The sequence below is a fragment of the Sphingobium sp. SA916 genome (assembly GCF_002894065.1).
GTDB classification, from domain to species: Bacteria; Pseudomonadota; Alphaproteobacteria; order Sphingomonadales; family Sphingomonadaceae; genus Sphingobium; species Sphingobium fuliginis.
The window spans coordinates 1-111,037 of the sequence record NZ_LXYF01000001.1 but is presented as its reverse complement, the minus strand read 5'-3'; the positions used below and the strand labels follow the sequence as shown (position 1 = coordinate 111,037).

General features: G+C 65.4%; 111 protein-coding genes and 2 tRNA genes (1 of these 113 cut by a window edge). 62 read left to right on the top strand and 51 right to left on the bottom strand.

Annotation, left to right across the window (positions count from 1 at the left end):
* Together A8G00_RS00550 and A8G00_RS00545 are read left to right on the top strand one after the other, a co-directional pair.
* Positions 1-1,629, top strand: partial view of a ribonuclease J gene (locus tag A8G00_RS00550; RefSeq protein WP_102999690.1) — the 3' portion only. It extends 9 nt beyond the left edge of the window; only the last 1,629 of its 1,638 coding nucleotides appear in the window; its start codon lies beyond the left edge, outside the window; the stop codon is at positions 1,627-1,629.
* A gap of 11 nt (positions 1,630-1,640) precedes the next feature.
* Positions 1,641-1,901: a DUF1467 family protein gene (locus tag A8G00_RS00545; RefSeq protein ID WP_025549528.1), complete on the top strand. Its 261-nt coding sequence runs from the start codon at positions 1,641-1,643 to the stop codon at positions 1,899-1,901.
* 259 nt (positions 1,902-2,160) lie between these two features.
* Here the strand turns inward: A8G00_RS00545 and A8G00_RS00540 are convergent, their stop codons facing one another.
* Positions 2,161-2,841, bottom strand: coding sequence for a GNAT family N-acetyltransferase (locus A8G00_RS00540; protein ID WP_102999689.1), 681 nt, complete (start codon positions 2,839-2,841; stop codon positions 2,161-2,163).
* A gap of 215 nt (positions 2,842-3,056) precedes the next feature.
* Between A8G00_RS00540 and A8G00_RS00535 the strand changes: the two genes are divergently transcribed.
* Positions 3,057-5,000 (top strand): bifunctional diguanylate cyclase/phosphodiesterase, encoded by a 1,944-nt coding sequence (locus A8G00_RS00535; protein WP_172451713.1) that lies wholly within the window; start codon positions 3,057-3,059, stop codon positions 4,998-5,000.
* 8 nt (positions 5,001-5,008) lie between these two features.
* Here the strand turns inward: A8G00_RS00535 and A8G00_RS00530 are convergent, their stop codons facing one another.
* On the bottom strand, positions 5,009-5,926 hold the full coding sequence (locus A8G00_RS00530) for a crotonase/enoyl-CoA hydratase family protein (RefSeq protein WP_253257871.1): 918 nt from the start codon (positions 5,924-5,926) through the stop codon (positions 5,009-5,011).
* Between the two features lie 277 nt (positions 5,927-6,203).
* On the opposite strand from A8G00_RS00530, the gene A8G00_RS00525 reads away from it, so the two are divergent.
* Positions 6,204-6,383: a hypothetical protein gene (locus tag A8G00_RS00525; protein WP_025549524.1), complete on the top strand. Its 180-nt coding sequence runs from the start codon at positions 6,204-6,206 to the stop codon at positions 6,381-6,383.
* 53 nt (positions 6,384-6,436) lie between these two features.
* The gene (tgt, locus tag A8G00_RS00520) at positions 6,437-7,567 is read left to right on the top strand and encodes a tRNA guanosine(34) transglycosylase Tgt (protein WP_102999686.1); all 1,131 of its coding nucleotides are present in this window, start codon (positions 6,437-6,439) and stop codon (positions 7,565-7,567) included.
* A gap of 21 nt (positions 7,568-7,588) precedes the next feature.
* Here the strand turns inward: tgt and A8G00_RS00515 are convergent, their stop codons facing one another.
* From A8G00_RS00515 to A8G00_RS24650, 3 genes are all read right to left on the bottom strand, one after another.
* Positions 7,589-9,097, bottom strand: coding sequence for a sensor histidine kinase (locus tag A8G00_RS00515; RefSeq protein ID WP_025549522.1), 1,509 nt, complete (start codon positions 9,095-9,097; stop codon positions 7,589-7,591).
* 230 nt (positions 9,098-9,327) lie between these two features.
* Positions 9,328-9,582, bottom strand: coding sequence for a NepR family anti-sigma factor (locus tag A8G00_RS24655; RefSeq protein ID WP_146032537.1), 255 nt, complete (start codon positions 9,580-9,582; stop codon positions 9,328-9,330).
* Positions 9,583-9,618: 36 nt separating this feature from the next.
* Positions 9,619-9,840 carry a hypothetical protein gene (locus A8G00_RS24650; protein WP_130030177.1) on the bottom strand — a complete coding sequence of 74 codons (222 nt, stop codon included), beginning with the start codon at positions 9,838-9,840 and terminating at the stop codon, positions 9,619-9,621.
* 95 nt (positions 9,841-9,935) lie between these two features.
* On the opposite strand from A8G00_RS24650, the gene A8G00_RS00510 reads away from it, so the two are divergent.
* From A8G00_RS00510 to prsR, 7 genes are all read left to right on the top strand, one after another.
* Positions 9,936-10,730, top strand: coding sequence for a response regulator (locus A8G00_RS00510; RefSeq protein ID WP_025549521.1), 795 nt, complete (start codon positions 9,936-9,938; stop codon positions 10,728-10,730).
* 92 nt (positions 10,731-10,822) lie between these two features.
* Positions 10,823-10,957 (top strand): hypothetical protein, encoded by a 135-nt coding sequence (locus A8G00_RS25765; RefSeq protein WP_025549520.1) that lies wholly within the window; start codon positions 10,823-10,825, stop codon positions 10,955-10,957.
* Positions 10,958-11,073: 116 nt separating this feature from the next.
* Positions 11,074-11,730 carry a sigma-70 family RNA polymerase sigma factor gene (locus A8G00_RS00505; RefSeq protein WP_025549519.1) on the top strand — a complete coding sequence of 219 codons (657 nt, stop codon included), beginning with the start codon at positions 11,074-11,076 and terminating at the stop codon, positions 11,728-11,730.
* A 48-nt stretch (positions 11,731-11,778) separates the two neighbouring features.
* Positions 11,779-12,030, top strand: coding sequence for a hypothetical protein (locus A8G00_RS00500; protein WP_025549518.1), 252 nt, complete (start codon positions 11,779-11,781; stop codon positions 12,028-12,030).
* Positions 12,031-12,191: 161 nt separating this feature from the next.
* Complete coding sequence (locus tag A8G00_RS00495; RefSeq protein ID WP_044662531.1) at positions 12,192-13,580, top strand: TIGR03013 family XrtA/PEP-CTERM system glycosyltransferase; 1,389 nt, start codon at positions 12,192-12,194, stop codon at positions 13,578-13,580.
* On the top strand, positions 13,577-15,646 hold the full coding sequence (gene prsK / locus A8G00_RS00490; RefSeq protein ID WP_048575864.1) for an XrtA/PEP-CTERM system histidine kinase PrsK: 2,070 nt from the start codon (positions 13,577-13,579) through the stop codon (positions 15,644-15,646). The genes A8G00_RS00495 and prsK overlap by 4 nt, the downstream gene beginning before the upstream one ends.
* Positions 15,646-17,010, top strand: a complete 1,365-nt coding sequence (prsR, locus tag A8G00_RS00485; protein ID WP_048575863.1) for a PEP-CTERM-box response regulator transcription factor — start codon at positions 15,646-15,648, stop codon at positions 17,008-17,010. Before prsK ends, prsR begins: the two co-directional genes overlap by 1 nt.
* Positions 17,011-17,300: 290 nt before the next feature.
* On the opposite strand, the gene A8G00_RS00480 is transcribed toward prsR, so the two are convergent.
* A complete protein-coding gene (locus A8G00_RS00480) occupies positions 17,301-17,645 on the bottom strand; it encodes a GntR family transcriptional regulator (protein WP_044662528.1) in 345 nt (114 codons plus the stop codon).
* A 72-nt stretch (positions 17,646-17,717) separates the two neighbouring features.
* A complete protein-coding gene (locus A8G00_RS00475) occupies positions 17,718-18,296 on the bottom strand; it encodes a nitroreductase (protein WP_102999803.1) in 579 nt (192 codons plus the stop codon).
* Positions 18,297-18,434: 138 nt separating this feature from the next.
* On the opposite strand from A8G00_RS00475, the gene A8G00_RS00470 reads away from it, so the two are divergent.
* Positions 18,435-19,955, top strand: coding sequence for a peptide MFS transporter (locus A8G00_RS00470; RefSeq protein WP_102999685.1), 1,521 nt, complete (start codon positions 18,435-18,437; stop codon positions 19,953-19,955).
* 6 nt (positions 19,956-19,961) lie between these two features.
* Here the strand turns inward: A8G00_RS00470 and A8G00_RS00465 are convergent, their stop codons facing one another.
* Positions 19,962-20,432: an SH3 domain-containing protein gene (locus A8G00_RS00465; RefSeq protein ID WP_061935501.1), complete on the bottom strand. Its 471-nt coding sequence runs from the start codon at positions 20,430-20,432 to the stop codon at positions 19,962-19,964.
* Positions 20,433-20,550: 118 nt separating this feature from the next.
* Here A8G00_RS00465 and A8G00_RS00460 point away from each other — a divergent pair, with 118 nt between their 5' ends.
* A complete protein-coding gene (locus tag A8G00_RS00460) occupies positions 20,551-21,549 on the top strand; it encodes a D-glycerate dehydrogenase (RefSeq protein ID WP_044662526.1) in 999 nt (332 codons plus the stop codon).
* Positions 21,550-21,823: 274 nt separating this feature from the next.
* On the opposite strand, the gene copD is transcribed toward A8G00_RS00460, so the two are convergent.
* Positions 21,824-22,672, bottom strand: coding sequence for a copper homeostasis membrane protein CopD (gene copD, locus A8G00_RS00455; RefSeq protein WP_102999684.1), 849 nt, complete (start codon positions 22,670-22,672; stop codon positions 21,824-21,826).
* A 5-nt stretch (positions 22,673-22,677) separates the two neighbouring features.
* Positions 22,678-23,070, bottom strand: a complete 393-nt coding sequence (gene copC / locus A8G00_RS00450) for a copper homeostasis periplasmic binding protein CopC (protein WP_172451712.1) — start codon at positions 23,068-23,070, stop codon at positions 22,678-22,680.
* 200 nt (positions 23,071-23,270) lie between these two features.
* Between copC and A8G00_RS00445 the strand changes: the two genes are divergently transcribed.
* The 7 genes from A8G00_RS00445 (at position 23,271) to A8G00_RS00415 (ending at position 27,786) form a co-directional block, all read left to right on the top strand.
* A complete protein-coding gene (locus A8G00_RS00445; RefSeq protein WP_044663174.1) occupies positions 23,271-23,549 on the top strand; it encodes a hypothetical protein in 279 nt (92 codons plus the stop codon).
* Between the two features lie 20 nt (positions 23,550-23,569).
* Positions 23,570-24,025 carry a periplasmic heavy metal sensor gene (locus A8G00_RS00440; protein WP_025551831.1) on the top strand — a complete coding sequence of 152 codons (456 nt, stop codon included), beginning with the start codon at positions 23,570-23,572 and terminating at the stop codon, positions 24,023-24,025.
* Entirely contained in the window at positions 24,022-24,603 is a 582-nt protein-coding gene (locus A8G00_RS00435; protein WP_025551829.1) for an RNA polymerase sigma factor, read from the top strand. The genes A8G00_RS00440 and A8G00_RS00435 overlap by 4 nt, the downstream gene beginning before the upstream one ends.
* Positions 24,604-24,632: 29 nt before the next feature.
* On the top strand, positions 24,633-26,399 hold the full coding sequence (locus tag A8G00_RS00430) for a copper resistance system multicopper oxidase (protein WP_102999683.1): 1,767 nt from the start codon (positions 24,633-24,635) through the stop codon (positions 26,397-26,399).
* Positions 26,396-27,313, top strand: a complete 918-nt coding sequence (locus tag A8G00_RS00425) for a copper resistance protein B (protein ID WP_102999682.1) — start codon at positions 26,396-26,398, stop codon at positions 27,311-27,313. The genes A8G00_RS00430 and A8G00_RS00425 overlap by 4 nt, the downstream gene beginning before the upstream one ends.
* Before the next feature lie 77 nt (positions 27,314-27,390).
* On the top strand, positions 27,391-27,579 hold the full coding sequence (locus A8G00_RS00420; protein WP_025551823.1) for a DUF1328 domain-containing protein: 189 nt from the start codon (positions 27,391-27,393) through the stop codon (positions 27,577-27,579).
* A gap of 3 nt (positions 27,580-27,582) precedes the next feature.
* Positions 27,583-27,786 carry a DUF5818 domain-containing protein gene (locus tag A8G00_RS00415; RefSeq protein WP_044662521.1) on the top strand — a complete coding sequence of 68 codons (204 nt, stop codon included), beginning with the start codon at positions 27,583-27,585 and terminating at the stop codon, positions 27,784-27,786.
* A gap of 21 nt (positions 27,787-27,807) precedes the next feature.
* On the opposite strand, the gene A8G00_RS00410 is transcribed toward A8G00_RS00415, so the two are convergent.
* Positions 27,808-28,074 (bottom strand): hypothetical protein, encoded by a 267-nt coding sequence (locus A8G00_RS00410; protein WP_044662520.1) that lies wholly within the window; start codon positions 28,072-28,074, stop codon positions 27,808-27,810.
* A gap of 415 nt (positions 28,075-28,489) precedes the next feature.
* On the opposite strand from A8G00_RS00410, the gene acnA reads away from it, so the two are divergent.
* The 5 genes from acnA to A8G00_RS00385 all read left to right on the top strand — a co-directional run bounded on the left by acnA (position 28,490) and on the right by A8G00_RS00385 (position 34,191).
* The gene (gene acnA, locus A8G00_RS00405; protein ID WP_025551821.1) at positions 28,490-31,159 is read left to right on the top strand and encodes an aconitate hydratase AcnA; all 2,670 of its coding nucleotides are present in this window, start codon (positions 28,490-28,492) and stop codon (positions 31,157-31,159) included.
* A gap of 229 nt (positions 31,160-31,388) precedes the next feature.
* Entirely contained in the window at positions 31,389-31,727 is a 339-nt protein-coding gene (locus tag A8G00_RS00400) for a hypothetical protein (RefSeq protein WP_025551820.1), read from the top strand.
* 38 nt (positions 31,728-31,765) lie between these two features.
* Positions 31,766-32,431 (top strand): response regulator transcription factor, encoded by a 666-nt coding sequence (locus tag A8G00_RS00395; RefSeq protein WP_044662519.1) that lies wholly within the window; start codon positions 31,766-31,768, stop codon positions 32,429-32,431.
* A 102-nt stretch (positions 32,432-32,533) separates the two neighbouring features.
* Positions 32,534-33,838, top strand: a complete 1,305-nt coding sequence (locus A8G00_RS00390) for a HAMP domain-containing sensor histidine kinase (RefSeq protein WP_044662518.1) — start codon at positions 32,534-32,536, stop codon at positions 33,836-33,838.
* Complete coding sequence (locus A8G00_RS00385) at positions 33,838-34,191, top strand: YbaN family protein (protein ID WP_025551412.1); 354 nt, start codon at positions 33,838-33,840, stop codon at positions 34,189-34,191. Before A8G00_RS00390 ends, A8G00_RS00385 begins: the two co-directional genes overlap by 1 nt.
* Positions 34,192-34,418: 227 nt before the next feature.
* Here A8G00_RS00385 and A8G00_RS00380 read toward each other — a convergent pair whose 3' ends face one another.
* Together A8G00_RS00380 and A8G00_RS00375 are read right to left on the bottom strand one after the other, a co-directional pair.
* Complete coding sequence (locus A8G00_RS00380) at positions 34,419-35,684, bottom strand: DUF445 domain-containing protein (RefSeq protein WP_102999681.1); 1,266 nt, start codon at positions 35,682-35,684, stop codon at positions 34,419-34,421.
* 100 nt (positions 35,685-35,784) lie between these two features.
* Positions 35,785-36,525, bottom strand: a complete 741-nt coding sequence (locus tag A8G00_RS00375; protein WP_253257870.1) for an SIMPL domain-containing protein — start codon at positions 36,523-36,525, stop codon at positions 35,785-35,787.
* Between the two features lie 138 nt (positions 36,526-36,663).
* Here A8G00_RS00375 and A8G00_RS00370 point away from each other — a divergent pair, with 138 nt between their 5' ends.
* Genes A8G00_RS00370 through A8G00_RS00355 form a run of 4 tightly spaced genes read left to right on the top strand, consistent with a single transcriptional unit; the run spans position 36,664 to position 40,451 of the window.
* Positions 36,664-38,442, top strand: coding sequence for an ABC-F family ATP-binding cassette domain-containing protein (locus A8G00_RS00370; protein ID WP_102999680.1), 1,779 nt, complete (start codon positions 36,664-36,666; stop codon positions 38,440-38,442).
* Between the two features lie 59 nt (positions 38,443-38,501).
* Positions 38,502-39,227 carry a VIT family protein gene (locus A8G00_RS00365; RefSeq protein ID WP_044662513.1) on the top strand — a complete coding sequence of 242 codons (726 nt, stop codon included), beginning with the start codon at positions 38,502-38,504 and terminating at the stop codon, positions 39,225-39,227.
* 35 nt (positions 39,228-39,262) lie between these two features.
* Complete coding sequence (locus A8G00_RS00360; protein ID WP_102999801.1) at positions 39,263-39,802, top strand: glutathione peroxidase; 540 nt, start codon at positions 39,263-39,265, stop codon at positions 39,800-39,802.
* A gap of 16 nt (positions 39,803-39,818) precedes the next feature.
* Entirely contained in the window at positions 39,819-40,451 is a 633-nt protein-coding gene (locus A8G00_RS00355; protein WP_025551404.1) for a trimeric intracellular cation channel family protein, read from the top strand.
* A gap of 27 nt (positions 40,452-40,478) precedes the next feature.
* Here the strand turns inward: A8G00_RS00355 and A8G00_RS00350 are convergent, their stop codons facing one another.
* Positions 40,479-40,784 (bottom strand): plasmid stabilization protein, encoded by a 306-nt coding sequence (locus A8G00_RS00350; protein WP_102999679.1) that lies wholly within the window; start codon positions 40,782-40,784, stop codon positions 40,479-40,481.
* A 132-nt stretch (positions 40,785-40,916) separates the two neighbouring features.
* On the opposite strand from A8G00_RS00350, the gene A8G00_RS00345 reads away from it, so the two are divergent.
* From A8G00_RS00345 to A8G00_RS00325, 5 genes are all read left to right on the top strand, one after another.
* Positions 40,917-41,258 carry a hypothetical protein gene (locus A8G00_RS00345; RefSeq protein ID WP_102999678.1) on the top strand — a complete coding sequence of 114 codons (342 nt, stop codon included), beginning with the start codon at positions 40,917-40,919 and terminating at the stop codon, positions 41,256-41,258.
* The gene (locus tag A8G00_RS00340) at positions 41,255-41,503 is read left to right on the top strand and encodes a hypothetical protein (RefSeq protein ID WP_025551399.1); all 249 of its coding nucleotides are present in this window, start codon (positions 41,255-41,257) and stop codon (positions 41,501-41,503) included. Before A8G00_RS00345 ends, A8G00_RS00340 begins: the two co-directional genes overlap by 4 nt.
* A 118-nt stretch (positions 41,504-41,621) precedes the next feature.
* Positions 41,622-42,551: a DUF808 domain-containing protein gene (locus A8G00_RS00335; protein ID WP_025551398.1), complete on the top strand. Its 930-nt coding sequence runs from the start codon at positions 41,622-41,624 to the stop codon at positions 42,549-42,551.
* A gap of 3 nt (positions 42,552-42,554) precedes the next feature.
* Positions 42,555-43,931, top strand: coding sequence for an MATE family efflux transporter (locus A8G00_RS00330; protein WP_102999677.1), 1,377 nt, complete (start codon positions 42,555-42,557; stop codon positions 43,929-43,931).
* Between the two features lie 101 nt (positions 43,932-44,032).
* Positions 44,033-44,353, top strand: coding sequence for a hypothetical protein (locus A8G00_RS00325; protein WP_025551395.1), 321 nt, complete (start codon positions 44,033-44,035; stop codon positions 44,351-44,353).
* A gap of 156 nt (positions 44,354-44,509) precedes the next feature.
* Here A8G00_RS00325 and rnr read toward each other — a convergent pair whose 3' ends face one another.
* Together rnr and sppA are read right to left on the bottom strand one after the other, a co-directional pair.
* Positions 44,510-46,819, bottom strand: coding sequence for a ribonuclease R (gene rnr, locus A8G00_RS00320; protein ID WP_102999676.1), 2,310 nt, complete (start codon positions 46,817-46,819; stop codon positions 44,510-44,512).
* Between the two features lie 363 nt (positions 46,820-47,182).
* Entirely contained in the window at positions 47,183-49,084 is a 1,902-nt protein-coding gene (sppA, locus tag A8G00_RS00315) for a signal peptide peptidase SppA (protein WP_102999675.1), read from the bottom strand.
* Positions 49,085-49,239: 155 nt separating this feature from the next.
* On the opposite strand from sppA, the gene gpmA reads away from it, so the two are divergent.
* The 8 genes from gpmA to A8G00_RS00275 all read left to right on the top strand — a co-directional run bounded on the left by gpmA (position 49,240) and on the right by A8G00_RS00275 (position 57,206).
* Positions 49,240-49,926 (top strand): 2,3-diphosphoglycerate-dependent phosphoglycerate mutase, encoded by a 687-nt coding sequence (gpmA, locus tag A8G00_RS00310; protein ID WP_048578042.1) that lies wholly within the window; start codon positions 49,240-49,242, stop codon positions 49,924-49,926.
* Between the two features lie 102 nt (positions 49,927-50,028).
* On the top strand, positions 50,029-50,523 hold the full coding sequence (purE, locus tag A8G00_RS00305; RefSeq protein WP_102999674.1) for a 5-(carboxyamino)imidazole ribonucleotide mutase: 495 nt from the start codon (positions 50,029-50,031) through the stop codon (positions 50,521-50,523).
* Between the two features lies 1 nt (position 50,524).
* Positions 50,525-51,595, top strand: coding sequence for a 5-(carboxyamino)imidazole ribonucleotide synthase (locus tag A8G00_RS00300; protein WP_102999673.1), 1,071 nt, complete (start codon positions 50,525-50,527; stop codon positions 51,593-51,595).
* Positions 51,596-51,727: 132 nt separating this feature from the next.
* Positions 51,728-52,255: a dihydrofolate reductase gene (locus A8G00_RS00295; protein ID WP_102999672.1), complete on the top strand. Its 528-nt coding sequence runs from the start codon at positions 51,728-51,730 to the stop codon at positions 52,253-52,255.
* Positions 52,256-52,263: 8 nt separating this feature from the next.
* Positions 52,264-53,202 carry a bifunctional riboflavin kinase/FAD synthetase gene (locus tag A8G00_RS00290; RefSeq protein ID WP_044662502.1) on the top strand — a complete coding sequence of 313 codons (939 nt, stop codon included), beginning with the start codon at positions 52,264-52,266 and terminating at the stop codon, positions 53,200-53,202.
* A gap of 122 nt (positions 53,203-53,324) precedes the next feature.
* Positions 53,325-56,222 carry an isoleucine--tRNA ligase gene (gene ileS, locus A8G00_RS00285; protein WP_102999671.1) on the top strand — a complete coding sequence of 966 codons (2,898 nt, stop codon included), beginning with the start codon at positions 53,325-53,327 and terminating at the stop codon, positions 56,220-56,222.
* Between the two features lie 58 nt (positions 56,223-56,280).
* Complete coding sequence (lspA, locus tag A8G00_RS00280; protein ID WP_102999670.1) at positions 56,281-56,796, top strand: signal peptidase II; 516 nt, start codon at positions 56,281-56,283, stop codon at positions 56,794-56,796.
* Positions 56,796-57,206 carry a DUF3035 domain-containing protein gene (locus A8G00_RS00275; RefSeq protein WP_025550052.1) on the top strand — a complete coding sequence of 137 codons (411 nt, stop codon included), beginning with the start codon at positions 56,796-56,798 and terminating at the stop codon, positions 57,204-57,206. Before lspA ends, A8G00_RS00275 begins: the two co-directional genes overlap by 1 nt.
* Before the next feature lie 16 nt (positions 57,207-57,222).
* Here A8G00_RS00275 and A8G00_RS00270 read toward each other — a convergent pair whose 3' ends face one another.
* The 8 genes from A8G00_RS00270 to A8G00_RS00235 all read right to left on the bottom strand — a co-directional run bounded on the left by A8G00_RS00270 (position 57,223) and on the right by A8G00_RS00235 (position 65,383).
* Positions 57,223-57,552, bottom strand: a complete 330-nt coding sequence (locus A8G00_RS00270; RefSeq protein ID WP_044662499.1) for a helix-turn-helix transcriptional regulator — start codon at positions 57,550-57,552, stop codon at positions 57,223-57,225.
* A complete protein-coding gene (locus A8G00_RS00265) occupies positions 57,539-57,994 on the bottom strand; it encodes an SRPBCC family protein (protein WP_102999800.1) in 456 nt (151 codons plus the stop codon). Before A8G00_RS00265 ends, A8G00_RS00270 begins: the two co-directional genes overlap by 14 nt.
* Positions 57,995-58,059: 65 nt before the next feature.
* Positions 58,060-59,994 carry a 1-deoxy-D-xylulose-5-phosphate synthase gene (dxs, locus tag A8G00_RS00260; RefSeq protein WP_172451711.1) on the bottom strand — a complete coding sequence of 645 codons (1,935 nt, stop codon included), beginning with the start codon at positions 59,992-59,994 and terminating at the stop codon, positions 58,060-58,062.
* Between the two features lie 106 nt (positions 59,995-60,100).
* Positions 60,101-60,571: a Fur family transcriptional regulator gene (locus tag A8G00_RS00255; RefSeq protein ID WP_025550048.1), complete on the bottom strand. Its 471-nt coding sequence runs from the start codon at positions 60,569-60,571 to the stop codon at positions 60,101-60,103.
* Between the two features lie 52 nt (positions 60,572-60,623).
* A complete protein-coding gene (locus A8G00_RS00250) occupies positions 60,624-60,950 on the bottom strand; it encodes a DUF423 domain-containing protein (protein ID WP_025550047.1) in 327 nt (108 codons plus the stop codon).
* Positions 60,947-62,767 carry a monovalent cation:proton antiporter-2 (CPA2) family protein gene (locus tag A8G00_RS00245; protein WP_048578048.1) on the bottom strand — a complete coding sequence of 607 codons (1,821 nt, stop codon included), beginning with the start codon at positions 62,765-62,767 and terminating at the stop codon, positions 60,947-60,949. The genes A8G00_RS00250 and A8G00_RS00245 overlap by 4 nt, the downstream gene beginning before the upstream one ends.
* Complete coding sequence (locus tag A8G00_RS00240; RefSeq protein WP_025550045.1) at positions 62,767-63,189, bottom strand: iron-sulfur cluster assembly scaffold protein; 423 nt, start codon at positions 63,187-63,189, stop codon at positions 62,767-62,769. Before A8G00_RS00240 ends, A8G00_RS00245 begins: the two co-directional genes overlap by 1 nt.
* Before the next feature lie 118 nt (positions 63,190-63,307).
* The gene (locus tag A8G00_RS00235; RefSeq protein ID WP_102999669.1) at positions 63,308-65,383 is read right to left on the bottom strand and encodes a transglycosylase domain-containing protein; all 2,076 of its coding nucleotides are present in this window, start codon (positions 65,381-65,383) and stop codon (positions 63,308-63,310) included.
* A 110-nt stretch (positions 65,384-65,493) separates the two neighbouring features.
* On the opposite strand from A8G00_RS00235, the gene A8G00_RS00230 reads away from it, so the two are divergent.
* Positions 65,494-65,694 carry a hypothetical protein gene (locus tag A8G00_RS00230; RefSeq protein ID WP_025550043.1) on the top strand — a complete coding sequence of 67 codons (201 nt, stop codon included), beginning with the start codon at positions 65,494-65,496 and terminating at the stop codon, positions 65,692-65,694.
* Between the two features lie 24 nt (positions 65,695-65,718).
* On the opposite strand, the gene A8G00_RS00225 is transcribed toward A8G00_RS00230, so the two are convergent.
* On the bottom strand, positions 65,719-67,014 hold the full coding sequence (locus A8G00_RS00225; RefSeq protein WP_102999668.1) for an MFS transporter: 1,296 nt from the start codon (positions 67,012-67,014) through the stop codon (positions 65,719-65,721).
* A 155-nt stretch (positions 67,015-67,169) separates the two neighbouring features.
* Here A8G00_RS00225 and pgsA point away from each other — a divergent pair, with 155 nt between their 5' ends.
* From pgsA to A8G00_RS00210, 3 genes are read left to right on the top strand one after another with little or no spacing between them, the layout of a single operon-like run.
* A complete protein-coding gene (gene pgsA / locus A8G00_RS00220; RefSeq protein WP_025550041.1) occupies positions 67,170-67,733 on the top strand; it encodes a CDP-diacylglycerol--glycerol-3-phosphate 3-phosphatidyltransferase in 564 nt (187 codons plus the stop codon).
* Positions 67,734-67,736: 3 nt separating this feature from the next.
* Positions 67,737-67,997, top strand: coding sequence for a molybdopterin converting factor subunit 1 (moaD, locus tag A8G00_RS00215; RefSeq protein WP_044662495.1), 261 nt, complete (start codon positions 67,737-67,739; stop codon positions 67,995-67,997).
* Complete coding sequence (locus A8G00_RS00210) at positions 67,994-68,434, top strand: molybdenum cofactor biosynthesis protein MoaE (protein ID WP_044662494.1); 441 nt, start codon at positions 67,994-67,996, stop codon at positions 68,432-68,434. The genes moaD and A8G00_RS00210 overlap by 4 nt, the downstream gene beginning before the upstream one ends.
* A gap of 78 nt (positions 68,435-68,512) precedes the next feature.
* Here the strand turns inward: A8G00_RS00210 and A8G00_RS00205 are convergent, their stop codons facing one another.
* Positions 68,513-69,439, bottom strand: coding sequence for a hydrogen peroxide-inducible genes activator (locus tag A8G00_RS00205; protein WP_025550038.1), 927 nt, complete (start codon positions 69,437-69,439; stop codon positions 68,513-68,515).
* 39 nt (positions 69,440-69,478) lie between these two features.
* Positions 69,479-70,252 (bottom strand): sulfite exporter TauE/SafE family protein, encoded by a 774-nt coding sequence (locus A8G00_RS00200; protein ID WP_044662493.1) that lies wholly within the window; start codon positions 70,250-70,252, stop codon positions 69,479-69,481.
* 160 nt (positions 70,253-70,412) lie between these two features.
* Between A8G00_RS00200 and epsC the strand changes: the two genes are divergently transcribed.
* The 3 genes from epsC to A8G00_RS00185 all read left to right on the top strand — a co-directional run bounded on the left by epsC (position 70,413) and on the right by A8G00_RS00185 (position 72,710).
* Positions 70,413-71,123 (top strand): serine O-acetyltransferase EpsC, encoded by a 711-nt coding sequence (epsC, locus tag A8G00_RS00195; protein ID WP_044662492.1) that lies wholly within the window; start codon positions 70,413-70,415, stop codon positions 71,121-71,123.
* The gene (locus A8G00_RS00190; protein ID WP_044662491.1) at positions 71,123-71,482 is read left to right on the top strand and encodes a DUF2794 domain-containing protein; all 360 of its coding nucleotides are present in this window, start codon (positions 71,123-71,125) and stop codon (positions 71,480-71,482) included. The genes epsC and A8G00_RS00190 overlap by 1 nt, the downstream gene beginning before the upstream one ends.
* A gap of 295 nt (positions 71,483-71,777) precedes the next feature.
* Positions 71,778-72,710 (top strand): nitronate monooxygenase family protein, encoded by a 933-nt coding sequence (locus tag A8G00_RS00185; protein ID WP_044662490.1) that lies wholly within the window; start codon positions 71,778-71,780, stop codon positions 72,708-72,710.
* Positions 72,711-73,042: 332 nt separating this feature from the next.
* On the opposite strand, the gene A8G00_RS00180 is transcribed toward A8G00_RS00185, so the two are convergent.
* Positions 73,043-73,915 (bottom strand): alpha/beta fold hydrolase, encoded by an 873-nt coding sequence (locus tag A8G00_RS00180; RefSeq protein WP_102999667.1) that lies wholly within the window; start codon positions 73,913-73,915, stop codon positions 73,043-73,045.
* A 138-nt stretch (positions 73,916-74,053) separates the two neighbouring features.
* Positions 74,054-76,015, bottom strand: a complete 1,962-nt coding sequence (locus tag A8G00_RS00175) for a PAS domain-containing sensor histidine kinase (protein ID WP_102999666.1) — start codon at positions 76,013-76,015, stop codon at positions 74,054-74,056.
* Positions 76,016-76,189: 174 nt separating this feature from the next.
* Here A8G00_RS00175 and A8G00_RS00170 point away from each other — a divergent pair, with 174 nt between their 5' ends.
* The gene (locus tag A8G00_RS00170) at positions 76,190-77,152 is read left to right on the top strand and encodes a sugar kinase (RefSeq protein WP_102999665.1); all 963 of its coding nucleotides are present in this window, start codon (positions 76,190-76,192) and stop codon (positions 77,150-77,152) included.
* 62 nt (positions 77,153-77,214) lie between these two features.
* Positions 77,215-77,288, top strand: a tRNA-Gly gene (locus tag A8G00_RS00165).
* A gap of 165 nt (positions 77,289-77,453) precedes the next feature.
* On the opposite strand, the gene A8G00_RS00160 is transcribed toward A8G00_RS00165, so the two are convergent.
* The 7 genes from A8G00_RS00160 to cyoA are packed head-to-tail and all read right to left on the bottom strand — an operon-like array spanning position 77,454 to position 84,227.
* Positions 77,454-77,984: a response regulator transcription factor gene (locus A8G00_RS00160; RefSeq protein ID WP_102999664.1), complete on the bottom strand. Its 531-nt coding sequence runs from the start codon at positions 77,982-77,984 to the stop codon at positions 77,454-77,456.
* Entirely contained in the window at positions 77,981-79,303 is a 1,323-nt protein-coding gene (locus A8G00_RS00155) for an ATP-binding protein (protein ID WP_025551295.1), read from the bottom strand. The genes A8G00_RS00160 and A8G00_RS00155 overlap by 4 nt, the downstream gene beginning before the upstream one ends.
* Positions 79,300-80,025 (bottom strand): SURF1 family protein, encoded by a 726-nt coding sequence (locus tag A8G00_RS00150; RefSeq protein WP_102999663.1) that lies wholly within the window; start codon positions 80,023-80,025, stop codon positions 79,300-79,302. The genes A8G00_RS00155 and A8G00_RS00150 overlap by 4 nt, the downstream gene beginning before the upstream one ends.
* Complete coding sequence (gene cyoD, locus A8G00_RS00145) at positions 80,022-80,459, bottom strand: cytochrome o ubiquinol oxidase subunit IV (protein ID WP_025551292.1); 438 nt, start codon at positions 80,457-80,459, stop codon at positions 80,022-80,024. Before cyoD ends, A8G00_RS00150 begins: the two co-directional genes overlap by 4 nt.
* A complete protein-coding gene (gene cyoC, locus A8G00_RS00140; RefSeq protein WP_102999662.1) occupies positions 80,456-81,079 on the bottom strand; it encodes a cytochrome o ubiquinol oxidase subunit III in 624 nt (207 codons plus the stop codon). The genes cyoD and cyoC overlap by 4 nt, the downstream gene beginning before the upstream one ends.
* 5 nt (positions 81,080-81,084) lie before the next feature.
* Positions 81,085-83,088, bottom strand: a complete 2,004-nt coding sequence (gene cyoB / locus A8G00_RS00135; RefSeq protein ID WP_102999661.1) for a cytochrome o ubiquinol oxidase subunit I — start codon at positions 83,086-83,088, stop codon at positions 81,085-81,087.
* A gap of 5 nt (positions 83,089-83,093) precedes the next feature.
* Positions 83,094-84,227, bottom strand: a complete 1,134-nt coding sequence (gene cyoA / locus A8G00_RS00130) for a ubiquinol oxidase subunit II (protein ID WP_102999660.1) — start codon at positions 84,225-84,227, stop codon at positions 83,094-83,096.
* A 187-nt stretch (positions 84,228-84,414) separates the two neighbouring features.
* Between cyoA and A8G00_RS00125 the strand changes: the two genes are divergently transcribed.
* The gene (locus tag A8G00_RS00125; RefSeq protein WP_025551285.1) at positions 84,415-85,746 is read left to right on the top strand and encodes an MFS transporter; all 1,332 of its coding nucleotides are present in this window, start codon (positions 84,415-84,417) and stop codon (positions 85,744-85,746) included.
* Positions 85,747-85,857: 111 nt separating this feature from the next.
* On the opposite strand, the gene A8G00_RS00120 is transcribed toward A8G00_RS00125, so the two are convergent.
* The 3 genes from A8G00_RS00120 to A8G00_RS00110 form a co-directional block, all read right to left on the bottom strand.
* Positions 85,858-86,712, bottom strand: coding sequence for a glycosyltransferase family A protein (locus A8G00_RS00120; protein ID WP_102999659.1), 855 nt, complete (start codon positions 86,710-86,712; stop codon positions 85,858-85,860).
* A gap of 2 nt (positions 86,713-86,714) precedes the next feature.
* Positions 86,715-87,983, bottom strand: a complete 1,269-nt coding sequence (locus A8G00_RS00115; protein ID WP_102999658.1) for an ammonium transporter — start codon at positions 87,981-87,983, stop codon at positions 86,715-86,717.
* Between the two features lie 392 nt (positions 87,984-88,375).
* On the bottom strand, positions 88,376-89,077 hold the full coding sequence (locus tag A8G00_RS00110; protein ID WP_102999657.1) for a DUF2807 domain-containing protein: 702 nt from the start codon (positions 89,075-89,077) through the stop codon (positions 88,376-88,378).
* A 119-nt stretch (positions 89,078-89,196) separates the two neighbouring features.
* On the opposite strand from A8G00_RS00110, the gene A8G00_RS00105 reads away from it, so the two are divergent.
* The 3 genes from A8G00_RS00105 to A8G00_RS00095 are packed head-to-tail and all read left to right on the top strand — an operon-like array spanning position 89,197 to position 92,405.
* On the top strand, positions 89,197-90,777 hold the full coding sequence (locus A8G00_RS00105; RefSeq protein WP_102999798.1) for a M28 family metallopeptidase: 1,581 nt from the start codon (positions 89,197-89,199) through the stop codon (positions 90,775-90,777).
* 48 nt (positions 90,778-90,825) lie between these two features.
* On the top strand, positions 90,826-91,818 hold the full coding sequence (hemB, locus tag A8G00_RS00100; protein ID WP_102999656.1) for a porphobilinogen synthase: 993 nt from the start codon (positions 90,826-90,828) through the stop codon (positions 91,816-91,818).
* Between the two features lie 2 nt (positions 91,819-91,820).
* The gene (locus A8G00_RS00095; protein WP_025551384.1) at positions 91,821-92,405 is read left to right on the top strand and encodes a gamma carbonic anhydrase family protein; all 585 of its coding nucleotides are present in this window, start codon (positions 91,821-91,823) and stop codon (positions 92,403-92,405) included.
* Positions 92,406-92,426: 21 nt separating this feature from the next.
* On the opposite strand, the gene A8G00_RS00090 is transcribed toward A8G00_RS00095, so the two are convergent.
* From A8G00_RS00090 to zwf, 5 genes are all read right to left on the bottom strand, one after another.
* Positions 92,427-92,939 carry a hypothetical protein gene (locus tag A8G00_RS00090; RefSeq protein ID WP_025551382.1) on the bottom strand — a complete coding sequence of 171 codons (513 nt, stop codon included), beginning with the start codon at positions 92,937-92,939 and terminating at the stop codon, positions 92,427-92,429.
* A 37-nt stretch (positions 92,940-92,976) separates the two neighbouring features.
* On the bottom strand, positions 92,977-93,594 hold the full coding sequence (eda, locus tag A8G00_RS00085; RefSeq protein ID WP_102999655.1) for a bifunctional 4-hydroxy-2-oxoglutarate aldolase/2-dehydro-3-deoxy-phosphogluconate aldolase: 618 nt from the start codon (positions 93,592-93,594) through the stop codon (positions 92,977-92,979).
* Positions 93,594-94,559 carry a glucokinase gene (glk, locus tag A8G00_RS00080; protein WP_044662476.1) on the bottom strand — a complete coding sequence of 322 codons (966 nt, stop codon included), beginning with the start codon at positions 94,557-94,559 and terminating at the stop codon, positions 93,594-93,596. The genes eda and glk overlap by 1 nt, the downstream gene beginning before the upstream one ends.
* A 101-nt stretch (positions 94,560-94,660) precedes the next feature.
* On the bottom strand, positions 94,661-96,502 hold the full coding sequence (gene edd / locus A8G00_RS00075; RefSeq protein ID WP_102999654.1) for a phosphogluconate dehydratase: 1,842 nt from the start codon (positions 96,500-96,502) through the stop codon (positions 94,661-94,663).
* Positions 96,495-97,955, bottom strand: coding sequence for a glucose-6-phosphate dehydrogenase (gene zwf / locus A8G00_RS00070; RefSeq protein WP_048577725.1), 1,461 nt, complete (start codon positions 97,953-97,955; stop codon positions 96,495-96,497). The genes edd and zwf overlap by 8 nt, the downstream gene beginning before the upstream one ends.
* 233 nt (positions 97,956-98,188) lie before the next feature.
* Between zwf and A8G00_RS00065 the strand changes: the two genes are divergently transcribed.
* Positions 98,189-98,273 (top strand) — tRNA-Leu (locus tag A8G00_RS00065).
* A 278-nt stretch (positions 98,274-98,551) separates the two neighbouring features.
* On the opposite strand, the gene A8G00_RS00060 is transcribed toward A8G00_RS00065, so the two are convergent.
* Positions 98,552-99,697: an aminotransferase class I/II-fold pyridoxal phosphate-dependent enzyme gene (locus A8G00_RS00060; RefSeq protein ID WP_102999653.1), complete on the bottom strand. Its 1,146-nt coding sequence runs from the start codon at positions 99,695-99,697 to the stop codon at positions 98,552-98,554.
* A 54-nt stretch (positions 99,698-99,751) separates the two neighbouring features.
* Here A8G00_RS00060 and A8G00_RS00055 point away from each other — a divergent pair, with 54 nt between their 5' ends.
* Complete coding sequence (locus A8G00_RS00055; protein ID WP_025550982.1) at positions 99,752-100,015, top strand: hypothetical protein; 264 nt, start codon at positions 99,752-99,754, stop codon at positions 100,013-100,015.
* A 2-nt stretch (positions 100,016-100,017) separates the two neighbouring features.
* Here A8G00_RS00055 and pgl read toward each other — a convergent pair whose 3' ends face one another.
* From pgl to A8G00_RS00030, 5 genes are all read right to left on the bottom strand, one after another.
* Complete coding sequence (gene pgl / locus A8G00_RS00050) at positions 100,018-100,707, bottom strand: 6-phosphogluconolactonase (RefSeq protein ID WP_102999797.1); 690 nt, start codon at positions 100,705-100,707, stop codon at positions 100,018-100,020.
* 5 nt (positions 100,708-100,712) lie between these two features.
* A complete protein-coding gene (locus tag A8G00_RS00045) occupies positions 100,713-101,201 on the bottom strand; it encodes a YbaK/EbsC family protein (protein WP_102999652.1) in 489 nt (162 codons plus the stop codon).
* Complete coding sequence (gene galE, locus A8G00_RS00040; RefSeq protein ID WP_102999651.1) at positions 101,198-102,217, bottom strand: UDP-glucose 4-epimerase GalE; 1,020 nt, start codon at positions 102,215-102,217, stop codon at positions 101,198-101,200. Before galE ends, A8G00_RS00045 begins: the two co-directional genes overlap by 4 nt.
* Positions 102,218-102,419: 202 nt before the next feature.
* Positions 102,420-104,597, bottom strand: coding sequence for a 3-hydroxyacyl-CoA dehydrogenase NAD-binding domain-containing protein (locus A8G00_RS00035; protein WP_102999650.1), 2,178 nt, complete (start codon positions 104,595-104,597; stop codon positions 102,420-102,422).
* 134 nt (positions 104,598-104,731) lie between these two features.
* Complete coding sequence (locus A8G00_RS00030; RefSeq protein WP_102999649.1) at positions 104,732-105,940, bottom strand: acetyl-CoA C-acetyltransferase; 1,209 nt, start codon at positions 105,938-105,940, stop codon at positions 104,732-104,734.
* Positions 105,941-106,145: 205 nt separating this feature from the next.
* Here A8G00_RS00030 and A8G00_RS00025 point away from each other — a divergent pair, with 205 nt between their 5' ends.
* Positions 106,146-107,816, top strand: coding sequence for an MFS transporter (locus tag A8G00_RS00025; RefSeq protein ID WP_044663170.1), 1,671 nt, complete (start codon positions 106,146-106,148; stop codon positions 107,814-107,816).
* A 4-nt stretch (positions 107,817-107,820) separates the two neighbouring features.
* On the opposite strand, the gene A8G00_RS00020 is transcribed toward A8G00_RS00025, so the two are convergent.
* Complete coding sequence (locus A8G00_RS00020) at positions 107,821-108,411, bottom strand: nucleotidyltransferase family protein (RefSeq protein WP_102999796.1); 591 nt, start codon at positions 108,409-108,411, stop codon at positions 107,821-107,823.
* A gap of 153 nt (positions 108,412-108,564) precedes the next feature.
* Here A8G00_RS00020 and folE point away from each other — a divergent pair, with 153 nt between their 5' ends.
* From folE to A8G00_RS00005, 3 genes are all read left to right on the top strand, one after another.
* Complete coding sequence (gene folE / locus A8G00_RS00015) at positions 108,565-109,173, top strand: GTP cyclohydrolase I FolE (protein ID WP_025550994.1); 609 nt, start codon at positions 108,565-108,567, stop codon at positions 109,171-109,173.
* Positions 109,170-110,012, top strand: a complete 843-nt coding sequence (locus A8G00_RS00010) for an SDR family oxidoreductase (protein ID WP_102999648.1) — start codon at positions 109,170-109,172, stop codon at positions 110,010-110,012. Before folE ends, A8G00_RS00010 begins: the two co-directional genes overlap by 4 nt.
* A gap of 89 nt (positions 110,013-110,101) precedes the next feature.
* Positions 110,102-110,878, top strand: coding sequence for an enoyl-CoA hydratase-related protein (locus tag A8G00_RS00005; protein ID WP_025550998.1), 777 nt, complete (start codon positions 110,102-110,104; stop codon positions 110,876-110,878).
* The last annotated feature ends 159 nt before the right edge of the window (positions 110,879-111,037 follow it).

Sequence of the window (111,037 nt, the reverse complement as noted above, 5' to 3'; positions counted from 1 at the left end):
GGAAATGAGCTGATCTTCCTGGCCCTTGGCGGCTCGGGGGAGATCGGCATGAATGTCAATCTCTACGGTTGCCAGGGCAAATGGGTGATGGTCGACTTGGGCCTGACCTTTGCCGATCCCGCCTATCCCGGCGTGGAGCTGGTGCTGCCGGACCTGAGCTTCATCGAGGATCGCAAGGACGATCTGCTGGGCATCGTGCTGACCCACGGGCATGAGGACCATATCGGCGCCATTCCCTATCTCGCGGCCGATCTGGGCGTGCCGCTCTATGCGACGCCCTTCACCGCGGGGCTGATCCGGCTGAAGCTGGAGGAAGAGGGGCTGACCCAGGATGTCGAGCTCAACGTGATCGACAATGAGGGCAGCTTCGCCCTGGGGCCCTTCGGCTTCCGCTATGTGCCGCTGGCGCATTCGATTCCCGAAGGCAATGCGGTGCTGATCGACACGCCCTATGGCAAAATCTTCCATACCGGCGACTGGAAGCTGGACGAAACGCCGCTGCTGGGCCAGCCCTCCACGCCCGAGGAACTGGCGGCCATTGGCGATGAGGGGGTGCTGGCGCTGGTGTGCGACAGCACCAACGTCTTCAATCCCGAAGCCAGCGGCTCCGAAGGCGATGTGCGCGTGGGGCTTATGCAGACCATCGAGGGCGCTAAAGGGCGCGTGCTGGTCACGACTTTCGCGTCCAATGCCGCGCGGTTGCAGACCTTGGGGGAGGTTGCCAATGCCATGGGGCGCAAGCTCTGCGTGGCGGGGCGGTCGCTCGACCGGATCATCTCGACGGCGCGGACGGCAGGTTATCTCAGGGATTTCCCGCCGACCGTCGATTGGGACGATGCGATGGCCTTGCCGCATAATGAGGTGATGATCATCGCCACTGGCGGGCAGGGGGAGGCGCGGGCCGCCCTGTCGCGCATCGCCTTCGACAGCCACCCCATCAAGTTGGACGAGGGCGATCTGGTCGTCTTCTCCTCGAAGCAGATTCCCGGCAATGAGATCGCCATCGGCCGCATCCAGAACGCGCTGGCGGCCAAGGGCGTGCTGATGGTGACGGATCGTCAGGCGGAGGTGCATGTTTCCGGCCATCCGGGCCGTCCCGAACTGGAAGCCATGTATCGCTGGGTACGGCCGCAAATCCTGCTGCCGGTCCATGGCGAGCGGCGGCATATGGCCGAGCAGGCGCGGCTGGGTCTGGCGAGCGGCGTTCCCCATGCGGTGGTGCAGTCCAATGGCGATGTGCTGCGGCTGGCGCCCAACGGGCCGGAGGTCATCGGCAACGAAACGACGGGACGGCTGGTGCTGGATGGCGACGTCATCCTGCCCGCTGACGGAGCGACGATGAACGAGCGGCGCAAGGTTGCGCTGCATGGCCAGATCAGCGTCGCGGTGGCGCTGGATGGCAAGGGCAGGGTGATCGGTTCCCCCGCCTTGCGCACCCAGGGCGTGCCGGTGGAAGAGGACAAGGCCGCGTTTCTGGAGGAGGCGGCCGAGGAGGCTGCGGGCGCTGTACCCAAAGGATCGCAGGACGAAGAGGCGCTGCGTGAACGGGTCAGGCTGGCGGTACGGCGCACGGCCACCCGCTGGACGGGCAAGAAGCCGGTGGTGGACGTGCTGCTCATTCGCGCCTAAGCCCTTTGCGCATGAACTGGTATGCGATCTTTGCCATTTACGTGCTGTTCTGGGTGATCAGCGCCTTCATCGTGCTGCCCTTCGGCATTCGCACGCCCGATGAAACGGGGGAGGCGTTGCGGCCGGGGCAGGCGGACAGCGCGCCCAGCAATTTTCGTCCAGGGGTCGTTGCCTTTCGGGCGACGGTCCTGTCGGCGGTTCTGTTCGGCCTATATTATGCCAATTATGTGGAAGGCTGGATCACGCTGGAGCGATTGACGCATATCGGCTGAGTGTCTGGCCGGAACCGACGGGCAACGCTGTTGCGTAAGCTTGAGTAGGGGCTTCACGACAGAGTTTTGATGTTCGCCCCAGGCCGCATCATGCTCCTGCGAAGGCACTCGAACGAGGCGCGCGACTCGTTTCGACGCAGCGTACTTCAATATGTGGGCACCGGAGGCGCAGAAAGCCGCCATTTGCAGCCCGTCATGGGCCGAATCCCCGCATATCCTGAGCGGGCGAGCCCTCGGGCAGGCTCCGCAGCGAGATGGCTCAGATCCGGGCGACCACCATCATGTGCATCCGCGCCCTTATCCGAAAGCCGAGCGTTTCGTAGAGCGCCACCGTCGCCTCATGTGCGGCATAAGCATGCAGGAACGGCATTTCTCCGCGTTCCAGCATGGCCCTGGCAACGATCTGCATCAGGCCCTTCGCATAGCCCCGCCCGCGATGGTCAGGATGAGTGCAGACGCCGCTGACCTCGGCAAAGCCCGGCATGCGCATCCGCTCTCCCGCCATGGCGATCAGCCTGCCCTGCTCCTTGATGCCGATGAAGCGACCGAGCCGATGGGTCAGCGGCAGGAAAGGGCCAGGCTTCGTCATCAATGCAAGAGCACGCATTTCCGTCGCATCATCATCTGTCAGCACGACGGGCTCCCAGGACGGCGCATTGCCCGGAATCTCCTCCGCCACCATCTGCGCAAGCATCGCTTCGCGGACCAGGCGCGTGCCGGCCGGCGGCGTTTGCGCATCGGGTTCGACGATCCACAGCTCCCCCCGTTCGGGCACAAGCGCAGCCAGCGCCGATCGAGTCGCCGGACTGCCGTCCGCCGCAGCGGCAAAGGGCCCATAGCGAGGATCGATCCGCAGCGCGAGCGCATCCCCTTCGGCCAAGGGCTTCCAGCCGCTGTTGAGGGCGTTCCAGACCGGGCGATGCAGAGGATGATATGACACGATGACGCTATTTTCCGGCTACGACCGGGGAAAGCAAGCCCCTCTTGCCCTGCCTTGCGAGCATAGGTCGCGATGGCCGGTCGATTCCGTAACAATCCGCTAATTCCCGCTTCTTTTGGACGGCGCGATTTACCAAATGGAAATCATGTTTCGGCAATGGTGGCGATGACGTGTCACGCCCTCAACGAAACTTGCTCGCATCCCTGCGAGGGCGCATGACGCCGGACACCCAGCAAAGCGCTGAAGTGCAGGCGAATCTCGTCAAATCCCTTTATGCCTCTCCCGCCTCGCTGATGATCGGTGCGGTTGCCGGCGGCGCGCTGGGGCTGGTGATCGCATGGCATGCGCGGCTGCCCGCCATCACCGCGATTGCGGTCCTGATCTGTCTCGTCGGGCTCAGCCGGTCGATCTCGGCCGTCTATTTTCAGCGGCAGCTTTCCCATCAGCATCGTGTTACCCAACCGATCTGGGGGTTGGCCTATGAGTTGGGCGCCTGGGGCTATGCAGCATTGTTGGGGACGCTGGCGTTCGCAACGCTGCTGTTAAGTTCGGATATCAAGCTTCATACGCTGAGCGTCTGCCTGGTAGCCGCCTATTCAGGCGGAATTGCGGGGCGGAATGCCGGTCGCATCCATATCGCCATTGGCCAAACCTGCTTTGCTCTTTTGCCGACCTGCCTTGGTTTGGTCATGTCGGGAGGACTTGGCTACCGTGTGTTGGCGACAATGCTGTTCCTGATGATCTTCGCCATGGCGGAAATCACCAAAACCACGCATCGTATCGTGCTGGAGGCGTTGCAGGGCAAATATGAAAAAACCCAACTTGCCACCAAGTTCGAACGCCTCGCCCGCTTCGACAGTCTGACCGGTGTCGAGAACCGCATGGCGATGCAGATGCGGTTGCGCGAAATGTTCGATGGGCGGCAATCCAACCAGGATTCCATGGCGGTGTTCTGGATGGACCTGGACCGCTTCAAGGAAATCAACGATTCCCTGGGGCATATGATCGGTGACCAGCTGTTATGCAGAGTCGCCGAAAGGCTGTCTCATGCGCTGGACGGGCGCGGCCATGTCGCGCGATTCGGAGGAGACGAATTCGTGCTGATCTGCCCGGGCGCGGACCGTGGCAAAGCAGAGCGGATCGCCGGCGACGTGATGGCCGAATTCACCCATGACTTCGATGTCGGCGGCTATCGTCTGGGTGTAACCGCCTCCATGGGCATTGCCGTTGCGCCGAGCGATGGACAGGACAGCGAGGAACTGCTCCAGCATGCCGACATGGCGCTGTATCAGGCGAAGCATGCGGGCCGAAACCGCCATGCGCAATTCGCCTGGTCGATGAAGGAGCGGCAGAACCGCACCTACGATCTGGAAATGGGCCTGCGCGGCGCCATGGCGAATAATGAGCTGGTGCTGCACTATCAGCCGATCTTCGACACGAAAACCGGCAAGATCACGATTTGCGAGGCCCTGATGCGATGGGATCATCCGACGCTCGGCCGCATTTCCCCTGCGGAGTTCATCCCCATCGCGGAAAGCTGCTCGATGATCGAACCGATCACGGCCTGGGCGCTGGAGCAGGCCTGCCAGGATGCGATGGAATGGGATGAGAATGTCCGCGTCGCGGTCAATATCTCCCCGGTGTTGATCAAGAGCGACAGCCTGCCCCGCGCGGTCATCGCGGCGCTGATGCAATCGGGACTGAGGGCGCGTCGGCTGGAACTGGAGGTGACCGAGTCGATCTTCCTGGAGGATAGCGGCCGGACCAACCTGATCCTGTCCGATCTCCAGCGGATCGGCCTGCGGCTGGCGCTGGACGATTTCGGGACCGGCTATTCCTCGCTGGGTTATCTGCGCGACTATGCCTTCGACACGATCAAGGTCGACCAGAGCTTCATGCGTGGCGTCGAGGAGAATTCACGCCATAGGGCGATTGCCCAATCGGTTGCCTATCTGGCCCACGCGCTGGATGTCGAAACGGTGGCAGAGGGGATCGAGACGGAGGATCAGCTGCGTTGCGCTCGCGAAATGGGCTTCACAAATGTCCAAGGCTTCATACTAAGCCGGCCGATTTCCGCCGACCAGATGCTTGAGATGATGCGCAGCATGGAAAGCAACGTGGACAGCGTCGAGGCAACGCCAGACCGACGTAGCGCCTGATAGAGGGATTATTTGTGAAGTCTGGTCTGGGCTGATGCCAAGCGACGCATCATCCGCACATCCTTGAGGTCGAGTTTCAGCGCAGTGGCAGCCCAGTTTTCGACAATGTCCTTGAGTTCCGCATATTCCAGCGGATTGACGCGGCGACCCGCCTCGAACACGCCTACGTGGCCGGCATGATGCCTCTGATTGTCGGCGACATAGTTGCGCACGGCCTGCTCCCCCTCGCCGTCATCTACGAGGAGGGTGACGATGCCCATGTCAGCCATTTCTTCGGCGGAATATACCTTGCCGGACAAGATCATGCGTTCCGCCATGCGCTGGCCTAATTTGCGGCTGAGGATCGAATAAGCGCCCATTCCTGGGAATAGCCCGAACAGCATTTCAGGAAGGCCGAAACGCGCGCTACGTTCGGCGATGACTACGTCGAAGCACAACAATGCTTCGAAACCTCCGCCTAGTGCGTCGCCCTGTGCCAATGCTATCGAAACCACTGGAACATCTGCATTGCGCCATGCGCGGTGCACGACGTCGATGCAGGCATGGCCATATTTGATGAGGGCGGGCAAATCACCCCGTTCGATACAGCTTGCAAAGAGTTCGAGGTCGCCGCCCAGGTTGAACACTCCCGGAAAGCGGGAGCCAAGAACCATATATTTGACCGGAAGCGTGCCATCGTTGAAGAGGCGATGGGTTTCGGTCTGCCACAGGCGAATATCGCGTAGCATGGGCATGCTGTAATTCGGTCGATTCGATGGCGTCATGAACGCCCAGAGCGTAGCGGCATCCGCCTCCCAGCTTATGTCGATCTGGCCGAGGTCGAACATGGTCGAGGTGCCGACGTCCGGCGTCGAGGCCATGCTTTCCGTAACGACAGCCACGACATCTTCCTCCGCCGGAAGAGGGGCGGGAGTCAGATCGTCCATATGTTCACGGCCGGAATTAAATCGTCCGGAATCAACCATCTGAGCCCCCAAACTGCAACAGATGTTAAGCAGAACAGGGTTGCCGCGCTTATGCAATCGCGCCGAAAGGCATTGCCCCGGAATTAACCATTTTTAATAGCAACTGTTGCAGGGATGTCGCCCAAAAACTGGCCAATCGCGGAGTTTTGTTGTATTTATGCAACAAACAGCTTCTTTGAAAACTTGTCGCAAATCGGGCGCAGGCCTTTGTTAACCTTTATTAATTACGATCATCGTCATGAACACGCCCCGAACCGACAGGCAGCTTGTGACCCTGCTGCTGCACGACCTGCAAGGTGAGTCATGGCAGCTCAGCCTGGCTGCGGATTGTCTTTGTTTCATCGGCAATTACCGCCGGGTCGAGGGGTTCGATGTCGACGCGATCGTTGCGCTTGACGGGCTGCGCAAGAAGGGCTGAAGCGCGGCTTTGCGGCCTTGTCTGGCGCCTCTTTCGACCGTACAGCGCGCGCTGTGACAAATCCCCGCTTCTCCTTTTCGATCGCCGCGACCGACGGCAAGGCCCGCACGGGCGCCATCCAGATGCGCCGGGGCGAGATTCGCACGCCTGCCTTCATGCCGGTCGGCACCGCCGCCACGGTGAAGGCGATGCGTCCGGCCGAAGTGCGTGCAGCCGGTGCAGACATCATTCTTGGCAACACCTATCATCTGATGCTTCGTCCGGGGGCGGAACGCGTCGCGCGACTGGGCGGCCTGCACGCCTTCATGGGCTGGGACAGGCCGATCCTGACCGATAGTGGCGGTTATCAGGTGATGAGCCTCAGCGCGCTGACGAAGATGAGCGAGGAGGGGGTCGCCTTTTCCAGCCATATCGACGGCTCCAGGCATATGCTGACGCCCGAGCGTTCGATGGAGATCCAGCGGTTGCTGGACAGCGACATCGTCATGGCTTTCGACGAGTGCACCAGGAACGGCTGCACCCATGACGAGGCGGCGAAGTCCATGGAGCGTTCCATGCGTTGGGCGAAACGCTCCAGAGACGGGTTCGATGCAGGTGTGGAGCATGCGGAGCGGGCGGCGCTGTTCGGTATCCAGCAGGGATCGCTGGACGAGGGCCTGCGGCGGATTTCGGCGGAAAAGCTGATCGACATCGGCTTCGACGGCTATGCCGTCGGCGGGCTGGCCGTGGGCGAGGGGCAGGAGGCGATGTTCGCCACGCTCGATTTCGCGCCCGGCATGCTGCCGGCGGACAAGCCGCGCTACCTGATGGGAGTGGGCAAGCCGGACGACATTGTCGGCGCGGTGGAACGGGGGATCGACATGTTCGACTGCGTATTGCCCACCCGCAGCGGGCGCAACGGTCAGGCCTTCACCTGGGCCGGGCCGCTCAACATCCGCAATGCGCGCTTTGCGGAGGACAAGGGGCCGCTCGATCCGCGCTGCGGTTGCCCGGTCTGCACGACCTGGAGCCGCGCCTATCTGCACCATCTGGTCAAGGCCGGCGAGATGCTGGGCGCGATGCTGATGACGCAGCATAATATCCATTTCTACCAGGCGCTGATGCAGGGGATTCGGGACAGCATCGCCATCGGGCGCTTTCAAGGCTTCGCAGCGGATTTCCGGCGGGATTATCAGCGGGCCTGAGGGGGCAAGCTCCCCGAACGCCTATTCCAGCACCGTAATGACGATCGCATAGTCGCCCGTCTCCGGATCATGGTCCAGCGGTGCGCGCAACTGGCGTGACAGGCCGGTGAGCACCCGTCCGTAGCGCTCCTCCAGCCGGGCGGTCATGTCCGGCGATCCGCGCAGCGCCGGCGAGAGGATGTGGAGCACCGCCCGGTCGGTGCGGCCCGGTTCCAGTTGCACGGAGATCCGCATCGCCGTGCGCGGATTGGACAGCATGGCAAGTTCCACCAGCTCGGTCAGCAGGAAGGCGATGGGCACCGCGACGTCCTGGCTGATGTGCAGATTGTCGCTGTCGATCTGAATGCCGAAGCGGCGCGCCTCGGCCGGGGCGGTGCCGCGCAGGCTTGCCGACAGTTCGCTGATCAGCGACCGCACGCCGACGCCGCGATGTTCCTCCAGCTCGGCATAATGGTTGCGGTGGACGACCGACAGCGCATCGACCCGCCGCTGGATAGTCGCATAGGCCTCGACCGCTTCGGCGTCATGGGCGGATCGCGCGTGCAGGTTGATCAGGCTCGCAATGATCTGGAGGTTGTTCTTGACCCGGTGATGGACCTCCCGCGTCAGCTTTCGCTGGGTTTCCAGGCCCTCCGCCATCTCCGCCTCATGGGTGGCGACATCTTCGCTGATTTCGCGGAAGGTGTCGCCCAGCGCCACGATCTCCTGCGCCGGGGTGCGGATGCGGCGCATCGGTTCCAGCACCTGACCGGGTTCATAGGCCGCCACCGTGCGGCGCAGCAGCACCAGCGGCCGGATCAGAAGGCGGTTGACGACGAACCAGCCAATGGCCGCCGCGGCGAACCACATGACCAGCGGCAGGAACAGCGACAACATGCGCGCGATCGTGACCGGGGGATCGCGCACCGTCATGGTGAGCACGATGTCGGGCGGGTCGAGCCGGGCGGAAAGCGTGGTGCTATGCCCGCCCGAAAGGCCGGCCGGACGGGTGATGAGCAGGCTGCGGCCGCCCTCATTCAAGGTGATCTGCCGGTTCTGCAACGTGCCCGCCGGGTTGGTCATCGCCTCCAGATAGCCGCGCGGATAATAAGCGATGGCGACGACCGCGCCGTTGGCGCTCCGCGCCCGGCTGATGAGATAGGGCGAATCCGTCAACAACTGCGCGGCGGCATCGCCGAAACGTTCCGACCGGGGAAGGCCCGGCGGTTCAGGCAGGGTGGAACCGCAAAGCCGCCGGCCCGAGCGGTCGTAGATATAATAGCGGCCGCCGCCACGGTCATGAGAGGTCAGGAAGGCCGAAAGGCGCGCGCACATCGCCGGATCGGGGCCGGATGTCGCAAAGGCATTGGCCGTCAGCATCAGCGCCGTTCGGTCGGACGCGAGATCGGCGGACAATTTGCGCGCACTTTGCGTCACCGCCACGCGCAGCAGCGCTTCCTTTTCCAGGTCGGTGGTGCGGATCGCCTGAAGCGAAGCGACCAAGGCGATCAGGCCTAGCGGCAGCAGGGCCAGCGTCAGGATGAGGAACATCTTGACGCCGGTGGAATGGGAAACCGCGTTCAATCTCTGAATGAAGGAAGCGGCCGGGGGAAGCATGCCTTCGGCCGGCGGCGGTGGGGATATTCTGTCCATTTACCTGACGCTGAACATCGAACGCCGATTCTTCGGGGAGAGCGTCGCTCGCCGGCCGGATTTTACCAGATGCGCCATGTCCCCTCCGCTTGTTTCCGGCTCCCCCCGGTCCGGCCGATCAGGGAGAGTCAGTCGAGCTTGCTGAGAAGGTCAAGCATTTCCGCGGGAATATCCTCGTCAACCGCGCGCTGATAGACGGATCGCAGGGCATTGGCGACCTGGCCGTCGTCTTTCGCGGCCGAGGTGCGTTTCTTGCGGGCGACACTGCTCTTCACGCCAGAATCCGGAGTGTTGGTGCCGACATCTTTCTTGTCCCCTCCCGTCACATCCCGTTCCGTCGTTGAAGCAACCAAAACACGCCCCTCTGCAGCCATCAATGTCATGCCAGCCTGCTCTTTTTGCGGCTTTCCCCTATGACGTCAATTCGGCGTCAGGGAAATCAAAACACAAAATTCCAAAGATTTTCGAAAAAACCGAACGGCAGTGAAACAAATCCGTTGGTCGTTGGTTCCCTTGGCGAAGCATTTTTTGCCCGCCGCACGAGGTCGGTGGCGAGAATGGAAGGCGACGCGGGCGGTCATGCCCGAAGCATTTCCATTCTGAAAGGGGGTAAGGGGGCTTGCCACATCGGCATCGTCCATCCATCCTCCCATTCCGGCGAATGTTTCGGCATTTTGGTTAAGGCGTGGCTTTAACATAGGACAAGGCGCCCGATGGGCTGGGAGAATTTTTACAGATGTCGCTTGGTCAGCAACTGCACCCCCACCTTCCTTTCCTGCGGCGCTACGCGCGTGCGTTGACGGGCAGCCAGGCGCATGGCGATGCCTATGTGCGCGCCACGCTGGAGGCGATCGTGGCGGCGCCCGACGAATTTCCGTCGAATGTCGATCCGCGCCTTGGCCTCTACAAGACTTTCCATGCGATCTGGTCCTCGTCCCATCTGGAAGACGGGCCGGTGCTGACCGGCGCCGACGGGCAGGAGGCGATCGCACAGGCACGACTCGCCCGCCTGACGCCGCTGCCGCGCCAGGCGCTGCTGCTGACGGCGCTGGAGGGATTTACCGTCGATGACGTCGGCTATCTGATCGGCCTGGACAGCGACGATGTGGAAGCGCTGGTCAAGGAAGCGCTGAGCGAGATCGAGGCGCAGACCCGCGCCAAGGTGCTGATCATCGAGGATGAGCCGATCATCGCGATGGATATAGAGACCATCGTTCGCGACCTGGGGCATGAAGTCACCGCCATCGCCGTCACGCGCGAGGATGCGGTGCGCGAAGCCATGGCGGAACGGCCCGGGCTGGTGCTGGCGGACATCCAGCTTGCCGACGATTCGAGCGGCATCGATGCGGTGAAGGACATCCTCGCCGAATTCTCCGTTCCGGTGATCTTCATCACCGCCTTCCCCGAACGCCTGCTGACGGGCGAACGGCCGGAGCCGACCTTCCTCATCACCAAGCCTTTCCAGCGTTCGACTGTCAAGGCCGCGATTTCTCAGGCGCTGTTCTTCGACGAAGCGACCGCCCCGGCCTGACGTTGCGCGCGGCTTTCTGAAATTAGGCTGGAAAGAAGGGGAACCCCGGTCCGCGACCCGCGTTATTGATGCGTAACGATCGGGAGCGACCCATGGTCGAACAGGAGCAGCATATTGCGACGGAAGAAGCCAGGGCGGGCTCGACGCCGCATATCGTGCGTTACGTGCTCGGCGTTTCACTGACACTCGCGATCATCGTGATGATTGTGATATTGTGGGGCCATTGAACGCGGTTGCGGCAATTGGTCCTTGAGAAGAAAAAGATTGGGATGCGGACGCACATATGGCTTTGACGACTTCCGTTCATGCAGCGAGGGCGACAGCCGGTGAAGGGGTTGTTACCATGAGCGACGGCGTGGGCCAGGATGTTGAGCGCGAAACGCTTTCAGACACCGATTTCAAGCGGGAACTGGCGGCGGTCATCCCCCATCTGCGCGCCTTCGGACGGTCCCTGTCCGGCAATCGCGATGTCGCGGACGATCTGGTGCAGGAAACGCTGCTGAAGGCCTGGGCCGCGCGCAGCCGCTTCCAGGCGGGCACCAACATGCGTGCCTGGACCTTCATCATCCTGCGCAATCATTATCTGTCGCAGATGCGCCGTTCCCGCTTCCGGGGCGATTGGGACGATCTGGCGGCCGACCGCCTGCTTGCCGCGCCCGCCGGGCAGGACAAGCATGTCGAACTGTCCGACATGCAGCGCGCCTTGCTGCAATTGCCGCAGCCCCAGCGAGAGGCGCTGATCCTGGTCGGCGCCGGCGGCTTCGCCTATGAGGAAGCCGCCGAAATCTGCGGCGTCGCCGTGGGCACCATCAAGAGCCGCGTCGCCCGCGGCCGCGCCGCGCTGGAGCAGATATTGGAAAATGGCGAACTGCCATCCCGCCGCAGCCAGGAAAGCAGCGACGCCGCGGTGCTGGACGAGATCATGGACGATGTCGACCGGTTGAGCCGGGGCCGGGAATCCCGGGAAACAGGTGAAGATACCGACTCCGACGTGGAGTGATCTGTGCTATACTCTCCGCCTCGGTATGCGAGGATCGGGAGAAGGAGAATGGACGAAGGTCGTAAGGACGAACCCTTCGAACCGGCTTCCTTGCCGGGCCGGTCGCGGGGAAGCCTGATCATATTCCTTCTGGTCGCCCTGGCGCTGGTGCTGGCGATCGGCTTTTTCTACATGACGAAGGAACGCGACGACCGCCGTGCCGACGCCCTTATGAAGGCAGCCGGTTCCGTCGACAGCGCCGCCCATGTTGTTGGCCACGCGGCGAAGAACGCCGCGGATGCGCTTCGCAACCAGAATTGATCGCCCCTGCCGGTCCGCTTCGCCGGCATGGCCGGTGGTCCCGTTCAGAAAATCTTTGTGATTGTCGTGCATTGTCCCTGACAGTGTCGGGTTTCCTTACAGCGCCTGTAAGCTGATCCGGCTGTCACCTGCGCGCCGGGCGCAGCGGGAACGCGCGACGAATGATAAGATTGTTCAAACATTATGTGCCGCATGCGGTCCTGCTGCTCGGCCTTCTGGACTTCATGCTGCTGATGGCGGCGGCTGAAGGCGGGTGGATTCTGCGCGCCCGCCAGATCGGCATGGAGGTCGATCATGTTTCGACCCGCATCGCGCCGCTGCTCAGCTTCGGCCTGGCCATCCAGACAGCGATGATCGCGGTCGGCGTCTATGGGCCGGAGGCGCTGCAATCCATCCGCTACGCGCTGGCGCGGCTGCTGGTCGCCATATCGCTGGGCGTGCTGTTCCTGTCGGTCATGCATTTCCTGCTGCCGGACATCACGCTCTGGCGGTCCAATTCGCTTTACGCCATGGGGCTCGCCATTGCCCTGCTGCTGGCGATCCGCGTCCTTTTGGGATCGATGCTCGGCGGCGAAGCGTTCAAGCGGCGGCTGGTCGTGCTGGGCGCGGGCAATCGCGCCGACCGCATCCGGGAGATCGAGCAGCGCAAGGGATCTGGCTTCCTCGTCGTCGGCTACATCGCGATGAATGACGGCGCGCAGGTGATCCCGGAGGCGATCAACCGCAGCGCCATCTACAATCTCGCCGATTTCGTCGTCCGCCTGGCCGCGAGCGAGGTGGTGCTGGCGCTGGAGGAACGGCGCAACGCCTTGCCGCTGAGCGACCTGCTGCGCATCAAGACCACCGGCGTCCATGTGAACGAAATCTCCACCTTCCTGGAGCGGGAAACCGGCCGCGTCGACCTGGACAGCGTCAATCCGAGCTGGCTGATCTTCTCCGACGGCTTTTCCGCCGGCCGCCGCCTGTCCAGCATCGCCAAGCGGCTGTTCGACGTCCTCGCCAGTTCGATCCTGCTGCTGCTGACCGGCCCCATCATCCTGCTGGCCGCCCTGTTGGTGAAGCTCGACAGCAAGGGGCCCGCCTTCTACCGCCAGCAGCGCGTCGGCCTTTACGGCGAGGAATTCTGGATCGTGAAGCTGCGCACCATGCGACAGGACGCGGAACTGTCCGGCCAGGCGGTCTGGGCGGAAAAGGACGATCCGCGCATCACCCGTCTCGGCTATTGGCTGCGCAAGCTGCGCATCGACGAACTGCCGCAGACATGGACGGTGCTGAAGGGCGAGATGAGCTTCGTCGGCCCGCGCCCCGAACGCCGCCAGTTCGTCGAGGATCTGGAACAGCATCTGCGCTATTATGCGGAGCGGCATATGGTGAAGCCCGGCATCACCGGCTGGGCGCAGATCAACTATCCCTATGGCGCGTCGATAGAGGATGCCCGGAACAAGCTGGAATATGATCTTTACTACGCCAAGAACTACACGCCTTTCCTCGATCTGCTGATCCTCATCCAGACGCTGCGCGTCATCCTCTGGCCGGAGGGGGCGCGGTGAGCGGCCTGCTGCAATTCGTCGGGGACTGGGGCCATGCGCTGGCCGCCGTGCTGTTCGCGGCGCTCGGCATTTTCGTCCTGCGCCGCCGGGAAGAAGCCGCCGAACAGCGCCTGCTGGCCGCCGCGCTGCTGCTGACCGCCTGCTGGTCGCTCTATGTCTCCTTCGGCGGGGTGGGCAAGCCGCTGACCGGCATCGGAGAAAATATCCGAAACGCGGCCTGGCTGCTGCTGCTGTTCGCGATGCTGCGGCGGAACGGCGCGGTGCGGGGAGAATCCCTGCTGGCGATCGGATCGGTCTATGCCGCCGTGGCGGGAATCATCCTGCTTCAGACCTTCACCGACCTCATCTGGCGGCAATTGCCGGAGCCTAGCGACCTGCACCGCGCGCTTCTTCACGCCTCGCTGGTGCTGCACCTGATGACCGCCATCGGCAGCCTGATGCTGGTCCATCATCTCTATATCAGTTGGCCGGTGCGGGAGCGGGAGCGGGTGGCGCTGCTGCTGGGGGCGCTGGCGGCGATGTGGACATATGACCTCAATCTCTATGCCATCGCCACTTTCGCCATCGACCGGGCAAGCGATCTCTACGCGCTGCGCGGGCCGATGATGGCGCTGCTGGCCCCGGTGATCGCGGCGGGAATGCGCGCCGACATGGCCGGACGGCTGCAACTGTCCCGCGCCCTGACATTCCAGTCGCTCTCCCTCGCGGCCATTGCGCTCTACATCGCGGTGCTGGCGGCGGCGGCGGTGCTGGTGGAACTGGTCGCCGGGCCCTATGCCCGCGCTGTCGAGATCGGCTGCGTCTTCTTCCTGGCGGTAAGCGCGCTCGTGCTGCTGCCTTCCCGCCGGCTCCGCGCCCTCTGGAAGGTGCAGGTGGCCAAGCATTTCTTCCAGCACCGCTATGACTATCGCACCGAATGGATGCGCTTCGGCGACACCATAGGCCGCCCCGGCGACAATGCCCTGCCTTTGGGGGAGCGCGTGGCGAAGGCGGTGGCCGACATCACCGATTCTCCCGCCGCCCTGCTGATGCTGCGTGCGGACGACGGCGCGCTGGCGTTCGAAACGCACTGGAACTGGCAGGGGGACAGGCCGGACGGATCGGTCGTGCCCGCCCCGCTCGCCGCCCTCATCGAACAGAGCGGCTGGATCATCGACATCGACCGCCCGCCTTCCGGGGCCGGGGAAATCAGTGCGCCGGGCTGGATGAGCCTGGACCGCCGCGCCTGGGCGCTGGTGCCGCTGATCCATTTCGGCCGGCTGATCGGCGCGATCCTGCTTGCCCGCCCGCCGATCGACCGCCGGCTCGACTGGGAGGATTTCGACATGCTGCGCGCCGCCGGACGGCAGGCGGCCAGCTATCTGAGCGAGGCGCAGGGCCAGCAGGCGCTGGACGACGCCCAGCGTTTCGAGGAGTTCAACCGCCGCTTCGCCTTCATCATCCATGACGTCAAGAATCTGGTGAGCCAGCTTTCGCTGCTCGCCCGCAATGCGGAGCGGCACGCCGACAATCCGGATTTCCGCACCGACATGGTGCTGACGCTGAAGGAATCGGTGGGCAAGATGAACGACATGCTCGCCCGCCTGTCGCAGCATAACAAGGGCCGGGCGGAGGAACCCCGGCCCATGGCGCTGCGCGAAGTGGCGGAGCAGGTCGCGCGCACCCGCTCGCGCCAGCACGAAATAGGCGTGACCGGCGACGCGCCGCCCGTGCTGGCCGATCCCGCCAGGGTCGAGCAGATCGTCACCCACCTGCTCCAGAACGCCATCGACGCCAGCCGGCCGGACAGCCCCGTGGAATTGCGCTTGTCCGCCGATGGTGGCTGCGCCCTGCTGGATGTCGTCGATCAGGGCCGGGGGATGACCGCGGAATTCATCCGCCGCGAATTGTTCAAGCCCTTCTCCTCCAGCAAGGCGGGGGGCTTTGGCATCGGTGCGTTCGAGGCGCGGGCCCTGGCCCAGGCGATGGGCGGGCGGATCGATGTGGAAAGCAAGCCCGGCGTGGGGAGCCGGTTCACGCTGCGCCTGCCTTTGGCGCAACAGGATCTTAGGGGGAAGGCCGCCTGATGAGCGACATGCGACCGAAACTGCTGATCGTCGAGGACGATCCGGGCCTGCAACGGCAATTGCGCTGGGCCTATGAGGAATATCAGCTCTTCATCGCGGGCGACCGGGAGGAAGCGATAGAGATGCTGCGCGAGCAGGCGCCCGATGTGGTGACGCTGGACCTGGGCCTGCCGCCCGATCCCGACGGCACCAGCGAAGGGTTCGCGACGCTGGCGGAAATGCTGCGGATCAAGCCGGACACGAAGGTCATCGTCGCGTCCGGCCATGGGGCGCGGGAAAGCGCGCTCCAGGCCATTTCCGGCGGCGCCTATGATTTCTACCAGAAGCCGGTCGACATCGATGAGCTGGGGCTGATCGTCCGCCGCGCCTTCCACGTCCATGCGCTGGAGCGGGAAAATGCCCGGCTGGCCGAAACCGCGCCGGAGGGCGGGCGCGTGCTGGGCCGGCTGATCACCGCCGCGCCGGAAATGATGAAGGTCGCCCGCACCATAGAACGGGTGGCGGCCGCGGACGTTTCCGTCCTGCTGCTGGGCGCAAGCGGCACCGGCAAGGAATTGCTGGCGCAGGGCCTGCACGATGCCAGCCCGCGCCGGGACGGGGCCTTCGTCGCGATCAACTGCGCGGCGATTCCCGAAACATTGCTGGAGGCCGAACTGTTCGGCCATGAGAAGGGCGCCTTCACCGGGGCGATCAAGACCACGCCCGGCAAGATCGAGCAGGCGCAGGGCGGCACGCTCTTCCTGGACGAAGTGGGCGACATACCGCTGGCCTTGCAGGTGAAGCTGCTGCGCTTCCTGCAGGAGCGGGTGATCGAACGGATCGGCGGACGCCAGCCCATATCGGTCGACACGCGGATCGTCTGCGCCACGCATCAGGATCTGGAAGCCATGATCGCGGCGGGTACTTTCCGGGAGGACCTCTATTATCGCCTGGCGGAGATCGTCGTGCGCATTCCCGCTCTCCGGGAGCGGCCGGGCGATCCGGCGCTGCTGGCGCGGCATTTCCTCCACCGCTTCGCCAAGGAGATGAATCCGCAGGTCAAGGGGCTCGCGCCCGATGCGCTGGCGGCGCTCGACGCCTGGGGCTGGCCGGGTAATGTGCGAGAGCTGGAAAACCGCATGAAGCGCGCCGTCATCATGGCCGACGGCAAGCATGTGACCGCGGCCGATCTCGATCTGGACGGGGATCGCGCCGAAGGCGGTGATGTGGTGAACCTGAAGGCGGCGCGGGAAATGGCCGACCGCCGCGCGATCCGCCGGGCGATTGCGCGGACGGACGGGAATATCTCCGGCGCGGCGAAGATGCTGGGGATCAGCCGGCCGACGCTCTACGATCTACTGAAGCAATATCGGATGCAGAATTGAAGGCCCCGATTGTACCAAAGCGCGCCGCGTCCATTGGAGTGCGGGGAAATGGCCAATCTAAGACATTCCCCTCCCGCAGGCGGGAGGGGTTAGGGGTGGGTGCGAGCGCAGCGAGCTTCCAGCTTAGCCGTTGCAAATTCCCGCTGATGTCGCGCTAGCCCACCCCCTAGCCCCCTCACGCCTGCGGGAGGGGGAATGGCAGGAAACCACCCAAATCAGCCAGCCCGGCGGCTCACGAACTTATCACGTCACCCGCACCCACTGCACTCATGGAAAAACGCAGCGCGATCCTAGGCTCGTTGCAAATCCAGATCCGCCGCGCTGATTCCCAGCCTCCTGATCTGCTCCGCCACAGGCGGCCATACGGTCTCCATGAAGCGCGCCCGTTCCATTTCCCGCAATCGCCGCGTCGCGCCGTCGGCGACGAACATGCCGACGCCGCGCTTCACCACGATCAGTCCATCGTCCTGAAAGCATTGATAGGCCTTCGCTACCGTCAGCGGATTGGCGCCCTGCTGCGCGGCCAGGGCACGCACGGAAGGCAGCATGTCCCCGTCGCGAAATTCCCCGTCCAGAATAGAAGCGGCGATGATCTCCCGAAGGCGGAGATAGACGGGTTTTGAGTCGTCGGCCATGGTGCATCAGTGCCATAATACAGCGTGGCAGGTCAAGCGACGCCCTTGCGCCATATCCGGTTGAGCATGTAACTATCTGTCCCAGACAGAAACTATATTGTCATATTCTGGCCGAGGACGCTCTTCCTGTTCCCGTCCCGCAGTGCCGATGAAGATGAAGCCCGCGATCCGTTCCCCGGCTTTCGCAAAGGCCGCGCGCACATCCTCATTATAGCTGGGCCAGCCCGTCAGCCAGCCCGCCGCAAAGCCCAGCGCATGCGCTGCATGGAGCAGATTCATGATCGCCGCGCCCGCCGACAGTTCCTGTTCCCACACAGGGATCTTGCTACCCTCTACCGGCGCGGACAGCGCGACGACCAGCGTGGGCGCCTGATGCGCGAACTGGCGCATTGACTCCATCTCCAGCCGCCCGGCATCGGGCTTTTCGGCGCGATACGCCGTCTCGAGCAATGCCGCGAGAGCGTCCCGCTTCTCCAGCGGCACGATCACGAAGCGCCAGGGCGCCAGCTTGCCATGATCGGGCGTGCGCTGCGCCACCTCCAATATCGTGCGGAGCTGGCCTTCGTCCGGTCCCGGCGCGATCAGGTCGCGGGGCTTGCCCGATCGGCGGGTCTGGAGAAGCGAGAGCGGAGAACTGCGGTCGTTGAACATGGCCGTCCAGATGGCCCGGCGGCGGACAGGACGCAAGGGCAGGGCCGCTCTTTGACAGACGAATAATTTCGGTTCTAGGCTGGCGGCGACAAGGGATGCGTTTCGCAGGGCCCGCAACAAGATAGGATAAGGGGCCGGATGGCGACCTCCATTTCAACGCCCGCCGGGGCAGGAGCGGGCAGGACCTGGCTCGGCCATCCGCGTGGGCTGTTCCTGCTGTTCTTCGTGGAGATGTGGGAACGCTTCTCCTTCTACGGCATGCGTGCGCTGCTGATCTTCTACCTGACGCAGCATTTCCTCTTTTCCGATCGCGACGCCAGCTACGCCTATGGCGCCTATATGTCGCTGATCTACATCTCGCCGCTGATGGGCGGTTATCTGGCGGACCGCTATCTCGGCCAGCGCAAGGCCGTGCTGTTCGGCGGTGTCGTCATCGCCGCCGGGCACATCATCCTGGGCATGGAAAGCGACGATGCGGGGGCCATGGGCCTTGGCCTGTTCTGGCTCGGCCTGGCGACGGTGATCACGGGTACGGGCTTCCTCAAATCCAGCGTTTCGGCACTGGTGGGGCAGCTCTATCCGCGCGACGACATGCGACGCGACCCGGCCTATACGATCTTCTACATGGGCATCAACCTGGGTGCGACAATAGGCCCGGTCATCTGCGGCTATCTGGGCCAGACATGGGGCTGGCACTGGGGCTTCGGCGCGGCGTCGGTCGGCATGATCGCGGGCGTGATCGGCTTCATGCTGTGCAGGCCGCTGCTCCAGGGCAAGGGCGAGCCGCGCGATCCCGAACGCCTCAGGCAGCGTGTCGGCGGCATCCTCAGCCGCGAATGGCTGGTCTATCTCTCCAGCCTGGCGTTCATCGCGCTGTGCTGGTTCCTGATCCAGAATCATGTGATCGTCGGCTGGATGCTGGCGGCGGCAAGCGTCGCCGTCGTGCTGTACATCCTCTGGGAAGCGTTCGGCCAGATGGAGCGGATCGGCCGCGACCGGATGCTGGCGGCGCTGTTCCTGCTGGTCATCAACCCGCTCTTCTGGGGCCTGTACGAACAGACGGGATCGTCGCTCAGCCTGTTCACGGATCGCTATACGGACCGGAACATCTGGGGCTTCAACGTGCCTGCCTCGATGTTCCAGTCCGTCAACGCCGCCTATATATTGATGTTCGGACCGGTGATGGCGGGCTTGTGGATCTGGCTGGCGAAGCGGGGGTGGGAACCCTCCACTCCTGCCAAGTTCGGCATTGCGCTGGCGCTGGTGGGCGCGGGCTTCCTGATCCTGGTGGCGGGAACCGGCGCGCCCGGTACGCTGACGCCGGTGCTGTTCATCTTCCTGCTCTATCTTTGCCACACGCTGGGCGAACTCTGCCTGTCCCCTGTCGGCCTGTCCGCCATGTCGAAACTGGCGCCGTCGCGGATGATCGGCCTGATGATGGGCATCTGGTTCCTGGCCATGGCGCTGGGCGAATATGCCGCCGGGCTGATTGCGGCGGCGACGGGCGGAGAGGGCGGCGCGGCCTCCCGCGGCGATGTGCTGGCGGTCTATGGCAGGATCGGCTGGTGGTCGGTCGGCGCGGGGCTGGTCGTCATGGCGCTGGCGCCGCTGGTGAAGCGGCTGATGCACGCCGACCGGTTCGACGAAGAGGGCGAGTGAGCGGCGCTACCCCGTCGCGCCCCATATGTCGCTGGCGCGGATGAAGCCCTTCTGCCCCCCTACGTCGAAGGCGCACCAGCCCTTGCCGCAGGAGGAAAGCCGCCCCACCACGCCCTTCTGCGCGCGGAACAGGGCGCGGGCGTCCTCGCTGGGGGAATCTCGCATCGGAGCGATGTCCGCCGTGACGATGGCGGTGGGGGTGTCGCTCAGCAGGCGGACATGCATCCACCCCTGCGTGCCGGTCGAATCCTCCACCTTGCGCCACAGGCCCAGCACCTGCACCACCTTCACCGGCAGGTCGCGGCGGCGATAGACCCAGTTGGACGGGTAATCCAGGCTGGGGCCCACGCGCATGCGCGCCTCGGCCTGGGTCAGCGACGCCCAATAGGGCACCGGCTTCGCAGGCGCGGCCCATGCCCCGCCCGCCCAGCACAGCGCCGCGACCATGCCCGCGCCCAGATAGCCCTTCATGCCCATATCGTCCCCATTGCCTGACTGCCGGACCATAGCCGCTCGCGGCCATGACCGACAACCGCTCTCTTGCGGATATGGATAAGCGCTTGACCATCGTCCTCACGGGGAATAGCGGCCAGACATGGCCAAGAAACCGCGCCCCGCCACGCCGCGCGTCATCGTTACGCGCCGCCTGCCTCCCAATGTCGAGGCGCGCATGGCCGATCTGTTCGATACGGTCTTCAACATCGGTGACGTGCCGATGGATCGCGCCGCGCTGACCCGCGCCATGGCCCAATGCGACGTGCTGGTGCCGTCCGTCACCGACCAGATCGACGCCGCGCTGATCGAGGCCGCGCCGGAGAGGCTGCAACTCATCGCCAGCTTCGGCAGCGGCGTCGACCATATCGACCTCAATGCCGCGCGGCAGAAGGGGATCATCGTCACCAACACGCCCGGCGTGCTGACCGAAGACACCGCCGACATGACGATGGCGTTGATCCTGTCGGTGCCGCGCCGCCTGGCGGAGGGGGAGAAGCTGGTGCGCTCTGGCGCGTGGACCGGCTGGAGTCCGTCGGGCATGCTGGGGCACCGCATCGGCGGCAAGAAGCTGGGCATCATCGGCATGGGCCGCATCGGCCGTGCGGTCGCGCGCCGCGCGGCGGCCTTCGGCCTTTCCATCGCCTATCACAACCGCCACCGCCTTCCCTTCGAAGTGGAGCAGGAATTGCAGGCGCACTGGCATGGCGATCTGGAGTCGCTGCTGGCGGGCAGCGACATCGTGTCGATCCACTGCCCGCTCAACGCCGACAGCCGCGGGATGATCGACGCCCGGCGGATCGCGCTGATGCGGTCCGACGCCTATCTGATCAACACATCGCGAGCCGAGATCACGGATGAACCGGCCTTGATCGGGGCGCTTGCGGAAGGACGGATCGCAGGGGCGGGGCTGGACGTCTATACGCATGAACCGGCGGTCGACGCGCGGTTGCTGGACCTCTCCAATGTGGTGCTGCTGCCGCATATGGGGTCCGCGACAATCGAAGGGCGCGACGCCACCGGGGCACGGGTGATCGCCAATATCCGCAGTTGGGTCGACGGCCACCGGCCGCCCAATCAGGTGCTGGAAGGTTGGGTCTGAAGCAATCGCCGGTGCGATGGGGAGATGGGTGGTAATCTGACGCCCACTTATCCCTCTTCCTTGAGGGAGAGGGCTGCGCAGACTCGGCAGCTTGCTGCCTTAGTCGCAGCTGGGTGAGGGGGGTGCGATCCAACGGATCGCGGGGACCGCAGGCCCGCTTCCCCCCTCTAAATCAGCCCAGGCACCTTCGTCGCCAAGGCTTCCATTCTTCTCCCTCAAGGAAAAGGAAGGTCTTGAAATCGCCAATCCCAATCCTCCCCTCATCACCCACATTTCAAGCCAGTGGATCCAGGGTCCCAAGCGCCGCGACCAGTCCCAGGATGAGGACCGCCAGGCTGGTTTCCGCCAGCAGCGACAGGCGCAGATGGGCAACGCCTCCGTTCCTCTCCAGCATCGGCGTCAACCACCAGCGATTGGCGGCGGCGAGCAGCAGCATGCCGGCGAACAGCGCCAGCTTGGTGAGAAGCAGCCAGCCATAAAGGCCATGCAGAAGCGCGGGCAGTTGGGCTATACCGACGATCATCACTGCGTTGAATGCGCCGGTCAGGATCAGCGTCGCGACGAAGATCGTGCCGAACAGGGAGAAACGCTCCAGCATATGGGCGGTTCGTCCGGTCTCCCTTCCCGAAAGCACGGCATGCAGCAAGGCCAGCAGCGCACCGAACCATCCGGCGGCGGCCAGCACATGCAGCGCGTCCGCGATGCGGTGGGCGCTGCCGGCAAGGCCTTCGCTGGCGGCGGCATGGCCCGACCAGGCCAGGGTCGCGGCGGCGATGGCGGCGGGCAGGGCCAGGGCGGCGTTCCATCCGGCGCCCTGCCGGAGCAGCAGCGGCAGGATCGACAGCAGCGCGACGGCCCGGACCGCCAGCACCATGCCAAGCGGCGTTTCCTTGAGCAATATCCCGACGACGCCCCAGTCGGGGGGCAGGAACGGGGTTCCCGCCATGACTGCCGCGCTGGCGAGCAGCCACAGGGCGGAGAGCGCAAGCCCGGCCACCGCCAGCGCGCAGATCGCCCCGCGCCGCGTGCTTCCGCCCATGCTCCACCAGAACAGCGGCAGGCCGGCGAGCGCTGCAAGATCGGCGTACAGGGCGAAACGGGCAGTGACGAGAAGCCAGTCCATCGACCTTATTTGACCGAGAAGCTGTATTTGCCCGCGATCTTGTGCTGGTCGGCGCCGACGATGTGCCAGTTGAGGTCGTAGCTGCCGGCCGGCAGCGCCCGGGGCAGGGTGACGATCATGGTTTTCCCGTCCCCGTCGACCGCTGTCTTGAAGCCCTTGATCGGCATCGGCGCATGATCGGCCATGCCCGGCATGCCGGTCATGGTGAGGTCCACGCCGCTCAAGGGCGCGAGCAGCTTTTCGGAAAAGCTGAGCGTCAGCCGGGTGGGTTTGGAGACGGTGGCGTCCGCCGCCGGGCTGGAGGAAAGCAGCTTCGGATGCGCCAGCGCTGCGGAGGGGAGGGCGGCAAGGCCGAAGGCGGCGGCCAGCATGGCGGGGATGAACAGGTTGCGACGCATGATGATAGGCTCCCGATCGATTGCGGTTACGGACCATTACGCATTGCGCTTTCCGACCCCTCTACCGGAGCGCAGGAATTTTTGCATGAGGGGTTGGTAAGCGCCCTGCGTATTGCAGGCGACAGGACATGGTGTTTGTGGTGATTTCGGCGTGGCGGATGATGCCCGCCGGCTTGAAGCCACTATGTGGAGTGAAAGTGATGAGCGACCTCGATCAGCTATTGGGCCAGGTGGCCGCCCAGATGCGGAACGCCCCCGCCGATCCGCGTCTGGAAAGGCTGGAGGACGCCGTGATGGCAGGCGTCGTCTCACGCCGCGAACGGGCCGTGGCGCGGCGCAGCCTCGCGCTGGCGGGGATCGTCGCGGTGGGCATCGGGTGGATCGGCAGCGTGGTGCCCGGCAGCCCGGCGCAGGCGGCGTCCCGGCCCGCCATCATCGGCATGTCGGATTACGCACCCTCCCGCCTGCTGGGGCAGTGAGTCATGCGGGTGGCAAGGGCATGAGGGGAACCGCACGCTATGGGCTGGTCGCGCTGGTCGCCTTTGCAGCGGCGCTGGCGGCGGTGCTGGTGGCGCGGGCCTGGATCGCGCCGGAACCGCGCGTCGAAAGCGAGGTTCATGCCCTGATCCACCAGAAGCTGGAACTGGATGCGGCGCAGGAACGGCGCATTCACGCGCTGGAGGCCGATTTCGCGAGGCGGCGCGAGGCCATGGAGGCGGAGATGCGCGCCGACAATGCGCGACTGGCGCAGGCGATCGCGGCGGAGCATGGCTATGGCCCGAAAGTGGCCGAGGCCGTCGACCGGTCGCATCACGTCATGGGCATGCTTCAGAAGGAGACGCTGAAGCATATCTTCGCGATGCGCGCCGTGCTGCGGCCGGATCAGGCGGCGCAGTTCGACGCCGCCATCGTCAAGGCGCTGACCCGGCCAGCCCCCGTCCCGCCGGAGCGGTGAGCCCGTCGCTCACCGAACGCGGCGATGCGGAGCTGGCCGCGCTGGCGCTCGCCGGGCAGCAGAGCGCCTATGGCGAGCTGATGCGCCGCCATCGCGACGCCGTGTTCCGTCTGGCGCGGGGACATGCGGGCGATGCGACGGAGGCGCTCGACATCACGCAGGAGACGTTCATCTCCGCCTTCGCCGCGCTTGGCCGCTATGATGGCGCGCGGCCCTTCCGGCTGTGGATCGCGCGGATCGCGGTGAATAAATGCCGTGACTGGGCGCGGCGGCGGGCGGTGCGGCGCTTCTTCACCTTCGCCCGGCCGATCGAGGAAGCAGGCGCCGTGGCGGACGGCATGCCGACGCCGGAGGAGGCTGTCCAGTCCCGGGCGGAGCTGGCGCATATCCATGCAGCCATCGCCGCATTGCCCGGCAATCTCAAGGACGTGCTGGTTCTGCGCGCCATCGAGGGAATGAGCCAGGCGGAGGCGGCGCAGATATTGGGCATCAGCGAGAAAGCCGTCGAAACACGCCTCTACAGGGCGCGCAACAAATTGGCCGAAGGATTGAGGGATGGGGCGACGGGCCGCGTATAGGGGAAAACCGTCCTTTTGCAGAGCTGTCCATGCCCTTCATCCTTCCCGATGTCGATCGCCGCACCCTCGTCCGCAATCTTGGCGGTCTGGGCGGCGCGCTGGCGCTGAGCCGGGTTTTCCCCGCCTGGGCGCGGAGCGGAACGGCCGGCCTGACCCCGGCCCCGGCTCCAGCCCCGGAAGTGCTGAGCGGCGAGGCCATCGCCCTGACCGTGGCGGAGGGGCATTTTTCGACCGGCGGGCGTTCGGCGCACGCGGTGATGATCAACGGCACGCTGCCCGCGCCGCTCATCCGCCTCAAGGAAGGGCAGAATGTCCGCCTGTCCGTCACCAACCGGCTGCGGGAGGATACGTCGATCCACTGGCACGGCCTGATCGTGCCCTTCCAGATGGACGGGGTGCCGGGGGTCAGCTTTCCCGGCATCCGCCCCGGCGAGACCTTCACCTATGAATTCCCCATCCGGCAGTCCGGCACCTACTGGTATCACAGCCATTCCGGCATGCAGGAGGCCGTCGGCCATTATGGGCCGATCGTGATCGATCCGGCGGGCGCCGATCCGGTGGACGCCACGCGAGAGCATGTCGTCATCCTGTCCGACTGGAGCCCGGTCCACCCGCACGTCCTGCTGAAGCGCCTCAAACAGATGGGCGGCTATTTCAACATGCAGAAGCAGACCTTGGCGGGGCTGCTGGCCGGGAAGGACCAGAACGCGAAGGAGCGCATGGAATGGGGCGCCATGCGGATGGACCCGACCGACATATCCGACATCACCGGATCGACCTACAGCTTTCTGGTGAACGGCCATGGCACGGCGGAGAACTGGACTGGCCTCTTCACGCCGGGCGAGCGGGTGCGGCTGCGCATCATCAATGCGGCGGCCATGACCAACTTCAACCTGCGGCTGCCGGGCCTGCCGATGACCGTGGTGCAGTGCGACGGCCAGCATGTGCAGCCGGTCGAGACCGACGAGTTCCAGATCGGCATCGCGGAAACCTATGATGTGGTGGTGCAGCCCGGGGAAGCGAAGCCCTACGCCCTGATCGCGGAAGCGATAGACCGATCGGGCCTCGTTCGGGCGACCCTGGCGCCGCGCATGGGCCTTGCGGCGGAGGTGCCGCCGCTGCGCGACCGACCGCTGCTGGGCATGAAGGACATGGGCATGGACATGTCTGGAATGGACATGGGGCAGGGCGGAGTCATCGATCTCAGCCAGCCCGCCAATGAAGGCATGGCCGGCCATTCGATGAAGATGCGCGACAGGTCGGTGGCGCCGCAGGTGAAGATGGGATCGGGCGTCGCGACGCTCTCGCCCATGCCGGCCGACAGGACCGCCGACCGCCCGACGGGGCTGGAGACCGTCGACCATCGCGTGCTGACCTATGCCGATCTCAAATCGCTGACGCCCCATGCGGACAGGCGTCCGCCGACCCGGACGCTCGACATCCACCTCACCGCGAACATGGAGCGCTATATGTGGTCCTTCGACGGGGTGAAGCTGTCGGATGGGGCGGACCCCATTCCCTTCCGCCATGGGGAGCGGGTGCGCGTCAACCTGATCAACGACACGATGATGCCGCACCCGATCCATCTTCATGGCCATTTCTTCGAACTGGTGACCGGTGCGGGCGACCATAATCCGCTCAAGCACACGGTGAACGTGCTGCCGGGGGGAAAGGTGAGTTTCGACCTTACCGCCGACGCGCTGGGCGATTGGGCCTTTCACTGCCATATGCTGATGCACATGCACACGGGGATGATGCGCGTCGTGACCGTGCGGCACGCGGGGGACGCGGCATGAAGGCGCCGGTTTGCCTGGCCGCGCTGCTGCTCGCTTCCGCCGCCTTGCCGGCCTGGGCGCAGGATCATGGCGGGATGGACCACGGCGCCATGCAGCAGGAGGATCATTCCGCCCATCAGCCGCCTGCCGGGGACGCCCATGCCGGTCACGGCCAGCCCGCGCCCGATGGCGGCGCGCCCGAAGGGGTGGCCCCTCCCATGCCGTCCGATCATGCCTCGGAAGCTTTTTACAACCCCGCCGAAATGGCGCGCGCCCGTGCCGCCATGCTCAAGGAAAGCGGCGGCATGACCTTCTCCCGGCTGATGCTCGACCGGCTCGAATATCGCATGGGCAGGGGCGCCGACGGCTATCATTGGGAAGGGGAGGGCTGGATAGGCGGCGACATCGACCGTTTCGCCTTCAAGACCGAAGGAGAGGGCGAATTCGGCGGCCCGCTGGAAAGCGCGGAGGTGCAGGCGCTTTACAGCCGCGCCATCGATCCCTGGTTCAACCTGGAAGCCGGCGTCCGCCACGACATTCGCCCCGATCCGCAGCGGACCTATGCGGTGGTGGGGATAGAGGGTCTCGCCCCCTATTGGTTCGAGGTCGGCGCGCAGGCCTTTCTGTCCGACAAGGGTGACGCGCATCTGCGGCTGGAGGGCAGCTACGACCAGCGCATTACCCAGCGCCTGATCCTGCAACCGGCGGTGGAGATCAACCTCGCGGCGCAGGACGTGCCCGAACTGGGCATCGGTTCGGGTCTTTCCGACATCGAGTTGGGATTGCGCCTGCGCTATGAATTCGCGCGTGAATTCGCGCCCTATGTCGGGGTCAACTGGGAACGCAAGCTGGGCGACACCGCCCGCTTCACCCGGCTGGATGGAGAGCGGGCTGCAACGACGAGCCTGGTGATGGGCGTGCGCTTCTGGTTCTGATCGCCTGACCGCGGTCAGGAACCGGCGGTCCCGCCATCCGTTGGAAGGAGCAGGTCTTTCACCGGAAGGAGTGTCGCATGATCCGTCTGGCCATTATTTCGCTCGTGATCGCCGCCGTGCTCGCCATATTGGGCTTCGGCGGCGCGGCGGGCGCCTTCGTGGGTATCGCGAAGTTCCTGTTCGTGCTGGCGATCGCACTGTTCGTCATCTTCCTCGTCCTTGGCCTGATGGCTGGCAAGGGGATCAAGAACGCGATAGACCGATGACCCATGACGGAGATCGGTGCTGGAGTGGATGAAACCGGGCGGCTGGTCCGCGACGAGGCGGGTTTTCTGCTCCAGCGCGATCTGGGCGGCAGTTTCCGCCTGGTGTTGCTGCGGGTACCCGTCGACCATGTGGAAAAGCGGGTGCGGGTTCAGGGCTATTATGCCGGCGACGGCATAGTGGAGGTGGAGGGGGTGGCCGCGGCCTGACGGCGCGCAGCCCTCCTCCGATCAGGGATTGATCGAGTCGCGCGGATCGCCTGACGCCATGACGTCATGCGTGCTTACGAAACGGGCGCAGGCTCCGAAACCACGGTTGTTCTCCAGTGGCAGGGCGGTTTCGCAATAGGCGCATTCGGCCATCAGCCGGCCGACCATCCACTGGCTGCGGCCGCAACTGGGGCAGTGATTGGCTTCCCCCGGATGATAGTGGATGATGTAACCCCTTAAGGCCGGGTCGAAAGACTTGCCGGTCGCGAGGCTGGAAACTGGGCGCATCGTCTCTTCCTCCTCAGACATATATCTCGGCATCGACGTAAAATTCGGAAATTTCCCCCGAGCTTCACATCAGCATTGATGCAACGACGAACGTCAGAGCGAGCGACCCTTTATCATCTCTGCAAAGCCCGCTCCTTGCACCAGAACGCGGCTGCAACCCAATGTATCCCGCCCCGGAGGACCGCGTCTACAAGAAAGATTATCAAGGACCGTCCCATTTTCGCGCCTTCGCATTTGACTTGAGGCGCGCAGGCGCTATGGCGGCGCGCATCGGGACATATCCGCTTCGGCCGTGAGTTGGGGCGCATCCCGCCACCTTGCCGTCCGGTCTTTTTTCGCCGTCCGGCGAGCCTCTGGTGGAATAGCGTCATCCTGCCTGCTCCTGGCCGGGCAACTGCGAGGAGACGCACGACTCATGACCGCCATCGGACAGGACACACTCGGCACGCGCGACACTTTGAAGGTCGGCGGCAAGGACATCGCCTATTATTCGCTGAAGAAGGCGGCCGCGAAGCTTGGAGACGTTTCGCGCCTGCCTTTCTCGATGAAGGTGCTGCTGGAGAACCTGCTCCGTTTCGAGGACGGCGTCACCGTCACCACCGACGACATCCAGGCGATCGTCGACTGGCAGAATGACAAGGGCAAGGCGGAGCGGGAGATCCAGTATCGCCCCGCCCGCGTGCTGATGCAGGACTTCACCGGCGTTCCCTGCGTGGTCGACCTGGCCGCCATGCGCGACGCGATGACCGCGCTGGGCGCCGACGCCGGCAAGATCAACCCGCAGGTGCCCGTCCACCTCGTCATCGACCACTCGGTCATGGTTGACGAATTCGGCACGCCCAAGGCGTTCGAACAGAATGTGGAAATCGAATATCAGCGCAATATGGAGCGCTACGACTTCCTGAAATGGGGTTCGAAGTCGCTCGCCAACTTCTACGCCGTGCCGCCGGGCACCGGCATCTGCCATCAGGTGAACCTGGAAAATATCGCGCAGGCCGTCTGGTCGAGCGAAGGCCCCGACGGCGTCACCGTCGCCTATCCCGACACCTGCGTCGGCACCGACAGCCATACCACCATGATCAACGGCCTGGGCGTGCTGGGCTGGGGCGTGGGCGGCATCGAGGCTGAGGCCGCGATGCTGGGCCAGCCCGTCTCCATGCTCATTCCCGAAGTCGTCGGCTTCCGCTTCACCGGCGAACTGAAGGAAGGCGTCACCGCCACCGACCTCGTCCTCACCTGCACCCAGATGCTGCGCGCCCGTGGCGTGGTCGGCCGCTTCGTCGAATATTTCGGCCCCGGCCTTGCCACCCTGTCGCTGGCCGACCGTGCGACGCTGGCCAACATGGCGCCGGAATATGGCGCGACCTGCGGCTTTTTCGGGATTGACGACAAGACGCTCGACTATATGCGCCTGACCGGCCGCACCGAAGAGAATATCGCCCTGGTCGAAGCCTATGCCAAGGAGCAGGGCTTCTGGATCGATCCATCGGTCGAACCGGTCTTCACCGACACGCTGGAACTGGACCTCGGCACCGTCGTCCCCAGCCTCGCAGGGCCGAAGCGCCCGCAGGACCGCGTTTCGCTGCCGGAAGTGGACGATGTGTTCAACGCCGACATGGAAAAGGTCTACAAGAAGGCCCAGGCGCGCGTTCCGGTCGAGGGCAAGGATTTCGACATTGGCGACGGCGACGTCACCATCGCCGCGATCACCAGCTGCACCAACACCTCGAACCCCGGCGTCCTGGTCGCCGCGGGCCTCGTCGCCAAGAAGGCGAACGAACTGGGCCTGAAGCCCAAGCCCTGGGTCAAGACCTCGCTGGCGCCCGGCTCGCAGGTGGTCACCGACTATCTGGAAAAGGCAGGGCTTCAGTCGCATCTCGACGCCGTCGGCTTCAACCTCGTCGGCTATGGCTGCACCACCTGCATCGGCAACTCCGGCCCGTTGGCCGAGCCGATCAGCAAGGCGATCAACGAAAACGGCCTGGTCGCCGCCGCCGTCATCTCCGGCAACCGCAATTTCGAGGGCCGCGTGTCGCCCGACGTGCGCGCCAACTTCCTGGCCTCGCCGCCGCTGGTCGTCGCCTATGCGCTGAAGGGCACGGTGGTCGAAGACTTCATCACCACGCCGATCGGGACTGGCAAGGACGGTCAGCAGGTGTTCCTGAAGGACATCTGGCCGACCAACGACGAAGTGGCCTCGACCATGGCGGGCTGCATGGACCGCCAGATGTTCCAGGCGCGCTATGCCAATGTCTACAAGGGCGACGCCCACTGGCAGGCGATCGACGTCACCGGTTCGGACACCTATAGCTGGCGCGCCGGCTCTACCTATGTCGCCAACCCGCCCTATTTTGAGGGCCTGACCATGACCCCGAAGCCGGTCACCGACATCGTGGAGGCCAAGCCGCTGGCGATCTTCGGCGACTCGATCACCACCGACCACATCTCCCCGGCCGGTTCGATCAAGGCGACCAGCCCGGCGGGCAAGTGGCTGCAGGAGCGTCAGGTGGCGCAGGCCGACTTCAACAGCTACGGCGCGCGCCGCGGCCATCACGAGGTCATGATGCGCGGCACCTTCGCCAATATCCGCATCAAGAACCTGATGCTGGACGGCGTCGAGGGCGGCATGACCCGCTATGAAGGCGAAGTCATGCCGATCTACGACGCGGCGATGAAGCACAAGGCCGACGGCACCCCGCTGGTCGTCATCGGCGGCAAGGAATATGGCACCGGTTCGTCGCGCGACTGGGCGGCGAAGGGCACCAACCTGCTGGGCGTGCGCGCCGTCATCGTAGAGAGCTTCGAACGTATCCACCGTTCGAACCTGGTCGGCATGGGCGTGCTGCCGCTCCAGTTCAAGGACGGCCAGAACAAGGACACGTTCGGTCTGACCGGCGACGAAACCTTCACCATCCAGAATGTCGCCGGCCTGAAGCCGCGCCAGGATGTCGAAGTGATCGTGAAGCGCGCGGACGGTTCCACCTTCACCTTCACCGCGCTTTGCCGCATCGATACCGTCAACGAACTGGATTATTTCCTGAACGGCGGCATCCTCCAATATGTGCTGCGCAAGCTCGCCGCCTGACCGGCCAACGCATCAGGATGATGAAAAGGGCTCCCTCCATAAGGAGGGAGCCCTTTTCCTTTGGAGGCAAGGCCGAGATCGCAAGAGCCGCCGCATGGCCGCTTTCAGGTCAATCCCCATCATCGACCGTGTCGGGCTCCTGCGCGGGCAGGTCAGGGTGCGCCCCAGGAAGAGGGCGGCAGGCGGAACGCGCGCTACCCACCCTTCATCGTCATTCACCACCTGTTCAATGGCTCCCGGCTATGCCAAGGTCATGGAAATGAAGCGGTTCAGACTGATAGCAGGCCTGGGGGCCATGGCGGTGCTTTTCGCCGCGAATCCTTCCGCTTATGCCAGCAGCCAGCGCGATGAGCAGGATGCGGCGCGCCGCGCGATGCTGGACGGGCAGGTCATGCCATTTTCCGTCATCAAGCGCCGGGTGGATGCCGCCATGGGCGGCGCCACCTATCTGGGCAGCGAATTCAACCCGTCCACCAATCGATACCGCCTGAAATATGTGAAGGACGGCAAGGTGCTATGGGTTGATGCGGACGGTCGCACGGGCGATATAATCGGCTGGGCGCGCTGACAGGCGCGCGTCGGGCATAACAACAGAAACGGGGCCATATGCGTCTGCTGATCGTCGAAGATGAACCTAGCCTCGGGCAACAGCTCCGCAACACGCTGGAAGGCGCGGGCTATGCCGTGGATCTGGCCGACGATGGCGAGGACGGGCATTTTCTGGGTGCGACCGAAAGCTATGACGCGGTCGTTCTGGATCTCGGCCTGCCCACCATCGACGGCCTTACCGTGCTGGACCGCTGGCGCAAGGAGGGACGCAGCTTCCCGGTGCTGGTGCTGACGGCGCGCGACAGCTGGTCAGACAAGGTGGCCGGGCTGGACGCGGGCGCCGACGATTATCTTGCCAAGCCTTTCCAGAGCGAGGAACTGATCGCCCGCCTGCGCGCGCTGATCCGCCGCGCATCGGGCAATGCGTCGAGCGAACTGACGGCGGGCGACGTAAGGCTGGATACGCGCTCGGGCAAGGTGACGCTGAAGGGCGAGCCGGTGAAGCTCACCGCGCAGGAATATAAGCTGCTGTCATACCTCCTTCACCACAAGGGCAAGGTGGTGAGCCGCACCGAATTGATCGAGCATATCTACGATCAGGATTTCGACCGCGATTCCAATACGATCGAAGTGTTCGTGACCCGCATCCGCAAGAAGCTGGGCGCGGACGTCATCACGACGATCCGGGGCCTGGGCTACAGCCTGGATGAACCGGGGCGGTAATCGCTCATCTTCCGTTCGGGCTTCGGGCGAACGGAAACAAAGGCTTTTGCGTCTTTGACTGACCAGCCGCAAGTTAGCTCGACCGGATCGCTCAGCCGCCGCATGATCGGCATCGCGGCGCTGTGGATCAGCCTGCTGCTGCTGGGCGGCGGGCTGGCGCTGGATCGGGTGCTTTCCGACGCGATCACGCGCAATTTCGACGATGGCATGAACTATGTCCTGACCGCCATGATCGCGTCGGCCGAGATCGGGCCGGACGGAGAGGTGCTGTTCAACCGCGAGCCTGCCGACCAGCGTTTCCTGGAGCCCAATAGCGGCATCTATTACCAGATCAGCGGCAAGGGGCATGAGGATTGGCGGTCGCGTTCGCTGTGGGACCGGGCGCTGAAGGTCAATCCGGAGCATCATGACGACGCCCCGCACATCTACGACAGCAACCAGTTTCCGGGCGAAGACCTGCGCGTGATGGAACGCAGCATCATCCTGCCCGGATCGGACACGCGCTGGATGTTCATGGTGGCGCAGGCGCGCGAGGGACTGGACGCGCAGATCAAGACGCTGCGATCCACCCTGTTCGAGAGCTTTGCCCTGCTGGCGCTGGGGCTGATCGTGCTGGCGACGTTGCAGACCATTTACGGGCTGCGGCCGCTGCGCAAGGTGCGGCATGAAATCGTGCGGATGCGCGCGGGCGAAAAGAATCGCGTGACCGAGCCGATGCCCGCCGAGGTGCTGCCCATGGTCGAGGAACTGAACGCCCTGCTCGCCCATAATGAGCGGCAGGCGGAGGAAGCGCGGACCCATGCGGGCAATCTCGCCCACGCACTCAAGACGCCGCTGACCGTGATCATGAACGCCGCGACCGCGCAATCGCCCGATCTGGGCGATACGGTCATCCGGGAAGCGACGACGATGCGGCGGCAGGTCGACCACCATCTGGCGCGGGCGCGCGCGGTCGGACGGCGCGGCGCGGCGCAGAGCCGGGCGGAAGTATGGGCCAGCCTGGATGCGGTGGAAAGGGCCGTCCAGCGGCTCTATCCCGAAGTCCGCATCGACATGGACGGCGACAAGGAAGCCGCCGTGCGGGTCGAACGGCAGGACCTGGACGAAATGCTGGGCAACCTGATCGAGAACGCCGCCAAATATGGCGGAGGCAGCGTGTTCGCGACCGTAGGGCGCAAGGGGGCGATGGTCGAAATCCTGGTGGAGGATGACGGCACGGGCATTCCGCAGGCAGACCGCACGCGCATTTTCGACCGGGGCGTAAGGCTGGATTCGGGGAAGCCGGGGACAGGCCTTGGCCTCGCCATCGTGCGGGACGTCGCGGAAATCTATGGCGGGTCCGTCGCGCTGGAGGAAAGCGACGATCTGGGCGGAGTTCTGGTCCGGCTGCGGCTGCCCGCGGCCTGATGCGGCGGCATCTCTATCTTGCCTGCGGTTTCCTGTCGCTTGGGCTGGGGGCGGTCGGAGCCTTCCTGCCGCTCCTGCCGACGGTGCCGTTCATGATCCTGGCGGCCTTCTGCTTCGCGCGGTCGAGCCCGGCGCTGGAGTCGCGCCTGCTGGAGCACCGCCATTTCGGTCCGCATATCCGGCATTGGCGGGAAAAGGGCGCGATCAGCCGGCGAGGAAAGAAGGCGGCGCTGGCGGCTTTTGCTTTCAGCATGGTGCTGGCGCTCATATTTTCGCCATTTCCGTGGTTCTTGGTCCCTGCGGCGGCCGCTGCGATCGGCGGGACATGGATATGGACGCGGCCCGAAGCTTGAAGCGCGACCTTATCCGCGCAGAAAGCGGGCAGGCCGTTTTTCTTCCCCCGTTCGCCCTGAGCCCGTCAGACCTGTGCTGATAGCCGGCCTTGCACGCAGTCGAAGGGCGCTTCAGCTCTTCTTGAGAGAGGTCATTTCAGGAGAAAGGCGAAGGGCTTCCAACAGGCTCGGCCCGAACCGTGCTCTTGTGTCCGTCCCTGGCCCTCATCCGCCAAATCCCGCATATTCTACAGCAGCGTATCGATGCTATGGATGGCAAGTCCCACCAGCCCGCCCACCAGCGTGCCGTTGACCCGGATATATTGCAGGTCGCGGCCGACCGCATGCTCAAGCCGGCTGGTGACGGTCCCCGCATCCCATCCGCGCACCGTCTCGCTGACCAGCTTGACGATGGCATCGCCATAGGTTGCCGTCGCCCCCACGGCGGCACGCCGCACGAAGCGGTTGATAAGGAACCGCAGCCGCGCGTCCTGTTGCAAGGTCGCGCCAAGCTGATGGAGCGCTTCGCCCAGACGCCCCGCCATCGCCTTGCCGGGATCGCGCACCGCGCGCAACAGCCCGCCGCGCGCCTGTTCCCACAGGCCATCGATCCAGCGCTGCATTGCCGGATTGTCGACAACCTCGTCACGGATGCGCGCCACGCGCGCCTGCATCTCCAGATCGAATTGCAGGTCGGCGGCGAGCTTCGTCAGGCCCTCCTCGGCCTTCAGGCGCAGGCTGTGCGCCGGGTCCTGCGCCATGTCGGCCAGCAGCTTGCGCAGCCCGTCGATGATCGCATTGGACAGATTTTCGTCAAGGCCGGTCCAGCGCATTATCTTGCCCGACCGGTCATGCACCATCTGCCGGATCAAATGGTCGTTCGCTTCCAGCGTGCGATCCGCCCATAGGATGATGCCGTCCATCACCGGGGCGTGGCGCCCGTCCCGCATCGCGGCTTCCAGCGCTTGCCCGATCAGGGGGGCAAGGTTCATGGCGCGCAGGCGCTGGGCGATGGCGCCCTTCACCATGCCGCCCAGCCGTTCCTGGTCCAGCGCTTCCAATATATCGGCGGCGAGCCGGGACGCGCCCTCGCGCAGCCTGCCGTCGCCGCTGGAGGGACTCGACAGGAAGCGTCCCGCGGCGGCCGCCATGTCCAGCCGCTGCATCCGCCGCGCCACCACGGCGGGCGTAAGGAAATTGTCGCGCATGAACAAAGCGAGCGTATCCCCGATCCGATCCTTGTTGCGCGGGATGATCGCGGTATGCGGGATCGGCAGGCCCAGCGGGTGGCGGAACAGGGCCGTGACGGCGAACCAGTCGGCCAGTCCGCCGACCATCGCCGCCTCGGCAAAGGCCTGGACGAAGCCGATGGCGGGGTGGAGATGCGCCGTCGCCCGCGCCGCCAGGAACAGCGCCGCCATGACCAGCAGCATGCCCGTCGACACCGTCCGCATGCGCCGCGCCGGATGGACAGGGCTGGCGACGGCGGGCCGGGGCGGAGCAAGCATCTTCATGACCAGCTAACGGTTACGCCGCCGTTTCGTTCAGGCAAGCGCTTCTTTTCCGGGGAAGGGGATGGAAGGCCGGCAATTGGCCGAAGGGCGCCTGGCCGCCTTATTTTTCCAGCGCATATTGCACCGTCAGCGTCACCGAGGACCCGACCTGTCCCGGCTCCACCGGCGTCGCCGGCGCTGAGTCCGCCTTGAACCGCGCCGCTGCCATCACCGGCATGGGCGGCTGCCCGCCGCTGTTGCTCTCCGCCAGCGAGACGAGCCTTGCCGAGCGATAACCCGCCGCCTGGGCATAGAAATCGGCCTGCGCCCTGGCTGTCTTCAACGCCGCCGCCCGGGCCTGCGCCAGCATCGGCGCGGGATCGCTGATCGAGAAGCTCGGCCCGTTCACATTGGTCGCTCCGGCCTCCACCATCGTGTCGAGCAGGGTTCCCACCTTCCTGATGTCGCGCAGCTTCACCGATAGCTGGTTCGAAGCCTCATAGCCGATGAAACGCGGCCCGGCGGGCTGGCCGTCGCGGTTGCTATAGTCATATTGCGCGCTCAGATTGATGCCGCTGGTCTGGAGGTCCTTCTTCGGAATGCCCGCCTTCACCAGCGCGGCGACCAGCCTGTCCATCTGCACCGCATTGTCGCGCATCGCCTGCGCGGCGGTCTGGGCGCGCGTCTGGACCCCGGTACCCACCGTCGCCATGTCGGGCGCCGCCTCCACGGTCTCGGTGACGTTCAATGTCACGACCGGCGCGGTTTCTGCGATGGTCACGCTGGTCTGCGCAGCGGCCGCGACGGGTAGGGCGGCGGCGGCAACGACAGCGGATGCCATCAGGGCGAACGTGGATTTCACAGGGCTTTCTCCTCAAGAAGCGATGCAGCGACATTGTGACGGCTGCGATGAATGGACGCTGACATGCGTTGAAAGCCGTCAGACAGCTTCCGGTTCCCCCCCTTGCCCCAGGCGCGCCAAAGCCCTAGCTGCACGGCCATGGCGGCTCCCATTCTCTCCTTCGAAAATCTTGGCCTGTCCCAGGGCACCCATTGGCTTTTCCGCAATCTCGACATTTTCGTCGGGGATCGGGACCGGCTGGCGCTGATCGGCCGCAACGGCGCGGGAAAGACCACGCTGCTGAAACTGATCGCCGGCCAGATCGAACCGGACGAGGGCACGCGCTCCGTCCGTCCTGGCGCCCGCGTCATCATGCTGGAGCAGGACCCTGACGTTTCCGGCTTCGCCACGCTGCGCGACTTCGCGCTGGCGGGCCAGTTCGCGCCGCCCGCGCATGAGGTGGACGCCATCGCCAGCCAGCTCGGTACGGACCTCAACCGAGAGGCCGCGACCGCTTCGGGAGGCGAACGCCGCCGCGCCGCCATCGCCCGCGCCCTCGCCAGCGAACCCGATCTGCTGCTGCTGGACGAACCGACCAACCATCTCGACATCGACGCCATCGACTGGCTGGAGGGCTGGCTCGGCCGCTATAATGGCGCGTTCATCGTCATCAGCCATGACCGCGCCTTCCTGACGCGCCTCACGCGCCAGACGCTGTGGCTGGACCGTGGCGGCATTCGCCGCAACGAGATCGGCTTCGGCGGTTTCGAGCAGTGGATGGAAGCGGTCTATGCCGAGGAAGCCCGCGCCGCAGAGAAGCTGGACGCCCGGCTCAAGATCGAGGCGCACTGGCTGGAACGCGGCGTCACCGCCCGGCGCAAGCGCAACCAGGGCCGCCTTGCCAAGCTCCACGAAATGCGGGCCCAGCGCGCCGCCATGGTGGGACCGCAGGGTGTCGCGAAAATCGCCGTCGCCAGCGACGACAACAAGACGAAAAGCGTCATCACCGCTGAGCATGTCACGAAGAATTTCGGCGACCGCACCGTCATCAGGGATTTCTCGCTGCGCATCCAGCGCGGCGACCGGATCGGCATCGTCGGCGGCAATGGCGCGGGCAAGACCACGCTCCTCAAACTGCTGACCGGTGAACTCGCGCCCGACAGCGGACAGGTCCGTCAGGCCAAATCGCTCGACATGATCTTCATCGACCAGCAGCGCAGCCTGATGCAGGCCGACAGGCGCGTGCGCGACGTTCTGGCCGAAGGCGGCGACTGGATCGACGTGCGCGGCACGCGCAAGCATGTCCATGGCTATCTGAAGGAATTCCTCTTCGACCCCTCGCTGGCGGAGGCGCGCGTCGGCACCCTGTCGGGCGGCGAGCGCTCACGGCTGCTGTTCGCCCGCGAATTCGCCCGCGAATCGAACCTGCTGGTGCTGGACGAACCGACCAACGACCTGGACCTCGAAACGCTCGACCTGCTTCAGGAAGTCATTGCCGATTATGAGGGCACCGTCCTGATCGTCAGCCACGACCGCGACTTCCTCGACCGCACGGTGACGGTCACGCTTGGCCTGGACGGCTCCGGCACCGTCGACGTGATCGTCGGCGGCTATGCGGATTGGGTCGCCAAGCGCCAGCCGAAGAACGCGCCCAGGCAAGAGAAGAAGGCTGCGGCGCCGCCGCCGCCGAAAAGCGCGTCGACCAAGCTCAGCTACAAGGACCAGCGTGATTTCGACCTGCTGCCCAAGCGGATAGAGGAGATGGAGGCGGCCATTGCCCGCGATGAGGAAGCGCTGGCCGATCCCGATCTCTACAGCCGCGATCCCGGCAGGTTCGACCTGCTCGGCAAGGCCATCGAAAAGGCTCGCGCCGAAAAGGAAGCCGCGGAGGAACGCTGGCTGGAACTGGCGGAAAAGGCGGAAGGGCTGGGTGCCTAGAATGCCTTGCGCCATCCTCCTCATCTGGTAGCCAGATAGCGGAAAAAGGGGACAGGCGCATGGAACAATCCGCGACGATGCAGGACAATGACATGATCGACGGCCATCATGCGGTCCATTATGTCAACCGCGTCGGCTGGCTGCGCGCGGCCGTTCTGGGCGCCAATGACGGCATCGTCTCCACCGCCAGCCTGCTCACCGGCATCGCTGCGTCGGGGGCGTCGCGGGATACCATCCTTCTGTCGGGCATCGCCGCGCTGGTGGCGGGCGCCATGTCGATGGCCGCGGGCGAATATGTGTCCGTCAGCGCCCAGTCCGATACGGAGCGCGCCGATCTGGCCAAGGAAAAGAAGGCGCTCGCCCAACAGCCCCATGTGGAATGGGAGGAATTGCGCGACATCTACGTCGATCGCGGCCTGACGGCTGACCTCGCGGGCCAGGTGGCGACGCAGTTGATGAATGTCGACGCGCTCGCCGCCCATGCGCGGGACGAACTGGGCATTTCCGACATCAGCACCGCGCGGCCCGTCCAGGCGGCGCTGACCTCCGCCGCGACCTTCTCCGCAGGCGCGGTCGCCCCTGTGCTGGCCGCCGTCGCCAATCCGTCGCACGCCATAGCGGCCGTCGCCGTCACGTCGCTGCTGTGCCTTGCGGTGCTTGGCTATGTCGGCGCCCGCCTGGGTGGCGGCGGGGTAGCGCGGGCGGTGGCTCGCGTCGTCTTCTGGGGCGTTTTCGCGATGCTTGCGACCTCCGGGGTAGGAAAGCTCTTCGGCGCCGCCATATGATGGGGGAAGCCGTCCATTCGCAAGGAGAGCATGCCATGATCCAGCAAATCCCGCTCAAGACCATCAAGGGCGCCGACGCCAGCCTGGCCGACTATGCGGGCAAGGTGGTTCTGGTGGTCAACGTCGCCTCCCGATGCGGCCTGACCGCGCAATATGAGGGGCTGGAAAAGCTCTATCGCGACTATAGGGACAAGGGGCTGGTCGTCGCCGGCTTCCCCGCCAACGACTTCGGTGCGCAGGAACCGGGCAGCAATGAAGAGATCGCGACCTTCTGCACGACCAATTTCGGCGTGGATTTCCCGATGTTCGAGAAGATCGTCGTCACCGGGCCGGAAAAGCACCCGCTCTACGCAGCGCTGACCGGCGCGCAGCCGAGTTCGCAGGGGGACGGGGCCGAGTTCCGCGAAAAGCTGATCGGCTATGGCATCACGCCCAATCCCGAACCCGAAGTGCTGTGGAATTTCGAGAAGTTCCTGATCGCGAAGGATGGCAGCGTGGCCGCCCGCTTCGCACCCTCGACCGCGCCCGACGATGCCGGGCTGATCGCGGCCATAGAGGCGGAACTGGCGAAATAGCGCCCAGCGCCGCCCCATGAACCAGACGCTGCTGCCGCAAATCGGCCCGGTGCTGGAGACGCTCGGCATCGTCGGCACTTTCGTCTTCGCCGCGTCCGGGGCGCTGGCGGCCGCGCGCCTGCGCCAGACGCTCGTCACCTTCGCCTTCTTCGCGCTGGTGACGGGGGTAGGGGGCGGGACTGTCCGAGACCTGCTGATCGGCGCGCCGGTCTTCTGGGTCCGCGACGCCGTGCCCGCCATCGCCTGCATGATGGCGGCGCTGCTCGTCTGGTTCACCCCGCGCCGTTTGTGGAGCGACAGCGCTCTCGACTGGCTGGATGCGGTGGGGCTCGCCGCCTTCGCCGTCTATGGCGCGGCCAAGGCGATGAGCTATGGCGTGCCGCCGCTGGTGGCGGCGATGATGGGCGTCGTCACCGGCTGCGTCGGCGGCATCATGCGCGACCTGCTGGCGGGGGAGCCGTCCATATTGTTGCGGCCGGAACTGTACGTGACGGCGGCGGCGCTCGCGTCGGGCCTGTTCGTCGCCCTGCGCTGGATCGGGCTGGACGTCCCCGTCGCGGGCGTCATCGCCGCGCTGCTCGGTTTCCTGCTGCGGGCCGTCGCGATGCGAAAAGGGCTCGGGCTGCCGCACTACCAGACGGAAGACTGAACCGGCGTTCGCGGATAGCCTCCGCCGTCACCCATGCGCCTTTTTCCGCCGGGTTTCCCAACCCTTTCTGGCGGCGGCGGACCGATCGGCGGCCGGACGCCGGGCCGACGCCGCGCCGCCCTTCTTCCCGCCCTTGCGCGAGGAGGCATGGCTGTCCGGCTTGCCCCGGCCGGAGCCGGATTTGTTGCCGCCGCCCGATTCCTTGTTGACGGTCGCCCAGGCGCGCCGTTCCGCTTCCTTGCGGGCCACGCCGCGATCCTCATAACCCTGCTCGATATGCTCCGCCTTGCGCTTCTGCTTGTCGGTGTAGCTGCTCTTGTCGCCCTGGGGCATGATCGTCTCCTTTTCCTTGCATTCCAGGCTAACGATCGAACCGGCGGGCCGTTCACATCGCTGCACAGGCGTTACGACGCGGGAACCGAACGACGGGGGGAACAGGGCGGTCCGGCCCGCGTTCACCAGCGCATGGAGCAGCGCATTCTTCTCGAACGGCTGGCGCGGCATCTGGCCGCCGGCAATCCCGACCTGGGTCCGGATCGCTGGCAGGAACAGGTGGAAACCGCGGCAGGCCTGCTCGCCATCATCAAGGACCCCGACGATGCCATGCGGCAGGCGGGTGACGAACGGGTCTGGCAGGCGATGATCGACGCCGCGCTGCGCCAGCGCTGGGCCGTCGCCTCCGCGCCGTCCGTCGAACCGCCGGGCGGCACCGACGAGGAAGGCGACATCCCGCTGACGCCGGACACCGTCAGCGGCAACCGGGCCGAATGGGTCCATCTGCACCAAATACAGGAGAAGCCGAAATGAAGGGGTTGTTGAAACTCGCATTCCTCACCGGACTGGGCGCCGTGGCGTGGAGGGGATGGAAGGAGTGGCAGGCGCAGCGCGACGCGGGCGACTATCGCGGGACCGGCTTCTCCTCCGGCCCGGTGCGCGATGCCGGGCCGGACGAGCAGCATATCGACGCGCGCGACTGGGACATGGTGGACGAGCAGGTCGATGAAAGCTTCCCCGCCAGCGACCCGCCGGGCAATTATCGCGGGCTGCATTGAGCCGCCGGCTCGCCCCCTTATCGATCCGATCGCTTCCCAATCCATTGCACCGCTTGCGCCCCGCCTCTATTGAGGCGGCTGCCGGTCCCATGCCGGGGCCAACAGGGGAATAATATCAATGCCTTCGGGTCTGATCGCGCTGCTCGACGACGTGGCGGGGATTGCCAAGCTTACCGCCAGTTCGCTGGACGATGTCGCCGCCGCCGCGGGCAAGGCGGGCTCGAAGGCGGCGGGCGTCGTGATCGACGACACCGCCGTCACGCCGCGCTATGTCATGGGCCTGACGCCGGACCGCGAACTCCCCATCATCTGGAAGATCGCCAAGGGATCGCTGCGCAACAAGCTGCTGTTCCTGCTCCCTGCCGCGCTGGTTCTGAGCGCCCTCGCACCCTGGCTTCTGCCCCCCTTGCTGATGCTGGGCGGCGCCTTTCTCTGTTTCGAAGCGGCCGAAAAGCTGCTGGAGGCAGTGCAGGGCGGCCACGATCTGGCGGAGGAGGCGCTGGAAACGCACAGTTCGAAGGAACTGGAGGACCAGAAGGTCTCCGGTGCGATCCGCACCGACTTCATCCTCTCGGGCGAGATCATGGCGATCGCGCTCGGCACCGTGGCGGCGGAACCGATCTGGGAGCAGGCGATCGTCCTGATCGTCGTCGCCTTCCTGATCACCGCCGGCGTCTATGGCGTCGTCGGCTTCATCGTGAAGATGGACGATATCGGCCTGCATCTGGCGGAGCGGCGTTCGGCCGGCGCGCGGGTACTGGGCCGTGCGATGGTGAAGGCCATGCCGGTGCTGATGCGGATATTGGGCGTCGTCGGCACGGCGGCCATGCTCTGGGTCGGCGGGGGCCTGATCGTCCACGGGCTGCACGAATTTCACTGGGATCTCATCCCCGGCGCCATCCATCATGTCGCGGAAGCCGCGGGCCGGGGGCTGCCCGCCATCGCGCCGGCGGTGGAATGGGTCGTGAACGCGGCGGGCGCGGCTATCGTCGGGCTGGTCGTCGGCGGCATCGTCGTGGCGGTGCTGCACCTCTTCAAAAAGCACTGATCGATGCGTTCACCCTGGCGTCTGGAGGCCGGGGCGCTGACCGCGCTCGCGCTGCCGATGATCGCGGGCAATATCGCCTGGGCCGGCATCGCGGCGACCGACCTGCTGCTGCTGGGCCGGCTTGGCGCGGGCGCGGTGGCTTCGGGGGCGCTGGCGATCAACCTGTTCAACGCGCTGCTGATCTTCGGCATGGGGCTTGTCACCGCCGCCGCGCCGCTGATCGCCACGGAACGGGGGCGTCGGCGGCATTCGGTGCGCGACGTCAGGCGGACGGTGCACCAGACGCTGCGCGCGGCGACCCTGTTCGTACTGCCCGCCTGGGCGCTGCTCTGGGAAAGCGAATCCATCCTGCTGCTGATGGGGCAGGAGGCGGACCTGGCGGCGCAGGCGGGCGAACTGATGCGCGGCCTGCAATGGGCGCTGCTGCCCTTTCTGGGCTTCACCACGCTGCGCAACTTCATTTCCGCGCTGGAACGGCCGGTCTGGGGCCTGATCATCATGGTCTGCGCCATCCCGTTCAACCTGCTGGCGGGCTGGACCCTGATCTTCGGGCATCTGGGTTTTCCCGCGCTGGGGATTTTCGGCGCGGGCATCGCCAGCACGCTGTCCTCTTCCTTCCTGTTCCTCGGGCTGCTGTCGGTCATCCTGATCGACCGGCGGTTCCGCCGCTATCGTCTGCTGGGACGATTCTGGACCCGTGATCGCGAACGGCACCGGGCCGTATGGGCGCTGGGCCTGCCGATCGCGATCACCCTGGGGCTGGAAACCACCGTGTTCAACGCCTCCGCCTTCCTGATGGGGCTGATCGACCGCGACTCGCTGGCGGCGCACGCCGTCGCGATCCAGATCGCCGCGCTCGTCTTCATGGTGCCGATGGGCATCGGTCAGGCGGCGACCGTGCGCTTGGGCCTCGCCTATGGAAAGGGGGATCTGGCGGCGGTCGGCCGTGCGGGCTGGCTGGCGCTGGCGATCGGGACCGGATTCGCGCTGATCGCCGCGACGATGCTCATCGCCTTTCCGCGCATGCTGATCTCCGCTTTCCTGAACCTTGCCGATCCCGCCAATGCGCGGACCGCGATGCTGGCGGTCGGTTTCCTGGGCGTCGCGGCGCTGTTCCAGTTGGTGGACGCCGCGCAGGCGGTGGGGGCAGGGGTATTGAGGGGCATACAGGATACCCGCGTGCCGATGATCTTCGCCCTGATCGGCTATTGGGTGATCGGCATCGGCATCGGCATCGTCCTGGCCTTTCCGCTGGGGTTGCAGGGCCTTGGCATCTGGCTGGGACTCGCGAGCGGGCTGGGCGTCGTCGCGCTGCTGCTGGTGGCGCGCTGGGCCTTGCGTGAGCGGCTGCATCTTCTATCGCGCAGGCGAAACGCCTGAATCCATTTGTCGCGGGCATGGGCCGGGTTGCGTCGCCGTGCGATGGTGCGACGCACAAAGCAATTGAACCGGCGCGTCAAATCGGTAATGAAAAACGCATTATGAACGCTCCTACCATGTTCTTCGAGGCGATAGCGCTTCAGAAATGTCTGATGGCGACCTACAACAAGATGGTCGTGAAGCTCGCGCCGCACATCCTCTACACGCGCCATGACGAAATGTTCATCGACGCGGTGACGATAGAGCGCGACGGCCGCCCGCCGCGGGAGCTGAAGCTCGGCACCTTCAAGCTGGCGGGACTGAACGACGTCAGCCTGGTCGATGAAAAGTTCGAGGCGATGCACGGCCTCTATGATCAGGGCGACAGCAAATATAAGGGCGTGACCCTGTTCGCGGTCGAGCCGGAGAGCGCGGCAGCCTGAAGCCGCATTGACGGTTGAAGAGGAAAAAGGGGCGGTCCTGCGGGGCCGCCCCTTTTCGTTCACGGTCACGCCGTGGAGGTTGCAGCGCCATCTGCTCCTGCAAGGACAGGAACTCGCGTCAACCCGCGCCGTGGAAGCTTCATCGCAAAGGGGCTCTCACCGCCGATGCTTGCCCCGCTTCGATCCGATGTGCCGGATATTGGTCGGCCGCCCGCGCCTGACGCTGCCGGGCCGCACGCGGTCCTTCTTGAAGCTCGGCCGCTGGGGCAGGGCGTCGGGCAGTTCGAAGCGCAACGAGCCGTTGATCGGGTCCGCTTCGGCCAGCCGCAATTGCAGCCGCTGCCCGACCGTATAGCGGTCCCCGCTCTCCACGCCTTCCAGCGCCCGCCCGGCTTCGTCGAAGAAGAAACGCTCGTCGCCCAGCGTCGACACCGGCACCAGCCCGTCGCCGCCCAGCCCCTCGACCGTGGCGAAGAAGCCGAAGCTCTGCACCCCGGTGATCCGCGCCTCCACCAGATCGCCCACATGCGCCGCCAGGAACGCCGCGACATAGCGGTCGATGGTCTCCCGCTCCGCCTCCATGGCGCGGCGCTCATGCTGGCTGATCATCTCGCCCACGCGGCCCATATTCTCCATATCCTCGCCGCTCAGCGAAGACCGGTCGGGAATATCCCCCTTGGGCGCGGGCAGCTCCAGCCCATAGGCGCCCACCAGCGCCCGATGCACCAGCAGGTCCGCATAGCGCCGGATCGGCGACGTGAAATGCGCATAGGACCCCAGCGCCAGCCCGAAATGCCCCATATTGGACGGCGCATAATAGGCCTGCGTCTGGCTGCGCAGGATCTGCTCCATGATCTGGGGCTTCTCCTCCGCTTCCCCGATCCGCGCGATCAGCCGGTTGAAGGTGGCGGGTTTCACCACCTGCCCCAGGGCGAATTCGATGTCGAAGGTCGCCAGATAATCCTTCAGCGCCACCAGCTTGTCCCTACTCGGCGGCTCATGGACACGGTACATGACCGGCGCCTTCTTGGCCTCCAGCGCCTTTGCCGCCGCGACATTGGCGGCGATCATATAATCCTCGATCAGCATATGCGCGTCCAGCCGCTCGCGCACCGCCACGCTGACGATCTTGCCATATTCGTCCAGCACCACCCGCCGCTCCGGCAGGTCCAGCGCCAGCGGTTCCCGCTTGTCCCGCGCCTTGCGCAGCAGCGCCCAGCAGGCCCAGAGGGGCTTTAATGCCGGTTCCAACAGGTCAAGGGGCTTTTCGCCGTCGATTGCCGCCTGCGCATCCTCATAGGCCAGCACCGCCGCCACCCGGATCACCGCGCGGGAAAAGCGCCAGCTCTTCACCTTGCCCGCCGCATCCAGCACGAGGTGACAGGCCATGGCCGCACGATCCTCGCCCGCCCGCAGCGAACACATGTCGGACGAAAGCTGGTGGGGCAGCATCGGCACGACCAGGTCGGGGAAATAGACGCTGTTCCCGCGCTTCCTCGCCTCGCGGTCCAGCGCGCTGCCCGGACGCACATAATAGCTGACGTCCGCGATCGCGACGATCGCCTTGTAGCCGCCCTCATTGGCCGGATCATCATCCGGCGCGGCCCAGACCGCATCGTCATGGTCCCGCGCATCGACCGGATCGATGGCGACGATGGGCAGGTGCCGCAAATCCTCCCGCTTCTCCTCATGCAAGGCGAGGCTGGAAGCCGTCACCGCCTCCTCCTCGACCCGCTCGGAAAAGACGTGGGGAATGCCATGCTTGTGGATGGCGATTAGGCTGAAACTGCGCGGCGCGAAGGGATCGCCCAATATGTCCGTCACCCGCGCCGTGGTCCGGGGCGGGCGCCCCACCGGCTCGGCCAGCACCAGATCGCCCTTCTTCGCCGTGCCGGCGTCCGAAATCGGGGTATCCCGCCGGATGCGCTTGTCGACCGGGCGCAGCCACAGCTTGCCGCCATCCGCTTCCTCGACCACGCCCAGCAATTCCTCGCTCGCCTTGGCAAGCTTCTTCATCGGATGCGCGACCCAGCCGCGCCCCGCTTCCTCCGTCCGCGCCAATATGCGGTCGCCAATCGTCAGCGCGCCGCGCTTGCCCCGCTCCATGACGCGCAGCCGGGGCGCGGGCTGTCCCTCCGCCTCCCAGCGTTCCGGCGTGGCGATCAGGGTGGTGTCGTCGACATCCACGATCCGCAGCACCGTGACCTTGGGCACGCCGCCCATCTTGTGGAAGGCCCGCGCCGGGCCGATGTCGATCAGCCCTTCGTCCGCCATGTCCTTGAGCAGCGCCTTGAGCGCGATCTTCTCCTGCCCCTTGAGACCGAAGGCCTTCGCGATCTCCCGCTTTCCGGCCGGCTGGTCGGACGTGGCGATGAAATCCATCACCTGCTCGCGCGTCGGGAAACCTGCGGGCCGCACCTTGGTCCGGGCGGAGTCGGATTTCTTCTTCTTTTCGGTGGATGCCATGGACCAGCTATAGGGAGAGGGGCTCCCCCGCGCCAGTGTTCCATGGCGAAGGGTCGATGTGAAAAGATAACGGCTGCAGGAAGGGCCTTTGTGGCGTCTGGGCTGGGTGAATAAGCGGACACCCGCTTTACCCCTCTCCCTCGAGGGAGAGGGCTGCGCAGACTTGGCAGCTTGCTGCCTAGTCGTAGCTGGGTGAGGGGGTTGCGATCCAACGGATCGCGCGGGCCTCAGGCCCGCCCCTTCCTCATCCAACCCCGCCCACGCTCCTTTGCCGCCAGGGCTTCCCATCCCCCTCCCTCAAGGAAGAAAGGAATGTCCGCCACTGGCCATCAATCCCCATGCCACATCAAGCAGCACCGCACATCACCGCCACAGCCCAAGCAGCAGCGCCACCATCCCCCGTTCATCCGCCGCCGTCGCCACCCGCGGCGCGCCATAGCCCCGGCACTCCAGGCAATCGGCCCGCACGCCCGCGCCGCTCACCAGCGCGCGCACATCGGCGACAGCCTGCAAAGCCCAGTTCCGCTGCACGATCGCCTGCCGCCCGAGCAGGTCGCGCCCGACCATGGCTGACGGGGCCCCGGCATCGTCCTCATCCTCCCGATCCATGATCGACTGGACGAATTCGGCGAACTTGTCCGGTTCCTTGGCAATGCGATAGGGCCTGGCCTTGGCCGGATCGATCTTCGCCAGCCTCGCCGCCTCGGCAATCGCCTCTTCCAGCCCGCCGAAGCGATCCACCAGGCCGATCTGCCGCGCCGTGCCGCCGTCCCAGACGCGGCCCTGCGCAATGGCATCGATCTGCTGGGGGGTCTTGCGGCGCGATTGCGCGACCAGCCCGACGAAGCGGCCGTAAATATCCTCGACCCCCATCTGCATGATCCGGTCGAACTCCGGCGTGGTGCCCCCGGCAATGTCCGGCTGGCCCGACAGCGGCGTCGTCTTCACGCCGTCGGTGGTGACGCCCATCTTCGCCAGAGTGCCCTCGAAGCTGGGTATGATGCCGAACACGCCGATCGAACCGGTGATCGTATCCGGCTCCGCGAAGATCACATCGGCCGGCGTCGACACCCAATAGCCGCCGCTGGCCGCCACATTGCCCATGGACACCACCACCGGCAGACCTTCGGACTTCGCTTCCATGATGGCGCTGCGGATCTTCTCCGACGCCATCACCGATCCGCCCGGCGAATCGACCCGGACCACCAGCGCCTTCAGGTCCTTGTCCGCCAGCGCCTTGCGCAGCAGCGCCGAAATCGTGTCGCTCGCCGCCGTGCCCGGCCCGGCCTCGCCATCGACGATGTCGCCCGCAATGGTCAGCACGCCGATCTCGCCGTCATTGGCGGGCTTGTGCGCCCTCATATAGTTTTTAAGATCGATGGCGGCGAAATTCCCGGCCCTGTCGTCCGGCGCATCGCCCGCAACCTCTGCCACCCGCGCGCCGAAGGCCGCTTCGTCGCCCACCCGGTCGACCAGCCCGGCGCCCAAGGCCGCCTTCGCCAGATTGCCGCCAGCCGCCTCCGCCAGAGCCGCCGGATTGCCGACATAGGCCGCCAGCCGCGCCCTGGGCCGCGCCTTGGCCACTTCCTGCCGCCAATCCTCCCACAGCGCATCGGCGAGCGCCTGATTGGCCTGCTTCGCTTCCGGCGACTGGCCGGTCCGCGTGAAGGGCTCGACGAAGCTCTTGTAGGTGCCGACGCGATAGACATGGGTGTTGACCCCCAGCTTGTCGATCAGCCCCTTGTAATACAGCCCCGATCCGCCGCGCCCGGTGATCGCCACGCCGCCCAGCGGGTCCACCCAGCTTTCGCTCGCATGCGCGGCCAGTTGATAGCTGTCGTCGCTATAGATGGCCGCATAGGCGAAGACCGGCTTCTTCGCCGCGCGCACCGCGTCCAGCGCCTTGCCCACCCGCGCCAGCGCCACCTGACCGCCGCCCATGAAACCGTCCAGGTTCAGCACGACGGCCTTCACCTTCCTGTCGTCCCTGGCGGCATCCAGTGCGGTAACGATGTCGGCCAGCCCATATTCCTTCGCCCGGTCGCTCCCGCCCGACAGCAGCGCCATCGGATCGATTTCCGACGGCTGTTCGACGATGGTCCCGTCCAGTTTCAGCAGCAGCGCGCCGCTGCCGACGCTCTGCGCGGGCTTGGGCGACCAGGACAGGGCGGCATAGAGCGCCCCGAAGAACATCAGCAGGAACAGCAGCACCAGCCCGTCCTTGATGGCCACCAATATGCGCCACACGCCCTTCACAAATGCCAAGTTGCCGGTTCCTTCCTTCAGCTTCTGCGTGGGCTATCCCATCGACGGACCGACTGCAATGTGGGGGCAGGCCGGGGCCGCGCAAGCTTGCGTCGGATATTTCCCGCGCTATGGGAGGGCGCAATTCTTGGTTTCTCGTGCAGGAGACACGCTTCATGCCCACGCTCGTCCTCATCCGCCACGGCCAGTCGGCCTGGAACCTCGAAAACCGCTTCACCGGCTGGTGGGACGTCGACGTGACCGAAAAGGGCGCGGAGGAAGCCCGCGCCGCCGGCCGCCTGCTCAGGGAAAAGGGGCTGGACTTCGACCAGTGCTACACCTCCGTCCAGACCCGCGCGATCAAGACGCTGAACCTGGTGCTGGAGGAAATGGGCCGCCTGTGGCTGCCGGTCGAAAAGGACTGGCGCCTCAACGAACGCCATTATGGCGGCCTTACTGGCCTCAACAAGGCGGAGACGGCGGCCAGGCATGGCGACGCGCAGGTGAAGATCTGGCGCCGCAGCTTCGATACGCCGCCGCCGCCGCTGGAGGCGGGCAGCGAGTTCGACCTGTCGAAGGACCGCCGCTATGCCGGCATTCCGATCCCCTCGACGGAATCGCTAAAGGACACGATCGCCCGCGTGCTGCCCTATTGGGAAGAGCGGATCGCCCCCGACCTCAAGGCCGGCAAGCGCGTCGTCATCTCCGCCCACGGCAATTCCCTCCGCGCGCTGGTGAAGCATCTCTCGAACATTCCCGACGATGAGATCACCGAACTGGAAATCCCGACCGGTCAGCCCATCGTCTATGAACTCGCCGACGACCTGACCGCCAGGGACCGCTACTACCTGTCGGAACGCTAGAAAGTCCCCCTCCCGCAGGGGGAAGAAAGAAGCATTGCCCCTCCGCGAACCTCCCGCTAAGGGGCTTTGCTTTCCGCATGATCAGGGAAAGTGCGAAGCGAAATGACCGGGGCACTCGAAGCCGTGCAAGTCGGCATCATCATGGGCAGCCGATCCGACTGGGAAACGATGCGCCACGCGGCGGACACGCTGGAGGCCCTCGGCGTCGCCCATGAATGCAAGGTCGTCTCCGCCCACCGCACCCCTCAGCGCCTCTACGACTATGCCACCGGCGCGGTCGGCCGGGGCCTGAAAGTCATCATCGCCGGAGCCGGTGGCGCCGCGCACCTTCCCGGCATGGCCGCCTCCATGACGCGCCTGCCAGTGCTGGGCGTGCCCGTGGAATCCAAGGCGCTGAAGGGCATGGACAGCCTGCTTTCCATCGTCCAGATGCCCGGCGGCGTTCCGGTCGGCACGCTCGCCATCGGCAAGCCCGGCGCGATCAACGCCGCGCTCTTCGCCGCCTCGATCCTCGCCACCACCGACGAAGCGCTGGCGCAGCGCCTCGACGCCTGGCGCGAAAGGCAGACCAACGACGTAGCGGACACCCCCGAATAAGATGACCATCATCCCGCCCGGCTCCACCATCGGCATATTAGGCGGCGGCCAGTTGGGCCGGATGATCGCCATCGCCGCCGCGCAGCTTGGCTATCGCACGCACATCTACGCCCCGGAATCGAGCGGCCCCGCCGCCGACGTCTCTCCCCGCTGGACGCAGGGCGCCTATGAGGATGCCGACGCGCTGGCGGCCTTCGCCGACAGCGTCGACGTCGTCACCTATGAGTTCGAGAATATCGATCCCTCGGCGGTCGAAGTCCTCGCCACCCACGGTCTCGTCCGCCCCGGCGCCCAGGCCCTGCGCGTAGCTCAGGACCGCCTCGCGGAAAAGCGCTTCGTCTGCGACCTGGGCGGCCTCACCGCGCCCTTCGCCCCGGTCGAAAGCCTGGACGACCTCGAAGAGGCGCTGGACCAGATCGGCAGTAGGGCGATCCTCAAGACCAACCGCATGGGCTATGACGGAAAGGGGCAGGCGCGCCTCTCCGATCCCGGCGATGCAGTCGGCGCGTGGAACGCCATTGGCCGCCAGAGCGCCATCCTCGAAGGCTTCGTCACCTTTGCGGAGGAATTCTCCGTCATCCTCGTGCGCGGCGCCTATGGCGACATCCGCTTCTGGGACAGCGCCGCCAATGTCCACAGGGACGGCATTCTCGACAGTTCGACGGTTCCCGCCGGCGCGCGGATCGAAGGCCAGCTTGCCGAAGCCCGCGCCCTGGCGTCGAAAGTCGCCGACGCGCTCGACTATGTCGGCGTCCTGACGCTGGAATATTTCGCTAGCGCCGATGGCCCGGTCTTCAACGAAATGGCCCCGCGCGTCCACAATAGCGGCCACTGGACCATCGAAGGAGCGGTGACCAGCCAGTTCGAAAATCATGTCCGCGCGATCTGCGGCCTGCCGCTGGGCGACACCGGCCTCGCCGCGACGAAGGTGGAGATGCGCAACCTGATCGGCGTCGAGGCCAATGACTGGCTGCAGATCCTGTCCGATCCGGCCAATCACCTGCACCTCTACGGCAAGCATGAAGCCCGCCCCGGGCGCAAGATGGGCCATGTCACCCGCCTGACCCTCTAACCTCTCCTCCTTCGCCCTGAGCTTGTCGAAGGGCTTCACTTCTCTTTAAAGGGGGAGGCGATGGGGGCTTCGAAAGGCTCCGCCCGAACGCAGGATGGGTGTCGTGATCGATCAAATATTGGCCCGAACCGCATGACCAGTCCCACCGCCGAAATCCTCCTCATCCTGGCCCGCGCCGACAATGGCGTGATCGGCCGGGACGGCGACCTGCCCTGGCGCCTGCCCGCCGACCTCCGGCATTTCAAGGCGCTCACCCTCGGCCACCCGATGATCATGGGCCGCAAGACCTTCGACAGCCTTCCTGGCCTGCTGCCCGGCCGCCGCCATATCGTCCTGACCCGCGACAGCACATGGAGGGGGGAGGGCGCCGAAACCGCCCACAGCCCGCGGGACGCCATAGCCAGGGCCGCATCGCCCACCGTCACCGTCATCGGCGGCGCGGAAATCTACAGCCTCTTCCTGCCTTTCGCCCATCGCATCGAACTCACAGAGGTCCATGTGGATGCGGAAGGCGACACCCGCATCGCCTATCCCGATCCCGCCGACTGGCGGGAAGTCGCCCGGCAGGACCATCCGGCCGAAAATGGCCGCCCCGCCTACAGCTTCGTCACTTTCCTCCGCGCCGCCGCGCATTGCCAGCGGCCGGACGCATCCCTATAGCGCCCCTCATGGAGCGGCTGCACAGCGGCGCCCCGATGCCCGCGCATCTGCGCGGCAGCATCATGGCGCTGGGGAATTTCGACGGATTTCATGCCGGGCATCAGGCCGTGGCCCGCCGGGCCATAGAGCTTGCCCGCGCGCAGGGCAGGCCCGCTGTCATCGCCACATTCGACCCGCATCCGATGCGGCTCTTTCGCCCGGAAACCCCCTGGTTCCGCCTGACCACCCTCGACCAGCGGGAACGCCTCTTCGCCCGCGCGGGCGCCGACGCGATGCTGGTGTTCGATTTCACCCGCGAACTGGCCGCGCTGGACCCGCTCTCCTTCGTTCGCCTGCTGGTCGACTGGGGCGTAGCCGGAGTCGTGACGGGGGAGGATTTCACCTTCGGCAAGGACCGCGCGGGCTCCACCCGGAGCCTTGCGCAACTGGGCGCACCGCTCGGCCTTGCCGCCGAAGCCGTACCCCCGGTCACCGGCGCGGATGGGGAGATCATCTCCTCCACCCGCATCCGCAAGGCGCTCCAGTCCGGCGACTGCGCAACCGCCACCCGCCTGCTGACCCGCCCCTTCGCCATTGAAGGCGTGGTCCAGCATGGCGACAAGCTCGGCCGCACCATCGGCTTTCCAACGGCCAATATCGATCTTGGCCATTATCTGCGCCCGGCCTATGGGATCTACGCCGTGCGCGGGCTGCTGGCCGACGGGCGCGTGCTGGACGGCGCGGCCAATCTTGGCATCCGTCCCAGCTTCGATCCGCCCAAGGAATTGCTGGAGCCACATTTCCTCGACTTCGCCGAAAATCTCTACGACCAGCGGATCGAGGTTCAACTGATCCACTATCTTCGTCCTGAAGCGAAATATGACGGCCTCGACGCGTTGATGGCCGCCATCGCGAAGGATTGCGACGATGCGCGGCAAATCCTTGCGGGAACGCCGCACCTCGCCTAATGCACCGGGCATATTTCTCACCCGTTCGGGCTGAGCCTGTCGAAGCCCTTTTCTTTCCTTGAGGAAGAGCGCGATCGTTCGGCAGGCCGGAACGAACGGATTATTTCACCGCCGGACCCAAAATGACCGATCAGCCTCGCCAAGAAACCCAGGATTACAAGAGCACCGTCTTCCTGCCCGTCACCGACTTTCCGATGAAGGCGGGCCTCGCGCAGAAGGAACCGGCGATCCTGGCCCGCTGGGAAGAAATGGACCTCTACGGCAAGCTGCGGGAGCGGCGGAAGGGCCGCAGGCGCTTCATCCTCCACGACGGCCCGCCCTATGCCAATGGCGACATTCATATGGGCCATGCGATGAACAAGGTGCTGAAGGACATCATCGTCCGCAGCCAGTCGCTGCTGGGCTATGACGCGCCCTATATCCCCGGCTGGGACTGCCACGGCCTTCCCATCGAATGGAAGATCGAGGAGGAATATCGCAAGAAGAAGCAGAACAAGGACGAGGTTCCGGCCCAGGAATTCCGCGCCGAATGCCGCGCCTATGCCGACAGGTGGGTGGGCGTGCAGAAGGAACAGTTCAAGCGCCTTGGCGTCATGGGCGACTGGGACGATCCCTATCTCACCATGAAGTTCGACGCCGAAGCCACCATCGTGGGCGAACTGCTGAAATTCGCGGAAAGCGGCCAGCTCTATCGCGGCGCGAAGCCCGTCATGTGGTCCCCGGTCGAAAAGACCGCGCTGGCCGAGGCGGAGGTCGAATATGAGGACATCGTGTCGACCCAGGTCGACGTGGCGTTCGAGATTGTCGAAGCCCCGAACGCGCCCGAACTGGTCGGCGCGCATGCAGTGATCTGGACGACCACGCCCTGGACGATCCCGGTCAATCAGGCTTTGGCCTATGGCCCCGAAGTCGATTATGTCCTCGTGGAAAGCGACGGCCGCAAATTATTGCTGGCCGAAGCCCTCGTCCCCTCCGTCCTCCTGCGTCATTCCCGCGAAGGCGGGAACCCATCTCCCGACGCCGCCTCCACCGCGACGCCTGAGGCAGAAATCCTCTGGCGCGGCAAAGGCGCCGACCTCGCCGGAGCCGTCGCCCGCCACCCGATGCACGCCCTTGGCGGCTTTTTCGCCAAACCCCGCCCGTTCCTCGCGGGCGATTTCGTCACCACCGACGCGGGCACCGGCCTCGTCCACATGGCCCCCGACCATGGCGAGGACGACTTCGCGCTCTGCAAGGCGAACGGCATCAACCCGGTCTTCGCCGTCGAAAATGACGGCAAATATCGGGAGGACTGGCTCTGGCTGGGCGGTCAAGGCAGCGTCATCAACCCGAAATTCGTCGGCAGGGACGGACCCATCTGCACCGACCTGCGCGAAGCCGGCGGGCTTCTGGCGGCCTCCGATGACTTCAAACACAGCTATCCCCATAGCTGGCGCTCCAAGGCGAAGATCATCTTCCGCTGCACCCCGCAATGGTTCATCCCCATGGACCAGAATCCCTCTCCCCTTGAAGGAGAGGGAAGGGCCCCGCTCGCGCAAGCGGGTGGGAAGGGTGAGGGCGACAACGCCGCCACCCTGCGCGAACTCGCCCTCAACTCCATCGAACACACCCGCTGGGTGCCGGAACGCTCGATCAACCGCATCCGCTCGATGGTGGAGGGCCGCCCGGATTGGGTGATCAGCCGCCAGCGCGCATGGGGCGTCCCGATCGCCCTCTACGTCCATCGCAAGACCGGCGACTATCTGGTTGATAAATCAGTCAATGCCCGCATCCTCGAAGCGTTCAGGGGCGCGGGAGCCGATGCGTGGTTCGGCGCCGATCACCAGGCGCTGCTCGGCCCCGATTACGACCTCAACGACTATGAGGTGGTGAACGACATTCTCGACGTCTGGTTCGACAGCGGCTCGACCCACAGCTTCGTGGTGGAGGGCCGATACGGCGAAGGCGTCCGCGCCGATCTCTATCTGGAAGGCTCCGACCAGCATCGCGGCTGGTTCCAGTCCTCGCTGCTGGAAAGCAGCGGCACGCGCGGCCGCGCGCCCTATGACGCCGTCCTCACCCACGGCTTCGCGCTGGACGGGCAGGGCCGCAAAATGTCGAAGAGCCTCGGCAATGTCGTCGATCCGCTGAAGGTCATTGCCGAAAGCGGCTCCGACATCCTGCGCGTCTGGGTCGCCAGCACCGACTATTTCGACGACGTCCGCATCGGCAAGGAAGTGCTGGCCGGTTCGTCCGACGCCTATCGCAAACTCCGCAACACTTTCCGTTACTTGCTGGGCGCGCTTTCCGACTTTTCCGAAGAGGAAAGGCTGCCCGTCGCTGAAATGCCGGAACTGGAGCGCTACATGCTCCATCTGCTGGCAAGGCTGGACGCCGATCTCCGCAGCGTGGTCGACAAGGCGGCCGGCAGCGAGAACTGGCTGGAATTCAGCCGCTACACCCGCGCACTGATGGATTTCGCGAACAGCGACCTTTCGGCCTTCTTCTTCGACATCCGCAAGGACTGCCTCTATTGCGATGCGAAGTCGGACCCGAAGCGCCGCGCCTACCGCACCGTGCTCGACACGCTGTTCCACGCGCTGGTCCGCTACGCCGCGCCGATCATCCCCTTCACCGCTGAGGAAGTGTGGCAAAGCCGCTATCCAAATGCCGAAGAAAGCGTGCATTTCCTGGAATGGCCGACCGTCGATGCGGCATGGCTCGACCAGAGCCTGGACGACAAATGGGCGGAGATCCGCAACCAGCGCGATCAGGTCAACGAAGCCATCGAGCCTCTTCGCCGCGAAAAGGTCATCCGCTCCAGCCTGGAAGCCGATGTCACCATGGGTGAACTGGTCCCCAGTGACGGTGTGAACTTCGCTGAAATCGCCATCGTCGCCCGCATCGAAATGGGCAAGGGCGACAGCATCGTCGTCAAGCCCAGCGACTGGCACAAATGCGGCCGCTGCTGGCGCCTGCTGCCGGAGGTCGAGGAAGACGGCGCGCTCTGCAACCGCTGCGAAGAGGTTTTGTCGGCGTGAGCATGAAGCGCTTGCCAGTGCACGGGGGGACCAAGTTATGCAGGTTGAGCACTAATTGATGCCAAATTCCGTCCACCATCGCCCTCTGGGCCTGATCGTCGCGACCGTTACGCTCGTGCTCGACCAGCTCGTCAAATATACCGTCACCTATCCCCTCGCGCTGAAAAGCCGGATGGACGACGGCATTGAAATCCTGCCGATCTTCCGCCTGCGCTGGCTGGAAAATCGCGGCGTTTCCATGGGCTTCTTCCACGCTGACACGAACATGATGCGCTGGATACTGGTCGGCATGACCATGCTGATCGCGGGTTTCGTGGCCGTGTGGATGTGGCGCGAAAAGGCGCGTCAGGACGTCGCGGCGCTCGGCCTCGTCCTGGGTGGCGCCATCGGCAACATCATCGACCGCATGCGCCTGGGCTATGTGGTCGACTATGCCGACCTGCATTTCGGGGAGTGGCGGCCTTTCCTGATTTTCAACCTGGCCGATGCAGCCATCACTTTCGGCGTGCTGATCCTGCTTGCGCGGGCGCTTCTGCTGCGCGAGAAGGGCGCAAAGACGGAGTCAATGAACTGATGCGTAAACTGATCCTCGCCGCTGGCCTGATTTCCATGCTGTCCGCTTGCGGCGGTGGCGGCGGCCTTTTCAACCGGTCGCGTCCCGACGAATTTGCCGTTTCGCGCCAGGCTCCGCTCGTGATCCCGCCTGATTTCGCGCTGGTTCCGCCCGCGCCCGGCACGCCTGCCGCCGCGTCGGTCGATTCGAGCAAGGCTGCGATGGACGCCATGTTCGGCGGTCCCGCTGCCCGCAGCCCGGGCGAAAGCGCCACTCTGAACGCGGCCGGCCGCGCCAATGCCGCCGCGGGCATTCGTTCCTCCGCCGGCGATCCGGCGACCGAAGTGGTCGAAAAGGGCGCAACCACCCGCGACATCATCGCCGCCCCTGAAGGTGACGGTCAGGACGCCCGCGCGGCCACTCCGCAATAATCGGAAAAACCGGAATTCAGGGCTGGCTCTCAACGAAATCCTTGAGCCGGCCCAAAGTCCCATCCCATTGACTGCCGACCTTGGCGAGCCAGTCCCTGGCCTCTGCGACACCCTCGGGCCGCAGGCTGAACAGCGCCTCGCGCCCGGCCCTGGTCCGCGTGACGAGTCCGGCGCCAAGCAGCACATCCAGATGCTTGGCCACCGCCTGGCGGCTGATCGGCAATCCATGGCCCAACTGACCGATCGAACGCTCTCCGCCATCGGCAAGCCGCCCGATCATGCCCAGCCGCGTCGCATCTCCCAAGGCCGCGAAAAGTCGGGCTGGGGCAGCGTCAATGCTCGGCATAGTCGCGAATATTCTTCACCTGCTCCGCCCAGCCGCCTTCATTATCCCGCATGACATTGCTTCGCCGGGGTTCGGGAACCTTGTCGAAGCCGCTTTCCGTGACCATCAGCCGGGTGCCCAGGGCGGTCGGCTCCAGCATGAATTCGACCAGCGTCCATTCGGACACCGCCACACCGCTTTCCATCAATTCCTTGTCGCCGCCGGTCGCCGGCCATTCATAAGCGAAGCGCGTCATCGGCTCGATCGCTACGACCCGCGCTTCCCAGCGATAATCCTCATATCCCGGATAGGTCATATATCCGGTCAAAGCCGCCCCCACGGCAAAGGGCTGATCGAGAGCGACCCGGAACCAGCTTCCGAACTTCTCATGATCGATCAGCGCGTCCCACACCCTTTCGACAGGGGCGGCGATCTCGATGGTCTTGGTGATGGAATCAGGCATATAGGCAACCTCCGGATTGCCCATATGCACTCATAACCTCCATCATGCAACCTTTTGGTTGCTTATCATGCCCGGACTTCGGTTCCGATCCCGGCGCTGTTATGACGCAGGGCCGTCAGCACCGTGTCGACTATGGCGCTCGCGTCCAGGCGGGCGTCGGCATATTGCTTTTCCGGCTTGTCCTGATCCTGGAAGATGTCGGGCAGGCGCATGGTGCGCAGCTTGAGACCATTGTCGATCAACCCCTGATCGCTAGCCAATGTCAGCACATGCGCCCCCAGCCCGCCGACCGAGCCTTCCTCTATGGTGACGGAAACCTCATGCGTGGTCAGCAACCTGCGGATCAGCGCTTCGTCCAGCGGCTTGGCGAAGCGCAGGTCCGCCACGGTCGTGGACAGTCCCTTGGCCTCCAGCGTTTCCGCCGCCTTCAGCGCCTCCTCCAGCCGGGTTCCGAGAGACAGGATCGCGACCTGCCGTCCTTCCCGCACGATCCTGCCCTTGCCGATTTCCAGCCTTTCCGGCGTGGCGGGCAGGGCGACGCCCGTGCCGTTGCCGCGCGGGTAGCGCACCGCAATCGGCCCATCGTCGTGCAGGGCGCTGGTGTGGACCATATGGACCAGTTCCGCCTCGTCCGCTGCCGCCATGACGACGAAATTGGGCAGGCTGGCAAGATAGGTCACATCGAAACTGCCCGCATGGGTCGATCCGTCGGCACCGACGAGGCCAGCCCGGTCTATGGCGAAGCGCACCGGCAGATTCTGGATCGCCACGTCATGGACGACCTGATCATAGGCGCGTTGCAGGAAGGTCGAATAGATGGCGCAGAAGGGGCGCATGCCCTGCGCGGCAAGCCCCGCGGCAAAGGTCACGGCATGCTGTTCCGCAATGCCGACGTCGAACGTCCGGTCGGGAAAGGCGGCGCCGAACTTGTCCAGCCCCGTTCCCGACGGCATGGCGGCGGTGATCGCGCATACCGCCGGGTCGCGTTCCGCCTCCGCGATCAGCGCCTGGGCGAAGACGCCGGTATAGCTGGGCGGACCGGGAGGCGCCTTGGCCTGCGCGCCGGTGATGACGTCGAACTTCTGCACGCCATGATATTTGTCCGCCGCCGCCTCCGCCGGGGCATAGCCCTTGCCCTTCTGCGTCACGACATGGACGAGGCATGGCCCCTCCGCCGCGTCGCGGACATTCTCCAGCACCGGGATCAACTGGTCGAGATTATGCCCATCGATGGGGCCGACATAATAGAAGCCCAGTTCCTCGAACAGCGTGCCGCCCATCGCCATGCCGCGCGCGAACTCGTCGGTCTTGCGCGCCGCATTGTGAAGGGGGCGGGGCAGCCGCCGCGCCAGCCGCTTGGCAAGGTCGCGCAGGCCAAGGAACTCCCGGCTCGACACCAGCCGCGCCAGATAGGCCGACAGCCCGCCGACCGGCGGCGCGATCGACATGTCGTTGTCGTTCAGGATCACGATCAGCCGGTTTCCGGCCTCCCGCGCATTGTTCATCGCCTCATAGGCCATGCCCGCCGACATGGAGCCGTCGCCAATGACGGCGATCGCCTTGCCGGGCTGACCCTTCATCCTGTTCGCCACGGCAAAGCCGAGAGCCGCGCTGATCGAGGTCGAGCTATGCGCCGCGCCAAAGGGATCGAACTCGCTCTCCGCCCGCTTGGTGAAGCCGCTGAGGCCGCCGCCCTGACGCAGCGTGCGGATGCGGTCGCGCCGTCCGGTCAGGATCTTGTGCGGATAGCATTGATGGCCGACGTCCCAGACCAGCCTGTCGTTCGGCGTATCGAACACATAATGGATGGCGGTCGTCAGTTCCACCACGCCCAGGCCGGAACCCAGATGACCGCCGGTCACGCCGACGGCGGAAATCACCTCCTGCCGCAGCTCGTCGGCCAGTTGCCGAAGCTGGCCCGGTTGCAGCTTGCGCAGGTCCGCCGGCCAGACGACCTGGTCGAGCAGCGGGGTGGAAGGACGATCGTTCATGAAAGACATAGACTCCCGAACGCAGGAAGTTCCCTGCTTGCCGCATTTTCCGAGTCAGCAGATCGCATCCGCTTCGAAAATGCTCTGGGCCGTTCCGGGCGAAAGCGCAACGCCATCACGCGGCGCATTTGGCGCAGATGCCCAATATCTCGATGACGGGGCGATCCGGCTGAAAACCCTCGCCCCGGGCCACTGCGCGGACCTTGTCGGTCACCTTGTCGTCGTCGACATGCGTCGCCTGCCTGCAGCGGGTGCATACCAGGAAGATGCAGTCGTGATGGCAGCCCGGATGCACATTGGCGATATAGGCATTGGCGCTTTCCACCCGCATCGCGATGTTGTTGTTCACGAACAGGTCGAGGATGCGATAGACGCTGTTGGGCGCCACCCGCTTGCCCCGCGCCTTGGACACGCTGTCGGCTATGTCATAGGCGGATGCGGGGGTTTCCTCCGCCGCCAGCGCATCGAAAATGGCCGCGCGCATCGGCGTCCATTGTTCCTGGCTCGCCTCCAGCGTGGCGCGGGCGGCATCCGCGAGACTGTCGCTCGACGGTTCGTGATGGTCGTGATGATGATGGTCGGCCATGGGTTCAATCTAAGCCTGGGTTAATGCGGGGGCAAGTGGCGGGCGCGGTCTGTCAGCCGCGCCAGTAGATCCACGCCGCCCATATCCAGCCGGCGATCATCAGCGTCCCTCCGACGGGCGTGACCGCGCCCAGCCATTTGGGAGCGCCCAGGGCCATGGCGTAGAGGGTGAAGGCGAAGATCGCCGCTCCGCCAAGATGCAGCGCCGCCGGACCCCGCGCCACTCCCATGATGGCGAGCGCGCCCACCGCATGGACGAGCTGATAGAGCCCGCCGGTGCGCAGCCACTCCGCCGCCTGCGGGCTGGCCGCGCCATGCGCGCCGAAGGCGCCCGCCGCTATCGCCACGGCCGCCGATAATGCAGCCAGAACCGCGATCATGCCTCTTCCTCCCCATCGCCGCGCGCCAGCAGGCGCATTTGCCTGCCGGGCCGATACATCAGCTCCTTCGCCGCCATCAGATTGCCATGCTCCATCTGGAGCGCCATGCGCTGTTCGTCATTGCGGCGATATTGACGCTCCACTTCCTCGACCTCTTCCGGCGGAACGCCAAGTGCCTGCATCGCCAGAACGCCCATGCAGATGGCGGATTCGAACACTTCGCGCACGACGCCGGCCAGATCCATGTCCTTGAGCGCCAGCAACTGCCGCCGGTCGAAGGCGCGTACCACCAGCGCCGCCTGCGGAAAAGCCTCGGCTATCGGTTCCAGCACCCGCCCGTCGAGCGAAGGATCGTCGATGCAGAAGGCGATCAGCCGCGCCTCTTCCGCGCCAGAACGGCGCAGCAGGTCGATGCGCGTGCCGTCGCCATAATAGACCTTCATGTCGAAGCGGCTGGACACTTCGATCTGCGACGGCTTCTTGTCGATCAGCACGACGCCGAAGCCATGGCCCATCAGCATCTGCGCGACGGTCTGCCCGAAACGGCCATAGCCGACGATGATCGCCGTGCCGCGCGGCGCCTCCTCGGGCGTGGGCAGGTCCGGCTTCGCCTTGGGCCTGGCGAATTCCAGCTTGCGCGCGAACAGCATCAGGAAGGGCGTTGTCGCCATGGAGAAGGTGACGATGGCGCTGAACAGGCTGGCGGCCTGGGGAGCGATCAGCAGGGCGCTCTGCGCCTGCGCGAACAGCACGAAGCCGAATTCGCCCCCCTGGCTCAGCAGCAGGCCGGAGCCGATGGCCTGATTCCATTCCATGCCGAACAATCGGGCAAGGCCGGTGATCAGCGCCGCCTTGGTCAGCACCAGTATCGCCGCCATGCCGATGACGAACAGCGGATTGGCGGCCACCGCATGCAGGTCCAGCACCATGCCGACCGCCAGGAAGAACAGGCCGAGCAGGATCGAGCGGAAGGGTTCGACATCCGCCTCTATCTCATGGCGATAGGGCGAATCGGCCAGCATCACGCCCGCCACGAAGGCGCCGAGGGCGGTCGAAAGGTGCAGCGCGTGCATCAGCGCGGCCGCCGCCAGCACGGTGAACAGGCCGACGACGACGAACAGCTCCCGCTCCCCCAGCCGCCCGACCAGATGGAGCAGGGGGCGCAGGATGAAGCGGCCCGTCAGGACCAGCCCGGCGATGGCGGCCACCGTATAGCCCGCCATCAGCCATCCCGGCGGACCGGCCGCATCGGCCGGGTTGCGGGACAGCGCGGCGACGATGGTGATCAGCGGGACGATGGAAAGATCCTGGAACAGCAGGATCGAGAACACCTTTTCACCGAAGGGCGAATTGATCCGGCCGCTGCTCTTGAGGCCGGGCAGCACCTGCGCCGTGGAGGAAAGCGCCAGCGGCAGCCCCAGCGCAATGGCCGCCCCCCAGGTGAAGCCGGTCGTGTAGAAGATGATCGCCGTCAGCGCGCATCCGCACAGCACCACCTGCGCCATGCCGAGCGCGAAGATGTCGCGCTTCAGCCGCCAGAGCCGGGCCGGATGCAGTTCGAGGCCCACCAGAAACAGCAGCAGCACGATGCCGATCTCGGCTATGGCGAGCTTCGATTCCGCTCCGCCGACAAGCCTCAGGCCCTGCGGACCCACAAGTGCGCCCGCGACCAGATAGCCCAGCACGGCGCCCAGCCCAAGGCGACGGAACAGCATGACGAACAGCACTGCCGCGCCCAGCAGGATCACGCCCTCCGACAACAATATATCGGTGGCGGAAACAGGTACCGCAGCAGTTGGCCCAGTCTGCCCCTGCATCAGGCGTCGGCCATGCGCGCGGCTTCGGCAATGGCTTCGAAGCCCAGCCGGATGGAGGCGTGGCGGGCCGGATAATCGCGGGCGGGCGCGAGTACGGCCAGCCCCGGCCAGAAATCCAGCTCATCGCTTTCCCCCGCCAGATAGGCGGTCAGCCGGTCCCGCGCCTCCGCCAGTTCGCCGGCGGTGAGGCCGATCGCCTGCGCGGCCATCAGCGCCGCGGAGGCCTGCCCCAGCGCGCAGGCCTTCACGTCCAGCCCCATATCGGCCAGCCGGCCATCTTCCATCCTGACGTCGGCGGTCACGCGCGACCCGCAAGTGGGCGAGCGCTTCTCGACGCTGGCCTGCGCGTCGGGCAGCCGCTTGTGATGGGGTATGTTCGCGGCCAGCCGCAAAATGTCCTTGTTGTAGAGGGGGGCGCTCATTCCGATCCATGTAGGGCAGGATGCGTTCAGGAGAAAGGGCGGAAGGGGTCTTGCATGGCGCCGGCGGGAAAATATTGCATGTGGCGGCGCAGGCAGGCGCGCATCCATTCCGCCGCCGTCAGGGCTGTTGATCGGTGGTCCCGGGACTGGCCGGAACGATCACGCGCGGCGGCGGCGCGCCCGGCTGCGGTCCGGGCACGCCGGGCGGCGGCCCCTGCGGCTGGTCGATGGGCAGGCGAAGCTGGCCGCCGCCGATATTCACCGTCACCCCCTCCGTATCCAGGCCCACGCTCATATTGCCGAGCCCGGCCTCCGTCGCGACATTGGCTATGGCGTTGACCAAATCGCTGTCCCTGCTTTCCTCCGGCGCATCCTCGACCGGCTCGTTGATCGCGCCCGCCATGAAGGTCCGCCAGATGCGGGCGGGCACGCCGCCGCCCGCCGCGCCGCCGGGCAGGGGCGTATTATCGTCATTGCCGATCCACACCGCCGTCACCAGCCCGCCCGCATAGCCGACGAAGATCGCGTCGCGGCTGTCCTGCGTCGTCCCCGTCTTGCCGAAGGTGCTGGTGCGAAGCGCGGCCGCGCTGCCGGTGCCGCGATTGGCGGCGGAGGACAGGAGGTCGCGGATCATCTCCAACTGGTCGTCGCTGAAATGCTTCTGGCGGCTCATCAGCCGGTCGAACCAGCCCTGCTCCTCCGGCGGCAGGCCGTGCGCCAGCACCGGATAGGCGCCCGCCGCCACCGCCGCATAGGCCTCCGTCAGTTCGACGAGCGGTATTTCCGACGTGCCGAGCGCCAGGCTCAAATCCTCCGTCAAGGGGGCCGTCACGCCCAGATCGCGCGCCACCTTGATGACATTGTCGACGCCCACCTTCTGCGTCAGCCGTACCGCGGCAACATTGCTGGACGCGGCGAAGGCCTGCCGCAATGTGATCCGCCCGCGATATTTGCCGCCATGATTGGCCGGGCGATAGCTGCCCGTGGTGATCGGCGTGTCCTCGATGAAGTCGTCGGGCGTCATGCCGGCCCGGAAGGCGGCAAGATAGACGAACAGCTTGAAGGTGGAACCCGGTTGCCGCTTCGCCTGGACGGCGCGGTTGAAGGCGCTCTCGCCGTAATTCCTGCCGCCGACCATCGCGACCACGCTGCCATCGGGCTTCATCGCGACCAGGGCGGCCTGCGCCTTGCCCAGCGGGGCGCGGCGGATCGCAGCCTCCGCCAGCCGCTGGATGCGCCAGTCGAGCGTGGTGGCCACATTCTGCGCGCCATAGACCGCGCCGGCCCTGTCCCGCGCTTGCGGCAGCACCCAGTCCGCAAAATAGGTGCCGCTGGTCGGATCGGGCGCTTCATGCACGTTGAGCCGCGCCGGGGGCAGGGCGTCGCGTTCCGCCTTGGTGATGTAGCCTGCCTCGACCATCGCCTGCGTCACCAGGGCGGCGCGGTCGCGCGCGCCCTTCAAATTGGCGGTCGGCGCTAGGCGGGATGGCGCCTTCAGCAACCCCGCCAGCATCGCCGCCTGGGGGATGGTCAACCGTTCCGGCTGGCGGTTGAAATAGTGCAGGGACGCGGCCCGCAGGCCATAGACATTGTCCCCGAAATAGACGTTGGACAGATAGCGCTCCAATATCTGGTCCTTGGTCAGCCATGCCTCCAGCCAGAAGGCGATCAGCGCCTCCCGCGCCTTGCGCCCGAAGGTCCGGTCGCTGGAGAGGAACACGCCCTTGGCAAGCTGCTGCGTGATCGTGCTGCCGCCCTGGGAGGAGCCGCTGGACCAGAGATTATGCCAGGCCGCCCGCGCTATGCCTCGTGGATCGACGCCCCAATGGTCATAGAATCGCCGGTCCTCGAACGCCATGAAGGCCTGCGGCACATGCTTGGGCAGGGCCGCGACGGTGACGGGCTTGTCGATGATCGCGCCGCGCCGCGCGATCAGATGGCCGTCCGCCGACATCAGGCTGATGCTGGGGGGCGCGATGGGCTTCAGGGATCGGGACATGGGCGCCGTCACCGCGAGCCAGGCGATGAGGATCATCAACAGCGCCAGCAGCGCCGCGACCACCCATCCGGCTATCTGCACCCGGCGCTTCCATGGCCGCGGCGGCGCGAAGGCGCTGGGCGGTCCGGCGCCGAAGGCGCGGGGCAGGGCGTCAGGGTCGGAAAGGGGCAGGGGATCTTTCATCGCTTCGGTCATGCTGTGTTATTTGCCTGACACCGGTCAAGCGTGTCCCGTCCCGGGACAATCGGGGGTTAACTTTAAATCGCGATATTCCAAAAGGTAAAGAATCTCTTAACCTGTGCGTCATGAGAAGCAGACCTCTAGTCCTGACGAGCGAGTCGGCGCGCCATCCGTTTCGCCAGCGGTTGCCGCGCCATGTCCTGCGCGTCGTCGAACCGGCCCCCGCCGCGCGCGAACGCCCGCCGGTTTCCGACGACAATGACTGGAAACTGTTTGTGCTGAGCTTCGGTGCCTTCTTCACGGCCTTCTACAGCTTTATCTTTTAATCGCTTCTTATCAGCCACGCACCGTCAATCGCATGCCTTGTGCAGCGTCCAGGCGATCCACGCGCAGGGCAGGCACAGCGCCGCCACCAGCAGCAACTGGTTCACCACGGAAAGGCCCGCGATGCTGAGGCTGATGGTCAGCAGCGATCCCAGCACCATCGCCCCTGAATTGACGATATTGTTCGCCGCGACGGTGCGTGCCGCCTCGCACTTCTCGACCGTCGTGGTGAGGAAGGCGTAGAGCGGCACCACGAACATCCCGCCGAAGGTCGCCACGCAGAGCAGGCAGAGCGACAGCGGGATCGCCAGCGGGTGATAGAGGAATCCCGCCAGCGAGAGCATCTTTCCATCCGATCCCGCCATCCAGAGGTCGCAAACGATGTGGAAGGCGACGATGCTGATCCCCATGCCGATGACGGAGGCGGGCGCATATCGGGCCGACACATGGCCGCTCAGCAACCGGTTGATCGCCACCGACCCGATGGCGATGCCGATGGAAAAAATGCCCAGGAACAGGCTGGCGACGGATTTGTCGGCGCTCAGCACATTCTTGACCAGCGGCGGGAACTGGATGAACAGCACCGTGCCGACCGCCCAGAAAAAGCTGATCGCCATGATGGCGAGGTAGAGCCGCCGGATGTGCATCGTTCCCCGCACCAGCGCGATCGAGGATCGGATGATGTGGAAATCGATCGGTTGCCGCTCCAGCAGCGACGGCGCGGTGGGCACGTTGCGCCCCGCCAGCCAGCCTATCACCGCCGTCAGGATGATGCAGACCGCCGCCGCCTGCACGGGGATGATCCCGGCCAATATGGTCCCGGCAAGGATGGCGATATAGGTTCCGGCCTCGACCAGGCCGGTTCCGCCCAGCACTTCCTCGTCATGCAGGTGCTGGGGAAGGATCGCATATTTGATCGGCCCGAAGAAGGTCGAATGCACCCCCATGGCGAACAGCGCGACCAGCAGCAGTGGAATGGCGAGCAGATGGACCGCGATCCCGCTCCAGATCAGCGCCAGCCCGGCCGCGCCGACCGCCATGATGACGATTTCGGCGGCCTTGACGATGCGGATGATCGCCGCCTTGTCCCGCTGGTCGGCCAGCTGGCCCGACAGGGCGGACATCAGGAAGAAGGGCAGGATGAAGACGCCGGTCGCCAGCGCGCTGAACCAGGTTTCCGACTTCTCGTCATTATAGACGGTATAGACGACGAACAGCACCATCGCGTTCTTGAACAGATTGTCGTTGAAGGCGCCAAGGAGCTGAGTGATGAAAAGCGGCAGAAAACGTCGCTTGTTGAGGAGCCTTAGAGAGGCTTGCATGGGCGAGGGGGTCTTCTTCGCTGTGGATGAGCGTGGCGGGGTCTAGCGATAGAAGACGGGTCAGCACAACCCCTCTGCGCGAAACCTTGCCGTCCGTCCTCTCCCATGTTGCGCATCCGCTTGTGCGCCGGCCCCGACTGTGGCAGTCCGCCGCCATGCTGACGCTGCCCAATCTGCTGACGCTTTCGCGCATCCTGACCGTGCCGCTGCTGGTCGCCCTGTTGTGGCCGGCGGAGATCGGCGCGCGCTGGACGACCGGCTATATGCTGGCCTTCGCGCTATATTGCCTGATGGGGATCACCGATTATTTCGACGGCTACCTCGCCCGCGCTCAGGGCGCCGTATCGAAACTGGGCATCTTCCTCGATCCCATAGCGGACAAGATCATGGTGGGGGCGGTGATCCTGATGCTGTCGGCCACGCGCGACATTTCGGGCATCCATATCGCCGCCGCGATGATCATCCTGCTGCGCGAGATCGCGGTTTCGGGCCTGCGCGAATTCCTGGCCGGGCTCCAGGTTTCCGTGCCGGTGTCGCGCCTCGCCAAATGGAAGACGACCTTCCAGCTCATCGCGCTGGGCGCGCTGATTCTCGCCGGCGCCGTACCGCAATTTCCGTTCGTGCAACTGGTCGGCATCGCCACGCTCTGGGCGGCGGCGATACTGACGCTGGTCACGGGCTGGGACTATCTGCGCGTCGGCATCAAGCATATGGATTGAACCATGGCCGACCTCACGCTCGTCTATTTCGCCTGGGTCCGGGAGGCCATCGGCCGGGATGAGGAGCGGGTGGAGCGGCCTGCCGCCGATGCCACCGTCGCCACGTTGATCGCCGCGCTGGCCGCGCGGGGCGGCGGTTATGCCGAGGCGTTCGCCCGGCCGGACAGGCTGCGCGCGGCGCTGGACCAGCATTTCGTGCCGATGGACAGCCCGATCGGGGACGCGAAGGAACTGGCGATCTTCCCGCCGGTCACGGGCGGATGAACCGCGTCTCCATCCAGGCCGAGGATTTCGATCCGGCGGTGGAACTGGCCGCGTTGGAGGCCAGCGGCGGCGGCGGCGTAGCCAGCTTCACCGGCATCGTTCGGGGGGAAGGCGGGTTGGTCGCGCTCGAACTGGAACATTATCCGGCGATGACGATGGCGCAGGTCGAACGCATCGTCGCGGAGGCGAGCGACCGCTGGCCCCTGCTGGGGGTTCGGGTGATCCATCGCTTCGGTCGGCTGGAACCGGGCGAGCGCATCGTGTTCGTCGGCACGGCGTCGCGCCACCGCACCGCCGCGCTGGAGGCTTGCGCCTTCCTCATCGACTGGCTGAAATCCCGGGCGCCCTTCTGGAAGAAGGAACATTTCGCGGACCGGACGGAATGGGTCGAAGCCCGCGTCGAGGATGATGCGAAGGCCGAGAGCTGGAAGCGTTGAGCAAAAATCTGCCCTGTTCCTGATTTCGCGGGAACAGCATGTTTCTCTCCAGCCATCGCCCGCCAATGGGTCCTGAGCCTAAGCCGCCGCGCTGACCTCCGGCAAGTCCGCCGCGTCGCGCAGCAATTCCGCCAGCAGCCGGAATTCCTTGTCGCGCGGGCTGTTCTTGCGCCACACCAGGGCGATGTCGCGATGGGCCCGTTCCGACCGGAGCGGCCGGGCAGTGATCTGCGTATGGTCGAGCAGGCCGCTCGCAATCGCCATTTCCGGCATGATCGTCATGCCCAGGCCATTGTCCACCATCTGCACCAGCGTATGCAACGACGTGCCCATCATCATGGCGCTCGCCCGGATTTCCGGCCGGTTGCACGCGGCCAGCGCGTGATCCTTCAGGCAGTGCCCGTCCTCCAGCAGCAGCAGCTTGGTTTCATCGATCATTTCCGGCGCGATCCATTCGGGCGGATCGCGCGGATCGTCCCGGGGAAAGGCGACATAAAGCCGGTCCTGGAACAGAAATTCGCTGTCCAGCTCGCCGGTGGGAAAGGGCAGGGCGAGCAGCACGCAATCCACATTGCCGTGCCGCAGCGATTCGATGGCGGCCTGCGTCGTTTCCTCGCGCAGGTACAGCTTCAGTTCCGGCCGTTCGCCCCGCAACCTGGGCAGCAGGCGAGGGAGCAGGAAGGGCGCGATGGTGGGAATGACGCTCATCCGCAGTTCGCCGGTCAGCGGCTTTCCCGACGCTTCGGCAATGGCGGCCAGTTCTTCGGCTTCGCGCAGCACCCGGTGCGCCTTTTCCACGATGCGGTCGCCCAGGGCGGTGAACCGCACCACGCGGCGCGTCCGCTCGACCAGCGTGATGCCGATCAGCGATTCCAGCTCGCGAATGCCGGCCGACAGCGTCGACTGGGTGACGAAGCAGCTATCCGCCGCCTTGCCGAAATGGCCATGCTCCTTTAGCGCCACCAGATATTGCAGCTGCTTGAGCGTCGGCATGTAACTCGACATTGATCGCCTTCCTCGATTGGAAAGCCCAATATAATTGTCTTAGCCGATATATCCAAGCCATTTGGCCACGCCGAACAAGGATGTGAGGGTCAGGATCGATCCCACGGCGATGAACAGCGTCCGGGGCGAGACGTGCCGGGCCAGCATCGCGCCGAACGGGGCCGCGATCACGCCGCCGATCAACAGGCCGACCGTGTAGGTGGTGAAGGTTTCCCACCCCAGATGCAGCAGGAATGTGATGCTGATGGAGGTGGTCAGGATGAATTCGACGCTGTTGACCGTGCCGATGGTGTGCCGGGGGCTGGACCCCTGGATTAGCAGGTTCGACGTCACCACGGGGCCCCAGCCGCCGCCGCCGGTGGCGTCCATGAAGCCGCCGACCAGGCCCAGGGGCCCCACCCATTTGGGATTGCGCGCCTGGGGCGGATAATGAAAGCCCCGCCACACCAGATAGATGCCGATGGCCGTCAGATAGGCCTGGACGAACGGCTTGATCATCGCCCCGTCCACATTGGACAGGAGATAGGCGCCCGCCACCCCGCCGATCACGCCCGGAATGATGAGGCGCGCGAACAGGCGCCAGTCGACATTGCGATGGATGATGTGGCTGATGGCCGACACCCCGGTGGTGAAGGTTTCCGCCGCATGGACGCTGGCCGATGCCCTGCTGGGCGGCACGCCGAGCGCCAGAAGCAGCGTGCTGGAAATGACGCCATAGGCCATGCCCAAAGCGCCGTCGATCATCTGGGCGCCGAAACCGATGAGAATGAAAGGCAGGATTTCGCCGAAATGGGCGATAAAGATGTCGATCATTCATTGGTCCCTGTTATGATTGTCTACCGCCTTGATTGGTATATCACGGGCCGCCAAGAAACTTTCTGTTTTATCGAGCGAAGCCGAAATAGCCCGCCATCTGGAAAATTCATCCTTTTGCGCTTATGTACCGTCTGGTCGGTTTCATCAGGGGCGCTTCATGCTGCGCAATCTTATTGCTTATCTGGACTCGGTCAAATCACGCGACCCTGCCCCGCGCTCGCGCGCTGAAATCCTGCTCTATCCGGGCGTCTGGTCGCTGGCTTTCCACCGCGTGGCGCACCGCCTCTACCGCGCGCGGCTCTATTTCCTGGCCCGTGCGGTGAATCATTTTTCGCGATTCCTGACCGGCAACGACATTCATCCCGGCGCCCGCATCGGCAAGCGCTTCTTCATCGACCATGGCTTCACCGTGATCGGGGAGACGGCGGAGATCGGGAACGACGTCACCCTCTATCAGAACGTGACGCTGGGCGGGACCGATCCCGCCAACGGCATCGCGGGCAAGCGCCACCCGACGCTGGAAGACGGCGTGATCGTCGGTTCCGGCGCTCAGGTTCTAGGCCCCGTCCGCGTCGGCGCCCGCGCCCGCATCGGCGCCAATGCCGTGGTGACCAAGGATGTGAAGGAAGGCGCGACCATGGTCGGCATTCCCGCGCGGCCCATGCTGGTCGACGTGACGGCCTATCAGCGCGAGTTCCTGCCCTATGGCACGCCATGCTCCGACTGCGTCGATCCGGAAAAGCAGAAGCTGGAACTGCTCCAGCTTGAAATCGACCAGTTGCAGAAGCGCGTGGCCGAACTGCTTGCTGAACGGGGCGGTGCGCCCGTGGATGACGTTCGCCTGGTCAAGGAGCGTGGCCGCGCCTGATGAGCAACGTGACGCCGTTCCCGTCGCAAGCGGCCCAGGGTGCAAGGGGGGCGGCCAGTCAGACCGGTTTCGATCGTCTCGAACTCCAGCGGATCATGGATCTTTACGGCCGCATGGTCGCGGCGGGCCATTGGCGCGACTATGCCATCGACCTGGGCCGCGAAGCCGCGATCTTCTCCGCCTTCCGCCGCTCCGCCGAGCGGCCGGAATTCCGCATCGAAAAACGCCCCTCCCTGCGCAACCGCCAGGGCATGTGGGCGCTGATCGGAGAGGCCGGGCACGTGTTGAAGCGTGGCGCGGAACTGCAGGGGATACTCGCGCCGGTGGAACGGCGGCTGCTCAAGATCGTGGGGGATTGACGCCCCCGCGCCCCGCCAGGGCATGGGCGGGTAGGGAGCGGACGTTGGCGGTCCCGCCATGGCTCCTGCCTTCGCGGGAGCATCATGTGCCTGACGTCCCTTATTGACCCCTTCCCGCGAAGACCTGCGACTTCCGGTTCGGCAGGACCATAATCATCAGAAGAGCGATCATTCTTGACCCTACGGCATTGCGGAAGATGCCGCTCTCCCGGCAACAGCGCCAAGATTCCGCCTTTTTAGCCGCCCGTGTAAATGATAGCGCCGTCCTGGAAATCATGAAGGAGAGGCTTCGCCCATGAGCTTGCCGGCATTTTTGGAAGGCCGTTTGTCCCTGCCGTTGATCGGTTCGCCGATGTTCATCATCTCCCAGCCTGCGCTGGTGATCGCCCAGTGCCGTGCCGGGATCGTGGGTTCCTTTCCCTCGCTCAATGCCCGTCCGTCCGGGGTATTCGAACAATGGCTCCAGCAATTGAACGAGGCGCTGACGGACAGGGACGCCCCCTTCGCGGTCAACCTGATCGTGCACAGGACCAACAGCCGGCTGGAGGAGGATCTCGCCCTCTGCGTCAAATATCGCGTGCCCATCGTGATCACGTCGCTGGGCGCGCGGGAGGATGTGAACCGGGCGGTGCACAGCTATGGGGGCATCGTGCTGCACGACGTCATCAACAATGTCTTCGCGCGCAAGGCGATCGAGAAAGGCGCGGATGGCCTGATCGCCGTCGCGGCGGGGGCGGGCGGGCATGCCGGCACCCTGTCGCCCTTCGCGCTGGTGGAGGAAATCCGGGCCTGGTTCGACGGGCCGCTGGCCTTGTCGGGCGCGATCGCCACGGGCCGGTCGATCGCGGCCGCGCGGATGATGGGGGCTGACTTCGCCTATATGGGTTCCCCCTTCATCGCGACGGAGGAGGCCAATGCCGAACCGGCCTATAAGCAGATGATCGTCGACAGCGGCGCGGCGGACATCGTCTATTCGGATTATTTCACCGGCGTGCTCGGCAATTATCTGCGCCCCAGCATCGCCGCGGCAGGTCTGGACGCCGACAAGCTGCCCAAGGCGTCGGAAATGGATTTCTCCAGCGACGCGGGCGGCGACAAGAAGGCGTGGCGCGATGTCTGGGGCGCGGGTCAGGGGATCGGCGCGATCCGCAAGGTTCAGTCCGCCACGACCTTCATCGCGCAACTGAAATCGGAATATCAGGCAGCCGTCGCCGCCTTCGGAGCCTAGAGCGTTTTCCAAGCAGATGGAATCATCTGCTGAATCGGAAAACGCGACAAAACAAAAACTTAGAGCAGTCGAGCCGATGCAATCGGATCGGAATCTGCTCTAGAGCCCATCGACATTCAGCCCTGACGGCCTGCAAATGACGCTTTTCCGTGCTTCCGGTGCTCACCTATTTTGACCAGGCTGCGCTCCGGGTCACGGAAAACCACCATTTTACCTTCGGTGGCCTTCGGCTCGGCTCGTCATCATCTGAATGTCGATTGGCTCCAGGCGGCGCCCTTCATACCCTCATCCCGGCTTTGCCGGGGTGAGGGTTGAAATTCGGAATGGCCGGGTCACAGGAAGGCGCGCAGTTCCGCGATGAAGCGGTCGAACTGGTCATGGTGCAGCCAATGACCGGCATCCGCGAATTCGACCAGCCGGGCATCCCGGAAATGCGCGGCGCGCCCATCCTTCACCGGATTGGACGCCCAGCTATCCAGCCCAAGGCACAGCAGCGTCGGACATGTGATCCGCTTCCAGAATTGCGGCAGGTCCATGTCCGACCAGGCCTGGGGCGCCGCATCGTGCAGATAGGGGTCGAATTTCCAGCGATAGCTGCCATCCTCGTTGCGATTGACGCCGTGGATGGTGAGGTGCATCGCCTGTTCGACCGACAGATGGTCGTTGCGTTCCCGCATGCGCGCCACGGCTGCCTCCAGGGTCGGATAATGCCGCCGTGCCTGACGCGCCCGGTTCCGCCGCTTCTCGATCCATTGCAGCCATAGGTCGGGCTCGGCCTTTTGCGCCTGTTCCTCGATCCGGCCCGGCGACAGGCCCAGTCCCTCTATGGCGACGATCCTGGCGACCTTTTCCGGAAACAGCCCGGCATAGCGCAGCGTGATCGATCCGCCCAGCGAATGGCCGACCAATATCACCGGCTCCCGGCCCAGTTGCTCGATCAACTGCGCCAGGTCGTAGACATAGTTCGCCATCATGTAGGAACCCTCGGCCGACCAGGCGCTGTCGCCATGGCCGCGCAGGTCGGGCGCGACGACGTGATAATCCTTCGCCAGCGCACGTGCCGTCCAGTCCCAGCTCCGCGAATGGTCGAAGCCGCCATGCACCAGAACCAGCGTCGGCGCGGCGCTGTTGCCCCAGTCCAGATAGTGCAGGCGCATCCGTAGCGACGTGTAGAAATGGGAAGTCGGCGCGGCTTGCGTGTTCATGCGATCCTGCGAGCGGGTGGACAGGGGAGGGACAAGGTTCATGTCTCTTTGGCGAACTCCCCGGCGCATGCAAGGGGCGAGAACAGGAAAATCCCTGTTTTACGCCTGTTTGGTCAAGCTTTGGTAAAGATCGCCGCTCTACAGATCGTCCGAGTGGGCGGCCAGCCTGACGAGCTTCTGGTGGTCCTGCGCCACCGCGGTCACGATGCGCGCCAGTTCCGCCTGCTTGAACGGCTTGTCCAGTCGGGGCCGTTGCGTCATGTTCGGCGGCAGTTCGGCAAAACCCGTGATGATGACCACCGGCAGGCCGGGCAGCCTTTGCTCGATCTCGTCGGCCAGCTGCGTGCCGGTCATGCCCGGCATCGCATAGTCGCTGATCACCAGGTCGACGCTGCCCTGTTCCAATATGCGCAGCGCATCCGGTCCCGACGTCGCCTGGAATACCGTGTGCCCCAGTTCCTCCAGCATGCCCGCGGTGTTGGTCAGCACCAGATCGTCATCGTCGACGGCCAGGATCACCAGCGGCTCCGTCAGCGCCAGGGCAAGGGCATCGGGAATGTCGGCCACGGCCACCTCCGCCGGTTCGGCGGGCGCCATCGGCAGCCACAGCGACACCGTGGTTCCCTGGCCGGGTTCGCTGACGATGGTCAGGGAACCGCCGCATTGTTCGGCAAAGCCGTGCACCATCGACAGGCCAAGGCCCGTGCCCTTGCCGACGCCCTTTGTCGTGAAGAAGGGTTCGCGCGCCCGCTCCAGCGTCGCTGCGTCCATGCCCTCGCCCTCATCGATGACGGACAGGCGCACATAGGAGCCGCCCTCCAATCCGGGGCGTTGCGCCTTGGGCAGAGTGGCCTCCACCCCTTCTATGATGATCCGTCCGTCGCCGGACATGGCGTCCCTGGCGTTCACCGCCAGATTGAGCAGCGCCAGTTCAAGCTGGGCCGGATCGGCATGGGCGGCGCTCAGATGCAGGGGAAAGCGGGTTTCGATGGCGATCCCGCTGCCCAGCGTCGTCTTCAGGAGGTCGGCCATGTCCCGCACCAGCGCCACGCAATCGACGCTCCGCAACTTCAGTTCCTGCTTGCGCGCAAAGGCCAGCATGCGCTGCGTCAGCGTCGCCCCGCGTTCCGCCGCCGTCATCGCATTGTCGATATAGCGGGACACGTCCGCCCCGGTCGCCAGCCGCTGCCGCGCCAGGTCCAGACTGCCGACGATCACGGCCAGCAGATTGTTGAAATCATGGGCGACACCGCCCGTCAGCTTGCCGATGGCCTCCATCTTCTGCGCCTGGAACACCGCCTCCCGCGCTTCTTCGAGCGCCAGTTGCGTCTCCCGCCGTTCGGTGAGGTCGCGCGTTATCTTGGCGAAGCCGATCAGTTCGCCGGCTGCGCTGCGGATCGTATCGATGATGACATGCGCCCAGAAGCGGGAGCCGTCCTTACGGATGCGCCATCCCTCCGCCTCGAACCGGCCTTCGCGCGCCGCCGTGTCCAGCGCCCGGGATGGCAGGCCGGCCATGCGGTCTTCTTCCGAATAGAAGCGCGCGAAATTCTGGCCCAATATCTCTTCGGTCGTATAGCCCTTGAAGCGTTCGGCCCCCGGATTCCAGCTCGTGATCGTCCCCATGGGGTCGAGCATGTAGATGGCATAGTCGGTCACGCCCTGCACCAGCAGGCGGAACCGTTCCTCGCTGCGGCGCAATTCCTCCTCCGCCGCGCGGCGTTCGGTCAGGTCGCGGGTGACCTTGGCGAATCCGATAAGCTGGCCGCCGGGTTCGCGGATGGGATCGATGACCACATGCGCCCAGAAGCGGGAGCCGTCCTTGCGCACGCGCCATCCCTCCGCCTCGAACCGGCCGGCATTTTCGGCGGTGTCCAGCGCAAGTGCGGGCAGGCCGGCCGCCTGATCCTCCGGCGTGTAGAAGCGGGAGAAATGCTCACCGATGATCTCATCGGCCTCATAGCCCTTGAAGCGCCGCGCGCCGGCATTCCAACTGACGACGATGCCGTTGGCGGAGAGCATGTAGATGGCATAGTCGGTGACGTTCTGGACCAGCAGCTCGAAGCGGTTTCCAGATCCTTCCGGTGCCGCCGTGCTCATGAGGGGTTCCCGTCGAATTGACATGTTCGTCGTCCACAACGCGCATGCGTTCCGGACGTTCCGCTTGCGAAAGCGATTGTCAGGCGTGCCGGGCCGGGCGCGGCATTGACTTCGCCGTGCCCTCCGCGCCAAGGAGGCGCCTTCGGCAAGGATGGCCAGGAAGACGGAACGCATATGGGCAAGACCGCAGGGATCACCGTCGTGGGCGAAGCGATGCTGGAACTGAGCCGCGCGTCGGACGGGGTCGGTTCGGGCCAGGTTGGTTCGGGCCAGGTTGGATCGGGCGGGGGCTGGAACCTGCGCTATGGCGGCGACGTCATCAACACGGCGATCCATCTCGCCCGTTGTGGCGACCATGTGCGCTTTGCGAGCGCGATCGGCGCCGATCCGATGAGCGCTGAACTGCGCGCGGCCTGGGAAGCAGAGGGCGTCGACACGTCGCTGCTGCTCTCCGCCGAGGGAAAGCTGCCGGGCCTTTACGCGATAGAGACCGATGCGCAGGGCGAACGCAGCTTCCATTATTGGCGGGGGGAGGCCGCCGCCAGGCGCATGTTCGACCTGCCGGAAAGCGCCGCCATGGTGGAAGAAGCGGCTGGATCGGAACTGCTCTATTTTTCCCTGATCACGCTTGCGATATTGTCCGGGGAGGCGCGCGAAAAGCTGTTCGCCCTGTGCGCGGCGGTTCGCGCAAAGGGGGGCAAGGTGGCGTTCGACGGCAATTACCGCGCCCGGCTCTGGCCCGATGCCGCGACCGCGCGCCACTGGCGCGACCGTGCCATCGCGCTCAGCGACATCGGTCTGCCCACTTTGGCCGATGAGGTCGAAATGGGCGAGGCGGACGATGCCGAGGATGCGGCCCGCCGCTGGGGCGCTGGCGAAGGCCGCGAGATCGTGGTGAAACTGGGCGCCGACGGCTGTCTGGTGGATGGGCAGATCGTCGCGCCGCCCGCCAGGCTCTCCGTCGTCGATTCGAGCGGCGCTGGCGATGCGTTCAACGGCGGCTATCTCCATGCCCGCCTCGCCGGTCGTTCCGCGCGCGAGGCGGCGCTTGCGGGCCATCGCCTGGCCGGCTGGAATATCGGCCGCCGGGGCGCGATACCGGCCCGCGATGGCGATGCGCCCTATGCCGACCTCTGAAATTCTCCGCTGCGACCTCGTTGACGGCATTGGGATCAAAGGCTAAGCCGCGTTTCACCCCGGCGGGTGTAGCTCAATGGCAGAGCAGAAGCTTCCCAAGCTTACGACGAGGGTTCGATTCCCTTCACCCGCTCCAGATTTCCTGACATCGTGACGGCTATGTCGAATTCGCCCCGGGCGCGTTCCTGATGGGCCACTCGCGAGCCGGTCAGTAGCGACCGGCGAATCGAGAACCGGTCATGGCGGGCATCAACTCCTGTCGCCAACGGCCGCGCCGACCGCCATCCACCCCATATCCTCTTCAACCCACCTGCCGCTTCGCCAGCTTCCTTGCCAGCGTGCGCCGGTGCATGCCCAATCGCCGTGCCGCTTCGGAGATATTGAAGTCGCTGTCCTTCAGCACTTCATGGATATGTTCCCATTCCAGCGTCTTGATCGACGTCGGGCGGGGCGCGAGGGGGGTGGAAGGGTCGCCGGCGGAACGCGCGAAGGCCGCCTCTATGTCGTCGGTGTTGGACGGCTTGGCGAGATAGTTGGACGCGCCGAGCTTGATCGCCTCCACCGCCGTCGCGATGCTGGCGAAGCCGGTCAGGACGACGATCACCATCGCCGGATCATGGGCATGCAATGTCTGCACGCAGACGAGGCCGGATTCCGCGCCCAGCTTCAGGTCGACCACGGCGAAGCCGGGCCTGCTGCCCGCCAGCACCGTTTCCAGCGCCGCATGGCTGTCGGCCGCCAGCACCGTATAGCCGCGCCGTTCGAAGGAGCGCTTGAGCGTTCTGGTGAACGCCTCGTCATCTTCGACAATCACCAGCAGGCGCTCAGTCATGGGGCCGTCTCCTCTTCCAGCGCCACCGTGCCCAGCGGCAGCCGCAGCAGGATCAGCGCCCCGCCGTCCGCGCCGTTGCTCGCGCTGACGCTGCCGCCCAGCTTGCGCACCACATTGACCACAAGGAACAGGCCCAGGCCATGGCCTTCCTTGCCCTTGCTCGATCGATAGGGCTTGCCGAAATCCTCCAGCATCGCCTCCGAAAAGCCGCTGCCATTGTCGCGCACCGCGATGTTGAGCGAACTGCTGTCGCGCCCCGCCAGCAGGTCGATATAGGTCGCGCCCGCCTCCCGCGCATTGTCGAGCAGATTGCCGATCGCCTGCCGGATCACCGGATCGGCCACGATGCGGGGATAGTCATGCGGCCCGAAATCGCAGCGCAGCGGCATGCCGGGATTCGCCCTGCGCCACTCCATGGCGATGCCCTCTATGAAATCGCGCACATTGGTCACTTCCGGCGCCTCGCCCCGCGCCTCGCCGGAGGACAGGAGGATGCCGGTGACGATCTCCTTGCAGCGCTGGACCGCCGCCTGCATCTCCGCCACTTCCTCGACCAGCGGGGGGTGGGCCGTGATCTCCGGCATGTGCCGCCAGTCGCCCAGCACCACCGCAAGCTGGGAGAGGGGGGTGCCCAGTTCATGCGCCGCGCCCGACGCCAACAGGCCCATGCGGACGATATGCTCCTCCTCCGCCGCCTGCTGACGCAACCGGGCGAGATAGGCGTCCCGCGCCTGGAGGTTGCGCGTCACCGGCAGCACGAACAGCACCAGCAGCACGGCGATCATGGTAAGGCATATCCATGTGCCGACGATATGCAGGTCGAACAAATGGCCTTCCAGCGCGCCGTTCAGGTCCAGCGGCCGGTAATGCAGCGCCAGCAGCCCCGCACAGAGCGCGGAGACGAAGACGATGCCCCAGATGCTCCACCGGTCGAGCAGCACCGCCCCCAGCGCCACCTGCACCAGATAGAGCGAGATGAAGGGATTGGTCGCCCCCCCTGAAAGATAGAGCTGCGCCGTCAGCAGCAGCACGTCGAACAGCAGCGACAGGAACAGTTCGGCATGGGACACGTCGGTCCGCTTGCGCAGCGCGCCGAAGCTGAGGCCGTTCATCAATATCGCCATGCCCGCGATCAGCAGCATCGGGGCGATGGGCAGGCGGATGCCCATGATGAAATGCACGGCGAGGATGGTGATGAGCTGCCCCGCGATCGCCAGCCAGCGCAACTGCACCAGCAGCGCCAGATTCTTGCGGCCCGCAGCGTCGGCAGGCCACTGGCTGGGTTGCCAGAGGGTGCTGATCGGCAGGTTCCGGTTCATCCCCGGCGGTCTTTCCGCTCCTGGCGCATCACGAATATGTACGCGCCCGCGACCATTGCCGCCAGCGCGAACCATGTGATCGCATATTGCAGATGATTGTTCGTAAAGGCGACGACGGTGAGGCCGCCGACAGGCAAGGCGCCGGGATCGGCCGCCGCATCGGCGTCGATGAAATAATCGGCCACCGGCCGCCCGATCCCGCGCGCTGCTGCGATGGCGGCCACATCGCGGGAGAACCAGCGGTCGCTTGCCGGATCGTTGGAGCGCAGGAAACCGCCGCCCGGTTCGCTGAGCCGCAGCAGTCCCGAAATCCGCGCTTCGCCCGGAGGACGCATATAGTCCCGTCGCCTGTCGGGCGGCACGAAGCCGCGATTGACCAGGACCGTGAAGCCCCGATCGGTGACGAGCGGCGTCAGCACCCAGAAACCGGCGCCGCGCACCGTGACGGCCTGCACCAGCGCGGCCTTGTCATGGAGGAAACGGCCCGAAATCCTGACGCGCCGATATTCGTCGGCCTTTGCGGCCATGCGGGGAGCGGGGACGGGGGCGGCATGGATTCGCGCGTCGACGCGGTCGATCAGGTCGCGCTTCCAGGCGAGGCGCTGGACCTGCCAGGCGCCCAGTGCGCAAAATCCGGCAAAAAAGAAGAGGGCGATCAGCGTCAGGCCGATCGGAAAGGCCGGGGAGCGCCGGGAGCGCTCCCCGTCTTGGGCCGTTGTCACGGCATCTCGCTCATATTGTGCATGACGCGCATTTCCTGGGTCGGACCCATGTCCATCTCCATCTGCGCGTGCGGCATCATGTTCGCATTCAGATGATACATGACCCACAGGGAACCGGACAGGACGATGACGACCAGCACCACCGTCAACATCATCGCCATGAACGACCAGCCGCCTTCGACGCGGGTGTTCATGTGCAGGAAGTAGATCATGTGGACGACGACCTGGACCGCGGCGAAGCCCATGATGACGATGCCCGTCAGTTGCGGGTCGTTCAGCGCGCCGCTCATCACCAGCCAGAAGGGAATGGCCGTCAGGATCACCGACAGGCCGAAACCGATCATGTAGCTGCCGAAGCTGCCGTGCGAATGGGCGTCATGATGATCGTCATGATGGTGGTCGTGGCCACCGTGCGGATGGACGGCATCGCTCACCGGAGCACTCCCATCAGATAGACAAAGGTGAAGACGCCGATCCAGATGACGTCCAGGAAGTGCCAGAACATCGACAGGCACATCAGCCGCCGCTTGTTGGCGGGGATCAGGCCCTTCTTCGCGACCTGCACCATCAGCGTGACCAGCCAGATCGAACCGAAGGTGACGTGCAGCCCGTGCGTTCCGACCAGCGTGAAGAAGGAGGACAGGAACGCCGAACGCCACGGACCCGCACCTTCATGGATGAGGTGCGCGAATTCGTAGAGTTCGATGAACAGGAACGCCCCGCCGAACAGCAGCGTGACGACCAGCCAGCCCTGCGTGGCGCTGACCCTGTTCTTCTCCATCGCCAGCATGGCGAAGCCATAGGTGATCGAGGAGAAGAGCAGCATCGCGGTGTTGAGCGCGACGAGGGGCAGGTCGAACAGGTCCTTTGGCCCCGGCCCGCCGGCATAGCTGCCGCCCAGCACCGCATAGGTGGCGAAGAGGATGGCGAAGATGAGACAGTCGCTCATCAGATACATCCAGAAGCCCAGCATGGTGCTGTGGCCTTCGTGGAGGTGCGGCTCCTCGGGCAGGTGATAGGCCCAGGGTTCCCTATGTGCAGTTGCGCTGCTCATGCGTGTCAGACTCCCGCCGCGAGGATTTGCGTGCGCTCTTCCTCGGTGCGCGTCACATCCTCCGCAGGGATGTGGAAGTCGCGCTTGTAGTTGAAGGTGTGGCCGATGGCGACGGCGACGATGCCGATGAAGCTCAGCCCCGCAAGCCACCAGATGTACCAGATGAGCGCAAAGCCGCACAGCGTCGCCAGCCCGGCCAGGATCACGCCCGCGCCCGTGCTGCTCGGCATGTGGATCGGCCTGTAGCCGCTCAGCGGACGCTGATAGCCGTTCTTCTTCATGTCCGCCCAGGTGTCGCCATCGTACACCACGGGGGTGAAGGCGAAATTATACTCTGGCGGGGGCGAGCTGGTCGCCCATTCCAGGGTACGGCCGTCCCAGGGGTCGCCGGTCGGATCGCGAAGCTCGTCGCGCTTCCAGATGGACACCGCGAACTGGATCAGCATGGCGCCGATGCCGATGGCGATGATGGCGGCGCCGATCGCCGCGATGACGAACCAGGGTTGCAGCGACGGATCGTCCAGCACCCGCAGGCGGCGCGTGACGCCCATCAGGCCGAGCACGTAGAGCGGACCGAAAGCCAGCCAGAAGCCGATGTTCCAGCACCAGAAGCTGACCTTGCCCCAGAAGACGTTCAGCCTGAAGCCGAAGGCCTTGGGCCACCAGTAGTTGATCGCCGCGAACAGGCCGAACAGCACGCCGCCGATGATCACATTATGGAAATGGGCGATCAGGAACAGCGAGTTGTGCAGCACGAAGTCCGCGGGCGGAACCGCCAGCAGCACGCCGGTCATGCCGCCGACCGTGAAGGTCAGCATGAAGGCGACGGCCCACATCATCGGCAGCTCGAAACGGATCTTGCCGCGATACATGGTGAACAGCCAGTTGAACAGCTTGGCGCCCGTCGGGATCGAGATGATCATCGTCGTGATGCCGAAGAAGCTGTTGACGCTGGCGCCCGAACCCATGGTGAAGAAGTGGTGCAGCCACACCAGATAGGACAGCACCATGATGGTGCAGGTCGCATAGACCATGGAGGTGTAGCCGAACAGGCGCTTGCCGCAGAAGGTGGAGACCACTTCGGAGAAGACGCCGAACAGCGGCAGGATGAGGATATAGACCTCCGGATGGCCCCAGATCCAGATGAGGTTGACGTACATCATCGGATTGCCGCCGAAATCATTGGTGAAGAAGGCGGTGCCGGCATAGCGGTCGAGCGACAGCAGGACGAGCGTGGCGGTCAGGATCGGGAAGGAGGCGACGATCAGGACGTTCGCGCAGAGCGAGGTCCAGGTGAACACCGGCATCTTCATGAGCGACATGCCCGGCGCGCGCATCTTCACGATGGTCGCGATCAGGTTGATGCCGGATAATGTCGTGCCGACGCCCGCCACCTGCAACGCCCAGATATAGTAGTCGACGCCCGTAGCCGGGCTGTAGGCAAGGCCCGACAGCGGCGGATAGGCAAGCCAGCCGGTCTGCGCGAACTCGCCCAGGAACAGCGACATCATGACCAGCACGGCGCCGCCCGTCGTCATCCAGAAGGAGAAATTGTTGAGGAAGGGAAAGCTGACGTCGCGCGCCCCGATCTGGAGCGGCACGATGTAGTTCATCAGGCCGGTGATGAACGGCATCGCCACGAAGAAGATCATGATGACCCCGTGCGCGGTGAACACCTGGTCATAATGATGGGCGTTCAGATAGCCTTCCGAACCGTTGAAGGCCCAGGCCTGCTGGATGCGCATCATGATCGCGTCGGCAAATCCGCGCAGGAACATGATGAGGCCCAGCACCATGTACATGATGCCGATCTTCTTGTGATCGACGCTGGTGAACCATTCCTTCCAGAGATAGCCCCAGAGCCGGAACCAGGTGAGCGCCGCGACAAGGGCGGCGCCGCCCAGCACCACCGCGACGAAGGTCGCGACGACGATGGGCTCATGCCATGGGAAGCTGTCCCATGTCAGACGACCGAAGATCATCTGTGCGGTTGTCATTGTGCCAGTCATGGGCCTTACCGATGCTGCGCGTGCGCGTCAGCGCCGCTGTGGGAAGAGTGATCGCCCGGTGCCTGCGCGGCGCCCTTCGCGCCGTCCGCGGCCGGTGCGTCGGGAGCAGTCTCCTGCCCCCTGTTCCGGTCCGACTGTTCGATCACATGGCTGTCGGGGAAGTCGTAGCGCAGACCTTTGGTGTCGCGCGCCGATTCCTTGCCCGCGCCGCCCATCATGTTGACGTGCATCAGCTCGCCCATGCAGCGCTGGCCGGGCCGGGGGCACAGATTGACCACGGCATCGAACAGCTGGGGGTCGACGGCGGAGAAATAGGCGACCGGCGCCTTTTCGCTGGGCTTGGCCAGGGTCAGATAGACGTCGCGATCGAGATGGGCGCGGCTGGCCTTCACCCCGGCTGCCCAGGCATCGAACCCGGCCCTGTCCAGCGCCCGGTAGGCGAAGCGCATGTGGGTGAAGCCCGCGCCCGAATAGTTGGCGGAAATGCCGGTGCCCGCCACCGGCCGGTTGGCGACGGCGTGCAACTGGGTCTTCATGCCGGGCATGGCATAGATCTGACCGGCGAGTTCAGGCACGTAGAAGCTGTTCATCACGGTGGAGGCGGTGATGTCGAACCGCACCGGCACATTGACCGGCAGCGCCAGCTCGTTGACCGTCGCGATGCCCAGTTCGGGATAGATGAACAGCCATTTCCAGTCGAGCGCCACGACCTCGACCGTCAGCGGCTTCACCCTGGGATCGATCGCCGTCCTGGCGTCGATGCGGTCGAGCGGCCGATAGGGATCGAGCTTGTGCGTGCTGACCCAGGTCAGCGCGCCAAGGCAGATGATGATCAGCAGCGGCGCGGACCAGATCAGCAGTTCCAGCTTGGTGGAATGGTCCCAGTCCGGGTCATAATCCTTGTCCGCGGCCTTGTTCGCCGCGCGGTAGCGCCAGGCGAAGAAGACGACGAGCGCCATGACGGGAACGACGATGAGGAGCATCAGCGCGGTCGAGATCAGGATCAGGTCGCGCTGCTGCACCGCAATATCGCCCGACGGGTTCATCACGACCCAGTCGCAGGCCGTCAGCGGCAGCGCCAGAATCGGAGCGGACCAGCGGAAAATCCGGGTCCGGTCGAGGGGGATGGGGTGTGGCATGGGGGCCGCCTACCGCTTCCGCAGGGAGTCGAACAGTGGGCAATTTGTCCCATTGTGCGCAGATGCAAAAAATGCTTCAGCGGTGGGATACTGCTTAGACTCTGCGGGTTTTCTGCTATGTTGCCTATCCGTGGCCGCCGGCAGAACAGAAGAGGGTTCCGGTGGCTTAGCCAAGGAGCGGATGCCTATGAGTTCACAGGCCATGACCTTCACCTCCCGATCGCTGGAGGATGATGCGCGCCTGATCAATGCGCGGGACCACAAGATCGCGCCGGGTGATATTTCCATTGGTGTGATCATTGGTCGCACCTCCGAATTTTTCGATTTCTTCGTTTACGCCATCGCCTCGGTCATCGTGTTCCCGAGCCTTGTGTTCCCCTATGTGGATGCCCTGACCGGCACGCTCTATTCCTTCGCGATCTTCGCCGTCGCCTTCATCACGCGGCCCATCGGTTCGCTGATCTTCATGGCCATCGATCGCCGCTACGGGCGCGGAACGAAGCTGACCGTCGCGCTGTTCCTGCTCGGCGGCTCGACCGCGTCAATCGCCTTCATGCCCGGTTATGCGACGATTGGCCATTATGCTGCGTTAGTCCTGATCATCTTGCGCGCGGCGCAGGGCATCGCGCTGGGCGGCACATGGGACGGGCTGGCGTCGCTGCTGTCGCTCAACGCGCCGCAGCATCAGCGCGGCTGGTACGCCATGGTGCCGCAACTCGGCGCGCCGCTGGCCCTGCTGGTGGCGAGCGGGCTGTTCGCCTTCTTCCTGCTGACGCTGTCGCGTGCGGACTTCCTCGACTGGGGCTGGCGCTATCCCTTCTTCGTGGCCTTCGCGATCAACGTCGTCGCGCTGTTCGCCCGGCTGCGCATCGTGGTGACGCATGAATTCGAACGCCTGTTCGAGCAGAAGGACCTTCAGCCGTCCGAAATCCTGCCGACGGTCAAGGCGGAAGGGCGCAACATCATCATCGGCGCCTTCGCTCCGCTGGCGAGCTTCGCGCTGTTCCACATGGTCACCGTGTTCCCGCTGAGCTGGGTCGCGCTGTTCACCAACCAGCCGCTGGAACGCTTCCTGATCATCGAGATGATCGGCGCGTCCGTGGGCCTGCTGGCCATCGTCGTTTCCGGCTTCATCGCGGACCAGATCGGCCGCCGCTCCCTGCTGGCATGGTCGGCGCTCGGCATCGCGATCTTCAGCATCATGGCGCCGCTGCTGCTGAACGGCGGCGATCTGGGAGAGGTCGCCTTCATGATCCTGGGCTTCATGCTGCTGGGGCTGGCTTTCGGCCAGTCGTCCGGCGTCGTCGCGTCGAATTTCGCGACGGAGGCGCGCTATACCGGGTCGGCCCTGACGTCGGACCTGGCCTGGCTGGTCGGCGCCGGCTTCGCGCCGCTGGTGGCCCTGTTGCTGTCCGTGAAATTCGGCCTGGCCGCCTCGGGCATCTACCTGCTGTCGGGCGCGGTGGCGACGATGGTGGCGCTCTACATCAACAAGGAACTGGCGGCCCGCGACCGTTAAGGGGGCATCCGCCATCTTTGGAAAGGGGCCGGAGGGGGTTTGTCCTCTCCGGCCCTTTTCTGTCCCCGACGTGCCCACAGGAGCACGTTAAGCCAAGCTCAGAGCGACGCTCTACTTCCCCCGCGCAAAATCCCGCATGCGCGCCAACGCCTTCCGGTCGAACCATCCCACGGGCAGCGCGCGCGGCGCAAAGCGCGGCAACCATTCCCCATAGACCGCATCCATCCGCACCGGCAGCCCGTCGACGCCATCGCGGCCCATGATGTCGGAAATGATCCGGTTCTGGAAAAAGCGCACCGAATAATTGATCATCCGCCGATATTGCATGCGCAGGGTCGTAGGCCGCAACAGGCTGACCGCCTCACAGCGAAAGCCGGCATACTCGCAGGCCAGGACCCGCTCCCGCCGCCAGTCGGCATCGCGCCCCAGGTCGGTATGCGCCCATGCCGCCACCAACCCGTCGTCTCCGATCAGGTCCTCTGGCAGCCGCAAGCCCCTGAGGCGGATCGCCGCCAAGAAGCGCCCCGACAGGGCGTAGAGATCGCCGAACAATCCCCGTTCCTCCCGCAGGGTCCGGCGATAGGCGTCCGCGGACCGCCCGTTCATCGGCATCCCCGCTGCCGCGTTCGCCTCCGGCCGCGCCGTCAGGTCCGATACCAGCGCATCGATCGACCCGGCAAGGATCTCCGCATCGCCATCCATGAAGATCACGGCATCTTCTCCGCCGGTCAGCAGGCGGTGGACGAAATGGTTCCAGGTGCGCGCCTTGCCCCCGGCGGCCAGATCGTGGACGATGACATTCGTCCGTCCTGCGGCCGCTTCGCGCGCCCGTCCTGCCGTGGCATCGGTCGATCCGTTCACCAGCACATGGAAGACGGTGTCGGCCCGGTCCAGCGGCAGCGATGAAAGGCAACGCCCGATCCGCCGTTCCTCCTGATGCGCGAATATGCCGACCGCGACGCCCATGCCTAGCGGAAATCCCAGCCCTGCTGTCCATGGCGGGCGATGTCCAGCCCCTCCGCTTCTTCCCGCACGCCGATCCGGGCGGGCGTCACGACCGACAGCATCAGCGCGATGATCGCCGCTCCCGCCATCGCCCAGAGCGCCACCGCCGCGATGCCGATGCACTGCGCCATGAAGGCGCCGGCAAGGCTGATCCCCGCCGCGAAGCCGACGCCGCCCAGCGCGGGCAGCACGAAGGGAAGCAGCAACAGCGCGCCCGTCAGCCCGCCCAGTCCGTGGATCACGAAAATATCTGCCGCGTCGTCGATGCAGTCGCCCAATAATCCCTTTGCCAGTCGGCAGATGACGGCGGCGATCAGCCCGATGGCCATCGCGCCGCCCGGCCCTACCAGAGCGCCGGAGGCGGAGATCGCCACCAGCCCGGCCAATGCGCCGGAAACCAGCCCATTGGCGGTGACATGCCCCTTGTCGATCCGTTCCACCAGCATCCATCCGAAGAGGCCTGCGCAAGCGGCGAAATGGCCGTTCAGAATGGCGGTCGCGGCATTGTCCGTCGCGCCGAAGGACCATCCGCCCACTATGCCGGCCCAGCCGATCCACAGCAGCAGCCCGCCTGATACGCCCAGCACCGGCGCATGTCCGGCAGAAACGCTGCGCCGCCTGCCCACGACCAGCACCAGCGCGAGCGCGGAAAATCCCGCGCTCAAATGAACGACCAGCGCGCCCGCGAAATCCATGACGCCCAGATTGGCGAGCCATCCGCCGCCCCAGACCCAATGGACGACCGGCGCATAGACCAGCAGCAGCCAGAGCAGCGCAAACAGCGCCATCCACCCCAGGCGCACCCTTTCCGCCACAGCGCCCGGCAGCAGGCCGGCGGCAAGGATCGCAAGGGCCATCTGGAACAGCACGAAGGTGGATTCCGGCACGGTCAGCCCGTCACGCAGCGCCCCCAGATCGGCCAGCAACAGATGCGCCCGGCCGCCCAGCCACCCGCTCCCCGGCGCATAGGCCAGGCTGTAGCCGACAAGGGCCCAGAGCAGCGAAACCCCGGCTGCCACCACCAGCCCCTGCACGCCGATCGACAGGGCGTTGCGCACATGGACCAGACCGGCATGACGCAGCGCGAGTCCCGGCAGCGCCGCCAGCAACACCAGCAGACCGCACAGCATCATCCATGCCGTATCGCCGCTGTCGGCCACGGCCACCTGCGCCGCCGCGGGTTGCGGGGCCGCCGACAGGAAAAGAAGGAGAATGGCAAGGAGGCGAGGCATCAGTTAATCCGGCAGTCCATATCCGGGCCGTCGTAACGCATGCGAAGTAAAGACTTGCCTAACCCTGATCGTTTCCCGCCACGCAGCCGATGCATTGGGCAGCGCGGACAAATTCGGGACTCCCCGGACCAGTTGATTTGGGCGGGAAGCGTACACTCGCTTCATCCCTCTCCCTTGAGGGAGAGGGCTGCGCAGACTTGGCAGCTTGCTGCCTAGTCGTAGCTGGGTGAGGGGGTGCGATCCAACGGATCGCGCGGACCGCGGGCCCGCTCCCCCTCATCCAGATCAGCCTTAGGTTCCTCCGCCGCCAGGGCTTCCCATCCTTCTCCCTCAAGGGAGAAGGATGGTCTTACACTGGCCACCCCCCGGCATCCCGAACTCATCCACATCGCCTAATAGGCTTCCCCACCGCAACTGATCCGCCCCGTCCCCCGATTGTCGACGCTGCAGGCGGCCTTCCCCGCCACCGTCACATCGCCCGATCCGGATGCGGAAACCCGTGCCGAAACCTCTGCCGTCACCGCCACATTTCCCGGGCCGTCATTCGCCACCGCGGCCTGCCGCACCCGCAGGCCTTCCGCCATCACCGCTCCGGGGCCGGTGACGCGGATGGTCGCGACGCCCGCCCGGCCGGACAGGTTCGCCCGTCCGGCTCCGGCCACTCCCAGGCTCAGCTGGTCCAGATCCACCGCCGCCACGCTGACATCGCCATTGCCGCCCAGCACGATCTCACCGCGCAGACCCTTCATCCGGCTGACCGACACCGATCCGCCGCCGGTCAGCACCACGCGGCTGAGGTCGCCGGTCGACAGCCGCAGCACCGCCCGCCCGCCCGATTTCTCGCCGGGCCGCGCCCGCTCCACCGTCACCGCAAGCAGGCGGCCGGATACGTCCACCTTCAGCCGGTCCAGCACCGCCTGATCGCCATCCGCCCGCGCCGAAGCGCCCGCGCCGGTGGTGATCGTCACCTCCACCGGCGCATCCACGCGAATGGCGTCGAAACTGGTGATGGTAAACCCGCGCGTCGCCGCCGCCGCCGGGGCGGCCCATAACATGATGACGACCGGCAGGGCGAACGAACGGGGCAGCGGCATGACGATCTCCCAGTCTTTTGCCGATCCTGATAGGGATGGGCCGTAGCGGTTCCAAGCCCCCTTGTTCGTCGCACCGGATCAGGCAAGATCGTCAGGTTTTCAAAAGGGGCATGTGGCTGATGCGCAAATGGATTTCCGGACTCCTCCTGGCTTCGATCAGCATCGCGGCCCCGGCTGCGCCCGACGACCGGGGCGAAGCCTGGTGGAAGCATGTCCGCACCCTTGCCGACGATGGCTATGAAGGGCGGGGAACGGGCAAGCCGGGCTATGACAGGGCGGCTGATTATGTGATCGGACAGCTTCGGGCGCTTGGGCTGAAGCCGGCCGGGACCGACGGCTATAAACAGCCCGTCGCCTTCGTCGAGCAGGTGATCCTGTCGCAGCAGAGCAGCGCTTCGCTGACGGGGCCGGGCGGCCATAGCGCGCTGGCGGCGCCCGCCGACATCATCTTCTCAGGGGGCGGCGGCCCCGCTCCGGAAACCGTCGGCGCCCCGCTGGTCTTCGCCGGTTACGGCCTGCACCTGCCGGAGGCGGGGCATGACGATTTCGCCGGACTGGATCTCAAGGGCAGGATCGTGGTGGTCGTCTCGGGCGGACCGGCGACCCTCTCCGGCGCGCTGAAGTCCCATGCCCGATCGGAGCGGGCGGCGTGGCTGGCGAAACAGGGCGCGCTTGGACTGATCCAGCTCGTGACGCCGAAACAGGTTGAAATTCCGTGGGACCGGCGCATGGCGCTGGCCAGCCAGCCGGCCCTGTTCTTCCGCGACCCCGCCCTGCGGGATACGGCGACCCCCTTCCTCAACGCCCAGTTCGACCCGGCCAAATCCGCGCTGCTCTTTGCCGGATCGGGCCATGATTTCGCGCAGATCGCCGCCGCCGCCGACAGTTCCGGCCCGGTGCCGTCCTTCCCGCTCGCCCAGCGGCTGGACGCGAAGGTGGCGGCGAGGCGCGCCGATTTGACCTCGCCCAACATCATCGCGCTCATGCCCGGGACGGACCCGCAGCTCAGCAGGGAATATGTCGTCCTGTCCGCGCATCTCGACGGCTATGGGGCGGGCACGCCGATCGACGGGGACGCGATCTACAATGGGGCGCTCGATAATGCATCGGGCGTGGCGAGCCTGCTGGAAATCGCCCGGACCCTTCGCAATGGGAAGGTGAAGCCCCGGCGGTCGATCCTCTTCGCCATCGTCACGGCGGAGGAGAAGGGGCTGCTCGGGTCCAGCTATTTCGCGCGCCGTCCGACCGTGCCGCAAAGGGCGATGGTGGCCGACCTCAATTTCGACATGGCCCTGCCGATCTTCCCGCTGACCAGCGTGACGCCGATCGGCTATGACCAGAGCAGCCTTGGCAAGGACGCCGAAGCGGTGAGCGCGGCGATGAACCTGCCGATCACGCCCGATCCCTTCCCGGACCGCAACGTCTTCATCCGGTCGGACCAGTACAGCTTCATCCGGGCGGGCATCCCCGCGCTGTTCTTCAAATATGGCTTCAAGGCGGGCACGCCGGAGGCGACGGTCGAAAGGGCCTGGCGCGCCAACATCTACCATTCGCCCAGGGACGACGCGAACCAGCCGGTGATGCCGGCCGAATCGGTGAAGCTCAACGACTATGTCGCCGCCGTCACGCTGCGCGTCGCCAATGCGCCGCAGCGCCCGGCCTGGAACGAGGACAGCTTCTTCCGCCGCTTCGCCAAATAGCGTCCCTCCTGCTTGATCCGGCGAGGGCAGGGGCCTAAACCCCCGGCCATGACCCATGCCTCCTATCCGGCGCTTCGTCTGCGCCGCACCCGCGCCTCGGCCTGGAGCCGGGCGTTGCACGCCGAAACCCGCCTCACGCCCAGCGACTTCATCTGGCCGCTGTTCGTCACGGAGGGCAGGCAAGTGGAGGAACCGATCGGCTCCCTTCCCGGCGTGTCGCGCTGGTCGGTGGACCTGATGGTGGAGCGTGCGAGGGAAGCGCAGGCGGCGGGCATTCCCTGCCTCGCGCTTTTCCCCAATACGCAGGCCGACCGCCGCAGCGATGACGGGGCGGAGGCGCTCAATCCCGATAACCTGATGTGCCGCGCCATCCGCGCCATCAAGGATGCGGTGCCCGACATCGGCATCCTGACCGACGTGGCGCTCGATCCCTATACGGCGCACGGCCAGGACGGCCTGCTGGACGAGGCGGGCTATGTCGTCAACGACGCGACCATCGACGTGCTGATCGGCCAGTCCCTGAACCAGGCGGCGGCGGGCGCGGACATCATCGCCCCCAGCGACATGATGGATGGCCGCGTCGGCGCCATCCGCGAGGCGCTGGAGCAGGAAGGCCATGCCAATGTGCAGATCATGGCCTATGCCGCCAAATATGCGAGCGCCTTCTACGGCCCGTTCCGCGATGCGGTCGGATCGAGCGGGCTGCTGAAGGGCAACAAGAAGACCTATCAGATGGACCCCGCCAACAGCGAGGAAGCGCTGCGCGAAGTCGCGCTGGACATTGCCGAAGGCGCCGACAGCGTGATGGTGAAGCCGGGCCTGCCCTATCTGGACATCATCGCCCGGGTGAAGGACCGGTTCGAAGTGCCCGTCTTCGCCTATCAGGTGTCGGGCGAATATGCGATGCTGGAGGCCGCCGCCGCGGGGGCGGGGGACCGCGACGCGCTGGTGCTGGAAACGCTGCTGGCGTTCAAGCGGGCAGGCTGCTCGGGCGTCCTCACCTATCATGCGCTCCATGCGGCGCGGCTGCTGGGAGCCTGAACATGACCGATCATCCCGAAGTCTCCATCATCCCCTTCAACGGCAAGACGCCGAAGATCCACCCCAGCGCCTTTATCGCGCCGGGATGCCGCATCATCGGGGATGTGGAGATCGGCCCGGACGTCAGCATCTGGTATAATTGCGTGATCCGGGCGGATGTGAACTTCATCCATATCGGCGCCCGCACCAATATCCAGGACGGCTCGATCGTGCATTGCGACAGCCCCGGCGACCATATCGACGGCCGCCCGTCCGAAGGCTGGCCCACGATCATCGGGGAAGACGTGCTGATCGGACATCTTGCGATGGTCCATGGCTGCATATTGAAGGACCGCGCCTTCGTGGGGCTGGGCGCCATCGTCATGAGCGGCGGGACGGTGGAAAGCGACGCCATGCTCGCGGCCGGGGCCCTGCTTTCTCCGGGGAAGACGGTGCCCCACCGCCAGCTCTGGGCCGGTCGCCCCGCCAAATATATGCGCGACCTGTCGGACGAAGTGCTGATCGACATGCGGGAGGGCGTCGACCATTATGTCCATAATGGAAAGGCGCACAAGGGCGCGGTGAAGGCGGCGCTTTCGCCCGATTAAATCGGCAGGGCTGCAGGCGGATCAGGGCTGCGCCAGACGCCCCTTGAGCACGTCCAGCCGGTCGTTCTGCCCATCGACAATCGCCAGCGCGGAAGCCCGCGCCGCATCGATCGCCTCGATCCCGCCGCTGGCCTTCCCCTCGGCCGCCGCGTTGCTGCGCTCGACAAAGAGCACGTCCAGGCTCGCAAGCGCCGATACGCTGTCGTTGCGCGCCGATTCCAATGCGCTGAGCGCCGTCTGCGCCGCCACCCAGGCCTCGCTGGAGACCGCCGCGCCGGATGCTGCCCGCGTCGCCCTGTCCGCCGCCGGCCAGGCCTTGTCGAATGCCGTGCCGCCCGCCTGAGCCTGCGCCGTCAGCCGGTCGACATTCTGGACCAGCTCCGGTTCGGGCGCGACGGGGGAGGGCGCGGGCGCCGCCTCCGCGATGGGGGCGTCCTCGATCGCCCGCTTGGCGAGGGACGGATAGCCCTGAAAGGTGCTGGCGCAACCGGACAGGAACAGGGCCAGGGAAGGAAGCAGCCGACGCGGATTCATGCTTCGCATCTAGGATGAGCCGCGCCGGGAGGCAAGTTCAGCGTGGCAGCGCGGCGGCTTCCCGTGCAAGCGCCTCCATCTTCGCCGGATCGACCGGCCCCTTGGGCACGACCCAGCTTCCGCCGACGCATTTGACGACGGGTTCCGCCAGCCATCTGGGCGCGCTTTCCGCAGTGATCCCGCCGGTCGGGCAGAAGCGCGCCATGTGCAGCGGCGCGGCCAGGGCCTTCAGCGCGGGCAGCCCGCCCGAAGTCTCCGCCGGGAAGAATTTGAAGTGCGACAGCCCCATGTCCAGCCCGCGCATGATGTCGCCCGCCGTCGCCGTGCCCGGCAGGAAGGGAATGCCCGCGGCGATCGCGGCCCTGCCCAGCGGCTCGGTCAGGCCGGGGCTGACGATGAAGCGCGCCCCCGCCTCCATCGCGGCGTCCAGTTGCGCCGGGTTCAGCACCGTGCCCGCTCCGACGACGGCGCCCTCGACCTTCGCCATCTCCCTGATCACGTCCAGCGCCGCCGGCGTCCGAAGCGTCACTTCCAATGCAGGAAGCCCGCCCTTCACCAGCGCCCGCGCGATCGGCAGCGCATCCTCGACCCGGTCCACCACCAGCACCGGGATCACCGGGGCCAGTTCCATCACCTGTTCAACGCTCAACGCCATCATTTCTTCTCCCGAAAGGCCGCGGCGGCGCCGTACAGCCCGATTTCGTCATGCAGGGCGAGCCGGATCGGCACCGACTTCATCAGGCTTTCGAACCGCCCCTTGGCGGTGAAGCGCTGGTGGAAACCGCATTGCGGCAATATGTCCTTCATCCGCTGGGTCAGGCCGCCCGCCAGCACCACCGTATGCGGTCCCTGCGCCAGCGCCAGGTCGCCCGCGACCGAGCCGTACGACATGCAGAACCGCGCCAGTGCCCTGCGCGCAAATTCGTCGGTCCCGTCGATGGCGGCCTGCCAAAGCTCGGCATCCTCCATCAGCACGACCCGATCATGGCCGATGGTCGCCATCGCCTTGTAGATGTTGTTGAGCCCCGGTCCCGACACGATGCGCTCGGTCGACACGCGCAGGAATTTGTCGCGCAGATAGGCGAGGATCTTCTCTTCCAGCGGGTCCAGCGGCGCGAAGTCCAGATGCCCCCCCTCCGTCGCGATCACATGCGGCTCGCCGTCGTCGAAGGCGATCATCGCCACGCCCAGCCCGGTGCCCGGGCCAAGGATCGTCACCCCGCCGTCGCGCGGAAAGGGCCTGTCCTCCCCGAACAGCAGCGGCAGATTCTCCTTCGGCAGGCGCGCCACGGCATGGGCGACCGCCTCGAAATCATTGACCAGCCGCAGATGCCTGAGGCCCAGTTCCTCGTCCAGCGTATCGGGCCGGATGACCCATGCGCTGTTGGTGAGCTTGATGACTTCGCGCCCGATCGCGGTGGCGAAGGCGATGGAGGCGGATGTGGGCAGATGGCCGCCCTCATCCTTGACGAAGGCTGCCCAGCAGGCCTGGAGGGTCGGATAATCGGCCACCTTATATTTGCGCACCTTGCCCAGCGTGGGCACATTGCGCGCATTCAGTCTGGCGCGGGCGAAGCGGGCGTTTGTGCCGCCAATGTCGGCTGCGATGATCTCGGTCATGCTACTCTCCTCCCGTCCGGGCCGAGCCTGTCGAAGTCCTTCACTTTTCCTCAGGAAAAGCGCTCCTCCGAAAATCTCGGGCGGACGGGAATGTTTCGGTTCTAAACTTCGGTTTCCATGGCCGCCAGAATGGGCGATGCGCCGCTTTCCGCCAGATCGCTATGATGGCGGAACAGTGCGAACAGCTCGCGACCCGTATCATAGGGGGCGGGGGGCGGCGCGGGCGTGTCGCGGCCGTCCCATTCCGCGGCGTCGACCAGCGCCTCGATCAGGCCCGTCTCCGCGCAGACCCGCACCATGTCGCCGTCGCGCAGCTTGGCGATGGGGCCGCCGCCCAACGCTTCCGGCGACAGGTGGATCGCCGCGGGCACCTTGCCCGATGCGCCGGACATGCGCCCGTCCGTCACCAGCGCGACGCGGAAGCCGCGATCCTGCAACACGCCCAGCGCCGGGGTCAGCTTGTGCAGTTCGGGCATGCCGTTCGCCCTTGGCCCCTGGAACCGCACCACGACCACGACATCGCGTTCCAGTTCGCCGGCCTTGAAGGCGCGCAGCACATCGTCCTGATCGTGGAAGACCGCCGCGGGCGCTTCGATGGTCCAGCGCTCCCGGTCGACCGCGCTCACCTTCATGACGCAGCGGCCAAGATTGCCGGCCAGCAATCGCATCCCGCCATCGGGATTGAAGGCGTCGGACACCGGCCGGAGGATCGACAGGTCCCGCGATTCGGGCACGTCCTTCCAGACCAGCGCGTGATTCTCCAGCACCGGTTCCTTGCCATAATCGGCCAGTCCCTGCCGCGCGACGGTGAGGATGTCGCCATGCAGCAGCCCGTTGCCGAGCAGTTCGCGGATCACATAGCTGATGCCGCCTGCCGCATGGAAATTGTTCACATCCCCCGATCCATTGGGATAGACCCGCGCCAGCAGCGGCACGACATCGGAAATTTCCGCGAAATCGGTCCAGTCGACGACGATCCCCGCCGCCCGGGCGATGGCCGGCAGGTGGATCGCATGATTGGTCGATCCGCCGGTCGCCATCAGGCCGATGATGGCGTTGACGATCGCCTTTTCATCCACGCAATGCCCCAGCGGCCGATAATCGTCATTGGGTTGCCCGTCCCTGTCCCAGCCGATGCGCGACAATTGATGCACCGCCGCCCGCGTCAGTTCCTGCCGAAGCTTCGTGCCCGGATGCACGAAGGAGGCGGCGGGCATGTGGAGCCCCATCATCTCCATCATCATCTGGTTCGAATTGGCCGTGCCATAGAAGGTGCAGGTCCCTGCGCCGTGATAGCTGGCGCTTTCGGACTCCAGCAGTTCCTCCCGGCCGACCTTGCCTTCGGCATAGAGCTGGCGGATGCGCACCTTCTCCTTGTTGGCGAGGCCGGACGGCATCGGCCCGGCGGGGATCAATATGGTCGGCAGATGCCCGAAACGCAGCGCCCCGATCAGCAGCCCCGGCACGATCTTGTCGCAGATGCCCAGCAGCAGCGCGCCCTCGAACATGGCGTGGGACAGGGCGATGGCGGTGCCCAGCGCGATGGTGTCGCGGGAAAAGAGCGACAGGTCCATGCCCGCCTGCCCCTGGGTCACGCCGTCGCACATCGCCGGAACGCCGCCCGCGACCTGCGCGGTGCAGCCCACCTCCCGCGCCGCCAGCTTGATCTGCTCGGGATAGCGGCCATAGGGCTGATGCGCCGACAGCATGTCGTTATAGGCGGTGACGATGCCGAAATTCATCGCCGCGCCGGTGCGGATGACAGCCTTGTCTTCGCCGCTCGCGGCAAAGCCATGGGCCAGGTTCCCGCATGAAAGCTGGGCGCGGTTGGTGCCCGCGTCCCGCCCGCGCTCGATCAGGCTCAGATATTTGAGGCGCGAAGCCGCGCTGCGCTTCACGATGCGTTCGGTGACCTTTTCGATCACCGGATGAAGGTCAGTCATTCCAGCTCGCTCCGTCTCGTTCGATAAGGGCAATGGCTGAGGACGGCCCCCAGTTCCCGGAAGAATAGGAGGATGGCTTCACCCCGGCCTCCTTCCACCCGTCGATGATCGAATCGATCCAGGTCCATTGCGCCTCGACCTCGTCCCGGCGCACGAACAGCGTGGCGTCGCCCGCCAGCAGGTCCAGGATCAGCCGTTCATAGGCGATCCGGCGGCGCTGCCCGGCGAAGGCGGCGGTCAGCGACACGTCCAGCGTCACCTCCTCCAGATGCACCTCGCGCTCCAGCCCCGGCCTTTTGCTCATGATGAGCAGGCGGATATATTCCTCCGGCTGCAACCGGATGATGAGCGTATTCGGCTCCAGACCCGACCCGCCATTGCGCCCGAAGATCGAATGGCGCACCGGCTTGAACTGGATCAGGATTTCCGACTGGCGCGTCGGCATGCGCTTGCCGGTGCGCAGATAGAAGGGCACGCCCTGCCAGCGCCAGTTGTCGATATGGGCCTTCAGCGCCACGAAGGTCTCGGTGTCGGACGGCCTGCCCAGTTCGTCGGCATAGCCGGTGACGATCTGCCCGCCGACCGCGCCGGGCGTATATTGCCCGCGCACGCTGTGCGTCTTCACCGTCTCGGCCGTCATCGGGCGCAGCGAACGGAGCGCCTTCACCTTCTCGTCGCGCACGGCGGTCGGGTCCATCCGCGCGGGCGGCTCCATGGCGATGATCGACAGGATCTGGAGGACGTGGTTCTGCACCATGTCGCGCAGCGCGCCGACGCCGTCATAATAGGAAACCCGGCCTTCCAGGCCCACCGTCTCGGCCACGGTGATCTGCACATGATCGATGGCGGTGGCGTTCCACAGCGGTTCGAACATCACATTGCCGAAGCGCAGGGCGAGCAGGTTCTGGACCGTTTCCTTGCCCAGATAATGGTCGACGCGGAAAATCTGGTCCTCCGCGAACAGCGCGCCGATGCCGTCATTGACCTCTTTGGAAGAGGCCAGATCCTTACCGATCGGCTTTTCCATCGCGATTCGCGTCTTCGGCGTGATCAGCCCCGCCTCGGCCAGCCCCTGCGCGGTCGGCGCGAAGAGGGAAGGGGGCGTGGAGAGATAGACGGACACGCCCTTGTCGAGTCGCCCGTCCAGCCGTTCCGCCAGCGCCCTGAACTGGGCGGCGTTGCCTGCCTCCACCGGCTGGTAGACGATGATGTCGCGCAGCCGCTCCGCGATATCCGCGTCATAACGGTCTGCGGCCAGGAATTTCCGCAGCGCCTTGTCGATGTCGGCGCGAAACTGCTCGTCGGTGAATTCGGAACGCCCTGACGCGATGATCAGGAAATCCTCCGGCAGCAGGCCATCGGCCAGCAGATTGTAGAGCGAGGGAAAGATCATCCTGTGCGCCAGGTCGCCGGTGGCGCCGAACAACAGGAACGTGGCAGACGGTTCGGTCAAAGGTTGTCCCTTTTCCGTTAGTGTTATCAGGTCTGCACGAAGCCGCCCTTATACCCAGCGGCACTCGTTACGCAAGCAGGCTATCCCTGTGGGACCCATCCCGCAACCGCGAGAGGATGAAAGCGTCGATTTTTGGCTGGACGCTGGCCGCCGATTTTGCCATTGGCGCTCCACCCTGGCGTTTTTGACGGAAGATGGAATCATCCTCCGTCCGGAACGCGACTGAAGGGCATGCGGGCGTGGTGAAACTGGTAGACGCGCCGGACTCAAAATCCGGTTCCGAAAGGAGTGTCGGTTCGATTCCGACCGCCCGCACCATCTTATTTTGCCTCAAGCTTATTTTGCCTCAAGCGCCGGGCGGCCGCATCCGCGGCCTTGGCTATCCTCGCATAAGCTCGGGCGGCCGTTCGGTTCGCCCTTGCGAACTCTGCCTGGTTCGATGCCCTCTTTCCAGACATGGCCATGCACTAAAAAGCCCGGCAGCATGGCTGCCGGGCAGGCGAGCTTTTACAGGGTAAAAGCTTCGGGTCGCACCCCAGCGATTAACCGCAAATATTTAAGATACCAGAGGAATTTGCCGATCCAGCCGGAATGGATCAATCCCTTGCGCCGCCGCCCTGCGCGTTGAACCAGGGGATCATCCGGGCGATGGCGTCCTCCACCCGATCGGTGGAAACCGCGAAACTGAAGCGGATATGCCGGTGCCCGTCGACCGGATCGAAATCGATCCCCGGCGCCGTCGCCACCCCCGTTTCGCGCAGCAATTTCTGGCAGAAGGACAGGCTGTCATTGGTCAGATGCCCCACATCCGCATAGATGTAGAAGGCCCCGTCCGGCGGCGCGATCTCCTTCAACCCCAGCGCGGGCAGGGCGGCCAGCAGCAACTCCCGGTTGCGCCGATAGGTCGCGACATGCCCCTCCAGCTCATCGATGCAGTCGAACGCCTTCAACCCCGCATGCTGCGCCAGGGAAGGCGGCGTCAGGAACAGATTGCCCATCCGCGCCCGCGCCGCGTCGATCAGGCCGGGCGGAAACACCACCCAGCCCAGCCGCCACCCGGCCATGGAAAAATATTTGGAGAAGCTGTTCACGACGATGGCGTCCGGCGCGAATTCCAGCATCGACCGCGCCGGTTCGCCATAGCTGAGCCCGTGGTAAATCTCGTCGGAGACGATGCGAATGCCCCGCACCCGGCAAACCTCCGCGATGCGCGCCATCTCCTCGGCGGGAATGATGGTCCCTGTGGGATTGGCCGGGCTGGCGATGATCGCCCCATCCGGCGCGGGTTCCAGGGCCTTCAGCGCCGCCGCGCCGATCTGGTAACGCTCCGCCGGCCCGCAATCGACCTCCAGCGGCTCCAGATAGAGCGCCTTCAACGTATTGCGATAGGCGACATAGCCCGGCCGCGCCGTCGCCACCCGCGCTCCGGGCGCGAACAGGCTGGTCAGCGCCAGCACCAGCCCCGGCGAAGCGCCGCAGGTGAGCAATATCTGCTCCGCTTCCACGGCCACGCCATAGCGCTCCCGATAATGGAGCGCGATCCGCTCCTTCAGCGCCGGACTTTCCCAATAGCCCATGGGGTCGCGATCCAGCACGGCATGCGCTTCCATAATCGCAGCAGAGGGCGCCCCCGTGGACGGTTGCCCGAATTCCATATGCAGGATGGATCGCCCCTCGGCCTCCAGCCTGTGGGCTTCCCGGCTGATGGCGATGGCGTGAAAAGGATCGATATTGGCAACCATGCGTCGCCTCTTACCCGCGCCGCAACCTTGTCACAATTGCCGCGTTGGCGATGGATGAACGAAACCATGCTCGACGCGCTGCAATATTATGGCGCAGGCGCCGCCACCATCGCCGCTTTCATCGTCTCCCTCAATCTCGGCCGCCGCATCACGGGCTGGGCTTTCGTCCTCTTCGTGACATCCTCCATCGCCCTGATCGGCTGGGGTTTTCTGTCGGAAGACAGCGAAGGCATAGGCTTCCAGAATATCGCGCTGCTCCTGATCAATCTCGTCGGCGTCTGGCGCTATCTCATCTCCAGGCACAAGCCGCGCGACTGAACCTATTCCGAAATCCAAACCTCCACCGAAACCGCATGCTGGCACAGCGCCACCCGGACGGGCAGTTCCTCCACCGGCCCCCCCGCCAAGGCCCGGTCATAGACCGCCTTCTTCGCCGCCCCGCCGATCTGGAGGAAGATATGCCGGCTCGCAAGGATCGCCCGGGCGCTCATCGACATGCGCTGATGCGGGGCAGCGGGCGGCGTGACCGCGATCGTCAGGGCATGGGTGGAAAGCCCCTCCGCCAGTTCCTTCGCCCCCGGAAACAGCGAAGCGGTATGCCCATCCTCCCCCATCCCCAGCAGCACGATGTCGAGCGGCCAGGGCAGGGCCGCGAACGCCGCCTCGCACTCGGCCTGCCCGGCATAGGCGTCCGCCGCCTCATTCTTCATCGGCACGAACCGCGCCGCCCCGGCCTTCCCCTGCAACAAAGTCTCGCGCACCAGCCGCTCATTGCTGTCCGCATGGTCCGGCGCCACCCAGCGCTCGTCGACCAGCGTCACGATCACCTTGCCCCAGTCGAGCGCCATCCCCGGCAAAGCCTCCAGCACGGGCCGTGGCGACCGCCCGCCCGACAGCGCGATCGTCGCCACCCCCCGCGCCGCGATGGCATCCCCCAGGATCGCGGCGATCCGCCGCGCCATGTCCGCCGCCGCCAGCGCGCCATCGACGAAAAGATGTTCGGTAGGCATGTCGTTCAATTCTCTTCGGCCAGATTGTCTTCAGGGATCGTGCAGATGTCGATCCATCGCGCGGCGGTCAGCTGGGCCAGCCGCTCCGGCGTCAACTCCACCGAAGTCGTCCGCGATCCCGCCGCCGGAAACACCGTCTCGAAATCCCGCAGCGAAATATCGCAATAAACGGGCAGGGGAGAGGTCAGCCCAAAGGGACATACGCCCCCCACCGGATGCCCGGTCAGTCCCTCCACCTCCTCCAGCCCCAGCATGCGCGGCCTGGCGCCCAGCGCCGCCTTCGCCTTCCCGTTATTCAGCCGCGCATCGCCCCGCGCCACCACCAGCGCGACCTCATCCCCGACCCGCAACGACAGCGTCTTGGCGATCCGCGCCGGAACCACGCCCAGGGCCTCCGCCGCCTCATTGACCGTGGCGGTGCTCACCCCCTGGTCGATGATGGCGACATCCGGCGCATGGGCGGAGAAGAAGGCCCGGACCGACTCCGCGCTCATTCCTCCTCATTCCCCCTTTGCTGTATCTCGGTCAGCTTGCGCTCCCACGCCAGGGCATGGGTCACGATCTGATCCAGATCGGCATATTGCGGCTTCCATGGGAATTCCCCCATGATCGCCCGATTGTCGGAAATGAGCGCATCCGGATCGCCCGCGCGCCGTCCCTCCATCCGCCGGTCGATCTTCAGGTTCGTCACCCGGTCGACCGCGTCCAGCACCTCCAGCACGGAAAAGCCCCGGCCATAGCCGCAGTTGAGCAGATAATTCTGCTCCGGCCTGGCCATCAGTGCCTCCAGCGCCAGCACATGCGCCGCCGCCAGATCGGTGACATGGATATAGTCGCGCACCCCGGTCCCGTCCGGCGTGTCGAAATCGATCCCGAACACCGAAACATGGCTCCGCTTGCCCAGGGCCGCCTCGACCGCCACCTTGATCAGATGCGTCGCCCCCGCCGTCGACTGTCCCGTCCGCCCGGCCGGATCGGCGCCCGCCACGTTGAAATAACGCAGCGCGCAGAAGTTCATCGCATGCGCCGCGCTGACGTCGCGCAGCATATATTCGGTCATCAGCTTCGACATGCCATAGGGATTGATCGGCCGCTGCGGCGTGGTCTCCCTGACCGGGCTTTCCTCCGGAATGCCATAGGTCGCCGCCGTCGAGGAGAAGATGAAATGCGGCACGCCGACGGTCACGACGCTCTCGATCAGGTCGCGGGTCTTGGCGCTGTTGTTATGATAATATTTGAGCGGGTTCTCGACCGATTCCGGCACCACCACCGATCCGGCAAAGTGCATCACCGCCTTCACGCCATGATCGCGCAGGGCCTTCTGCACCAACGGCTGATCGGAAATATCGCCCTCGACGAACGCCACATCGTCCGGCACCGCCCAACGGAACCCCGTCACCAGATTGTCGATCACCACGACGCCATAGCCCGCGTCGCGCAGCGCCAATACGGCATGGCTGCCAATATAGCCGGCCCCGCCCGTGACCAGAACCGTCGGCTTTTCGCTCATAAGATGAAGGTCTCCCGATAGATCAGGGCCGCCGCCATTCTCCCCCGTCATGCTGAACCTGTTTCAGCATCCATCGCGCCTCAGGACTCAGGTCTTGCCGAGGGCGAAACGGATGCTGAAACAAGTCCAGCATGACGAATGAGAAGGTTACAGCCCTTTGCCTGTCAGGACTAGATCAGCTTCGTGACGATTCCCACCCCATTCATGCCGCGGCGCGGGACGAAACGGGGCGATAGAAAGTCGCGCCGCTCGCCGCCATGTCCTGCAACTGGACCGTGGGCGCGAAGCGATCGCCATGCGTCGCCGCCAGCCGCTCCAGCACCGCGACGACATGACCGATGCCGACCGTGTCCATATAGCTGAAAGGTCCACCGGTATAGGGCGCGAAGCCCCAGCCGAAGATCGCGCCGATGTCGCCATCCTCCGGCGTCTCCAGCACGCCTTCCTCGAAGCAGCGCGCGCATTCGATCAACTGGCGGTAGAGCAGCCGCTCCTTCACTTCCTCGACATCGGGCTGCACGGCGGCGCGCGGGAACATCTCCTCCAGTCCCGGCCAGAGATGCTTCTTGCCGCCCTCCGGATAGTCATACCAGCCCTTGGCGCTTTTCCGCCCCAGCCGCCCCAGTTCGACCATCCGCGCCATCACCGCGTCGGACGGCTGCGCGACATAGGCGTCGCCCAGCTCCTTCTGCGCGGCGACCACGATCTTGTGGCCCAGCTCGATGGAAACCTCGTCGCCCACCGCCAACGGCCCCACCGGCATGCCCAGTTGCCGCCCGGCATTTTCGATCAGCGCGGGATTGATCCCCTCCGCCACCATCTCCACGCCCTCCTGCACATAGGTGCCGAAGCAGCGCGAGGTGTAGAAGCCGCGCGAGTCATTGACGACGATCGGCGTCTTCCTGATCTGGGCCACGAAATCCAGCGCCTTGGCGATGGCGGCCGGCCCGGTTTCCTTGCCCAGGATGATTTCCACCAACGGCATCTTCTCGACCGGCGAGAAGAAGTGGATGCCGATGAAATTCTCCGGCTTGCTCCACGCCTTGGCGAGTTTGGTGATCGGCAAAGTGGAGGTGTTCGACCCGAAGATCGTATCCGCGCCCAGCACCTCCTCGACCTTCTTGGTCACTTCGGCCTTGATCGCGACATCCTCGAACACCGCCTCGATCACGAAGTCCGCTCCGGCCAGCGCGGCATAATCCGTCGTCGGCGTCACGCGGGCCAGCGTCTCCGCCATCTTCTCCGGCGTCATGCCCCGGCCCAGCCGCTTCTTCAGGACCTCCTCGACATGCGCCTTGCCCTTTTCGGCATAGGCCTGATCGCGGTCGAACAGCACGACCTCGATCCCCGCCTGCGCGGCCACGGTGGCTATCCCAGCGCCCATCATGCCCGCGCCCAGCATGGCCAGCTTCTTCGTCGGCGCCTTGGGCTGGTCCTTGGGCCGCCGCGCCCCGCGCTCAGCCGCCTGCTTGTTGACGAACAGGCTGCGGATCATGTTCGCCGCCTGCGGGTCGGCCGCGACCTTGGCGAAATATTTGCTCTCGACCCGGATCGCCCGGTCGATGGGCAGGAAAGCCCCCTCATAGACCGCCGAAAGCAGCGCGATCGGCGCGTTCATGTTGCGCTGGGTCTGCTTGAGCGTCATCGGCAGAGCGCCCGCCATGGTCTGGACGAAGGCCGGATTGAAGCCGCCCGCGCCGCCGGGGAATTTGAAGCCCTTGACGTCCCATGGCTGCACGAAGGCGTTGGGATTGGCCTTCACCCATTCGCGCGCGGCTTCGACCGCCGTGCCCTGCGGCACGACCTGATCGACCACCTTCATCATCGCCGCGTCGGCAGGACGGAACAGCTTGCCCTGCAACATATACATCAGCGACGCCTGCACCCCCATGATGCGCGGCAGGCGCTGCGAACCGCCGCCGCCGGGGAACAGGCCGATCAGGATTTCGGGCAGGCCCAACTGCGTCTTCGGGCTGTCGCCCACGATCCGGCGATGACAGGCCAGCGCCAGTTCGAACCCGCCGCCGACGCAGGTGCCCTCGATGGCGCAGGCGACCGGCTTGCCGCAGGTCTCCAGCCGCCGGAACAACTGGTTCAGCACGAAAACCTTGTCGAAGATCGCGGCGGGGGAGGGGCGTTTTCCATTCTCGCTGACCAGCATCGACCCGAAATATTTGAGGTCCATGCCCGCCATGAAGCCGCTGCTCTTGCCCGACGCGATGACCGCGCCCTTGATTGCCTCCTCGGAGGAAATGCGCGTGATCGCCGCGTCCAGATCGGCCAGGAAATCCGGGCCGATGACGTTCATCGACTGATCGGGAACATCAATGGTGAGGATGGCGATGCCGTCGGCGTCGATGTCGAAATTGATGGTCTGCATTTTGGGCAACCTTTCCTACCTCCGTTCGTGCTGAGTAGGGGCTGAGCTTGTCGAAGACCCGTATCGAAGCATTGATCCTTCGATACGCCATTTCGACGGGCTCAATGGCTACCGAGGACGAACGGCTCCAATGTTCAAACGCGCTCGATGATCATGCCCGTACCCATGCCCGCGCCGACGCACAGGTTGATGAGCGCGGTGCCCTTGCCGGTCCGTTCCAGCTCGTCCAGCGCCGTGCCCAGCACCATCGCCCCGGTCGCGCCCAGCGGATGGCCCATGGCGATCGCGCCGCCATTGACGTTGATCTGCCCATGGTCGAGGTCCATCGCCTGCATGTAGCGCAGGACGACGCTGGCAAAGGCCTCGTTCAGTTCCCACAGGTCGATGTCGGCCTTGCTCATCCCCGCCCGATCGAGCAGCTTGCCCGCCACGAACTCAGGCCCCGTCAGCATGATCAGCGGCTCCGACCCGATGGACGCCATCGCCTTGATCCGGGCGCGGGGCTTCAACCCATATTTTTCGCCCATTTCCCTGTTGCCGACCAGCACCGCGGCGGCGCCGTCGACGATGCCGCTGCTGTTGCCGGCATGGTGGACATGGTTGACCTTCTCCAGCTCGGGATAGCGGAGCAGGGCAATGGTGTCGAAGCCCGGCATCTCCTCGCCCAGCGCGGCGAAGCTCGGCTTCAGGCTGGCGAGCGACTGCATCGTCGCATCGGGCCGCATATGCTCGTCATGGTCCAGGACGACCGATCCGATGACGTCCTTCACCGGCACGATGGATTTGGCGAAGCGCTTCTCGTCCCAGGCGGCCTTGGCGCGCCGCTGGCTTTCGACGGCATAGGCGTCGACATCGTCGCGGCTGATCCCGAACTTGGTCGCGATCACGTCGGCGCCGATGCCCTGCGGCGCGAAATAGGTCTTGTAGGCGACCGCCGGGTCCATCGCCCAGGCGCCGCCGTCCGAAGCCATGGGCACGCGGCTCATCGACTCGACGCCGCCGCCGATGGCAAGGCCCGCTTCGCCGGAATAGACCTTGGCGGCCGCCATGTTCACGGCCTCCAGCCCGGAGGCGCAGAAACGGTTGATCTGCACCCCCGGCACGGTCTGGGCGTAATCGGCGTTCAGCACCGCCACGCGGGCGATGTCCGCGCCCTGTTCGCCCACCGGGCTGACGCAGCCCAGTATGACGTCATCGACATCGGCGGTGTCGATCTCCGTCCGGTCCCGCACCGCCTGCAGCATCTGCGTCGCCAGCTGGATCGGGGTGATTTCGTGCAGCGACCCGTCGGCCTTGCCCCGGCCCCGGGGCGTCCTGACGGCATCGTAGATAAAGGCTTCCATGGCTTTCCATTCCTCTCCGCTGGGCGCCGGATGTTCGCTGCAAATGTATTTACGTTTACGTAAAGTGCAAGCCTCAATCGTCAGCCCGCCCGACCGTAACGTCATCCCGCCAAAGGGCCCCCGCCTCGTCCTCCGGCGGACGTTTCAACCCTTTTCAATTCTTTTAATGATTCGCGGATTTGACCCGCCCGCCTTATTCCGCTTCATGGAAAGCGTGTCAGAGTCGGACCCCTCCCAAGCGCCGTCGCCCTTGTCGATCCCGATCTTCCGCGCGATCTGGTGGGCCAGCCTCGCCTCCAACTTCGGCGGGCTGATCCAGTCCGTCGGCGCGCAGTGGATGATGACCTCGCTCTCCGCCTCGCCCCAGATGATCGCGCTGGTTCCGGCGGCGACGACCCTGCCGATCATGCTGCTGTCGCTCTGGGCAGGCGCGGTGGCGGACAATAGCGACAGGCGGGTTGTCATGCTGATCTGCCAGCTTTTCATGCTCATCGTCTCCGCCCTGCTGGCGCTGTTCGCCTGGATGGGTTGGGTGACGCCCTGGGCCCTGCTGGGCTTCACCTTCCTGGTCGGCTGCGCCACCGCGATCAACGGACCGGCCTGGCAGGCGTCGGTCGGGGACATGGTGCCGCGCGCCGCCTTGCCCCATGCCGTCTCGCTCAATTCCATGGGCTTCAACATGGCGCGCAGCATCGGCCCGGCGCTGGGCGGCGTCATCGTCGCGGCCGCCGGTGCGGCGACGGCCTTTCTGGTCAACGCCATCAGCTATGTGGGGCTGGTCGCCGTGCTTGCCCGCTGGCGTCCCGAACGGCCGCCTCAACTCCTCCCGCGCGAACGCATCGGCCTCGCGATGCGCGCTGGGGTTCGTTACGTCGCCATGTCGCCCAACATCCAGGTCGTGCTGCTCCGAAGCGCGGCATTCGGCATCGGGGCAAGCGCCGTTTCAGCGATGATGCCGCTGGTGGCGCGCGACCTGCTGGGCGGCGGCGCGCTGACATTCGGCGCGCTCAGCGGCGCCTTCGGCATCGGCGCGGTGCTGGGGGCGCTGTCGACGGGGCAATTGCGCCGCCGCTTTTCGGTCGAGACCATCGTGCGCTCAGCCGCCATGGCGCTTGCGGCCGGGACGGTGCTGATGGCGGTCAGCGACTGGCTGGTCGTTGCGTTGCTGGGGCTGCTGATGGCGGGCGCGGGCTGGGTGATCGCCCTCTCGACCTTCAACGTTTCGGTCCAGATGTCGGCGCCTCGCTGGGTCGTGGCGCGGGCCGTTGCCCTGTATCAGATGGTCGCCTTCGGCGGCATGGCCGGGGGTGCATGGCTGTTCGGCACCATGGCGGAGGATCATGGCGTCGTCATCGCCCTCTATGGCGCGGCAGCCGTCCAGTTCGCCTCGGCCCTGATCGGCTATGCGCGTCCGCTGGCGCAGACGGGCGAGGAGAATCTCGACCTCCAGAACCTGTGGCGCGAGCCGCAGACCGCCGTTCCGATCGAGCCCCGCAGCGGTCCGGTGGTCGTCACCATAGAATATCGCATAGCCGCCGGATCTGTCGTCCCATTCCTGGCGGCGATGAGCGAACGCCGCCGCATCCGTCGCCGCGACGGCGCCCATGGCTGGTCGCTGCTGCGCGATCTGGGCGATCCGGAATTGTGGGTGGAACGCTATCATGTGTCGACCTGGCTGGACTATGTCCGCCATAACAGCCGCCGGACCGTTGCCGACATGGCGAACAGCGAAGCCATCCACGCGCTGCACAGCGGCCCCAATCCGCCGGTCGTGCATCGCATGCTGGAGCGGCAGACGGGTTCTCTGCCGCTGGGCCGCTCGGCCGACCCGCGCGAGATGGGCGATCCCATGACCGATCCCACCCGGTCGAGCTGATGCGCTATTCGGGCCGCCGTTCGGCCAGATCCTCTGGCGTGTCGATGTCGCGCAGGCTGGCGCCCATGGTTTCGATCTGCACGCCATGGCTGAGCAGCGCCCGCGCCCCCTGGTCTCCCCGCAGCGCCAGCAGTTCGGGGAAATGCTTCCGCCCGATGAAGGCGGGCGGCGAAGAGGAAAATCCGTCGGTGCTGGCGACGACGGAGCGGATGTCCTCCGCCGCCAGGCAGATGCGGTTGTAATGCGTCTGCGGCACGTCGGGCATGTCGGCCAGGCAGATCAATATGCCGCGGCATTTCCGCATCGGCATGACATGCTCCACGGCGCGGATGATGCTGCCCGATATGCCGTCTTCCGGACGATCGTTGACCAGGATCGAATAGCCGCGCCGCTCCAGCCGGCGATGCAGGACCGGCGCCTGGTCGACAGGACGCACCACAGCAACCAGTTCCGCAAAGATCATGGAGGCGATGGTTTCCAGCGCATGCACCGCGACGGGCTTGCCCCGCCAATCGGCCATCAGCTTGTCTTCTTCCCCGAATCGTGAGGATGTGCCCGCTGCAAGGAGGACGGCGGCGATCTGTTCGGTCCGCATGGTTCCGCTGTGATGATTTGAGGCGACCCCGGTTGACCCGGTTTCCCCTGCATGTGCCACCGCCAGCATGTCCTGTCCAGCAGGGCGAAGGGGCTGGCGTTCCTGTAAATCAGTCGCCATATGCCCGGAAGCAACAAAGGAGTGGTGCCGTCCATGGAATATGATCCCGATGCCGAAACTGCGGGCGAGTCGATCAAGATTCCGGTTCCGGCGGACGTGGCCGACGCGATCCGTACGCTGATCCGCTGGTCGGGCGACGATCCGGAACGGGAAGGGCTGGTGGAAACGCCCCAGCGCGTGGCGCGGGCGTGGAAGGAATATTGCCGCGGCTATGACGACGATCCGGCCTATCATCTTTCGCGCATCTTCCATGAAGTCGGCGGCTATGACGACATCGTGCTGTTGAAGGACATACCGTTCCAGTCGCACTGCGAGCACCATATGGCGCCCATCGTGGGCGTCGCGCACATCGCCTATCTGCCCGGCCAATATGTCGTCGGCATATCGAAGCTGGCGCGCGTGCTGCACGCCTTCGCCCACCGGCTTCAGGTGCAGGAACGGCTGACTTCGGAAGTCGCCAACTGCATCTGGGAACATCTGAAGCCCCAGGGCGTCGCGGTCGTGGTCGAGGCGACCCATGGCTGCATGACCGGCCGTGGCGTGCGCACGCCCAATGTCGTCATGAAGACCAGCCGCATGCTCGGCGTCTTCCGCGACGATGAGAAGAGCCGTGAAGAAGTGCTGAAGCTGATCGGATCGTGAGCGAAGAGGAAACTCCCGCCTATCGGCCCCTCGGGGGAACAGGGAAGCGCGCCGAACAGGCGGGCGCACGGCCGCTGGCGCAAAAGCGGCTGGCGCTGGTGACGGGCGGCCATCGACGGCTGGGCGGCATCATCGCCGCCGCCTTCGCGCGGGCAGGTTATTCGCTGGCGATCCATGGCAGCCACGATACCCGGCTCGATTCCCATCTGGCGCTGACGCTGGAGGAGAATGGGACCGAATGGGACGGCTTCACCGTCGATTTCAGCGATCCGGAAGGGGCGGAGGAACTGGTGGCGCTGGTCGCGGAGCGTTTCGGCCGTCCGCCCGATGTCCTGGTCAACAGCGCGGCGATCTTCGGCCAGGATCGGCTCGACAGCGTCAATGCCGACGACCTGATGCGCCATTATGCGGTCAATTGCGCCGCGCCCACCTTGCTCACCAAGTCCTTTGCCACCATTCCGGCCGGCACAGGCGACCGGTGCATCGTCAATATACTGGATCAGCGGATCGACCATCCGCATGGCGACCAATTGGCCTATACCTTGTCGAAGATGGCGCTGGCGGGGCTGACGCGGCTGTCCGCCTCCACCCTGGCGCCGCAGATCAGGGTCAATGCGGTCGCCCCCGGACTCACCATCGCGACGCCCGATTATGACGAAGGCCAGATGGAAAGGCTGTCCGCGATGATGCCGCTGGCGCGTCTGCCGCAGGCGGAGCAGATTGCCGAAGCCGTGCTGTATCTGGCGGGCGCCAGTGCGGTGACGGGTCAGACGCTCTATATCGATGGCGGCGCGCATCTGCGCAGCTATGACCGGGACTTCATGCATCTGTGCCGATAGCGGCTGCGAAGATGCGGCTTGCCGGGGCTGGCCAAGGGCCGTCGCGCTGCATAGAGCGGATCGCAATGGGTCAATGAAGGGAGACGGCAATGGCATATGAAACGATCCTGGTGGAACAGCGCGATGCGGTGACGCTGGTCACGCTCAACCGCCCGCAGGCGTTGAATGCGCTGAACAGCCAGGTGCTGAAGGATCTGGGCGAGGTCTTTGCTGCCTATGATGCCGATCCGTCGCAGCGTTGCCTGGTCCTGACCGGCAGCGAGAAGGCCTTTGCCGCCGGCGCCGACATCAAGGAAATGGTGGAGAAGGATTCGGCGGACTTTTTCCTGGAGGATTTCTTCTCCGGCTGGCAGAGCAAGGTCGTCGCCACCCGCAAGCCGTGGATTGCGGCGGTCGCCGGCTTCGCGCTGGGCGGCGGATGCGAGCTGGCGATGATGGCGGATTTCATCCTGGCCGCCGACACCGCGAAATTCGGCCAGCCCGAAATAAAGCTGGGCGTCGCGCCGGGCATGGGCGGATCGCAACGCCTGACCCGCGCCGTCGGCAAGGCGAAGGCGATGGAAATGTGCCTGACCGGCCGCATGATGGGCGCCGAAGAAGCGGAAAGCGCCGGTCTGGTCGCGCGGATCGTTCCGGCGGCTGATCTGCTGGAGGACGCGCTCAAGACGGCCGCGACCATAGCGGGGATGCCGCCCATGGCCGCGATGGTGAACAAGGAAATGGTCAATCTGGCTTTCGAGACCGGGCTGGCTCAGGGCATCCTGACCGAACGCCGCCTGTTCCAGATCCTGACCGCGACCGAGGACAAGAAGGAAGGCATGGAAGCCTTCGTCGCCAAGCGTCCGGGGGTTTGGAAAGGCCGCTGATTGGTAAGCGGGTGGAGGCTGATGATAGCCGATTCAGGACATTCCCCTCCCGTAAACGGGAGGGGTTAGGGGTGGGCGCGAGCGTAGCGAGCTTCTGACTTAGCCGTTGCAAAACAGCGCAGATGCCGCGCCAGCCCACCCCCTAACCCCCTCCCGCCT

Excerpts from the sequence above, each read along its gene's own strand:
- A8G00_RS00545 (WP_025549528.1), top strand. The coding sequence starts at position 1,641 with ATGAACTGGTATGCGATCTTTGCCATTTACGTGCTGTTCTGGGTGATC.
- A8G00_RS00535 (WP_172451713.1), top strand. The coding sequence starts at position 3,057 with ATGACGCCGGACACCCAGCAAAGCGCTGAAGTGCAGGCGAATCTCGTC.
- A8G00_RS00530 (WP_253257871.1), bottom strand. The coding sequence starts at position 5,926 with ATGGACGATCTGACTCCCGCCCCTCTTCCGGCGGAGGAAGATGTCGTG.
- A8G00_RS00525 (WP_025549524.1), top strand. The coding sequence starts at position 6,204 with ATGAACACGCCCCGAACCGACAGGCAGCTTGTGACCCTGCTGCTGCAC.
- A8G00_RS00515 (WP_025549522.1), bottom strand. The coding sequence starts at position 9,097 with ATGTTCCTCATCCTGACGCTGGCCCTGCTGCCGCTAGGCCTGATCGCC.
- A8G00_RS24655 (WP_146032537.1), bottom strand. The coding sequence starts at position 9,582 with ATGACATTGATGGCTGCAGAGGGGCGTGTTTTGGTTGCTTCAACGACG.
- A8G00_RS24650 (WP_130030177.1), bottom strand. The coding sequence starts at position 9,840 with ATGGACGATGCCGATGTGGCAAGCCCCCTTACCCCCTTTCAGAATGGA.
- A8G00_RS00510 (WP_025549521.1), top strand. The coding sequence starts at position 9,936 with ATGTCGCTTGGTCAGCAACTGCACCCCCACCTTCCTTTCCTGCGGCGC.
- A8G00_RS25765 (WP_025549520.1), top strand. The coding sequence starts at position 10,823 with ATGGTCGAACAGGAGCAGCATATTGCGACGGAAGAAGCCAGGGCGGGC.
- A8G00_RS00505 (WP_025549519.1), top strand. The coding sequence starts at position 11,074 with ATGAGCGACGGCGTGGGCCAGGATGTTGAGCGCGAAACGCTTTCAGAC.
- A8G00_RS00500 (WP_025549518.1), top strand. The coding sequence starts at position 11,779 with ATGGACGAAGGTCGTAAGGACGAACCCTTCGAACCGGCTTCCTTGCCG.
- A8G00_RS00495 (WP_044662531.1), top strand. The coding sequence starts at position 12,192 with ATGATAAGATTGTTCAAACATTATGTGCCGCATGCGGTCCTGCTGCTC.
- prsR (WP_048575863.1), top strand. The coding sequence starts at position 15,646 with ATGAGCGACATGCGACCGAAACTGCTGATCGTCGAGGACGATCCGGGC.
- A8G00_RS00480 (WP_044662528.1), bottom strand. The coding sequence starts at position 17,645 with ATGGCCGACGACTCAAAACCCGTCTATCTCCGCCTTCGGGAGATCATC.
- A8G00_RS00475 (WP_102999803.1), bottom strand. The coding sequence starts at position 18,296 with ATGTTCAACGACCGCAGTTCTCCGCTCTCGCTTCTCCAGACCCGCCGA.
- A8G00_RS00470 (WP_102999685.1), top strand. The coding sequence starts at position 18,435 with ATGGCGACCTCCATTTCAACGCCCGCCGGGGCAGGAGCGGGCAGGACC.
- A8G00_RS00465 (WP_061935501.1), bottom strand. The coding sequence starts at position 20,432 with ATGGGCATGAAGGGCTATCTGGGCGCGGGCATGGTCGCGGCGCTGTGC.
- A8G00_RS00460 (WP_044662526.1), top strand. The coding sequence starts at position 20,551 with ATGGCCAAGAAACCGCGCCCCGCCACGCCGCGCGTCATCGTTACGCGC.
- copD (WP_102999684.1), bottom strand. The coding sequence starts at position 22,672 with ATGGACTGGCTTCTCGTCACTGCCCGTTTCGCCCTGTACGCCGATCTT.
- copC (WP_172451712.1), bottom strand. The coding sequence starts at position 23,070 with ATGCGTCGCAACCTGTTCATCCCCGCCATGCTGGCCGCCGCCTTCGGC.
- A8G00_RS00445 (WP_044663174.1), top strand. The coding sequence starts at position 23,271 with ATGAGCGACCTCGATCAGCTATTGGGCCAGGTGGCCGCCCAGATGCGG.
- A8G00_RS00440 (WP_025551831.1), top strand. The coding sequence starts at position 23,570 with ATGAGGGGAACCGCACGCTATGGGCTGGTCGCGCTGGTCGCCTTTGCA.
- A8G00_RS00430 (WP_102999683.1), top strand. The coding sequence starts at position 24,633 with ATGCCCTTCATCCTTCCCGATGTCGATCGCCGCACCCTCGTCCGCAAT.
- A8G00_RS00425 (WP_102999682.1), top strand. The coding sequence starts at position 26,396 with ATGAAGGCGCCGGTTTGCCTGGCCGCGCTGCTGCTCGCTTCCGCCGCC.
- A8G00_RS00420 (WP_025551823.1), top strand. The coding sequence starts at position 27,391 with ATGATCCGTCTGGCCATTATTTCGCTCGTGATCGCCGCCGTGCTCGCC.
- A8G00_RS00415 (WP_044662521.1), top strand. The coding sequence starts at position 27,583 with ATGACGGAGATCGGTGCTGGAGTGGATGAAACCGGGCGGCTGGTCCGC.
- A8G00_RS00410 (WP_044662520.1), bottom strand. The coding sequence starts at position 28,074 with ATGCGCCCAGTTTCCAGCCTCGCGACCGGCAAGTCTTTCGACCCGGCC.
- acnA (WP_025551821.1), top strand. The coding sequence starts at position 28,490 with ATGACCGCCATCGGACAGGACACACTCGGCACGCGCGACACTTTGAAG.
- A8G00_RS00400 (WP_025551820.1), top strand. The coding sequence starts at position 31,389 with ATGGCTCCCGGCTATGCCAAGGTCATGGAAATGAAGCGGTTCAGACTG.
- A8G00_RS00395 (WP_044662519.1), top strand. The coding sequence starts at position 31,766 with ATGCGTCTGCTGATCGTCGAAGATGAACCTAGCCTCGGGCAACAGCTC.
- A8G00_RS00390 (WP_044662518.1), top strand. The coding sequence starts at position 32,534 with ATGATCGGCATCGCGGCGCTGTGGATCAGCCTGCTGCTGCTGGGCGGC.
- A8G00_RS00385 (WP_025551412.1), top strand. The coding sequence starts at position 33,838 with ATGCGGCGGCATCTCTATCTTGCCTGCGGTTTCCTGTCGCTTGGGCTG.
- A8G00_RS00380 (WP_102999681.1), bottom strand. The coding sequence starts at position 35,684 with ATGAAGATGCTTGCTCCGCCCCGGCCCGCCGTCGCCAGCCCTGTCCAT.
- A8G00_RS00370 (WP_102999680.1), top strand. The coding sequence starts at position 36,664 with ATGGCGGCTCCCATTCTCTCCTTCGAAAATCTTGGCCTGTCCCAGGGC.
- A8G00_RS00365 (WP_044662513.1), top strand. The coding sequence starts at position 38,502 with ATGGAACAATCCGCGACGATGCAGGACAATGACATGATCGACGGCCAT.
- A8G00_RS00360 (WP_102999801.1), top strand. The coding sequence starts at position 39,263 with ATGATCCAGCAAATCCCGCTCAAGACCATCAAGGGCGCCGACGCCAGC.
- A8G00_RS00355 (WP_025551404.1), top strand. The coding sequence starts at position 39,819 with ATGAACCAGACGCTGCTGCCGCAAATCGGCCCGGTGCTGGAGACGCTC.
- A8G00_RS00350 (WP_102999679.1), bottom strand. The coding sequence starts at position 40,784 with ATGCCCCAGGGCGACAAGAGCAGCTACACCGACAAGCAGAAGCGCAAG.
- A8G00_RS00345 (WP_102999678.1), top strand. The coding sequence starts at position 40,917 with ATGGAGCAGCGCATTCTTCTCGAACGGCTGGCGCGGCATCTGGCCGCC.
- A8G00_RS00340 (WP_025551399.1), top strand. The coding sequence starts at position 41,255 with ATGAAGGGGTTGTTGAAACTCGCATTCCTCACCGGACTGGGCGCCGTG.
- A8G00_RS00335 (WP_025551398.1), top strand. The coding sequence starts at position 41,622 with ATGCCTTCGGGTCTGATCGCGCTGCTCGACGACGTGGCGGGGATTGCC.
- A8G00_RS00330 (WP_102999677.1), top strand. The coding sequence starts at position 42,555 with ATGCGTTCACCCTGGCGTCTGGAGGCCGGGGCGCTGACCGCGCTCGCG.
- A8G00_RS00325 (WP_025551395.1), top strand. The coding sequence starts at position 44,033 with ATGAACGCTCCTACCATGTTCTTCGAGGCGATAGCGCTTCAGAAATGT.
- rnr (WP_102999676.1), bottom strand. The coding sequence starts at position 46,819 with ATGGCATCCACCGAAAAGAAGAAGAAATCCGACTCCGCCCGGACCAAG.
- gpmA (WP_048578042.1), top strand. The coding sequence starts at position 49,240 with ATGCCCACGCTCGTCCTCATCCGCCACGGCCAGTCGGCCTGGAACCTC.
- purE (WP_102999674.1), top strand. The coding sequence starts at position 50,029 with ATGACCGGGGCACTCGAAGCCGTGCAAGTCGGCATCATCATGGGCAGC.
- A8G00_RS00300 (WP_102999673.1), top strand. The coding sequence starts at position 50,525 with ATGACCATCATCCCGCCCGGCTCCACCATCGGCATATTAGGCGGCGGC.
- A8G00_RS00295 (WP_102999672.1), top strand. The coding sequence starts at position 51,728 with ATGACCAGTCCCACCGCCGAAATCCTCCTCATCCTGGCCCGCGCCGAC.
- A8G00_RS00290 (WP_044662502.1), top strand. The coding sequence starts at position 52,264 with ATGGAGCGGCTGCACAGCGGCGCCCCGATGCCCGCGCATCTGCGCGGC.
- ileS (WP_102999671.1), top strand. The coding sequence starts at position 53,325 with ATGACCGATCAGCCTCGCCAAGAAACCCAGGATTACAAGAGCACCGTC.
- lspA (WP_102999670.1), top strand. The coding sequence starts at position 56,281 with ATGCCAAATTCCGTCCACCATCGCCCTCTGGGCCTGATCGTCGCGACC.
- A8G00_RS00275 (WP_025550052.1), top strand. The coding sequence starts at position 56,796 with ATGCGTAAACTGATCCTCGCCGCTGGCCTGATTTCCATGCTGTCCGCT.
- A8G00_RS00270 (WP_044662499.1), bottom strand. The coding sequence starts at position 57,552 with ATGCCGAGCATTGACGCTGCCCCAGCCCGACTTTTCGCGGCCTTGGGA.
- A8G00_RS00265 (WP_102999800.1), bottom strand. The coding sequence starts at position 57,994 with ATGCCTGATTCCATCACCAAGACCATCGAGATCGCCGCCCCTGTCGAA.
- dxs (WP_172451711.1), bottom strand. The coding sequence starts at position 59,994 with ATGTCTTTCATGAACGATCGTCCTTCCACCCCGCTGCTCGACCAGGTC.
- A8G00_RS00255 (WP_025550048.1), bottom strand. The coding sequence starts at position 60,571 with ATGGCCGACCATCATCATCACGACCATCACGAACCGTCGAGCGACAGT.
- A8G00_RS00250 (WP_025550047.1), bottom strand. The coding sequence starts at position 60,950 with ATGATCGCGGTTCTGGCTGCATTATCGGCGGCCGTGGCGATAGCGGCG.
- A8G00_RS00245 (WP_048578048.1), bottom strand. The coding sequence starts at position 62,767 with ATGCAGGGGCAGACTGGGCCAACTGCTGCGGTACCTGTTTCCGCCACC.
- A8G00_RS00240 (WP_025550045.1), bottom strand. The coding sequence starts at position 63,189 with ATGAGCGCCCCCCTCTACAACAAGGACATTTTGCGGCTGGCCGCGAAC.
- A8G00_RS00235 (WP_102999669.1), bottom strand. The coding sequence starts at position 65,383 with ATGACCGAAGCGATGAAAGATCCCCTGCCCCTTTCCGACCCTGACGCC.
- A8G00_RS00230 (WP_025550043.1), top strand. The coding sequence starts at position 65,494 with ATGAGAAGCAGACCTCTAGTCCTGACGAGCGAGTCGGCGCGCCATCCG.
- A8G00_RS00225 (WP_102999668.1), bottom strand. The coding sequence starts at position 67,014 with ATGCAAGCCTCTCTAAGGCTCCTCAACAAGCGACGTTTTCTGCCGCTT.
- pgsA (WP_025550041.1), top strand. The coding sequence starts at position 67,170 with ATGCTGACGCTGCCCAATCTGCTGACGCTTTCGCGCATCCTGACCGTG.
- moaD (WP_044662495.1), top strand. The coding sequence starts at position 67,737 with ATGGCCGACCTCACGCTCGTCTATTTCGCCTGGGTCCGGGAGGCCATC.
- A8G00_RS00210 (WP_044662494.1), top strand. The coding sequence starts at position 67,994 with ATGAACCGCGTCTCCATCCAGGCCGAGGATTTCGATCCGGCGGTGGAA.
- A8G00_RS00205 (WP_025550038.1), bottom strand. The coding sequence starts at position 69,439 with ATGTCGAGTTACATGCCGACGCTCAAGCAGCTGCAATATCTGGTGGCG.
- A8G00_RS00200 (WP_044662493.1), bottom strand. The coding sequence starts at position 70,252 with ATGATCGACATCTTTATCGCCCATTTCGGCGAAATCCTGCCTTTCATT.
- epsC (WP_044662492.1), top strand. The coding sequence starts at position 70,413 with ATGCTGCGCAATCTTATTGCTTATCTGGACTCGGTCAAATCACGCGAC.
- A8G00_RS00190 (WP_044662491.1), top strand. The coding sequence starts at position 71,123 with ATGAGCAACGTGACGCCGTTCCCGTCGCAAGCGGCCCAGGGTGCAAGG.
- A8G00_RS00185 (WP_044662490.1), top strand. The coding sequence starts at position 71,778 with ATGAGCTTGCCGGCATTTTTGGAAGGCCGTTTGTCCCTGCCGTTGATC.
- A8G00_RS00180 (WP_102999667.1), bottom strand. The coding sequence starts at position 73,915 with ATGAACACGCAAGCCGCGCCGACTTCCCATTTCTACACGTCGCTACGG.
- A8G00_RS00175 (WP_102999666.1), bottom strand. The coding sequence starts at position 76,015 with ATGAGCACGGCGGCACCGGAAGGATCTGGAAACCGCTTCGAGCTGCTG.
- A8G00_RS00170 (WP_102999665.1), top strand. The coding sequence starts at position 76,190 with ATGGGCAAGACCGCAGGGATCACCGTCGTGGGCGAAGCGATGCTGGAA.
- A8G00_RS00160 (WP_102999664.1), bottom strand. The coding sequence starts at position 77,984 with ATGACTGAGCGCCTGCTGGTGATTGTCGAAGATGACGAGGCGTTCACC.
- A8G00_RS00155 (WP_025551295.1), bottom strand. The coding sequence starts at position 79,303 with ATGAACCGGAACCTGCCGATCAGCACCCTCTGGCAACCCAGCCAGTGG.
- cyoC (WP_102999662.1), bottom strand. The coding sequence starts at position 81,079 with ATGAGCAGCGCAACTGCACATAGGGAACCCTGGGCCTATCACCTGCCC.
- cyoB (WP_102999661.1), bottom strand. The coding sequence starts at position 83,088 with ATGACTGGCACAATGACAACCGCACAGATGATCTTCGGTCGTCTGACA.
- cyoA (WP_102999660.1), bottom strand. The coding sequence starts at position 84,227 with ATGCCACACCCCATCCCCCTCGACCGGACCCGGATTTTCCGCTGGTCC.
- A8G00_RS00125 (WP_025551285.1), top strand. The coding sequence starts at position 84,415 with ATGAGTTCACAGGCCATGACCTTCACCTCCCGATCGCTGGAGGATGAT.
- A8G00_RS00120 (WP_102999659.1), bottom strand. The coding sequence starts at position 86,712 with ATGGGCGTCGCGGTCGGCATATTCGCGCATCAGGAGGAACGGCGGATC.
- A8G00_RS00115 (WP_102999658.1), bottom strand. The coding sequence starts at position 87,983 with ATGCCTCGCCTCCTTGCCATTCTCCTTCTTTTCCTGTCGGCGGCCCCG.
- A8G00_RS00110 (WP_102999657.1), bottom strand. The coding sequence starts at position 89,077 with ATGCCGCTGCCCCGTTCGTTCGCCCTGCCGGTCGTCATCATGTTATGG.
- A8G00_RS00105 (WP_102999798.1), top strand. The coding sequence starts at position 89,197 with ATGCGCAAATGGATTTCCGGACTCCTCCTGGCTTCGATCAGCATCGCG.
- hemB (WP_102999656.1), top strand. The coding sequence starts at position 90,826 with ATGACCCATGCCTCCTATCCGGCGCTTCGTCTGCGCCGCACCCGCGCC.
- A8G00_RS00095 (WP_025551384.1), top strand. The coding sequence starts at position 91,821 with ATGACCGATCATCCCGAAGTCTCCATCATCCCCTTCAACGGCAAGACG.
- A8G00_RS00090 (WP_025551382.1), bottom strand. The coding sequence starts at position 92,939 with ATGAATCCGCGTCGGCTGCTTCCTTCCCTGGCCCTGTTCCTGTCCGGT.
- eda (WP_102999655.1), bottom strand. The coding sequence starts at position 93,594 with ATGGCGTTGAGCGTTGAACAGGTGATGGAACTGGCCCCGGTGATCCCG.
- glk (WP_044662476.1), bottom strand. The coding sequence starts at position 94,559 with ATGACCGAGATCATCGCAGCCGACATTGGCGGCACAAACGCCCGCTTC.
- edd (WP_102999654.1), bottom strand. The coding sequence starts at position 96,502 with ATGACTGACCTTCATCCGGTGATCGAAAAGGTCACCGAACGCATCGTG.
- A8G00_RS00060 (WP_102999653.1), bottom strand. The coding sequence starts at position 99,697 with ATGGTTGCCAATATCGATCCTTTTCACGCCATCGCCATCAGCCGGGAA.
- A8G00_RS00055 (WP_025550982.1), top strand. The coding sequence starts at position 99,752 with ATGAACGAAACCATGCTCGACGCGCTGCAATATTATGGCGCAGGCGCC.
- pgl (WP_102999797.1), bottom strand. The coding sequence starts at position 100,707 with ATGCCTACCGAACATCTTTTCGTCGATGGCGCGCTGGCGGCGGCGGAC.
- A8G00_RS00045 (WP_102999652.1), bottom strand. The coding sequence starts at position 101,201 with ATGAGCGCGGAGTCGGTCCGGGCCTTCTTCTCCGCCCATGCGCCGGAT.
- galE (WP_102999651.1), bottom strand. The coding sequence starts at position 102,217 with ATGAGCGAAAAGCCGACGGTTCTGGTCACGGGCGGGGCCGGCTATATT.
- A8G00_RS00035 (WP_102999650.1), bottom strand. The coding sequence starts at position 104,597 with ATGCAGACCATCAATTTCGACATCGACGCCGACGGCATCGCCATCCTC.
- A8G00_RS00030 (WP_102999649.1), bottom strand. The coding sequence starts at position 105,940 with ATGGAAGCCTTTATCTACGATGCCGTCAGGACGCCCCGGGGCCGGGGC.
- A8G00_RS00025 (WP_044663170.1), top strand. The coding sequence starts at position 106,146 with ATGGAAAGCGTGTCAGAGTCGGACCCCTCCCAAGCGCCGTCGCCCTTG.
- A8G00_RS00020 (WP_102999796.1), bottom strand. The coding sequence starts at position 108,411 with ATGCGGACCGAACAGATCGCCGCCGTCCTCCTTGCAGCGGGCACATCC.
- folE (WP_025550994.1), top strand. The coding sequence starts at position 108,565 with ATGGAATATGATCCCGATGCCGAAACTGCGGGCGAGTCGATCAAGATT.
- A8G00_RS00005 (WP_025550998.1), top strand. The coding sequence starts at position 110,102 with ATGGCATATGAAACGATCCTGGTGGAACAGCGCGATGCGGTGACGCTG.